The 115,343-nt window shown below is 56.0% G+C and carries 90 protein-coding genes and 4 tRNA genes (1 of these 94 running past the window's edge); 58 read left to right on the forward strand and 36 right to left on the reverse strand.

What is annotated here, in order from left to right; translation table 11 throughout:
* Positions 1-94: 94 nt before the first annotated feature.
* Positions 95-649 carry a hypothetical protein gene (locus R5R33_RS13875; RefSeq protein WP_318953297.1) on the reverse strand — a complete coding sequence of 185 codons (555 nt, stop codon included), beginning with the start codon at positions 647-649 and terminating at the stop codon, positions 95-97.
* A 326-nt stretch (positions 650-975) separates the two neighbouring features.
* Here R5R33_RS13875 and gltX point away from each other — a divergent pair, with 326 nt between their 5' ends.
* The 8 genes from gltX to hppD all read left to right on the forward strand — a co-directional run bounded on the left by gltX (position 976) and on the right by hppD (position 11,011).
* The gene (gene gltX / locus R5R33_RS13880; RefSeq protein WP_318953298.1) at positions 976-2,451 is read left to right on the forward strand and encodes a glutamate--tRNA ligase; all 1,476 of its coding nucleotides are present in this window, start codon (positions 976-978) and stop codon (positions 2,449-2,451) included.
* Between the two features lie 314 nt (positions 2,452-2,765).
* A tRNA-Ala gene (locus tag R5R33_RS13885) sits at positions 2,766-2,841 on the forward strand.
* Positions 2,842-3,100: 259 nt separating this feature from the next.
* Positions 3,101-4,015, forward strand: a complete 915-nt coding sequence (rfbA, locus tag R5R33_RS13890; RefSeq protein WP_318953299.1) for a glucose-1-phosphate thymidylyltransferase RfbA — start codon at positions 3,101-3,103, stop codon at positions 4,013-4,015.
* A 9-nt stretch (positions 4,016-4,024) separates the two neighbouring features.
* The gene (rfbC, locus tag R5R33_RS13895) at positions 4,025-4,573 is read left to right on the forward strand and encodes a dTDP-4-dehydrorhamnose 3,5-epimerase (protein WP_318953300.1); all 549 of its coding nucleotides are present in this window, start codon (positions 4,025-4,027) and stop codon (positions 4,571-4,573) included.
* Complete coding sequence (gene rfbD, locus R5R33_RS13900) at positions 4,570-5,481, forward strand: dTDP-4-dehydrorhamnose reductase (RefSeq protein ID WP_318955741.1); 912 nt, start codon at positions 4,570-4,572, stop codon at positions 5,479-5,481. The genes rfbC and rfbD overlap by 4 nt, the downstream gene beginning before the upstream one ends.
* 51 nt (positions 5,482-5,532) lie before the next feature.
* On the forward strand, positions 5,533-6,651 hold the full coding sequence (rfbB, locus tag R5R33_RS13905) for a dTDP-glucose 4,6-dehydratase (RefSeq protein WP_318953301.1): 1,119 nt from the start codon (positions 5,533-5,535) through the stop codon (positions 6,649-6,651).
* 759 nt (positions 6,652-7,410) lie between these two features.
* Entirely contained in the window at positions 7,411-9,954 is a 2,544-nt protein-coding gene (locus R5R33_RS13910) for an AMP-binding protein (RefSeq protein ID WP_318953302.1), read from the forward strand.
* Between the two features lie 40 nt (positions 9,955-9,994).
* Positions 9,995-11,011 (forward strand): 4-hydroxyphenylpyruvate dioxygenase, encoded by a 1,017-nt coding sequence (gene hppD, locus R5R33_RS13915; protein WP_318953303.1) that lies wholly within the window; start codon positions 9,995-9,997, stop codon positions 11,009-11,011.
* Positions 11,012-11,058: 47 nt separating this feature from the next.
* Here the strand turns inward: hppD and R5R33_RS13920 are convergent, their stop codons facing one another.
* The 4 genes from R5R33_RS13920 to R5R33_RS13935 form a co-directional block, all read right to left on the reverse strand.
* A complete protein-coding gene (locus R5R33_RS13920) occupies positions 11,059-12,627 on the reverse strand; it encodes an O-antigen ligase family protein (protein WP_318953304.1) in 1,569 nt (522 codons plus the stop codon).
* 3 nt (positions 12,628-12,630) lie between these two features.
* Entirely contained in the window at positions 12,631-13,131 is a 501-nt protein-coding gene (locus R5R33_RS13925) for a hypothetical protein (RefSeq protein WP_318953305.1), read from the reverse strand.
* A gap of 161 nt (positions 13,132-13,292) precedes the next feature.
* Positions 13,293-14,006, reverse strand: a complete 714-nt coding sequence (locus R5R33_RS13930; protein WP_318953306.1) for a LapD/MoxY N-terminal periplasmic domain-containing protein — start codon at positions 14,004-14,006, stop codon at positions 13,293-13,295.
* Positions 14,007-14,612: a transglutaminase-like cysteine peptidase gene (locus R5R33_RS13935; protein WP_318953307.1), complete on the reverse strand. Its 606-nt coding sequence runs from the start codon at positions 14,610-14,612 to the stop codon at positions 14,007-14,009.
* 779 nt (positions 14,613-15,391) lie between these two features.
* Between R5R33_RS13935 and galU the strand changes: the two genes are divergently transcribed.
* The 19 genes from galU to R5R33_RS14030 all read left to right on the forward strand — a co-directional run bounded on the left by galU (position 15,392) and on the right by R5R33_RS14030 (position 37,986).
* A complete protein-coding gene (gene galU / locus R5R33_RS13940) occupies positions 15,392-16,303 on the forward strand; it encodes a UTP--glucose-1-phosphate uridylyltransferase GalU (protein ID WP_318953308.1) in 912 nt (303 codons plus the stop codon).
* A gap of 43 nt (positions 16,304-16,346) precedes the next feature.
* Positions 16,347-17,888, forward strand: a complete 1,542-nt coding sequence (locus R5R33_RS13945) for an MBL fold metallo-hydrolase (protein ID WP_318953309.1) — start codon at positions 16,347-16,349, stop codon at positions 17,886-17,888.
* An 84-nt stretch (positions 17,889-17,972) separates the two neighbouring features.
* A complete protein-coding gene (locus R5R33_RS13950; RefSeq protein WP_318953310.1) occupies positions 17,973-19,352 on the forward strand; it encodes a UDP-glucose dehydrogenase family protein in 1,380 nt (459 codons plus the stop codon).
* Positions 19,352-20,347: an NAD-dependent epimerase gene (locus R5R33_RS13955; protein WP_318953311.1), complete on the forward strand. Its 996-nt coding sequence runs from the start codon at positions 19,352-19,354 to the stop codon at positions 20,345-20,347. The genes R5R33_RS13950 and R5R33_RS13955 overlap by 1 nt, the downstream gene beginning before the upstream one ends.
* Before the next feature lie 83 nt (positions 20,348-20,430).
* Positions 20,431-21,363: a sulfotransferase domain-containing protein gene (locus R5R33_RS13960; RefSeq protein WP_318953312.1), complete on the forward strand. Its 933-nt coding sequence runs from the start codon at positions 20,431-20,433 to the stop codon at positions 21,361-21,363.
* Positions 21,364-21,551: 188 nt separating this feature from the next.
* A complete protein-coding gene (locus R5R33_RS13965) occupies positions 21,552-23,018 on the forward strand; it encodes an oligosaccharide flippase family protein (protein ID WP_318953313.1) in 1,467 nt (488 codons plus the stop codon).
* Positions 23,015-24,208 carry a glycosyltransferase family 4 protein gene (locus R5R33_RS13970; RefSeq protein WP_318953314.1) on the forward strand — a complete coding sequence of 398 codons (1,194 nt, stop codon included), beginning with the start codon at positions 23,015-23,017 and terminating at the stop codon, positions 24,206-24,208. Before R5R33_RS13965 ends, R5R33_RS13970 begins: the two co-directional genes overlap by 4 nt.
* Before the next feature lie 24 nt (positions 24,209-24,232).
* Positions 24,233-25,369, forward strand: a complete 1,137-nt coding sequence (locus R5R33_RS13975; RefSeq protein WP_318953315.1) for a glycosyltransferase — start codon at positions 24,233-24,235, stop codon at positions 25,367-25,369.
* Positions 25,369-26,298, forward strand: coding sequence for a glycosyltransferase family 2 protein (locus R5R33_RS13980; RefSeq protein ID WP_318953316.1), 930 nt, complete (start codon positions 25,369-25,371; stop codon positions 26,296-26,298). The genes R5R33_RS13975 and R5R33_RS13980 overlap by 1 nt, the downstream gene beginning before the upstream one ends.
* 1 nt (position 26,299) lies before the next feature.
* A complete protein-coding gene (locus R5R33_RS13985) occupies positions 26,300-27,481 on the forward strand; it encodes an O-antigen ligase family protein (RefSeq protein ID WP_318953317.1) in 1,182 nt (393 codons plus the stop codon).
* A complete protein-coding gene (locus R5R33_RS13990) occupies positions 27,478-28,545 on the forward strand; it encodes a glycosyltransferase family 4 protein (RefSeq protein WP_318953318.1) in 1,068 nt (355 codons plus the stop codon). Before R5R33_RS13985 ends, R5R33_RS13990 begins: the two co-directional genes overlap by 4 nt.
* Positions 28,546-28,644: 99 nt before the next feature.
* Positions 28,645-30,060, forward strand: coding sequence for a mannose-1-phosphate guanylyltransferase/mannose-6-phosphate isomerase (locus tag R5R33_RS13995; RefSeq protein ID WP_318953319.1), 1,416 nt, complete (start codon positions 28,645-28,647; stop codon positions 30,058-30,060).
* Between the two features lie 18 nt (positions 30,061-30,078).
* A complete protein-coding gene (locus R5R33_RS14000) occupies positions 30,079-30,528 on the forward strand; it encodes a VanZ family protein (protein ID WP_318953320.1) in 450 nt (149 codons plus the stop codon).
* Between the two features lie 205 nt (positions 30,529-30,733).
* Complete coding sequence (locus R5R33_RS14005; protein ID WP_318953321.1) at positions 30,734-32,158, forward strand: undecaprenyl-phosphate glucose phosphotransferase; 1,425 nt, start codon at positions 30,734-30,736, stop codon at positions 32,156-32,158.
* 230 nt (positions 32,159-32,388) lie between these two features.
* Complete coding sequence (locus tag R5R33_RS14010; RefSeq protein ID WP_318953322.1) at positions 32,389-33,552, forward strand: outer membrane beta-barrel protein; 1,164 nt, start codon at positions 32,389-32,391, stop codon at positions 33,550-33,552.
* A gap of 35 nt (positions 33,553-33,587) precedes the next feature.
* Positions 33,588-34,148 (forward strand): polysaccharide biosynthesis/export family protein, encoded by a 561-nt coding sequence (locus R5R33_RS14015; protein ID WP_318953323.1) that lies wholly within the window; start codon positions 33,588-33,590, stop codon positions 34,146-34,148.
* Between the two features lie 44 nt (positions 34,149-34,192).
* Entirely contained in the window at positions 34,193-36,448 is a 2,256-nt protein-coding gene (locus R5R33_RS14020) for a GumC family protein (protein ID WP_318953324.1), read from the forward strand.
* Positions 36,445-37,170 (forward strand): tyrosine-protein phosphatase, encoded by a 726-nt coding sequence (locus R5R33_RS14025; protein WP_318953325.1) that lies wholly within the window; start codon positions 36,445-36,447, stop codon positions 37,168-37,170. The genes R5R33_RS14020 and R5R33_RS14025 overlap by 4 nt, the downstream gene beginning before the upstream one ends.
* A gap of 30 nt (positions 37,171-37,200) precedes the next feature.
* Complete coding sequence (locus R5R33_RS14030) at positions 37,201-37,986, forward strand: VpsP family polysaccharide biosynthesis protein (protein WP_318953326.1); 786 nt, start codon at positions 37,201-37,203, stop codon at positions 37,984-37,986.
* Between the two features lie 277 nt (positions 37,987-38,263).
* Here the strand turns inward: R5R33_RS14030 and R5R33_RS14035 are convergent, their stop codons facing one another.
* Positions 38,264-39,367 carry an acyltransferase family protein gene (locus R5R33_RS14035; protein WP_318953327.1) on the reverse strand — a complete coding sequence of 368 codons (1,104 nt, stop codon included), beginning with the start codon at positions 39,365-39,367 and terminating at the stop codon, positions 38,264-38,266.
* Positions 39,368-40,011: 644 nt separating this feature from the next.
* On the opposite strand from R5R33_RS14035, the gene R5R33_RS14040 reads away from it, so the two are divergent.
* Entirely contained in the window at positions 40,012-40,197 is a 186-nt protein-coding gene (locus R5R33_RS14040; protein WP_318953328.1) for a hypothetical protein, read from the forward strand.
* A gap of 481 nt (positions 40,198-40,678) precedes the next feature.
* Positions 40,679-42,448, forward strand: coding sequence for a DEAD/DEAH box helicase (locus R5R33_RS14045; protein ID WP_318953329.1), 1,770 nt, complete (start codon positions 40,679-40,681; stop codon positions 42,446-42,448).
* A gap of 155 nt (positions 42,449-42,603) precedes the next feature.
* On the opposite strand, the gene R5R33_RS14050 is transcribed toward R5R33_RS14045, so the two are convergent.
* Positions 42,604-43,152, reverse strand: coding sequence for a cytochrome b (locus R5R33_RS14050; protein WP_318953330.1), 549 nt, complete (start codon positions 43,150-43,152; stop codon positions 42,604-42,606).
* A gap of 59 nt (positions 43,153-43,211) precedes the next feature.
* Positions 43,212-44,132 carry a LysR family transcriptional regulator gene (locus R5R33_RS14055; protein ID WP_318953331.1) on the reverse strand — a complete coding sequence of 307 codons (921 nt, stop codon included), beginning with the start codon at positions 44,130-44,132 and terminating at the stop codon, positions 43,212-43,214.
* A 130-nt stretch (positions 44,133-44,262) separates the two neighbouring features.
* Here R5R33_RS14055 and metE point away from each other — a divergent pair, with 130 nt between their 5' ends.
* The gene (gene metE / locus R5R33_RS14060) at positions 44,263-46,497 is read left to right on the forward strand and encodes a 5-methyltetrahydropteroyltriglutamate--homocysteine S-methyltransferase (RefSeq protein WP_318953332.1); all 2,235 of its coding nucleotides are present in this window, start codon (positions 44,263-44,265) and stop codon (positions 46,495-46,497) included.
* 166 nt (positions 46,498-46,663) lie between these two features.
* Here metE and R5R33_RS14065 read toward each other — a convergent pair whose 3' ends face one another.
* The 3 genes from R5R33_RS14065 to pepQ all read right to left on the reverse strand — a co-directional run bounded on the left by R5R33_RS14065 (position 46,664) and on the right by pepQ (position 50,283).
* Complete coding sequence (locus R5R33_RS14065; protein ID WP_318953333.1) at positions 46,664-47,542, reverse strand: hypothetical protein; 879 nt, start codon at positions 47,540-47,542, stop codon at positions 46,664-46,666.
* Complete coding sequence (locus R5R33_RS14070) at positions 47,542-48,813, reverse strand: hypothetical protein (protein WP_318953334.1); 1,272 nt, start codon at positions 48,811-48,813, stop codon at positions 47,542-47,544. The genes R5R33_RS14065 and R5R33_RS14070 overlap by 1 nt, the downstream gene beginning before the upstream one ends.
* Positions 48,814-48,978: 165 nt before the next feature.
* Positions 48,979-50,283, reverse strand: a complete 1,305-nt coding sequence (gene pepQ, locus R5R33_RS14075) for a Xaa-Pro dipeptidase (RefSeq protein ID WP_318953335.1) — start codon at positions 50,281-50,283, stop codon at positions 48,979-48,981.
* Positions 50,284-50,381: 98 nt separating this feature from the next.
* Here pepQ and purU point away from each other — a divergent pair, with 98 nt between their 5' ends.
* Both purU and R5R33_RS14085 read left to right on the forward strand, forming a co-directional pair.
* Positions 50,382-51,218, forward strand: a complete 837-nt coding sequence (gene purU / locus R5R33_RS14080; protein ID WP_318953336.1) for a formyltetrahydrofolate deformylase — start codon at positions 50,382-50,384, stop codon at positions 51,216-51,218.
* A 131-nt stretch (positions 51,219-51,349) separates the two neighbouring features.
* Positions 51,350-51,757 (forward strand): hypothetical protein, encoded by a 408-nt coding sequence (locus R5R33_RS14085; protein ID WP_318953337.1) that lies wholly within the window; start codon positions 51,350-51,352, stop codon positions 51,755-51,757.
* 93 nt (positions 51,758-51,850) lie between these two features.
* Here the strand turns inward: R5R33_RS14085 and R5R33_RS14090 are convergent, their stop codons facing one another.
* Positions 51,851-52,669: a hypothetical protein gene (locus R5R33_RS14090; protein WP_318953338.1), complete on the reverse strand. Its 819-nt coding sequence runs from the start codon at positions 52,667-52,669 to the stop codon at positions 51,851-51,853.
* Positions 52,670-52,821: 152 nt separating this feature from the next.
* Positions 52,822-55,713, reverse strand: a complete 2,892-nt coding sequence (gene gcvP / locus R5R33_RS14095) for an aminomethyl-transferring glycine dehydrogenase (RefSeq protein ID WP_318953339.1) — start codon at positions 55,711-55,713, stop codon at positions 52,822-52,824.
* A gap of 593 nt (positions 55,714-56,306) precedes the next feature.
* Between gcvP and R5R33_RS14100 the strand changes: the two genes are divergently transcribed.
* Together R5R33_RS14100 and R5R33_RS14105 are read left to right on the forward strand one after the other, a co-directional pair.
* Positions 56,307-58,031 carry a diguanylate cyclase domain-containing protein gene (locus R5R33_RS14100; RefSeq protein ID WP_318953340.1) on the forward strand — a complete coding sequence of 575 codons (1,725 nt, stop codon included), beginning with the start codon at positions 56,307-56,309 and terminating at the stop codon, positions 58,029-58,031.
* A 237-nt stretch (positions 58,032-58,268) separates the two neighbouring features.
* Positions 58,269-58,502 (forward strand): putative signal transducing protein, encoded by a 234-nt coding sequence (locus R5R33_RS14105; protein WP_318953341.1) that lies wholly within the window; start codon positions 58,269-58,271, stop codon positions 58,500-58,502.
* A 33-nt stretch (positions 58,503-58,535) separates the two neighbouring features.
* Here the strand turns inward: R5R33_RS14105 and argS are convergent, their stop codons facing one another.
* A complete protein-coding gene (gene argS, locus R5R33_RS14110) occupies positions 58,536-60,272 on the reverse strand; it encodes an arginine--tRNA ligase (protein ID WP_318953342.1) in 1,737 nt (578 codons plus the stop codon).
* Positions 60,273-60,430: 158 nt separating this feature from the next.
* Between argS and sbcB the strand changes: the two genes are divergently transcribed.
* Complete coding sequence (gene sbcB / locus R5R33_RS14115) at positions 60,431-61,870, forward strand: exodeoxyribonuclease I (RefSeq protein ID WP_318953343.1); 1,440 nt, start codon at positions 60,431-60,433, stop codon at positions 61,868-61,870.
* Positions 61,871-61,982: 112 nt separating this feature from the next.
* Positions 61,983-62,999: an aspartate carbamoyltransferase gene (locus R5R33_RS14120; protein WP_318953344.1), complete on the forward strand. Its 1,017-nt coding sequence runs from the start codon at positions 61,983-61,985 to the stop codon at positions 62,997-62,999.
* A gap of 61 nt (positions 63,000-63,060) precedes the next feature.
* Here R5R33_RS14120 and R5R33_RS14125 read toward each other — a convergent pair whose 3' ends face one another.
* The 3 genes from R5R33_RS14125 to R5R33_RS14135 all read right to left on the reverse strand — a co-directional run bounded on the left by R5R33_RS14125 (position 63,061) and on the right by R5R33_RS14135 (position 66,810).
* Positions 63,061-64,335, reverse strand: coding sequence for an aminotransferase class I/II-fold pyridoxal phosphate-dependent enzyme (locus R5R33_RS14125; protein WP_318953345.1), 1,275 nt, complete (start codon positions 64,333-64,335; stop codon positions 63,061-63,063).
* 218 nt (positions 64,336-64,553) lie between these two features.
* The gene (locus R5R33_RS14130) at positions 64,554-65,438 is read right to left on the reverse strand and encodes a DUF6279 family lipoprotein (RefSeq protein ID WP_318953346.1); all 885 of its coding nucleotides are present in this window, start codon (positions 65,436-65,438) and stop codon (positions 64,554-64,556) included.
* A gap of 58 nt (positions 65,439-65,496) precedes the next feature.
* Positions 65,497-66,810, reverse strand: a complete 1,314-nt coding sequence (locus tag R5R33_RS14135) for a substrate-binding domain-containing protein (RefSeq protein WP_318953347.1) — start codon at positions 66,808-66,810, stop codon at positions 65,497-65,499.
* A gap of 507 nt (positions 66,811-67,317) precedes the next feature.
* Here R5R33_RS14135 and nagK point away from each other — a divergent pair.
* The 4 genes from nagK (at position 67,318) to R5R33_RS14155 (ending at position 71,964) form a co-directional block, all read left to right on the forward strand.
* Positions 67,318-68,268, forward strand: a complete 951-nt coding sequence (gene nagK / locus R5R33_RS14140) for an N-acetylglucosamine kinase (protein ID WP_318953348.1) — start codon at positions 67,318-67,320, stop codon at positions 68,266-68,268.
* A 77-nt stretch (positions 68,269-68,345) separates the two neighbouring features.
* Positions 68,346-69,389 carry a glucosamine-6-phosphate deaminase NagB-II gene (gene nagB-II / locus R5R33_RS14145; RefSeq protein ID WP_318953349.1) on the forward strand — a complete coding sequence of 348 codons (1,044 nt, stop codon included), beginning with the start codon at positions 68,346-68,348 and terminating at the stop codon, positions 69,387-69,389.
* Positions 69,390-69,414: 25 nt separating this feature from the next.
* On the forward strand, positions 69,415-70,539 hold the full coding sequence (gene nagA, locus R5R33_RS14150) for an N-acetylglucosamine-6-phosphate deacetylase (protein WP_318953350.1): 1,125 nt from the start codon (positions 69,415-69,417) through the stop codon (positions 70,537-70,539).
* Between the two features lie 93 nt (positions 70,540-70,632).
* Positions 70,633-71,964, forward strand: a complete 1,332-nt coding sequence (locus R5R33_RS14155) for a sugar MFS transporter (protein ID WP_318953351.1) — start codon at positions 70,633-70,635, stop codon at positions 71,962-71,964.
* 201 nt (positions 71,965-72,165) lie between these two features.
* Here the strand turns inward: R5R33_RS14155 and R5R33_RS14160 are convergent, their stop codons facing one another.
* Positions 72,166-73,212: a LacI family DNA-binding transcriptional regulator gene (locus tag R5R33_RS14160; protein WP_318953352.1), complete on the reverse strand. Its 1,047-nt coding sequence runs from the start codon at positions 73,210-73,212 to the stop codon at positions 72,166-72,168.
* Between the two features lie 419 nt (positions 73,213-73,631).
* Here R5R33_RS14160 and pgi point away from each other — a divergent pair, with 419 nt between their 5' ends.
* From pgi to R5R33_RS14220, 12 genes are all read left to right on the forward strand, one after another.
* Complete coding sequence (pgi, locus tag R5R33_RS14165; RefSeq protein ID WP_318953353.1) at positions 73,632-75,359, forward strand: glucose-6-phosphate isomerase; 1,728 nt, start codon at positions 73,632-73,634, stop codon at positions 75,357-75,359.
* A 56-nt stretch (positions 75,360-75,415) separates the two neighbouring features.
* Positions 75,416-77,248 carry a phosphogluconate dehydratase gene (edd, locus tag R5R33_RS14170; RefSeq protein WP_318953354.1) on the forward strand — a complete coding sequence of 611 codons (1,833 nt, stop codon included), beginning with the start codon at positions 75,416-75,418 and terminating at the stop codon, positions 77,246-77,248.
* 60 nt (positions 77,249-77,308) lie between these two features.
* Entirely contained in the window at positions 77,309-78,766 is a 1,458-nt protein-coding gene (zwf, locus tag R5R33_RS14175; RefSeq protein ID WP_318953355.1) for a glucose-6-phosphate dehydrogenase, read from the forward strand.
* An 83-nt stretch (positions 78,767-78,849) separates the two neighbouring features.
* Positions 78,850-79,560 carry a 6-phosphogluconolactonase gene (gene pgl, locus R5R33_RS14180; protein WP_318953356.1) on the forward strand — a complete coding sequence of 237 codons (711 nt, stop codon included), beginning with the start codon at positions 78,850-78,852 and terminating at the stop codon, positions 79,558-79,560.
* A gap of 72 nt (positions 79,561-79,632) precedes the next feature.
* Positions 79,633-80,262, forward strand: coding sequence for a bifunctional 4-hydroxy-2-oxoglutarate aldolase/2-dehydro-3-deoxy-phosphogluconate aldolase (locus R5R33_RS14185; protein ID WP_318953357.1), 630 nt, complete (start codon positions 79,633-79,635; stop codon positions 80,260-80,262).
* A 115-nt stretch (positions 80,263-80,377) separates the two neighbouring features.
* Positions 80,378-81,391, forward strand: a complete 1,014-nt coding sequence (gap, locus tag R5R33_RS14190) for a type I glyceraldehyde-3-phosphate dehydrogenase (protein WP_318953358.1) — start codon at positions 80,378-80,380, stop codon at positions 81,389-81,391.
* Positions 81,392-81,540: 149 nt separating this feature from the next.
* Positions 81,541-82,977: a pyruvate kinase gene (gene pyk, locus R5R33_RS14195; protein WP_318953359.1), complete on the forward strand. Its 1,437-nt coding sequence runs from the start codon at positions 81,541-81,543 to the stop codon at positions 82,975-82,977.
* A gap of 383 nt (positions 82,978-83,360) precedes the next feature.
* Positions 83,361-85,904: a TonB-dependent receptor gene (locus tag R5R33_RS14200; protein WP_318953360.1), complete on the forward strand. Its 2,544-nt coding sequence runs from the start codon at positions 83,361-83,363 to the stop codon at positions 85,902-85,904.
* 117 nt (positions 85,905-86,021) lie between these two features.
* A complete protein-coding gene (locus tag R5R33_RS14205; RefSeq protein ID WP_318953361.1) occupies positions 86,022-86,738 on the forward strand; it encodes a SapC family protein in 717 nt (238 codons plus the stop codon).
* A gap of 22 nt (positions 86,739-86,760) precedes the next feature.
* Entirely contained in the window at positions 86,761-88,326 is a 1,566-nt protein-coding gene (locus R5R33_RS14210) for a tryptophan halogenase family protein (RefSeq protein ID WP_318953362.1), read from the forward strand.
* Positions 88,327-88,347: 21 nt separating this feature from the next.
* Complete coding sequence (locus tag R5R33_RS14215; protein ID WP_318953363.1) at positions 88,348-89,859, forward strand: tryptophan halogenase family protein; 1,512 nt, start codon at positions 88,348-88,350, stop codon at positions 89,857-89,859.
* 9 nt (positions 89,860-89,868) lie between these two features.
* The gene (locus R5R33_RS14220) at positions 89,869-90,912 is read left to right on the forward strand and encodes a sulfite exporter TauE/SafE family protein (RefSeq protein WP_318953364.1); all 1,044 of its coding nucleotides are present in this window, start codon (positions 89,869-89,871) and stop codon (positions 90,910-90,912) included.
* A 110-nt stretch (positions 90,913-91,022) separates the two neighbouring features.
* Here the strand turns inward: R5R33_RS14220 and R5R33_RS14225 are convergent.
* The 11 genes from R5R33_RS14225 to R5R33_RS14275 form a co-directional block, all read right to left on the reverse strand.
* Positions 91,023-91,097, reverse strand: a tRNA-Gln gene (locus R5R33_RS14225).
* Between the two features lie 37 nt (positions 91,098-91,134).
* Positions 91,135-91,211: transfer RNA gene (locus R5R33_RS14230), tRNA-Met, on the reverse strand.
* Positions 91,212-91,328: 117 nt separating this feature from the next.
* Positions 91,329-92,243, reverse strand: a complete 915-nt coding sequence (locus R5R33_RS14235) for a DMT family transporter (protein ID WP_318953365.1) — start codon at positions 92,241-92,243, stop codon at positions 91,329-91,331.
* Between the two features lie 173 nt (positions 92,244-92,416).
* Entirely contained in the window at positions 92,417-93,508 is a 1,092-nt protein-coding gene (gene ychF, locus R5R33_RS14240; protein ID WP_318953366.1) for a redox-regulated ATPase YchF, read from the reverse strand.
* Between the two features lie 64 nt (positions 93,509-93,572).
* Positions 93,573-94,172, reverse strand: a complete 600-nt coding sequence (pth, locus tag R5R33_RS14245; RefSeq protein WP_318953367.1) for an aminoacyl-tRNA hydrolase — start codon at positions 94,170-94,172, stop codon at positions 93,573-93,575.
* A 31-nt stretch (positions 94,173-94,203) separates the two neighbouring features.
* Positions 94,204-94,827 (reverse strand): 50S ribosomal protein L25/general stress protein Ctc, encoded by a 624-nt coding sequence (locus R5R33_RS14250; RefSeq protein ID WP_318953368.1) that lies wholly within the window; start codon positions 94,825-94,827, stop codon positions 94,204-94,206.
* Positions 94,828-95,020: 193 nt separating this feature from the next.
* Positions 95,021-95,953: a ribose-phosphate pyrophosphokinase gene (locus tag R5R33_RS14255; protein ID WP_318955742.1), complete on the reverse strand. Its 933-nt coding sequence runs from the start codon at positions 95,951-95,953 to the stop codon at positions 95,021-95,023.
* Positions 95,954-96,294: 341 nt separating this feature from the next.
* Positions 96,295-96,369: transfer RNA gene (locus R5R33_RS14260), tRNA-Gln, on the reverse strand.
* A gap of 12 nt (positions 96,370-96,381) precedes the next feature.
* Positions 96,382-97,293, reverse strand: a complete 912-nt coding sequence (gene ispE / locus R5R33_RS14265) for a 4-(cytidine 5'-diphospho)-2-C-methyl-D-erythritol kinase (RefSeq protein WP_318953369.1) — start codon at positions 97,291-97,293, stop codon at positions 96,382-96,384.
* A 111-nt stretch (positions 97,294-97,404) separates the two neighbouring features.
* Positions 97,405-98,058, reverse strand: coding sequence for a lipoprotein insertase outer membrane protein LolB (gene lolB / locus R5R33_RS14270; protein ID WP_318953370.1), 654 nt, complete (start codon positions 98,056-98,058; stop codon positions 97,405-97,407).
* Positions 98,042-99,916 carry a tetratricopeptide repeat protein gene (locus tag R5R33_RS14275; protein WP_318953371.1) on the reverse strand — a complete coding sequence of 625 codons (1,875 nt, stop codon included), beginning with the start codon at positions 99,914-99,916 and terminating at the stop codon, positions 98,042-98,044. Before R5R33_RS14275 ends, lolB begins: the two co-directional genes overlap by 17 nt.
* Before the next feature lie 614 nt (positions 99,917-100,530).
* Between R5R33_RS14275 and hemA the strand changes: the two genes are divergently transcribed.
* The 4 genes from hemA to R5R33_RS14295 are packed head-to-tail and all read left to right on the forward strand — an operon-like array spanning position 100,531 to position 104,689.
* Complete coding sequence (hemA, locus tag R5R33_RS14280; protein ID WP_318953372.1) at positions 100,531-101,835, forward strand: glutamyl-tRNA reductase; 1,305 nt, start codon at positions 100,531-100,533, stop codon at positions 101,833-101,835.
* Positions 101,835-102,920, forward strand: coding sequence for a peptide chain release factor 1 (prfA, locus tag R5R33_RS14285; RefSeq protein ID WP_318953373.1), 1,086 nt, complete (start codon positions 101,835-101,837; stop codon positions 102,918-102,920). Before hemA ends, prfA begins: the two co-directional genes overlap by 1 nt.
* 4 nt (positions 102,921-102,924) lie before the next feature.
* The gene (prmC, locus tag R5R33_RS14290; RefSeq protein ID WP_318953374.1) at positions 102,925-103,752 is read left to right on the forward strand and encodes a peptide chain release factor N(5)-glutamine methyltransferase; all 828 of its coding nucleotides are present in this window, start codon (positions 102,925-102,927) and stop codon (positions 103,750-103,752) included.
* A 31-nt stretch (positions 103,753-103,783) separates the two neighbouring features.
* The gene (locus R5R33_RS14295) at positions 103,784-104,689 is read left to right on the forward strand and encodes a cation diffusion facilitator family transporter (RefSeq protein ID WP_318953375.1); all 906 of its coding nucleotides are present in this window, start codon (positions 103,784-103,786) and stop codon (positions 104,687-104,689) included.
* Between the two features lie 36 nt (positions 104,690-104,725).
* Here R5R33_RS14295 and R5R33_RS14300 read toward each other — a convergent pair whose 3' ends face one another.
* The gene (locus R5R33_RS14300; protein WP_318953376.1) at positions 104,726-106,243 is read right to left on the reverse strand and encodes a succinylglutamate desuccinylase/aspartoacylase family protein; all 1,518 of its coding nucleotides are present in this window, start codon (positions 106,241-106,243) and stop codon (positions 104,726-104,728) included.
* Positions 106,244-106,396: 153 nt separating this feature from the next.
* Positions 106,397-107,761, reverse strand: a complete 1,365-nt coding sequence (locus R5R33_RS14305) for an MATE family efflux transporter (RefSeq protein WP_318953377.1) — start codon at positions 107,759-107,761, stop codon at positions 106,397-106,399.
* A 118-nt stretch (positions 107,762-107,879) separates the two neighbouring features.
* Here R5R33_RS14305 and R5R33_RS14310 point away from each other — a divergent pair, with 118 nt between their 5' ends.
* Together R5R33_RS14310 and rhlB are read left to right on the forward strand one after the other, a co-directional pair.
* The gene (locus R5R33_RS14310) at positions 107,880-108,506 is read left to right on the forward strand and encodes an HvfX family Cu-binding RiPP maturation protein (protein WP_318953378.1); all 627 of its coding nucleotides are present in this window, start codon (positions 107,880-107,882) and stop codon (positions 108,504-108,506) included.
* 147 nt (positions 108,507-108,653) lie between these two features.
* Positions 108,654-110,255: an ATP-dependent RNA helicase RhlB gene (gene rhlB / locus R5R33_RS14315; protein ID WP_318953379.1), complete on the forward strand. Its 1,602-nt coding sequence runs from the start codon at positions 108,654-108,656 to the stop codon at positions 110,253-110,255.
* Between the two features lie 75 nt (positions 110,256-110,330).
* Here the strand turns inward: rhlB and R5R33_RS14320 are convergent, their stop codons facing one another.
* From R5R33_RS14320 to R5R33_RS14340, 5 genes are all read right to left on the reverse strand, one after another.
* On the reverse strand, positions 110,331-111,209 hold the full coding sequence (locus tag R5R33_RS14320; RefSeq protein WP_318953380.1) for a PPK2 family polyphosphate kinase: 879 nt from the start codon (positions 111,207-111,209) through the stop codon (positions 110,331-110,333).
* Between the two features lie 105 nt (positions 111,210-111,314).
* Positions 111,315-112,214, reverse strand: a complete 900-nt coding sequence (gene cysZ / locus R5R33_RS14325; protein WP_318953381.1) for a sulfate transporter CysZ — start codon at positions 112,212-112,214, stop codon at positions 111,315-111,317.
* A 3-nt stretch (positions 112,215-112,217) separates the two neighbouring features.
* Complete coding sequence (locus tag R5R33_RS14330; RefSeq protein ID WP_318953382.1) at positions 112,218-112,514, reverse strand: PA4642 family protein; 297 nt, start codon at positions 112,512-112,514, stop codon at positions 112,218-112,220.
* A gap of 15 nt (positions 112,515-112,529) precedes the next feature.
* On the reverse strand, positions 112,530-114,086 hold the full coding sequence (locus tag R5R33_RS14335; protein WP_318953383.1) for an amidase: 1,557 nt from the start codon (positions 114,084-114,086) through the stop codon (positions 112,530-112,532).
* 219 nt (positions 114,087-114,305) lie between these two features.
* A protein-coding gene (locus R5R33_RS14340; protein ID WP_318953384.1) for an AMP-binding protein crosses the window boundary here: on the reverse strand, positions 114,306-115,343 show its 3' portion. 651 nt of this gene lie beyond the right edge of the window; the window shows 1,038 of its 1,689 coding nt (coding positions 652-1,689); its start codon lies off the right edge, out of view — the gene reads right to left on this strand; it ends in the stop codon at positions 114,306-114,308.

Genomic DNA, 115,343 nt, shown 5'->3' on the forward strand with positions numbered 1-115,343 from the left:
GCAGAGCGTAAACGCACTTAAACCAACCGCGAAATAGCGCTTCATTGCTATAGGTTTTGGCGCCGGCAGATACTTATGGTCAAACGATCAGTTGTTATTCGCCAGATACGGTGACCGTCAAAGTATCTGAATAAGATGGATCTGCGGCGGCTTCCCAAACCCCAGTAGGTACTGTCACGATAACTTGTGCGTTGTGATCAGCTGCGTCACTTGTACACAAATACCCAGATTTCGGAGAATAGGTTGTCGTTATGGTGCCATCGGCGTTTGTTGCCGTGCCGGTAGCGTTTTCTGCGGTATCGCTAGTAAACGTAACATTGTAAGGAAGCCTTTCGGTACTGCCCTGAAGCTCGAAACCGCTGGTCGCTGTAGCACTGTCAAACCGGATACTGTAGCTTTTAAAACCCACTGCTCCCACGCAGAAAGTATCCCGTCCAATCAGATCATTACCGGCTGCAAGCCCGTTGAGATCCAGTTGGATATTCGAAAGTTCCTGAATCTGGATGCCCTGTGCAACGTCCAAGGTAATTTGGATTGACCCTTCAGATGAGGTCAGTCCAGGGGTTATCGGGTTTACTGCAGCGATAGTACCGGCGCTAGCCAGACCCAAAATCACCCCACAACTAAGAACGCGTACTGCATTTTTCATAGCTTTTCCCTAACTCTTGAAAGTGTTTGTTGTTCTAAGACGATCGTTTAATGATCAGTCACTGGCGTCGACTGCAGCAATTTGGCGCTTTTTCCCCCAGATCGCTCGACATTGCGGCGATGATACGGTTTTTGTGATGCCAGTCACGGACTTTTTGTAAAAAGTTAATTTTCGATGACCGGTTAGCCCCTTCGGGCTAGTTATACAGGTTCATCTGGCGTCAAATTGCTCTTTTAAGGCCCACTGGGCGCTCTCCGGTCGCGGCGATATAATGCCGCGCCTCAAGATCAGCCAATTGATCGAAATCAACCCATGTCAGGCGAACCATGACCGTAAGAACCCGAATTGCACCGTCCCCCACCGGCGATCCCCACGTAGGTACCGCCTATATCGCACTCTTTAACCAGTGCTTCGCCCAGGCCCAGGGTGGCCAGTTCATTCTGCGGATCGAAGATACCGACCAGGTGCGCAGCACCCCCGAATCCGAACAGGCGATCCTCGACAGCCTGCGCTGGCTGGGTCTCGACTGGGCGGAAGGCCCGGACGTGGGCGGCCCGCACGGCCCCTATCGCCAGAGTGAGCGCGGCGACATCTATAAAAAGCACTGTGACGAGCTGGTCGCCAAAGGCCACGCGTTCCATTGCTACCGCACCGCGGAAGAGCTGGAGCACCTGCGTGCGCAGCTGCAGGAAGCCGGTCGCGTCACCCTGAAGCCCAGCGACCTGGCCCTGCCCGCAGAAGAGGTAGAGAAGCGCAAGGCCGCCGGTGAACCCTACGTGGTACGCATGAACGTGCCGGAATCCGGCACCTGCGTGATCGACGATATGCTGCGCGGCACCATCGAGATCGACTGGGCCCAGGTAGACGCCCAGGTACTGCTCAAGTCCGACGGCATGCCCACTTATCACCTGGCCAACGTGGTGGACGACCACCTGATGGAAATCACCCACGTACTGCGCGGCGAGGAGTGGATCAACTCCGCACCCAAGCACAAGCTGCTGTACGAATACTTCGGTTGGGAAATGCCGGTGCTGTGCCACCTGCCGCTGCTGCGCAACCCGGACAAGACCAAACTGTCCAAGCGCAAGAATCCCACCTCCATCCTCTATTACCAGCGCGCCGGCTTTATGCCCGAAGCACTGCTGAACTACCTCGGCCGCATGGGCTGGTCCATGCCGGACGAGAGCGAGAAGTTCACCCTGGATGAGATGCGCGAGCACTTCGACATCATGCGGGTATCCCTCGGTGGTCCGGTGTTCGACGTGGAGAAACTGAGCTGGCTGAACGGCCTGTGGATTCGCGAGCTGGAAGACGCACAGCTGGCCGACCGCCTGCAGAACTGGCTGCTGAACCGCGACAACCTGATGAAGGTCCTGCCCCACGCCAAGGGCCGCATGGAAACCTTCGGCGACTTCGCGCCGCTGGTGAGCTTCCTCGCCGCCGGCAAGCTCGACCTTACTGAGGCCAGTTTTGCCAACGGCAGCAAGATGGAGCTGGAAGAGCAGAAGCGCGTACTGCAGTTCGCCCTGTGGCGCCTGGAAGCCCTGCGCAGCTGGAGCAAAGACAACATCTTCGCGGCCATGAAAGAGCTGTCCACCCAGATGGAGATCAAGCTCAAGGACTTTAACGCCCCGCTGTTCGTCGCCATCAGCGGAACCACCGCATCCTTCTCGGTCATGGATGCCATGGACCTCCTCGGCCCCGACCTCAGCCGCGCCCGCCTGCGCCAGGCTATCGACGTACTGGGCGGCGCCGGCAAGAAGGTGCTGAAGCGCTGGGAGAAGGAATACGCCAGCCTTTAAGGCCACGGCATGCCCACCCATTCGTCATTCCGGCGCAGGCCGGAATCCAGCTCCACAACACTGGATCCCGGCCCATTCCTTCGTCATTCCGGCGAATGCCGGAATCCAGAAACCCACCAAACTGGATCCTGGCCTGCGCCGGGATGACCACGGGGTGGGGCCCAATGACCGGGAGAAGGCCGGTTTACTTGGGGGTGACGAACAAGTCTCTAACTAATTGATTAAAAAGTTGTTTTTCTTGTTGACACAGATCTGAGCGCTGTTAAACTGCGCCCGCTTTCGAGGGAAACGCACCGCGAAAGCAACCCACTTGTGGGGCTATAGCTCAGCTGGGAGAGCGCAACACTGGCAGTGTTGAGGTCAGCGGTTCGATCCCGCTTAGCTCCACCAAATTAAAAACCCCCGTACCGAAAGGTGCGGGGGTTTTTTCGTTAGGCGCGAAAGGTGCATCCCGCGTGGCGCTGTTTGATTCCGCCGGGAGAATCGAGTTGCTGTACCCGTGTGGCCAACTAATATGAATGGCAGGCGCACGGTGAAGAAAGTTACACGGACGTATTAGGGGGCAATTTTTAGATAACGTACATATTGCCTCAGAGTTGCCATGCGCTATCTAACCAATAAGTAAGCAGAATCTTAATCGGGGCACTCAATGGAAATTCAGAATACGTCAAGGAAGGGCATTATTCTGGCTGGCGGCTCTGGCACCCGGCTCTATCCTCTCACCAAAGGGGTAAGCAAGCAGCTCATGGGGGTGTACGACAAACCCATGATCTACTACCCGCTTACCACCCTCATGATGGCCGGTATTCGGGATATCCTGATTATCACCACGCCGGATGAGCAAACTCTGTTCCAGAGGCTGCTGGATGATGGCAGCCAGTGGGGAATCAATCTGACCTACGCAGTACAGCCCTCACCCGATGGTTTGGCGCAGGCATTTATCATTGGCCGCGAACATGTGGGTAATAATCCAAGTGCCTTGGTACTGGGAGACAATATTTACTACGCGGAACGTTTCAACGAAGTTCTGAAGAGTGCCGGTCAGCGTACCGAGGGTGCCACAGTCTTTGGTTACCATGTGGCCGACCCGCGTGCTTACGGTGTAGTCGAGTTTGACAGCACCGGTAAAGCGATCAGTATTGAAGAAAAGCCGGCTGAGCCCAAATCCAACTATGCCGTTACTGGTCTCTATTTTTACGACAATCAGGTGTGCGACCTGGCGCGAGAGATCAAGCCCAGCCAGCGGGGCGAGCTGGAAATTACGGATCTAAACCGAATGTACCTGGCGAGGGGGCAGCTCACCGTAGAGTTGATGGGGCGAGGTTCCGCCTGGCTGGATACCGGCACCCACGACAACCTGATGGAAGCGGCCCAGTTCGTACAGACCATCGAGCGCCGCCAAGGCCTGAAAGTGGCCTGCCCCGAAGAAGTCGCGTTCCGTAAAGGTTTTATCGATGCTGAAATGCTGGAAAAGCAGGCTCAACCATTGATGAAGAGCGGCTATGGCCAATACCTTATGAAGTTGATCACCGAGTCACAGCGCGACCACCGATTCACCCGCTAAATCGCTCCAATGAAAGTAATAAAAACCAGTATTCCCGATGTAAAAATTATCGAGCCCAAAGTTTTTGGTGACGAACGCGGCTTCTTCCTGGAAACCTTCCGTCAGGAGTTTTTCAATCGGGAATGTGCCGAGCACACCTTTGTGCAAGATAACCACAGCAAATCGAGCCAGGGAATTCTCCGCGGCCTGCATTACCAAACCGAGAGAACTCAGGGCAAACTGGTGCGGGTCACCTCCGGGGAAGTATTCGACGTAGCGGTAGACCTGCGCAAGAGCTCCGCCACTTTCGGCCAATGGGTGGGGGTATTCCTGAGCGCGGAAAACAAACGCCAACTCTGGGTACCCGAGGGCTTTGCCCACGGTTTCTACGTCACCAGCGAATCCGCCGAGTTCCTGTACAAATGCACCGATTACTACGCTCCCGAATACGAACACTCGCTGCGCTGGGACGACCCCGAAATCGGCATCGAATGGCCCCTGGTCAATGGCGAATCGCCAAAGCTATCCAGTAAAGATGCCGAAGGAAAGCTTCTGAAAGACGCCGCAGTGTTCGGCTGAACCACCCGTGGGAATCTGATTGCAGGCAAACCGTACAGGCAAAAAAAATGAAAATCCTGATTACCGGTAAATGCGGCCAACTGGGCCAGCAGCTCCAACAGCAGGCTCCAGCAGATGTCTCGCTTATCGCCCATGGCCGCGACACTCTGGATATTGCAAATAAAGAGCAAGTATTTACGGTCCTCAAACAGGAGCAACCCGACGCCGTCATCAATGCCGCCGCATACACCGCAGTAGACAAAGCCGAATCCGATGTTGATCTGGCGTATGCCATAAACGCCCGAGGGCCGGAAAACCTGGCGCTCGCCTGCCGCGAACTCGGCATCCGCCTGATTCACGTCTCCACAGATTATGTATTCGATGGCAAGCAGTTCTACCCGTACCAGCCCGGCGATAGGCGAAATCCATTGGGGGTGTATGGTGAAAGCAAAGCCCGCGGCGAAGAAGCCATCGAAGCCATACTGCCGGAAGCCATCATCGTCCGCACTGCTTGGGTCTACGACCGCACGGGTCGCAATTTCGTGAACACCATGCTTCGTTTGATGAGCGAGCGCGACCAGCTAGGCGTTGTCACCGATCAGATCGGTACACCCACCTGGGCTGGGAACCTGGCTAAATGCCTGTTTGCACTGGCGCAAAACGCCGATGCCAAAGGCATCTACCATTGCACTGACGCCGGTACGGCCAGCTGGTACGACTTCGCGATTGCCATTTTTGATGAGGGAAGGGCGGCTGGACTGATATCGCCAGACAAACATGTGCGAATTAATCCCATTGCCACCAGCGACTACCCAACCGCGGCAATCCGCCCGTCCTACAGTGTGTTGGATAAAACTCGCCTGACCAAAGAAGTAGGCGTAGAGCTCAGTCACTGGCGTCGAGTACTGAGAATGGTGCTCAGAAGTTAATTATTTTTCATACCTGCGTAACTGAAAACCCAGGCAAACGGAAACACAAAAATGAGTAACCTGCTGGTTACCGGCGGAGCCGGCTTTATCGGTGCCAACTTTGTCCATTATTGGATGAAGGCCTATCCCCAAGACAAAATCGTTGTGCTGGATGCGCTGACCTACGCCGGCAACAAAGCCAGCCTTGCCCCGGTCGCTGAAAACCCGAATTTCACTTTCTGCCATGGGAACATCTGCGATACCCCCATGGTAGAAAAACTGCTCACCGAGCACGGCATCGACACCGTGGTGCACTTTGCCGCCGAGAGCCACGTGGACCGCTCCATCCTGGGGCCAGACGCATTTATTGAAACCAATATTATCGGCACGCACAGTCTGTTAAAGGCGGCCAGAAAAATCTGGCTGGAACAGGGGTGGAATCCAGAACATCATCGATTCCACCACGTCTCTACCGATGAAGTGTACGGAACGCTGGGGCCGGCTGATCCAGCCTTCAGCGAGACCACGCCTTATGCTCCCAATAGCCCGTACTCGGCGAGCAAGGCGGCCTCCGATCACTTGGTGCGAGCCTATCACCACACCTATGGACTGAACGTCACCACCAGTAACTGCTCCAATAATTACGGCCCTTACCATTTTCCTGAAAAGCTGATTCCGCTGGTCATCACCAATATCCTGAGTGACAAACCAATCCCGGTTTACGGCGATGGCCAGCAGATCCGCGACTGGCTTTACGTGGAAGATCACGCTCGGGGAATTGAGTTAGTGCTGAAAAAAGGTCGCGTGGGCGAGTGCTACAACCTTGGCGGCATCAATGAATGGGCGAATATCGAGATTGTGAAACTGATCTGCAAATTGATGAACGACGTGTTCGCCAATGACTCCTCATTTTTGCAGCGTTTTCCCAATGCAAAATTGGTTGGTCGGGGTAGGGCAGACGAGTTGATCACATTTGTGAAAGATCGCTCCGGCCATGATCGCCGCTACGCGATCGACCCGCGCAAATCAAATGAAGAGCTGGGGTACCAGCCGGTGGAGTCATTCTCCTCCGGCCTTCAAAAAACGATCCGATGGTTTTTGGAAAATGCGCAGTGGTGGTCGCCCTTGCTCAAGGCAAACCCAAATTCGGCCGTAACTGCCACGTGCCAGATCCCCTCTCTCTCTCCATAAATCGCGCCTTCCAAGCCAGCCCCAGCATCATCAAAAAATAAATCGCCGTCGCGGTGGCTGCAGGTGGACGTCCGTGGTCAGCATGTTCAGCCTTTCTTCGTTATTAACCCTTGGTTCGCGATTTTTAACCTCCTTCTACAGGATGGCGCTTTTTTAAACTGACGAATAGTCCGCCAGTGTTGTTTTATTTCGCGACATAAACGGAATTAATGTCGAGTTTATTTTTGTGCGTGTATTGACACAGTTCACAGGTTTAAACATGATCAATTCTATGCGCGCCATAATATTGTGCATAGCTAATTTCACAGCTATTAGTCGCCGCCAAAAAAATGTCGCTTTTTTCAACCGTACCAACGGTTTTGGAATGAATTGTTAGAGTTCGGAATGGCGTGTTGGTACGTTCTGTGAATGTATAAGTGAAAAATTCTCAAGGCAGTGTGACGCAAGGATATTTTGAGTGTTGGGTTAGGTCGTATAAAGAATTGGCCAGCACAGTAGCATCCAGTTGTCTTGTTTGATTGAGATTAAACCTGTTTCCGGTACGTGGCTTGGGCAGGGGGCAGTGGACGCCCGTATTTTACGGTTTCATGGTATTTGGTCGTGTGAAATCGTACTGGAGTACCTTAAAGGTATTTCTCTCCATCCTCATCGACCAGTAGTGCTTGATAGCAATGTCGATAGCCACAAAGGCCATTTTTTTGTTGTAGTGGGATTGCGAGCGGATTTCAAACATCAAGCTGACAAGGAGTGTCGTAGGCTATGTTGGGTGAAGTATATTCTTATTCAATCATTAATGACAGAAATAGCCTTATTGATGCCATTTATGAAAATGTAAAGTCTAATCCTAGTCAGATTGCAGTAGCTGACACATGTAAAAAAATAAGTTACAGGGAGCTCTGGATAAGTGCGGCAGAGCTGTCGAATAAACTAAGAAAGTCAGGAGTAAAAAAGGCTTCGCCTGTAGTCGTGCTATTAGATCACAGTGTAGAAAGCCTGACAGCGATGCTGTCTATATTTATGGCTGGTGCAGTATATGTTCCGCTAGACATTCATGCTCCAGAAAAATCATTGTGCGAAATTATTGAGAGATTGGCTCCCTCTGCCGTTATTGGTAGAGATGATATTCAGGCTGCATTTCAGAGTCTTGGCATTTCCATCATCACTGAAATTAGCTATCCATCTTCAATTCAAAGCGAAAATCTTCTTGATGGTATATGTGTTGTAGAAAAGGTCGAATTAAGTGACCTATCACATATGTTTTTTACTTCGGGTACTACGGGGGCAAGCAAGGGGGTATTGTCTACCTACGAGGCATTAAAATATTACATATATTCCGCTCTCGACGAATTCAGTTTCTCCCGAGAAGATGTTTTTCTTTCAATAGCTAGGCCATCTTTTAGTATTAGTTTGTTTGAAATTCTTATCCCACTGGTCGCTGGCGGTCGGGTAAGGATATTACGGCGTAACGAAGCGCTTGATTTGAATTTTTTGGAAAGATGCCTTGAGGGAGTAACTGTTGCCCATATCGGACCTGGTTTGTTGCGCCTATTGTTAAAGCATCTGCGCAGTGAAAATAAAATAGTAAATGGTTTTCCTCGCATTCGCCACCTCTCATCGGGTGGGGATGTTGTATCACATGACCTATTAACGGAAGCTGCGAAATTTTTCCGTTTTGCAGATGTGTTTATTCTTTATGGCTGTACCGAAATTAATTGCATGGGTACTTTTTTGCCATTCCACGCAGATGGCGATTCCTGGGTGGGGCGAGTGGGAAAGGCTATGCGTGGAGTGGAGGTACTGGTCTTGGATGAGTACGGGATGCCAGTTAATCAAGGTGAGGTTGGCTCCGTAAACTTTAAAAGTAAAGGCCTGGCGAAATGTTACTTTCAAGACGAAGTCTTAACTAAAGCAAAGTTCCGTGTCAGCTCAAATAGCGAGCGTATATATGATTCCGGGGATTTGGGAAGAATTAACTCTCATGGTGAATTGGAGCTTATCGGAAGGTCTGATTTTCAAGTGAAAATCAGAGGGATGCGGGTAGAAATTCTTGCTGTCGAAAGGCTTATTCGTTCCTACTCTTGCGTTGATGATTGTATGGTAGTCGGAGAGTCTGCAGGGCATGGAGGCACGACATTAATTGCCTATTTAGTTTTGGTAGATGCTTCCAAATTTGATTGCGAAAAATTTAAAATATTTCTCGGTGAATCGCTAAGCGATTTCATGATTCCAAGTAAAGTATTTCATGCGCGGAAACTTCCTTTAAATAAAAACTTGAAACTGGATAGGCGGTCAAGGCCTGATGAAGCGGAGCTTATTTTTCCAGATTCCAGCGGTGTGGAAACTGCTATGGATGATGATTCTGGTGAGCTTGCGAAGATATGGTGCGAAGTAAATGAGGTCAGCAAGGTCAGTCCAAGTGACCGTTTTTTTGACGTTGGTGGTAACTCTTTGGCGGCGGTTTCCATTATTGCCAAGGTTATGGATCTTTTTAGGGTGCAGCTGAACTTTGAAGATTTTTGCGATAATCCATCTTTTAGTACTCTGGTTTGTAGAGTTTCTAATGGCACATTAAAAAAACGTGAATATGTTATCAAGTTAAAAGACGGAGATCCAAATCTTCCACCCATAGTGCTCGTTTGTGGAACCATTATATACAATGAGCTGGCAAATATATTGGATTTAAAAAACCCATTATATGTAATTTATATGGAGGAGGAGATTGAGTTAATTCGTTACGGGTTGGATGCCAAATCTTTTGCCAATATATCTAAATTTGAATATCTGGTGTCACGATATCTTCAGGGGTTAAATTCAATAAACCTTGAAAGAGGTTTTTACTTGGGTGGGCATTCTTTTGGGGGACTATTAGCTTTGGCTCTGGCTTCTATTAAAGAGGCGCAAGGAGGAAGTGTTCATGGAATTTACTTGTTTGACTCCCGGATTCCAAACTACTTTAGTTGTCGAGGCCCGTTTAAAAAAGGTCTTTCTTATTTGAAGAGATTAGTTTTATCTCTACCGAAGAAAATATTGAACGATGAGCAGGAGCGTTCAAAACTTAGTAAGCTAACTTTATTGCAGGCCCATACGGCGGCAAGTGGTAGCTTTAGTTTCCCTAATGTTTCCGCAGAAATTTTTTTGTTTAGAGCAAAACGCAGGCGGCCATTAGATCCAAATTTATGGGATCTTGGTTGGTCTCCTTATTACCCGCAAATAGTTGTTAAGAATATAGATGGCTGTCACTTGGGTATAATGAAAAAAGATAAAGTACAAAAAATTGCAAATGGAATTGAAGAATATGTTTAGCATTTGGATGTGTACTTATATCAAATTGTAGGTCGTAGTTATGGAAACAGTTACTGTCTTGGGTTTATCGTTTATCGAATTTTCGGCAAGTGATCCGGATAGGTTTAGAATGCTTTTCGAGAATATGGGTTTCACTGAATTTAAATGGTGCGATGATTTTGATGTCACGCTTCATTGCGAAGGTGAGGTCCATTTCATTTTCAATCCTTCTTCTTACAAACCGTTGAGAGAATTTCGTAAATCTCATGTAAGGGGTGTAAGTGGAATAGCATTTCGTGTAAGTAATTCATTAGACGCATTCTCAAGGGCGGTTGCGCTCGGTGCTGAGCCGGCTGAACGTGCTCAATATGGTCTGTATGCGATAAAAGGTGTTGGAGACTCAAATGTCTATTTTATAGACGAGAGTGAAGAGAAGTCCCTTTTTGCGCAGTTTTCGTATCAAAAACAATTAAAAGATAGTTCAAAGTATGTAAAAGTTGATCACTTGACGCACAATTTGTTTCCAGGTGGAATTAAGAGATATAAAGAGTTTTATGGTCGAATATTCGGCTTCAAAAGTCTGCGAAGTTTCGATATTGACGGTGCCAAAACTGGTTTGATCAGTGAAGTTATTGCCAGTGAGTGCCGAAATATCATTATTCCTTTAAATGAAACAAAAGATGACAAATCCCAAATCGCCGAGTTTTTAAAAGACTATGGTGGAGAGGGGGTTCAACATGTGGCGTTGTTGTCAAACGATCTTGCTGACGTGGTAGAAGATCTCACCAGAGATGGGATTGAGTTTCAGAATACTCCCGACACCTATTATGAAAACCTTAACAGTCGGCTGCCAAACCATAGTGAATCAGTAGAGCGTCTAAGGTATCACCGGATACTTCTTGATGGAGGCGAGAGCCAGGGGGGAGGGTACTTACTCCAAATCTTTACGAAAAATATTATTGGGCCGATCTTTTTCGAATTTATTCAAAGAAAAGGCAACCAAGGTTTTGGTGAGGGTAATTTCAAGGCCTTGTTTGAATCAATAGAATTGGACCAGGTGCGCAGAGGTGTAATTTGAGGCGCCCCTTTTTTAGTAATATCAGACTCATCTATTTGCGCGTGAAATTATGAAATTTTAATATGATGCCTGAAGCGCCGAGCATTCGTCTGTCCGGTACTCTCCATAAACCGCGCCTTCCACGCCAGCCCCAGCATCATCAAAAAATAAATCGACGTCGCCGGAGCCTGCAGGTGAAAGTCCGTGGTCAGCATGATCAGCTCCGCCACTATCGCCATCAGAGTCGCAAACGCGAGTCCCTGCATCAGGCTGTCCCGCCTGGTGCGCAGGGCCACAAAGGCGTGATATAGGCTCCACAGCACCGCTGTGCCGAGCAACAGTGCTGCGGGTACACCGTATTCGATCGCGAACTGCAGATAGTCGTTGTGGGCCAGGTCGTAGAAACCGTTGATTCCCGGGCCCTGTACGCTGGGGAAAGATGAATAAAAACTCCCTGCACCCGTACCGGAAAGTGGGTGCTGCTCAATCAGCGTCATCCCGTATTGATTCACCTCGTCCCGCGTCTCTTTGGTAAAACTGGTTTCCTCGATTTCCTGGCGCAGCTTGTCCACGCCAAACCAGCTACCGACAATCATCAGGTCGATCACCATCAGGCTTGCGAGCAAGATCGTAAGGCTGCGGCTTTTGTTGCGGATCAATAGCAGGCCCAGGGCTCCGGCAATGGAGAGGCTGGCAAAAAAGGCAGTATTGGCCATGCGCGAATGCGACATTACCAGGCCAATTACCATCATCGCCAGGCACAGGCGCAACACCGCCTTACCGCCCAGCAGCATATTCACAATATTATTTAACCGGTCTTTCAGCTTGCCGCCGCTGCTTCCACTAAGGCTCGCGATCAGCAGGCCAATGCCCAGGCACAGGCACATCACCAGGAAATTGCCGAAGTGGTTTTTGTAGCGGAAGCCGCCGGTGGCAATGGTGTTGTTGGGAAATCCCAGCACCCAAGTGGTTTCCGAACCGGATAGCGCCAGCATCACGCCGTAAAAGGCCTGAAAGGTACCAGTCAAAACAACCACCCATCCCAGCGTCCTCAAGCGCTTCGGGTTATCGATGAGCGCCAACAGCAAAAACAGGATGCACCAGTAGCTGATCCCCTTGATCAGTGATACGTGGGTCTGGTTTGGGTCGAAGGACAGTGTCGCCGCGGTTAAGTCCGGATCGGCCGCCAAGAACGCCGCTGCCGTGGTGGGCGCAATTGATTTCAGCAAGCCAATGGGGAGTGGTATCTGCTGGATACAAATCCAAAGTTGGAATACGCCAAAAATAGCGAGCAGCGGCCAATAGGGCTTAAGTGACTGCCAGCGTGGCGTTCGCAGGTTGGAAAGCAGCCACCCGGCCATCATTGCAAACACCCACACCTCCATGAATGCCCAGGCCCAGGGCCGGTGTGAACCCAGTGGAATAGGGAGCCAGAACAGGAGGGTTAACAGACTGTAAAACAGCACCCTTTCAAGGCGGCTGGTAGGTTGGGTTGCTTCTGGCGGTATAGTGGAGCCAGGTACTGCGCGACCGTTAGCGAACATGAATTCAATAGCTACGACAGGTAAATAAAACAAAAAAGGCCCAAAAGGGCCTTTCTTCACGCCGGGGCTAAGCTGTAGGCCCGGGGTGAACATCGGTCAGTTGTCAGATACACGTTTTCCCTTGCCACCACCATGGCCGCCACCTACGCCGAAGTCAATCGGAGGGAGAGGCTTGCGGGAGCCCGGCCCACGGCCCGCGAAGGCCTTGCGACCAGCCGCGGTTGCTTGAGCCACAACCGCTGGGTCGGCACCGTTGGCAATCGCGGCCTGCGCCACAACCTGTTCGTCGGCACCTGCCGCCACCGCAGCGGTTACAATCTCTTCGGCCTTGTCTTTGGCTGCAGCTACTGCAGTTGCCACAACTTGTTCCGGGTCAGCACCGGCGTCAATCGCGGCAGTAACGATATCGGCGGCTTTTTCCGGCGCGGCGATAATGGCCTGGCGAACGGCTTCCACAGTGCTGATCCCCTCACTCTGTGCGAGAGCAATCACCTGATCCATGGTGTAACCGTCTTTGATGTATTGCGCTACATCCGCGAAAGCGACTGAGCTCAGCATCCCCGCAGCGAGTGCAATCCCCAATGCTGCTTTTTTCATTATTCCCCCTAAAAGAACTGTAATAGTGGATTCCATTCAAACTGCACCGGATTGTAACGGCTATACCGCAAATGGGAATAGCGCGCCGTGCACTTGTCCGCAATTCTTCACAGAACAAGGGGGCTTCCGTTGTGTACCTCGAAAAAAATGGCCCCAAAGGGCTAATCGCTATCTGCTGGAACCCTGTTTTTGAAGCGCTGCGCTTTAATCAATCGATTTAGCACTTCCCGCCCGGGTTGCGTTGCGCCTTCAGGCTCGAGTGAGGAAAAATTGAACAGTAGCTCTTGCGTCGCCTCCAGCTCCCGCCTCAATTCGTCATACTCGCTGTTTTGCTGTTGGTTCTGAACCTGTGTTAATCGCGACCACCACCACCAGAGCAAACCGGCAAGTATTACCAAGCCGGCGCCAACAATTCCGAGAGCGGTGTGCCACAAAAGCAGGTAGGCAGAGGCAGTTTGCCGGCTGACGACGATATACCCTGCAAGATCCCAGCCATGCAGCACCTCCGCCTCCGCGGTCGGTGGCTCAAACGGCAAAATAGCCTGAAACCACTGCGGTACCGCAGCGGGGTAATCCGGAACCTCTTGCCGAATCTGCCCTCCGGTTATGAGAATAAAGGTCACCATCCGGTATGCCCCGCTTTCGGTAAAACCTTTGAGAAGCGTCTTTCTATACAGCGCTTGATCCTCGCCCGTATGAGGCGCCAGTGCGGTCGCCAGGGCCACCGCACTGTCTTGAGCTTCAGTTTCCAGCAGGGATGTTAATTGGGTGCGAACAGTCAGCAGGCAGACAATCAGCATCGCCCCGACGGCTGTGAGCCAGGCCAGGCACAGCGGTAGTGCGGCCATCGGGTGAGCTGGCAGGCGAAAGCGCACTCAGAAAACTCCTTCCTTATTTATTCTTCCCAGAAGCTCGACCCACAGGGAGGAACCGGGGCTATTGGGCACGATAATACCGCGATCCAGACTCCGGTTCAGCCATACCCCGTCGAAATTAAAACTATACACCGGCACCAGATCCGTGCGCTCCCGGGCGGGCACTACGTCATTCGTCAGGTTATCCAGCACCAGCGGGTGTTCACCGGGGTTGGCCGAATACAGCAGAACCATATGCGGCTCGTCAATACTGGTGGCGTTCACATAAGCAAAGCGCAATTTTTCCGGGGCAACGCGGGCGCCGTAAAGGCTGAAGAATTTGGCAATGGCGTAATCCTCGCAATCGCCACCATTGGTGGCCAGAAACTGTACTGGCGTCGCCCAGTAGTCCTCCTTGTTCCAGTGATCCAGGTCCGCCGCGTAGGGAATACCGTTCAAAAAATGATTGATCCGCAGCAGTCGGTGCCACTCTAGTGCCTCGCCCTGTTGCTCTATTAGCGATTGCCAGCTCACCAGGCGGGCGTGCGCCTGCGGCCCGTAACTGGCTTGTGTCTGCTGCAGTAGCGATGGCGGCAGATGGGGAGGCCTTAGCGCGGTGGCGGCCATCAGGCAACCGCAGGTGAATATCCACAATAAAAAGGAGCGGCGGCATAACCTGCCAAGCCAGCCATTCCGGAAACTAAAGCCGCTGCAGCCAAACATCTTTCGGTTTACCTCAGAAAGATCGAAAAACGATCAAGCAAGGTCCAGTTTGGCACCGGGGTGGTATACGTCGCGGAATTGGCGCAAGAGCACGTGTAAACTTGCGCCTCTTTAGCTTAATTTGTGAGCAGTTGCATCCGTATGGCGCGTTATATAGCGTTTGATTGGTAGCCAATCAGGCTGGTTGGTATGCAAATTGCGTTTAAATTACCGACCTTTGTAGGAAAATTACCAAGTGAGAACTGCCGGTCGCACATGCGCTTGAATTGTCATAAATAGCTGCTAAAGTGTGACACCTATCACAACGGTGCCGCCGATTATTTCTAGTTATTAGTGGGAATTGACGGGCCGCCACCATGGGGTACTTGGGTAATAAAGAACCTGCAAACGGGTCACTCATGGAGAAGTACAAGCCTGCTTAAAGGCAAGAAATATTTGCACCAATGGAACTGGCTTTGCCCGCAACAACAACGTAGCCCGGGCAAAGAGGCTTGAAAATTAGGTCAGGGGGGAGGCACCCGGGGCATCCGGCGTTGCCACAAACAGTGAATCCGCTTGTTGCCGGCAGTTTGCCGCGCACTTTCCTTCCCGCTTCTTTTTAACCGCTCCGGTTTCCGCACAGGCACTACTGGCAATTTGGCCTGTGCCCGAAACAAATTCGCGTTAATTAAGGAAGGAAGACCATGCAACAAGTTAAAAAAGCAGTAATTCCTGTAGCCGGCCTGGGCACCCGTATGCTGCCCGCCACCAAGGCGATCCCCAAAGAGATGCTGCCCATCGTCGACAAGCCGCTGATCCAGTACGTGGTCAATGAAGCGGTGGCCGCCGGCATCAAAGAAATCGTACTGGTTACCCACGCCAGTAAAAACGCCATCGAAAACCACTTCGACACCTCCTTCGAGCTGGAAGCCCAGCTGGAAAACCGCCTCAAGCGCCAGCTGCTGGATGAAGTGCGCTCCATCGTCCCCAAAGACGTGACCGTGATTTCCGTGCGCCAGGCGGAAGCCAAGGGGCTGGGCCACGCCATTAGCTGCGCGCGCCCGGTAGTGGGTGATAACGCCTTTGCGGTACTGCTGCCAGACGTACTGATCGACCAGTACGCCTCCGACCTCAAAGCCAGCAACCTCGCGGACATGGTGCGCAACTTTGAAACCAGCGGTGCCAGCCAGATCATGGTGGAGCAGGTGGAATGGGATCAGGTCAGCAAGTACGGCGTGGTGGACTGCCTGGGTGCCGACCTGCAGATCGGCGGCACCGCCAAAATCGACGGCATGGTAGAAAAGCCGGAAGTGGATGCCGCCCCCTCCAACATGGCCGTGGTCGGCCGCTATGTACTGCCCGCGCAAATCTGGACCCTGCTGGAAAACACCCAGCCCGGTGCCGGCGGTGAAATCCAGCTCACCGACGCCATCGACGAGCTACTCAAGCAGCAAACCGTAGAGGCCTACCGTATCGTCGGCCACAGCCACGACTGCGGCAACAAGCTTGGCTACATGAAAGCCCAGCTCGCCTACGGCTTACAGCACCCGGAAGTTGGCAGTGCCCTCAAAGAGCTGCTCGGCAGCCAGACCGCACTTACCCCGGAAACCGCCTAACCCGCGCCCTCCTTTATAGGAGCCTGCCGGCAGGCGAACGAAAATGACCAGCAAAACCGCGCCCGAAACCAATACCCGCGACCACGACCAATCCGCCGTGGCCGCCGGCGCGCGTCCGTTATCTCCGCGTCAGCCCGGCGCAGAGCCTGTGCCGGACCTGATCCGGTACCGGGAACCGGAAAACGCCTACGGCGCTATCCAGCACCACGGCGCCGTCGACGGCGTAACCGGCTCCTGCCACCAGTTGTTCCTGGATGAACACAACTCCATCCTCATCGACTGCGGCCTGTTCCAGGGTGCCGAAACCTCACCGGGTGGCAGCAAGCACGACAAGCTGGAAATCGAATTCCCGCTCGACAGCGTAAAAGCCCTGGTGGTCACACATGTACACATAGACCACTGCGGCCGTATCCCGTACCTGATCGCCGCCGGCTTCCGCGGCCCTATCTACTGCAGCAAGCCCAGCGCAGAACTGTTGCCGCTGGTGCTGGAAGATGCACTGAAGGTTGGCGTAACCCGCGATAAAGCCCTGATCGAAAAATTCCTCGACTATATAAAGGCACAGCTGCGCCCACTGCCCTACAACCAGTGGCAGCCGGTTATCGAGGGAGAAGGCCAAGCTCTCCAGATCCGCCTGCAGCGCGCCGGCCATATCCTCGGCTCTGCCTATGTGGAATGCGACTTAACATTCGGCGAGAACAAGCGCCGCACCATATTCTCCGGCGACCTCGGCGCACCCAACACCCCGCTGTTATACGGCCCCACACCCTCGGAAGGCTGCGACGACCTCGTAATAGAAAGCACCTACGGCGACCGCATCCACGAAAACCGTGCCCAGCGTGCCGAAACTCTGCGCAAAGCCATCGAGCGCGCACTGCAAGACGGCGGCAGCGTCCTGATCCCGGCCTTCAGTATCGGCCGCACCCAGGAACTGCTCTACGAGCTGGAAAATAACATTCAACAGCAAACGAAAGATGCTGGGGCAAGTAGTCCGTGGGCCGACCTTCCGGTAATCGTGGACTCGCCGTTGGCTAGCCGCTTCACCGAAGTCTACCGCCGCCTGCAACCTTACTGGGATGAAGAAGCGAGAAACGTAGTAAGCCAGGGCCGCCATCCGCTCAGCTTCGAGCAACTGCTCACGGTAAATGACCACGAAACCCACGAAAAAATGGTCAACCGCCTGGCTCAGACCAAGCAGCCGGCCATCGTCATCGCCGCCAGTGGCATGTGCGCCGGTGGGCGCATCGTCAATTACCTGAAAGCCATGCTCAGCGAGCCACGCCACAACATCATCTTTGTGGGCTACCAGGCCAAAGGCACTCCGGGGCGGGATATCCAGAGCTTCGGCAAACAGCACGGTTATGTAGAACTCGATGGCGAGCACTACACCATCAACGCCGGTATAGAAACCATAAGCGGCTACAGCGCCCACGCCGACCAACACGACCTTTTGGACTTCATCCAGCAGATGCAAGCAAAACCCAAAACAGTGCGCATAGTCCACGGTGATAACCAAGCCAAGCAAACCCTGAAAACTTTAATTGAAGCTAAGCGCTTGGCAGGCGAAGTGCATATCCCCGGATAGTCCCTCGTCATTTCGGCGTATGCCGGAATCCAGTGTTATCTAGCACCGAAACCCTCGTATCACAGAAGTTAAAAGGCAAAAGGAATGAAAGTAACCATCTTTGGCACTGGCTATGTAGGCCTCGTCACCGGTGCCTGCCTGGCCGAAGTTGGCCATCAGGTCATGTGCATGGACGTCGATACCCATAAAATCGACCGACTCAAAGATGGCATCATCCCGATTTATGAGCCGGGCCTCGAGCCCATCGTCAAAGCCAACATCGACTCTGGCAACTTGCTGTTTACCAGTAATGCCGAAGAAGCCGTTAGCCACGGACAGGTTCAATTTATTGCTGTGGGTACCCCACCAGATGAGGATGGGTCCGCAGACCTGCAATACGTTCTCGCTGTAGCGGAATCCATCGCGACCTATATGAGCGATGAAAAAATCATTGTGAATAAATCTACCGTACCTGTAGGTACCGCGGATAAGGTTCGAGCTAAGGCTCAAAGCAAACTGGATGAGCGCAGAGTACATCTACCATTCTCCGTAATCTCCAACCCCGAATTCCTGAAAGAAGGTGCCGCAGTCAATGACTGCATGCGACCGGATCGGATCGTTGTAGGTATCGATCGGGAGGGTGAGACCCGTGGCAAGGTGGAAGCTACCATGCGCGAACTTTATGCACCCTTCTGCCGCAATCACGAAAAAATTATCTTCATGGATGTGCGCAGTGCGGAGCTCACCAAGTATGCCGCTAACTGCATGCTGGCCACCAAGATCAGCTTTATGAATGAAATGGCCAATATTGCCGAGCGGGTAGGCGCCGATATTGAGCAGGTGCGCCAAGGCATCGGCTCGGACCCGCGCATTGGGTACCAATTTATTTATCCCGGTTGTGGCTACGGTGGCTCCTGTTTCCCCAAAGACGTAAAGGCTCTGATCAGTACCTCCAAGCAACTGGGCTACAAAGCAGAAATACTGGAATCCGTAGAAAACGTAAATGATCGTCAGAAGCACAAGCTGTTCGAGATGATCTGCCAACACTACGGATGTGACCCAAAGAATCCCGGTGATACATTGAGAGGCAAAGTATTTACGCTTTGGGGCTTGGCATTCAAACCAAAAACAGACGATATGCGCGAGGCGCCAAGCCGAACTTTAATGGAGCAACTGTGGGCAGCCGGTGCGAAAGTCCAGGCTTATGACCCGGAAGCGATGGATGAATGCGAACGTATCTACGGTAACCAAGACGGGCTGCACCTTATGGGAACTCCGGCTTCCGCGCTACATAACGCAGATGCGCTGGTTATCGTTACCGAGTGGCAAAGTTTCCGGGCCCCAGACTTCAACTTAATTAAGGAGCAGGTGGCCGACCAGGTAATCTTTGACGGACGCAATATGCATGAACCTTCGCAAGTTATGGATAAAGGTATCGGTTACTACGGAATTGGCCGCGGAAAAGCAATTCAGGGAGCAAAATAATGAAGTTTTTGGTAACCGGCGCTGCCGGTTTCATCGGAATGCATACCGCCAAGCGTCTGCTCGAAGATGGCCATGAGGTGGTAGGTCTAGATAACCTAAACGATTATTACGATGTACGGCTGAAAGACTATCGCCTTACTCAGCTCGCTCCCTACGATAAGTTCCGATTTGTAAAGATGGATCTTGCTGACCGCGATGGAATAGCGGCACTGTTTAAGCAAGAGCAGTTTCAGCGCGTTATTCACTTGGCGGCGCAGGCTGGTGTTAGGTACTCCCTGGAAAATCCCATGGCCTACGTGGATTCAAACCTCGTAGGGCACATGACCATTCTGGAGGGCTGCCGCCATAATAAAGTAGAGCACTTGGTATATGCATCATCCAGCTCTGTGTACGGTATGAACCCCAAGATTCCATTTTCCACAAGCGATGGTGTCGATCACCCAGTGTCTCTGTACGCGGCCACCAAGAAGTCGAATGAGTTGATGGCACACTCCTATTCGCATCTTTATGGAATCCCGACCACCGGATTGCGTTTTTTTACGGTTTATGGTCCCGCAGGTCGTCCGGATATGGCGCCCTGGCTGTTTACTGAAGCTATTCTGAAAGGTGAACCGATCAAAGTTTTCAACAACGGGAAAATGCAGAGGGATTTTACTTATATCGATGATATCGTCGAGGGGATCGTACGGATACAGGATGTAGTACCTCAAGCGGATGATGGCAACTCCAAAAATGATCCTGCTTCCAGTAACGCGCCATACAGAATTTACAATATCGGTAACAACCAGCCAATTGAACTGGCTGCCTTTATTCGCGCAATAGAAAGTGCCTGCAACAAAGAAGCTGAGAAGATTTACCTGCCTATGCAAGCTGGTGATGTAGTGCAGACCTATGCAGACATTGATGACTTATATAAAGTCGCTAATTATAAGCCAAGTAAGAAAATTGGTGATGGCATGGGTGCATTTGTAGATTGGTATCGGTCTTATATATAAGTCGAATTTTTGACACATATAATTAATAAATTAATTGTGCGAATCCATATTTTTAGATTGATTTCTTCAAAGTGAATTAAGTAGTGAAAGTAAATAAAAAGCTAATTTTGATAGTCGGTTTTAGGAAGTGTGGTACTACGACACTGTTCGATTACCTGAGCCAACATGAAGGAATTTCCGCTGCGTCTCCTAAAGAGCCTCAGTTATTGTGCTCTGGCAATAGGCTTGATGAAGAATTTTTAGCTGGCTATTTATCTTGTTTTGATCAGAATGCCGAAATCCTACTGGATGGGTCAACATTGTTAATCTCTGACCCTGACGCGATACAGTGGGCGATCAGAACATTTTCAGAAGTTAAAATAGTCGTTTGTATCCGAAACCCTGTAAATCGTTTTATATCATCATATTGGCACTCAAAGGGGAAGGAAAATCCGCAAGAATACAGAGGCCTAGACGAAGTTATTGAACAGTTGGATAGCTGGGGTAAAGATAAATTTTTTAAAGAAAAAGAATGGTTGAATGAACAACCTTTTCATAGGCAATTCTATAGCGGCGACTACCTACGCAGCAATAAGATTTCGTTGTTAGACTTTAACCCAAAAGAGCGATTCCTTCCTTTTAGGTATTTTGGTGAGGGTGTTTACTCACATTGGGTGGAGCAATTAAATATTGGTCAGTATCATGTTGTGTTACTTGAGGAGTTAATGCAAGAAAAAGATAGCATCGAGCGACTTTCTCAATATATTGAATTCCCGCTAAATGCCGAAAACTTCTCAAGTTTTGGTGCTTCGAATAAAGGCGCAAATAGGTCCACTGTCGCCAAGTTGAATTTTTTGAGGTTCGGTGGGGTGTACCGAATATTCCCTGCTTCGTTTCGAAAATGGTTTAAAGGGCGTTTCCATAAGAGCATACCTCCAGCAAAAAAAAATCATATGAAATCCTTAGAGCTTTGGTATGAAGGGGAGAGAAAATATTGGAAACGAGCTGGGCATAACATCCAAAAATATTGGTGGTAATTTTTATGCGACATATTCTGCTAAAAAATTGACGCATCGAATGGTAGTAAAAATATATGTGAATGAGAGTCGTCTATTCCATTATTTTGATTTGCAGGTGAAGTTTTCTAGCCTTGTATGCGAATTGCGGTAATTAAATTAGTTAATAGTTTTCGAATTTTTATTTGCGAAATGTAGAGTGCGAGTACTTGTTACAAAAAAAAATTATTTCAATTGCTGGACTGGCCTTAGTCGAAAAGGCAATAAAACTGTTTTTCCTACTTTTCCTCTCTAGATTATTGGAGCCTTGGGAGTTTGGGGTTGTTGCAGCTGCAAGTGTTGTAGTCTACTTTGCTGATATGTTTGCAAATTTAGGATTTGCTGCATGCCTGATTCAGCTGGAAAAAATTTCTAAAGAGACTGTTCGCGTTGCTCTGACGCTGACAATGGCCGTCGTTTCTCTTATTTCTGTCTGTTTTTACTGGACACTTCCCCAGGTGTCTGTATGGGTGGGTGTCCCTGAACTGCAATCGATGGGTGGTGCATTGATTGTAATTCTAATAGCGAGGGGGTTCTCAAGCGTCTCAGGAGCTCTTCTGCAGCGTGATATGAAGGCGAGTTTACTGATGAGAAGCAGTATCGTTTCTTATCTAGTTGGCATGCTGTTAGTTGCCGGACCAATGATTTATTCAGGTTACGGTTTCTGGTCCTTGATTTACGGAATGGTGGTTGAATCTTTAGTTCATACCGTTATTTGCTACTGTGCGGCCAGACATTCAATTATCCCCCTGCTAAGAAAAAGTGAAATAGAAAAATTATTAGGGAAAGGGTTCGGGTTTTTCATTACTCGAACAATCAACTATCTCGCTTTGAATGTCGATTATGTAATTGTGTCAAAATATTTGGGTGCCCACTTCCTGGGGCTATATAGTCGAGCTTATAGGGTTATGGAATACCCGTCATACGTTTATATGGTCGCGGCGGATCGAGTTCTATTCCCTGCGATGGCAAAAAAACAGACTGATCAAAACTATTTGCAAAAAACGATGCTCAAAGGCATTTTCTGGACATTCGCATTAGCTGCCCCTCTGTCGGGTATCTTGGCTGCAAATGGGGAAAACATTATAAGGCTTTTGTTGGGCCCCACTTGGTTAGAGGCAGCCAGCGTACTTTCGATTTTATGTGCATTCGGAAGCTACAGAATTTCATACATGATACTGAACACGTATGTCCGCTCGGTGGGGAAAGTATCAATATCATCCCAGCACTCTCTTTTCTTACTTTTTGCTGTAACAGTTTGTTGCTACTTCGGGGTCGAATACGGTTTAAATGGCGTGGCTTGGGGCGCTGGTGTTGCTCTTTTGGTTCACGGTTGTTTATATTCTGTTCGTGTTGCAATTATGTTGAATCTGCCCTGGTATCGGTTTTTGCGAATTTTCATTATTGGGATTCCGGCAACGCTAGCATTTTACCTTCCCAACTATTACCTCCTCGATTTTCTGGAATTTCATTTTTTCTTGGAATTATTGGTGAGTGGTATTTTATCAATGGTTATTGCGGTCATATTGGTTGAGTTAAACCTCCTGTGTTCTCCTGAATCAAAGTTTCGACATTTTCATGAGTTCGTGTTGCAATTTTCTGAAAGTTTCCGTCTTGGGCAAAAGGCAGCTAAATGACAAAAGTTTTAATGGTAACGGCCCAGTATATGCCTGATGTCTATGGCGGAGCCGAAAAGCAATGTAGACGCATCGCAACAGAGCTGCAGAGTTCTGGTGTGGAAGTTACCGTGCTTACGTCAACTCAAAAGTGGCGTGTCGATGAATCAAACGAGTCATTGAAGGTCAAAAGAATTTACACGTTATTTCCTCCGGATTTACTTGGTCGGTGGCTGTTTTTTTCAATCTATTGGCTCGTAGCTGCTACATGTTGGGCAATTTGGAATCGAAACAAGTTCGATATTATTCACTGTCATCAAGGTAAGTTTGGCGCGTTCGTAGGGTGCTTTATCGGTAAGCTGCTTAACAAGCCGACAATAATAAAAATTGGCAATTCCAATCAGCATATGGACCTTGTATGTTTGAAGAAAAAATTTTTTATTGGCCCTATTTTGGTTCGACTCATTCTAAAATCTAACCCGGTTTTTGTTGCTATAACATCTGTGATTGCAGAGAACCTTAAAAAATTCGGCTGCAAAAGAATCGTATGCATCCCTAACGGAATTGACACAGCCTTACTAAATAGTCTCTCCCCAAAAAAAACACGTGTAAAGAAGACGGACTCAATTATCCTTTTTTATCATGGACGAATCGAGGAGATAAAACGAATAGATATTTTGTTGCGAGCATTTGAAATCGTCTTCCATAGTGATTTTGATTTAAAGTTACATCTTGTCGGCGATGGAACGGCACTAGTGGAAACTAAAAGATGGGCACAAAAGTTAGGTTTGCAAGATTCAATAGTATTCCATGGTGCACGTGAGGACGTTATTGAAGTGATTTCCCATTTTGATGTATTTGTGAATGCATCTGAAGCTGAAGGCTTCTCCAACTCGTTACTAGAAGCTTTGCTTTTGGGGAAAGTGTTAGTTTCCACACCTGTAAGCGGCGCTTCAGATGTTATCGAAGATGGCAAAAATGGCGCTGTTGCTGAGAACTTTTCTCCCGAGAGGTTAGCTGAGGCGATCTTGATGGGCGTCAAAGTCTACAAAGAACATGCAGGAGCAGTCATTGACCACAATAAAAATCTTGTTACAGAAAAATTTCGTATGCCACTAGTGGCAGAAAAATACAAAAATTTATATGGGACTTTAGGAGATCCATATAAAATCTCAATAAAAATGCCAGAAAATACGTTCACAGAAAACTAAATTGACCTTAAGGTTTTTATGCTCATGAAAATATTAATAGGTATGACCAGGTCTGATACGGTCGTTTCTGGTTCTTTTAAGCATATCTGCCAAATTGGCGAACGGTTCCGGCAGGAAGGCATTGATGTTACATATGTTTTGGGGGGAGACGGCAGTGCAGCGCAAGCTTTGGAGCAGCGTGGATATCGAGTTTATAAGCTCAAGAATCTAAGACGAGATTTGAATATCTGGTTTGATTTCATTGCGCTACTTCAATTAATTTGGGTGATATTTAAAGTTAGGCCGAAGATTTGCTCCTGGCATACGGCAAAAATTGGTGCTTTGGGGCGAATAGCATCTGTGCTGACGTTCCGCAAAAACTACTATGTCCCGCATGGTGTTCCTTTTGTTAACACCCCGGAAAATAGGGGCTACAAAAAATTCCAATTACTTGAGCGTATTTTGGCCTTTCTTCCAGGGACGATAGTAGGCGTATGCCAATTTGATAAAAATGAATATCTAAGAATTGGCGTTCCGGATCGCAAGGTAAAAGTGATCTACAACGGTATGGCAGGTAGAAAGAAAATTCATGGTATAGCTGAGCGTCCTCGTGGAACTCAGGTTAAGTTTATTACTGCTGCTAGATTTGAGGTGCAAAAAGATTATGTCACTTTGGCAAAGGCCGTGGAAAAATTGCATGAATCGGGTGCCAATTTTAGCCTTGATATTTATGGCGATGGCCAAATGGAAGCAGAAGTGAAGTCATTGTTTGCAGCCCTACCTCCGGAAGTTATTACTTTTAAGGGCGTTGTTCCTGATTTTTCTGTCAAGTTGGCGGAGTCTGACATTTTCGTCCTTTCTAGCCATTGGGAAGGATTGCCCAGAAGTATTATAGAAGCTATGGCGTGCGGTAAAGCGGTTATCGCCACTGATGTGGGTGGAAGTCGTGAACTCATTAACCATCAATTAACTGGATATTTGGTCCCCCATAAAGATGTAGCAGCATTACATGATTGCATGCGCACTTATGTCGAAGACAAAGATAAAATTTCACAGCATGGCAAGAACGGGTTTAATAATTATTTTATCAACTTTACTCTTGAAAAAATGCTTGATCGTTATGTCGACGAGTATTTCGGTGGTGAATATGGTGGTGTCGAATCACAGGGTGAAGTTGCCTAATGTTCAAACTTAGCCTTATTTGCCCGATGTACAAAGTTTCTGGATATCTTCCTGATCTTATTGAAAGTCTCCTAGTCGGCGCTAATTCACCCCAAGTCGAAGTCATATTCGTAGATGATTGTTGCCCAGAGGGGTCCGGCGATGTTTGCGAGCAGTTGCTAAATAGTTTTTCCCGTCGGGTAGAATTTCAGTGGCAGTTGTTGAGGTTAGATGTGAACCAAGGACTAGGGGAGGCAAGAAACTGTGGGATGAAGTTGGCTAGCGGTGACTATATTGGGTTTGTCGACTCAGATGATGTCGTTATGCCATCGTATTGGGCGACTTTACACGATTCGATTAAGCTGAATAATCGCCCTCAAATTATTGAATTTGGTTATTCTGAATTCAGGGATTACGAAAATATCAGTGTCGAATCGAAGCTTCGACTGCCTTATAAATCGTGTTTTCAGCCATTTTATACAGGATTTTTCGCCTGGTCACGAATTTACCGTGCAGATTTGATTGATGGAATGAGGTTCATACATCGTACGTATGAAGATATCGCTTTTGTTTCGAGCTCTTTCATTAACGCACAAAGCATTTTTTTGGTAAATGAAGCACTAGTCGGTTATAGAAAGCGCTCGGGTTCTATTACAGCACACCGAAACTCAAGTTATTCATGCATTTTGGCTAATCTCGTAGATGCCTATTCTAGGCTAAATTCCAAAATACGAGATGATGGTCGTTTTAGTGCTCTGATCTTTTATAAGATTTTTGTGATACTTCTGAAGGGGACTCGAATAGCTGACCGATCAGAAAGGCGCTCCTTTTTCCTTAAGTGCCAGCCACCCATTTCTGAAGCTAGTGAAATATTCTTTGGTTCGGGGGCTTTAGGTTTTTTTCGTAGGCAATTGTTATCACTCGCCCTCGTTATAGGGGTGAGATATTAGAATGGTTCCTTCATCAATTTTTTTTGTTGCTGATAGATTCAGTCTTATTTTTGGCGTCAATCGAAAGTTGTTCTTTTCATTACTGCTTATACCGCTAGCCCTGCTTGATATTAGGTTTTCGGTCAGTGGCATGATTGTCCGGGTTTCTGATTTGTATCTTCTGGGAATATTTGCAGTTTTTTGGTTGTTTGAGCGGTCGTTCTGGAGTTACGCGGTCTACAAGCTTTCAGCTTTTCTTCCTTTTTTTTTGTATGTTTCTGCCGTTTTACTTCTGGGTGATTCATTCAACGGATTCAAGCAGGTAATCCAATGGGGGCTGGTCCTTATGTGGCCGGTGTGTCTGTCATACTGCCTGAGGCCCTCAGACGAAAATTTCCTTAAAGTTTTCCGATTTTTCTTGTTGGTGTGTGCGACGATAGTTGTGTTTATGCATTGGAGACAGGGGTATTTTGTCGGCTATAAACACTTGGGAGATATGAAATACGCGTTTGGGTTATTTTTCGTGGTTTCCGCGATTGGGGTTAAGTGTTTCCATGGTATGAAGTCTTGGTCCTATTTGGCGGTCGCTACCATTCTTTTGATTGCTTCACTGGAGCGAAAGGGGATAGTGGTTGGAAGCCTAGCGGTGGTTTTATTCTGGTGTTTAACGCGGTCGGTAGCGGTGAGGCGCGCTTTCCCCTTAGTGGCTTCACTGTGTATGATCGGTTGTATTTTTTCAGCCGTTTTTGTCTATGAGATTGCAGTTGAAAATGTCGCCATATACACCTATGGCTTGGATGAGTCGGAGGCGGCTTGGCATTCAAATCTCCATCGAATGAATTTGCTCGGTAATGGAGTTGAAATCTTTTACGCTCATCCTTGGTTTGGGGTTGGAGCGGACCAGCTGAAATATAAAATGGTTAATTTCTATTTTAATACAGGGCTCGCCTTGTATACGCATAACTGGTATCTTGATTTTTTGGTTGAGTATGGGCTTTTGGGGGTCCTACTTTTTTTCGGGGTGCCACTCCTGCTTCTCCGTAAGATAAAGTTAATCGACAGCTTCGATTGCGTTTGCGCGGTTTTGGCAACCTATTGTTTTGTTGTTCCTGTGTTTATGGCTAATGGCACTACGTCGATGCTGATTTGGTTGACATCCCTTGGTTTGTTTTTGTGTCTTGCATTAAAAAGTCGTCTTGCATGAAGTCATTATATTTAGTTTCTATCTACTATCAAAAGGATCGTGTGACTGGTGCCAATAAGCGCTTCGATGAGCTTGGAAAGCGTCATCTGCGCAGTGGTAGATTTTATGTTACGGTCGTCGTGGCTCAGGGACAGAAGCCGGATTGGTGTCCAGAAAGCAATGTCATTTATGTTCGGCCGTATAAATCGAAGTTGCAACGACTCGCGACTTGGCTGGACTTAAGTTTCAAACTATTGTGTTTAAAACCAGGTGTGGTTTACTCTGATTTTCAGCCTGTTCCGCTACTTCTGACGTTAAGGCATGCCCATTACCAGCTGATCCATGATTTGCGCAATTGGACAAATTTTGGTCGGAAAGGATTGGGGTTGTTTTCCAGTTTATTTCAGCAGATCCAGCTTAAAATGGCGCATTTTGTAGTTACAGTTTCAGAATTTTCTAAAGCTGACGTGATTTCAAAGTGCGGCATTAGTAAGGATAAAGTGTTGGTTGCGTATAATGGTCTTTCTGAAAGCTATTTCGATAGTGGGTCACTACATAATTATTACGATTACGATGTGGTATATGTCGCGACTTTTGAACCTAGGAAAAACCATATCTTATTAATTCGGGCGCTTGAACACTGCCCTCCAGATACAAAGGTGGTATTCATCGGAAGGGATCTTGGATCTTTGGGTGAAATTAAAAAATATATTGAGTCATCTGCAAGTGCTTGTGTCCGCTCAATTCAAATATTCGACTCAATTGGCGAAGAAGATTTGCTTAAATTGTATAGGTCTACCAAAACTTTTGTGAGTCCAGCTTTTTTCGAGGGCTTTGGTATGCCATTGATAGAGGCGGCAGCATGCCGTGCTCAAGTTTTGTGTTCTGATATTGAAGTATTTAAGGAAATTATGGGAGAGGCTGCAATTTATTTTGACCCTCATAACCCGCAAGAGTTAAGTCGCCACTTGAATTTAGTACTTTCGGACAAGGTTCCTAACAAGCCATTTGACCCTTCCCGTTTCCACTGGGATCACATATGCGAAAAACTAGAAAAGCAGTTTGAAGCGAATGGATATGTATAAAGCGTTGGCCGTTATAAACAGTTAAGGTTGTAGGTAATTTTTCAGCAACATGATTGAAGCTATCTCAGTATATAGAACTAGGTTTCTTGGAACTCGAAAATGATACTTCCCGTAGTTATGGCTGGCGGTTCTGGCACCCGCCTTTGGCCCCTTTCCCGCAAGCTTTTTCCGAAGCAGTTTTTACCGCTGATTGATGAGGCAAGTATGCTGCAGAGTACCTGCGCACGCCTGCAGGGCATTGAATCCCAGCCACCGCTGCTGATCTGTGGGGATGATCACCGCTTTATCGTGGCTGAGCAATTGCGCGAAGCTGGCATTGGTCACAGCGGAATCCTGCTGGAACCGGTCGGCCGTAATACCGCGCCAGCGGTGGCACTGGCGGCGCTGCGCGCGACTGCAGGCGATGAGGAAGATCCATTGCTGCTGGTGTTGGCCGCGGACCACGCCATCAAGGATTTAGCTGCCTTCCAGGCTGCGGTTATGCGCTCTGTACCGCAGGCAGATGCCGGTAAGCTGGTAACCTTTGGGATAGTGCCAACCGCGCCGGAAACCGGTTATGGGTATATCCGCAAGGCGCAGGCTTTGAATGCTGACGGTAATGCCTTTGCGGTTGCGGAGTTTGTGGAAAAGCCGGATCAGGCGACTGCTGAGGAATACCTGCGCAGCGGTGACTTCTACTGGAATAGCGGCATGTTCCTGTTCCGCGCCAGCCGTTACCTGGAAGAGCTTGCTAAGTTCCGCCCGGATATTCTTGCCGCGTGCGAAAAAGCCCTGCGGGGTGCGTCTTTTGATGTGGACTTTGTACGCCCGGCAAAAGAGGTGTTCCTGGCATGCGCCGATGAATCCATTGATTACGCGGTAATGGAGCACACTCGCGATGCGGTAGTGGTACCCATGGGCTGTGGCTGGAGCGATCTGGGTTCCTGGTCTGCACTGTGGGAAGTGTCTGAGAAGGATGAACAGGGTAACTCGGCGAAAGGCGACGTAATCCTGCAGGATAGCCGCAATTGTTTTGTGCAAAGTGACGGTAAACTGATTGCAACCGTGGGCCTGGATGATGTGGTTGTGGTGGAAAGCGATGATGCCATTCTGGTCGCCGCTAAAGACCGCGTGCAGGATATCAAGAAAGTCGTTGAGCGCCTGAAGGCGGAAGGTCGCTCCGAGGCGCTGCTGCACCGAAAGGTGTACCGCCCCTGGGGCTGTTACGATTCCGTGGATAAAGGCGAGCGCTTCCAGGTGAAGCGGATTGTGGTAAACCCCGGTGCACAGTTGAGCCTGCAGATGCACCACCACCGCGCGGAGCACTGGATTGTGGTTTCCGGTACGGCGATGGTGACCTGCGGCGAAAAGGAATTTCTGGTAACCGAAAACCAGAGTACCTATATCCCGCTGGGTGAGGTGCACCGCCTGGAGAATCCGGGCAGCATCCCGCTGGAATTGATCGAGGTGCAGTCCGGTTCCTATTTAGGGGAAGACGATATCGTGCGGCTCGAAGACCGATATGCCCGCGTATAAAGCACCGCTTTTATCTCGGTGATCGAATTGGCCCCGCCGGCTTGCCGTTGGGGCTTTGTTTTTTTGACCCTTTCGGGCTATTTAGGAACTTTTTTTTCTGTGATAGAAATTCGTCACGTGAAGTTATTGGCTCGCCTTCTGTTTATTTGTGTGTTGGGCGTTGCGCTATTCGCGGGCGCGAAGCCCAAGCCTGTGCCTCAAGTTGTTCCCCATTTTGATCTTATGTTGCACTGCGGTGTATTTGCGGTGCTGGCATTGCTTTGGGGTATGGCAGTATCGCGCCGCCGGTGGATATGGGGGCTTGCTGGCCTGTTGTTTTTAGGTGCGGGTTTGGAACTCTGGCAGGGCTGTATGATGCCTGCGCGTACGGCTTCGCTAGCGGATATGGCAGCTAATACTTTGGGTGTTTTTGTTGGGACTGTTGTTTTTTTGATATTTTTGGCCCGTTTCTTGCCTAATAAAAATTGAAGGTAATTTGTTCGGTGTGGGTGTAATTTGATCGCGCCACCGGTATTTTTTGATTTGCCGCACTCGAGTTATTTGATGCGCTTCACATTTGTGGCATGATTTTGCCCCATATTAATAGGCCTAAATTTCGGGCCAACTTTTGGGGCTAGGGGTGCATTGCAGGCACCGTCTGGTCGACTGGGATTGGTTGACTTGGGAGATTCAAATGGGGGAAAGAGTAGTGGATCAGGGATGGATCCGCAGCCACCAGTCTGGTTTGGCTGCAGTGTACCGATTACTGGATATGCTGTTGATCCTCGGTACGCTCATTGTTTGTTGTCAATTCTTTGACATTGCCGTAAGCAAGGATTGGCTGATAGCCGGCTTGGTGGCGGCGGTTGCCTTTGCCTTTATGGCGGAGTCGCTGAATCTTTACCGTTCTTGGCGAGCAGACAGCTACCTACACATGTTTAGTAGTACTGCCATCTCATGGTTGGCGGTTTGCTTACTGCTGTTAGTGATTTCCTATTTTTCCAAAAACGCCCATATCTTTTCTCGCCTTGCGGTGGGCTGCTGGTTTTTGGGGACGCTGGCACTTCTGGCGGGTTGGCGCTTTGCATTCCGGCAGATACTGTTTTATCTCCGCACCCATGATCACAATACCCGCTCAGCGGTTGTGATTGGTGTGACGGATTCCGGTATACGTTTGTTCCGCGACTTGGCCCACGAGCCGCAATTGGGTATTCGCGTAAAGGGCTTTTACCGGGTGCCAGGTTCGGATGCCTGTGGGCAGGCTTTTGGCTTGGTCGGCAACGTCCCGGTTATGGGGGATGTCACTGCAGCGGTGGCGGCTGCAAAGGCAGGCGAGCTGGACTTGGTTTATATCGCCCTGCCTATGCGTGAGGAGCCGCGTATTGCCGAAATCCTGCACGCTTTTGCCGACACCACGGCCACTGTACATGTTGCGACAGATCTGTTTGTAAATAATTTACTGCACGCACGTTTTTACCAGGTAGGTAGTACCAGTTTGCTGAGTGTACACGATACCCCTATCGAGGGGGTCAACAGCTGGCTCAAGCGTATGGAGGACCTGGTGTTGTCTTCCATCATCCTGTTGCTGATTTCACCGTTGATGCTGGCTATAGCGGCTTCGATCAAATTGACCTCCAAGGGTCCGGTGATTTTTAAGCAGCACCGCTACGGTCTGGATGGCCGGCCCATCAAAGTGTGGAAGTTCCGCTCCATGACCACCCAGGACAATGGCGATACCGTGGTGCAGGCAAAGAAGGGCGATGCTCGTATCACCCCGGTGGGCGCCTTCCTGCGTCGCACTTCCCTTGACGAGCTGCCGCAATTCATCAACGTATTGCAGGGCCGTATGAGCATCGTCGGCCCGCGCCCGCACGCGGTGGCGCACAACGAGCAGTACCGCGCGGTGGTGAACGGCTACATGCTGCGGCACAAGGTGAAGCCGGGTATTACCGGCTGGGCCCAGGTGAATGGCTGGCGCGGCGAGACGGATACTGTGGAAAAAATGAGCAAGCGGGTGGAGCACGATCTGCAATACATCCGCAACTGGTCCCTCTGGTTGGATATCCGCATTGTGTGGATGACCTTGTTCAGGGGATTTGTGGGTAGCAATGCCTATTGATTTCGAGTGGTGCCGGACCGTAGAGAACGACACATTTATGTGTTAGTGTGCCGCCAAATTTGTGACTCGATTCTCAAATTTTTGAGGGGTATCGAGGGCTGTTCGTCTGTTTTAGGGCGGTCGATGAGTAATTCGGGTTGCTGGGGATCTAAAAGCAGCCTTTACCGAACATTTCAGGATCTTTGGAAGCAAAAATGACCAAGCGGAATTTGTCTGCAGTTGTATGTTTGATGGCCAGTTTGGGGGGCGGTTCAGCTTGGGCCCAGTCAGAAGCTGCCTCCGTCAAATTGGGGAATGGAATCAATTTCACTCCGACGTTGAGTGTGGATCTGGCCCAGGATGACAATGTCACTCTTTCAGAAACTGACAAGGTCGAAAGTCTGGTGGCGAAAGTGCGCCCTAATTTTTTGCTGACAGCCGAGGATGGTGTTTCTGCCTATAGCGTCAGCTACGCGCTGGCTAAAGGCGAGTACTTCGATAGTAAGGACGATAACTATCTGGACCACTTCCTGGATGGTGATGCCTTCTGGGAACTGAATTTTCGCCATCGTCTCGCACTGCATGGCTCCTATACAAACGGGCATGATGCCCGCGGGTCCGGTTTCTCCCTCGGCCGCGGCGACCTGCTGGATGAGCCTGATCGCTACCATAGTTCTGACTTCGGTGCGGTATACAGTTATGGGGCCGAGTCGGCAAAGGGGCAGATTGATATAGAGTTGGGTACAGCCGACCTGGATTATGCGGGCGGTGTGCGTACGCGTGAGCGTGATCGCGGTACCGGCTATGGCGGTATTACCTTCAATTACAATGCCGGCGGTAAAACCAAGGTGTTGGCGGAGATCACCCGCCGCGAAGTTACTTATGACTATACGGCAATGGACGCCGAATCTCTCGATAGTGCGGAGATGAACTATCGCGCAGGTGTGACATGGGAAGGCACTGCGCAAACCACGGGTCGTGTAAAGGTAGGCCTGCGTACAAAAGACTTCGATAGCAGTACTCGCGATGACTTCAGCGGTGCCGGCTGGGAGGCCGGGGTGCGCTGGGTGCCACTGACCTACAGTGCATTTGACTTCAGCACAGCGCGCCGCAGCCGGGAATCCTGGGGTGATGGCGATTTTATCGACGTGCAGAACTACGCAGTAACCTGGCACCACTCCTGGGCGGAGCGTTTTTCTACCCAACTTACCTTTGATCATGAGTTGAATGATTATCGAGGTGTAGAGACCGATAGGGAGGAGACGGTGAATAGCTCCCAGCTGCGTATGAGCTATCAAATGCAGCGCTGGCTGTCGTTTTCCGCCGGGGTGAGCCTGTCTGACCAGGATTCCACCCGGGAAGGTTTCGACTATGAAAAGAACCTTACTTTTATCGGTATTCAGGCATCTCTGTAATTTATTGCTGAATCGTTTTTAATTTCGGTATTTCTATGAGTGTTTTCAGCTCACTGATGCAGCGCGTTTATCGCGCTGCTTTTGTCTTGTCCATTTTGATTTTTGCCTCGGCAGTACAGGCAGATGAACTGACGCGCGGCGATTATCAGCTGGGTTCCGGCGATAAAATCTTGATTAGTGTCTATGGTGAAGAGGATCTCACCATTGAGACCATTCTCAGTGATAGTGGCGTGATCAACTACCCGTTCCTGGGTGAGCTCAAAGTGGCTGGGCTGACACTTTCTGGCTTAGAAAATTTGATTGTCGGTGGGCTCAAGGGGGATTATCTGGTCAACCCCAATGTACATGTCTCCATGCTGGAGTACCGCCCCTTCTTTATTAACGGCGAAGTGGTCAGGCCGGGTGGATATCCATTCCAGCCCGGTCTCAGTATCAGTAAAGCCGCAGCATTGGCTCAAGGCTTTACCGAGCGCGCGTCCGAAAGCAAGATTTATATCGTGCGCGGCGATGATCCCACGCAAGCCAGGGTAAAGGCCGAGCTGAATACCAAGCTGCGCCCTGGCGACATTGTCACCGTTGAGCAGAGTTTCTTCTGAGGTAGTACCAGTCCATGAATGTGCAAACGCAAACGGGTTCCGTGATGAATTCTCAGGACCGCCTGCTTCAGGAAGAAGTGATTGATCTGCGCCAGTATTGGCGTGTTGTCGATCGCTTTAAATGGCGTATCGCGGGCCTCTCCGTTGCGGTCGCCATGCTGACGGCGATGGTGGTGTTTTCCATGACGCCAATGTATCAGGCCACGGCGACACTGATGATCGAGGCGGAGCAGGCTAAAGCCTTGTCTATTGAGGAGGTGTACGGCCTCGATTCCAGCCGTAAGGAATATCTCCTCACCCAGTTCGAAATCCTGAAATCCAAGCGTATCGCGGAACGGGTAGTTCAGCGTTTGAATCTCACCAGCCATCCAGAGTTTGATCCGGAGCAGCAGTCGCCATCGTTAAAGTCGCGCATCAAATCTTGGTTGCCGTTTATGCGGCAGCCGGAACCGCTGCCGGAAGAGGACGCAGCCAAGCTCAAACTGCAGCAGGTAACGGAGGCCTTTTCCGGCCGGCTCGAAATCTCACCGGTGCGAAATACCCAATTGGTAAATATCACCTTCGAGTCCGCTTCCCCCCAGCTCGCTGCCCAGGTAGCGAACACAGTGGCTGTGGTATACACCGAGAGCCAGATGGAAGCCAAGCTGGAGGTTACCCAGCAGGCGACAACTTGGCTCAACAGTCGTTTGGACGATTTGCGCAGCAAGCTGGAAGAGTCTGAGTCCGCCTTACAAAACTTCCAGGAAGTGGAAGGCCTGGTGGATGTGGAGGGCGTGCGCGGGTTGGCCTCTCGGGAGTTGAATGAAATTACGAATCAGCTGTTGCTGGTTCGCAAGGAACTGAAGCAGGCGGAAAGTGTGCGCGAGCTGGTCAAGGTGCGCGGTACTGATATCGATGCATTGGCGACTCTGCCTGAGGTACTGAACCACAGTGTTATCCAGGACGTGAAGCGTGCGGAAGTCGAGGCCTCCAGGAGAGTATCTGAACTGGCGCGGCGCTATGGTCCCAAGCATCCCCAAATGATTGCCGCGCGTGATCAGCTGGCGTCGGTGGAATCGAAACTGCACGCAGAGATTCGTCAGTTGGTGGCAGGTATTGAAAGCGATTACCAGGCGGCGCAATCTAACGAGCGTGCACTGCTTCAGGAGCTGTCTTCAGCCAAGGCGGAATACCAGCGTATTACCCGCAAAGAGACCCGTTACGACGAACTCAAGCGTGAGGTTGAGGTCAATACCCAGCTCTACAATGCGTTCCTGACCCGCTTTAAGGAAACCAGTGAAATCGCGGATTTCGAAGCCGCTAACGCGCGCCTGACTGATCCCGCAGTTGCTCCGCGCTCGCCGGCCAAGCCCAAGAAAAAACTGATCGTGGCGCTGGCATTTGTAGTCAGCGCGATGTTTGGTGTTGTACTGGCCTTCCTGTTCGAAGTGCTGAATGACGGGGTGCGCAACCCCGATGATGTGGAAAACAAACTCGGCCAGCGCATGGTAGGTTTGCTACCTTGGGTGCCGCACGATAAGCGTCAACGCTTGGGTTTGCGTACCTTCTACCAGGCGGACAATTACCGCTTCGCCGAGGCGATTCGAACATTGCGGACGAGTTTGGTGCTTTCCCACCTGGATAAGCCGGTTAAGGTAATTTCGGTAACTTCATCGATTCCGGGGGAGGGCAAGACGACGGTCTCTGAGAATTTGGCATTCTCCCTGGTGCAGATGGAAAAGGTGCTACTGATTGACGCGGATATGCGCCGCCCATCAATCGGTAAGGAATTTGGCTTGCCGGTGTATCAGCCGGGTTTGTCGAACCTGATTTCGGGCAGCGCCTCGCTCGCTGAGTGTATTTACCGCGACGAGGATAGCGGGCTGGATGTAATCCCCGCCGGTGCCGTACCGCCCAATCCGCAGGAGCTACTGGCATCCCCGCGCTTTGCGCAGGCACTCAAGGTTTTGTCGGATAAATACGACCGCATTATCCTGGATACGGCGCCTACCCAGGTGGTGAGCGACGCGCTGGTGATTTCACGTGTGGCGGATTCCATGGTGTATGTCGTAAAAGCCGACAGCACCCGTCAGAAGGTCATCACCGACGGTATCGGCCGCTTGCTGCAGGTCGGTGCTAAGCTGGATGGGGTAGTTCTCAACCAGGTGGACATGTCCAAGTCCGGCGGTTACGGGGAGTACTACGGTTACTACGGCGGTCGATATGGCTACGGTGCGGAAAACGCCAAAGTAGCGGAATCCATGGCGAAGGCCGCTAGGTCCAAATCTAAGACAGAAGAAAAGCCGCTTGAGCTGGCATGATAGACCTCCATTGTCATTTACTGCCGGGCATCGACGACGGTGCCCGCGATCTCGAACAGGCTCTGGTGCTCGCCAGAGCTTCTGTTGCTGACGGCATCACCCACTGCGTCGCCACACCCCATATCCACACGGGGCGCTTCCCCAATACCCTTTCCTCTATTACTAAGGCCTTCAACCAGTTGCGTGAAGCACTGGCGGAGGAGGGGATTCCCCTGCAGCTGGGCATGTCCGCGGAAATTCGCCTGTCCGAAGAAATCTTGAATATGGTACTGCTGAAGCAGGTGCCGTATCTCGGCGATTGGGAGGATGAGCGTGTGCTGCTACTGGAATTGCCCCACAGTCATATACCCCCGGGTACCGAACAACTGATCCGCTGGCTGCGCAAGCAGAAGGTGCGGCCGATGATTGCGCACCCGGAGCGCAACAAGGATGTGATGCGGGATTTCAACAAAGTACTGCCGCTGGTGCGCGAGGGTTGCCTGTTCCAGGTAACCGCGGGAGCGGTTGCTGGCCACTTTGGCGAGCCGGCACAGGAGCGTGCAATTCAGCTGCTGGAGCAGGACCTTGTCACCATTCTCGCCACCGACGCGCACCACGAAGTGCGCCGCCCGCCGGTATTGAATACCGGTCGTCTGGCGGCGGAAGAAATCGTGGGTGAGGAGAAGGCGTGGCAGCTGGTGCGGGAAAATCCGGGTAAAATTGCCGCCTGTCACTTTTCTTGATCGCACAGACGTACGCCGGACTTCTCTGCCATGAATACCCAATCTCTTGCTGAATCCTCGTCTTCCGGTCGTCGCCGCCGCCGGCGTTCAAGGGCCCGCAATTCGTTCGCGGCGAAAGCCTTGTCTTTTGTGTGGCCGGAGCAGGTGGGCTTTGCGCGCAAGCTGGGAACCTGGCTCACAGTTGTGGCATTGATTTACCTTGCTGGCCACGCGGGCGCCCTGGGGCTCGCGCACTTACAGGTCATCCGGGTAGAGAACCAGCTCGAGTACTGGTACAAGCGCGGCGAGGTGCCATCCTCCGCTGCCATGGTTTCGGCGCTCAACGCCATCGAACAGGCCAACCGCCTGCATCCGGATAATCCCTACCAGCTCACACTGCAGGCCCGGTTGCTGGAGTGGCGCGCATACAACGATGGCAATGTCATTCCGCAGGATTACCGCGCGGCACTGGCGCTGCATCAGCGCGCCGCGGCGCTGCGGCCCTTGTGGCCGGATACCTGGGGGGAAATGGCGCAGATCAAGGCGCGCTTGAATGAATTCGATAGTGTGCTGGAGGGTTACCTCAAACGGGCGAATCAGCTCGGTCCCTACACGCCCGCCGTGCATGTCGCCGTTGCCCAGACTTATCTTCCGCGTTTGCCGTTGCTTGGCGGCGATCAGCTGGCATTACTGGAGGCGCAACTGCTCCGTGGAGTATATGACCATCGCAGCCGGAATCAGATCATCGGCCTTGTGGAGCTGTATGGCCAGCAAGGGCCGGTCTGCCAGTGGTTGCAGGGGGAGAAGGGGGTTCAGAAGCTTTGCCCTAAGAGGTAACCCCGGATGCCGATTCGCTGAATTCAGGTTACACAAGACACTTTGCCATGACCGCGTAGCCGGGGTGAGGTGAAGGAAGTGGAATCCGGGGGCCCCCAAGCCCCCTAGGCGCAAACTGCTCGTCTGTGAATGTCCGGAAAGCGTTGACGACTATAGATTACCTGCCCCCTTGTTCTCTTCAGCGAGAAACAGCCCTAGGCGAGCCGTAAATCGGAGCCCTACAGTACAACTATTTTCCTGATCAACTTATGTGCAGCGTAGTCGTTTGTCGTTAAAACTAGCTCCCAAGCCTCCTACTTTGGTCTCCTATCTTTAACTTAAACTTACCAAGCTTGCTGAAAAGTAAGGGAGCACGTATTTTTTGCAAGGGCTTTTCAACTATAAAGTATGCCGCCAGACCAGCTAATACACCTATTAGAATAAGAATGAACCAGGTAAGTAGTGGGGGAGTGGAGGGGAGAAATATTTCTCGCTTCCATATTCCCGATATGATCATTAAAGGGAACATGTGGAACAAGTAAATGGAGTATGAACTTCCTCCAAATGCCACCAAAAATTTAGGGAGAGGGATTTTGGATATCCTTGGATTGAAAAGGACTAAGAAAAGAATGGCGGCCGCTATTGGGACTCGGTTAACAGTAAGGGGGATGCCTGATCTCCAATCATTTTGGAAAATAAACATGTAAGACATTATGGCAATGAAGCTATATGTAAAGAAAGAGAGCTTTTTTGACCATTGAATACTGCCATTAATGTACCAGTAGGCCATCCAACCTCCAACGGCGTAACTTAGCATGCGAGGGTTGGTTAATACCGTCCAAATTCCGGCATCAATGCTGTAGAGTAACCCAGCTAATGTGCATGATAATAGGAACAGTGTAATAAGTTTGAGAGCCTTTAGTGAATCAAGCTTACTAAAAAATGCATAAATTATATAAAAAGCTACTATGTAGTGAAGAGCCCATCCAACTTCTAAAATAGGTTTTTGATATTCTCCTCCTTGCGAAATGGGTATAAGTAGGAAGGATGTTAATATCTCATACAGGTTAAAAGTTGACGATGATCCTGGAATTAGAGAAATAGCAATAACCCCGAGCAGGGCCACCCACCATATTGGGAATATTCTAGAAAACCTTTTGGTGAGAAATTGCGTAAAATCCTGCTGTTTGTTCCAGCCTGTATAAAAAATAATAAATCCGGAGAGTAGGAGGAATAAGTCAACTCCAACCCCTCCACCAAATTTACTCCACCCTTGCTCAATTTCCCATATTGGGTCAGTTAAGCCAAGTTCACTGTATCTTTTTCTAATTACTCCATTTGCATGAGAATATACTACTCCGAATGCAGCTATTCCACGTAGAGCCTGAATTGAATTGATCATTTTTCGATTTTTCTGTGGTTTAGTAGGGGTAAGCTTGTGATTACTCTAAGGAAAATCTAAGTTGTAATTGTGGCAAAAATCTAATTTTTTAGATAGGTCCTAATTTTTCTAATTACTTATTTTTATGCGCAATTTAAGACTGGGAATTTACATGCGCCACTACACGGTATTTTGTGCAATAGAAGTATGTGGATTGCCATACTCCGGTTGGTGGCTCTGTGTATTCATGTCGCCTGTAAGGGACTGGCGCAGCTGCAGGTGATGCGGGTCGCGAATCAACTTCGATACTAGTACCAGCTCTGCAACGTGGCATCGCCCGCGTCTACGACTTCAGCTATGGCCATCATTGCGCGCGTCATTGAGTTGGACTTGGATAACCATAGCAGTCCCCGCCACAAGCCAGATTGCCGGAGTGGCGAGCCGATAGTGGCGGAAATGATACCCAGCAGGATTATGGAGCGGCGCTGTGGCAGCATCAGCGGGCCGCGGTTGTGCTCCCCTTGCGGCCGGATACTTGGGCGGAAATGGCGCAGATCAAGTACACCTAAATGAATTCAATGGCGTGCTGGACGGATAACTTAGCCACGCGAATCAACTTGTCTCCTATCCACCCGCTGTACATGTCGCCATCGCAAAGGGGGTACTTGACCCGTTTGCCGTCGCTTGCCGCGGAACAGCGGGCACTGCTGAAAACCCATCTGCTCCGCGGTGTGCACGACCACCGCAGCCGGGATCAGGTTGTGGCGCTCGTTGAGAAATGCGGCCAGAAGGGGCAGGCCTGTCAGTGGCTGATGGACGAGTCGGACCAGCCCCCCAAATTTTGCCGCTAACCGTCACCCTGTCATCCCGGACTTGATCCGGGATCCAGAACTCCCGCGTCTCGTCATCCCGGACTCCCGTGTCTCGTCATCCCGGACTCGATCCGGGATCCAGAATGGTCAAGGCACCGCACTCCGCAGCCCTGGATACCGGCCTGCGCCGGTATGACGAGAATTGAAAAGCTTCCTTAGCCAGAAACGCCAATAATCCCATCGCTCAAAAAATAAACTGGCACTCTCCCGCGAAACTGGTAGACTGCGCGTCCTCTTGTCCCCGGCCCAAGCAGTGGCTGCAAGCGGGACATTAGTCATCATGGGTAACAGACCTCCTCGCCACAGGCCCCTGTCTTAGAGTTGAATGAGCTTGAAATAGCGGTGCTATTAATGGGCTTCTTCGCCTTGCCCAGCAATTTTCGGCTGTGAGCTATGGTTACCTGACTGGGTAAATGCGCGCTCCGGCCCGGCCCCCTGTTTATATTCAAGTGATCTCAACATGACCGACAATTCCCAACCTGCTGGTTTTGACCAGCTGGGTCTGCCTACTGAAATTCTCGACGCCGTGACCAAGCTGGGCTACGAAACCCCCAGCCCGATCCAGGCACAGACTATCCCGTCACTGCTGCAAGGCCGCGATGTACTGGGCCAGGCCCAGACCGGTACCGGCAAGACCGCCGCATTCGCACTGCCGATGCTGGCGAGCCTCGACCTGCGCGACAAGCGCCCGCAGGCACTGGTGCTGGCGCCGACCCGTGAGCTGGCCATCCAGGTGGCCGAGGCCTGCCAGTCCTATGCGGCCAACCTCAAGGGTTTCCACGTTGCGCCGATTTACGGTGGCGCCGACTACCGCGGCCAGATCCAGGCGCTGAAGCGCGGCGTGCAACTGATCGTGGGCACCCCGGGCCGCGTGATGGACCACATGCGCAAGGGCACCCTGGACCTGTCCTCCCTTAAAATGCTGGTTCTCGACGAAGCCGACGAAATGCTGCGCATGGGCTTTATCGACGACGTGAAATGGGTGCTGGAGCAGATTCCGGAAGAGCGCCAGATCGCGCTGTTCTCCGCCACCATGCCGCGTGAAGTTGCCTCTATCGCCCGCGAGCACCTGCACGATCCGGTGGAAGTAAAGATCAAGGTGAAAACCGAGACCGCCGAGACCATTCGCCAGCGTTACTGGCCGGTGGGCGGCCTGCACAAGATGGACGCGCTGACCCGTATTCTCGAAGCCGAGCCGGTGGATGCCACCATCATTTTCGTGCGTACCAAAAACGCGACCGTGGAAGTGGCCGACAAGCTGGCCGCACGCGGGTTTGCCAGTGCCGCCCTGAACGGGGACATGGCGCAGGGCATGCGCGAGCAAGTGATCGAGAAGCTGAAAGCCGGCAAGCTCGATATCGTTGTGGCCACCGACGTTGCTGCGCGCGGTCTGGACGTGAAGCGCATCAGCCACGTGATCAATTACGACATTCCCTACGATACCGAAGCCTACATTCACCGTATCGGCCGTACCGGCCGTGCCGGTCGCGAAGGCGATGCGATCCTGTTCGTGGCACCGCGTGAGCAGCGCATGCTGCGCACTATCGAGCGCGCCACCAAGAAGTCGATCGAGCGCCTCGACCTGCCGACCGCTGCTGCCGTGAATGCTTCCCGTATGGAAAAATTCCGCCAGAAAATTACCTTCACCATGGGGGGCCGCCGCGACCTGGCGCCGTTCCGCGATCTGGTGGAAAAGTTCCTGGAAGACAACGACGTCGATCCGTTGGATGTGGCCGCAGCTCTGGCGGCGATGGCGCAGGGCGACCAGCCGCTGCTGCTGGACGAGCGCGAGCCGGCGCGTCAGGAATTCCGCGAGCGCAAGCCGCGCGAATTCGGAGACGACTTCGAAGACCGCAAGCGCAAGCCGCGTGACAAGAAGCCCGGTTTCGAGAAGGACAGCAAGCGTATTCCGGGGCCGGACGAAGGCAAGGAGCGCTACCGCATTGAAGTGGGCCGCGAACACGGCGTGCGCCCGGGCAGTATCGTCGGCGCCATCGCCAACGAAGTGGATCTCGACAGTTCCTACATCGGCCGTATCGAGATTTACCCCGAGTACACCACCGTCGACCTGCCGGAAGGCATGCCGCAGGAAATCTTCCAGCACCTGAAAAAGGTGCGGGTAAACGGCCGCCCGATGAACATCGCCCGCTTTGACGAATCGCGCGTGAAATCCGGTGGCCACACCGCGCCGGCGTTCAAAAAGCGCAAGCCGAAGAAGTCTTTCGACTGATCCGGTCTGAGGGTTTTCCTCGGAAACAAAAAAGGGCACCAGATGGTGCCCTTTTTATTTCAGTCTCGTCATTCCCGCGAAGGCGGGAATCCAGATTGTAGGCCGTGCCAGATTCACTGGATCCCGGGTCAGGCCCGGGATGACGGTATTCGGTGTTACTTCACTTTGCCGAACGGCAGCATCTGCCGCAGGGTATTGTCCTTGATGAACAGGTGATGCCACAGCGCACCGCCGATATGCAGCACCAGCAACACCAGCAGCGCATTCCACAGAAATTCCTTGTGCAAAAACGCCAGCTGTTTGGCGAGGGCCTCATTCTTGGCAACAAGCGACGGCAGGTCGAACAGCCAGAACAGCTTGGTCTCACGCCCCGCGAACTGGCGCATCATCAGGCCGGTCAGGGGCATGCCGATGATGATGATGTACATCAGGCTCTGTACCAGCAGAGAAATAGGCTTCTGTAAGCCACTGCCGTACAGGGTGGGACGGCCGTGGGTGGCGCGCCAGTAGAGCCGCGCCAGGCCCAGAAACAGCACAGTGAAGCCGAGCGAGAAGTGCAGCACCATCCACCAGCCGCGCATGGGATCGTCGCGCTCGTAGAACTCGTGCAGCTCCACCGAGCCCCATGCAAACAGGATAAAAAACGCGATGGTCCAGTGCAGGGTTTTGAGCACGGGGCTCCAGCTGTGAGGTGTCGATGCCATGATTTTCCCTTTTATTGGTTTTGATTAATTGCTGATTTTAACGGTCTACTGCCCGGCAACTAGCTGGCTGCACGTACGCCGTTTAAATTACTGAAACAGGTAGTGCGTGCGGTTTCAAAAAAATCGCGCAGAAATACCTGCTCCAGCATCTCTTCGCGCACGGCTGCGTAGAGTGTACTCCACAACCCGTTTTTGCCCATTCTAAGCTGGTTGACCAGCCCCTTCAGTAAATATTCGTAAAGTGCCCAGTTAGGAAGCGCACACACACCGCGTCCGCTTACCACCAGCTGCACCATCATTACAGTGAGTTCCGCGGTGCGCACCGCGGCGGGCTCGATACCGGCAGGGTCGAGAAAATTCTGGAAAACGTCAAGACGCTCGCGCTCAACCGGGTAGGTGATCTGCACCTCGCCCGCGAGATCCTGCGGTTCCACCCACTTCTTCTCCGCCAGTGGATGCTTGCGGTTCACGGCCAGGCACATCTCGAAACTGAACAGCGGTTCGTAATGAATTCCCTTGAGCGATGGATCCGGATTGCTGGTGACCACCAGATCCAAGTCGCCGCGCACCAGTGCCGGCAGCGGTGCAAAGTGGAAGCCACTGGAGAGATCCAGTTCCACTTCCGGCCAGCCGTTGCGATAGGCATCCAGTGTCGGCATCAGCCACTGGTAACAGCTGTGGCACTCAATCGCGATATTCAGCCGCCCCGCCTGCCCGGAAGCGAGTCGCGCCAGATCCCGCTGCGCCACCGCTACCCTTGGTAGGACTTCATCCGCCAGCTGCAGCAGCCGCAAGCCCGCACTGGTGAAACGCAGGGGGCGGGATTTGCGCACGAACAGCGCCTGCTCGTGGCGGTCTTCCATCTCTCGGAACAGGTGGGAGAGGGCGGACTGGGTCAGACACAGCCGCTCGGCAGCGCGCACCATGCTGCCGGTTTCCCGCAAGATGGTGAGTGCCTTGAGATGTCTCAGCTCAATCATGTTTAGAAAAATTCATGTTTCAGGCAAAAAATATGAAATTGATTGAACATGGAGCGGCCCGCAGAATCAACCCCGAAATTCACCACCCGGTGCTGCCGGCACCGGGTCGTCAAACATTTGGGATAAGGACATGGCACAGACACACATCCTCGGCTATCCGCGCATTGGCGCGCGCCGCGAACTGAAACGGGCACAGGAAGCCTACTGGAAAGGGGAAATCGACCAACAGGCACTGCTGGCCGTGGGCTCGCAGGTACGCAGTAAAAACTGGCAGGCCCAGCAGGCCGCCGGCCTGGCACTCACCACCGTTGGCGACTTCGCCTGGTACGACCAGGTCCTCAATCACTCGCTCATGTTTGGCGCGATTCCCGAGCGCTTCGCAGAAGGCAGTGCCGACAACAAGCTGGACCAGTACTTCCGCCTCGCCCGCGGCCGCGCTCCCTCCGGCGAGCCGGTGGCTGCCAGCGCCATGACCAAATGGTTTGATACCAACTATCACTACCTGGTGCCGGAATTCACCGCGGACCAGCAGTTTGGGCTGGACCCGGAGTGGCTACTGGCGGAAGTGCTGGAGGCACAGAGCCTGGGCCACAACGTAAAACCGGTCATCATTGGCCCGCTCACATACCTATGGCTTGGTCGAGGTGTGGATAACTCTCTGGAGCTGCTGCCCCGCCTGTTGCCCCGCTATGTGGAACTGCTGAAACAGCTCGCCAGTGCCGCCGCACAGTGGGTGCAGATCGACGAGCCGATCCTAGGCCTGGATTTGCCGGATAACTGGCGCGAAGCATTCGCTCCGACTTATGCGACCCTCGCCAAAGCCAGCGGCAGCAAGCTGTTGCTCGCGACCTATTTCTCACCGCTGCGTGAAAATCTGGAGCTCGCATTCGCGCTGCCGGTCGACGGTGTGCACATCGATGCGGTGCGCGCACCGGAAGAGGTGGCCCCAGCACTGGCTGCGCTCAATAAAAACCAGGTGCTGTCGGTGGGCGTAATCAACGGCCGCAATGTATGGCGCACGGATCTCGCACGCTGGCAGCAGGAGCTGTTGCATATTGCAGAATCTCTCGGTGATCGCCTGTGGCTATCCGTCAGCTGCTCGCTGCTGCACACCCCGGTGGATCTGGAAACCGAAACCGCGCTTGTTGAGGAAGACAAACAGAAACTCGCCTACAGCCGCCAGAAACTCGACGAACTGCATACTTTGCAGCAGGCACTGAAACCCGGCGCGCAAACACTGCCGGTAGTTGAGAAAACACAGAGCCGCACAGAAGCAGAAGTCCGTGAGGAACTCGCCAGTACTTGGCGTGCGCAGAAGTATCCCGAGCGTGCGGAAGTTCAACGTGCCCGCTGGCAGCTACCGCTACTGCCCACCACCACCATAGGATCGTTCCCGCAGACAGATGTACTGCGCGAAGTGCGCCACCAGTTCCGTGCTCAGGAAATTTCCCAGCAGGACTACGATGCACATTTACGCGCGGAAATTGCCGAGGCAATCCGCCGCCAGGAAATTCTCGGTCTCGACGTGCTAGTACACGGCGAAGCCGAACGCAATGACATGGTGGAATATTTTGGTGAGCAGCTGGATGGATTTATCCACACCGGCAACGGCTGGGTGCAGAGCTACGGCTCCCGCTGTGTAAAACCGCCGATTATCGCCGGCGACATTTCCCGCCCGACAGCCATGACAGTACAGTGGAGCGAATACGCCCAGAGCCTCAGTAAAAAGCCGGTAAAAGGCATGCTCACTGGTCCGGTAACCATCCTCAACTGGTCCTTCCCTCGCGAGGATATTCCCCGCGCGCTGAGCTGCCTGCAGATTGCCAAAGCGCTGCGTCAGGAAGTACAGGACCTGGAAGCCGCAGGAATCGGCATCATCCAGATCGACGAACCGGCATTGCGGGAAGGCGTACCGCTGCGGGAATCCGGGCGCAAGGATTATTTCGACTGGGCCGTGGGTTGCTTCCGCTATACCTGCAGCCAGGTACAACCGGAAACCCAGATCCACACCCACATGTGCTACTCCAACTTCAATGCGATCATGGATGCGATCGTGGCGCTGGACGCGGACGTCATCACCATCGAATCTGCCCGCTCCGACCTGCGCTTGTTACAGGTGTTTGCAGGCGAAGGCGGCAGCTACCCGAACGAAATCGGCCCCGGCATCTACGACATTCACTCGCCGAATGTGCCCGAGCGCAAGGAGCTGGTGAGTCGCTTGTATCAGCTACTGGAAGTGATTCCACAGGAAAAACTGTGGATAAACCCGGACTGTGGACTGAAGACACGCAGTTGGGCAGAAGTGGGTTCAGCGCTGCTGAACATGGTGGAAGCTACGCGCACCGTGCGCGCAGAATTGACCTGACCTCCGAAGAATCTGGATCCCGGCCTGCGCCGGGATGACGAACCTCCGTCATTCCCGCATGGGCCCAAACCCAACCGCCCAGTCCCGTCATTCCCGCGCAGGCGGGAATCCAGCAAATTGGGTTGGGCAACGCACCGCCCACCAACCATCAATGCCTTGAGGCAGCTTAACTCGCCAAAGCTTTACGCTGCTTCGAGCGCAACTCGACAATATTCAACCCCGTCTTATCCACCGTCGCTGGCCATTTCAATGGTGGGAATGTATCGCTGACAGCAAGGTTTGGGCAGGAGGTTCTGAGCTCAGCCAAATTTTTCTCCAGTTCAGGGGAAGGTACAAACTCCACACTATTGATGATGTTATCGATCAGCTCCATTGCGGGTTTTGGGCTAATGGCTGCGTCCATTTCTGCGAAATTCCCCGATATCCTTTGATCGAAGTAAAAATTGAAAATCAATATCCGGTTTTTGGATATTGGAAAGCAATATAAAATCGCACGGTGACTCCAATCCTCACTCTTAACCATAAAGCGTACGGCGGGAACTGGGAGTCGTTTTATGGGTTGCCATTGTAAAGGCCCACAATAATCCGCAACGCCAGCATCGTCCTGCTGATAGCCAAAATCTGCAGTTAGATAGCCAGAAAGTGCGCTTTCGAATGCGCGGGGATGGAGGAAATTTATATCAGTATTGAGCTTTTTTGGTGCGACTGCAGCTAAATTGCAACCAGCTTCTGCCATTTCTCCAGTAAACCAAGGTCCGTAGAGAGCGTACTTTCTCTGAAAAATTGCCCTGCCATACCAAGTGTGATTGTAGGTTTCTGTATCGTGGGGGCTCAGATCTTTAAGATCATCCACTTTCCATTTGGAGGTAAGCTGTTCGGAGCCGGGGCGGCCAATGTGGATTTGAGTGGGTGCCCTGAATGACAGGCTGCTCCCTTGCAATTTATAAGTATATTTTCTAGACGACGGAAAATCTGGACCTTTTGGAACGCAAAATCCGCGGTGATCCCGAAGTTTGAACCGACTGTATTTGAAAAAGCCCAACATCAGAATTTGCTCTTGATCTTGTCGTGTAACTTAGGAGCCAAATGCTCGGCCGTTGTCATAGCTGCATCGCCTAACGCTTTGGCTTTCTTGAGGTAAGGCGTGGCTTTTGCCAGAGCTTGTAAAAATACTCCGAGAGCCGGTACAGCCGTGGCGCCTGCCACACCCAGACTGCCCGCGATTGCGCCAATATTTATTCCAGCAGCACCGGCTACTACCGCAACTACGCCGGCACCTGTCGTCAGTAACGCGCTAAACTGAATGCCATCGCCTATGGCCTGCCCAACTTTGTAATTTTGTTCATGGAGGAATCTATTAATCGTTGCACTTGGTTGCCCTAGCGCTCCTGCGATATTAATTGGAGAAACTCTACTTAAATTTCGTCCTATATTTATATTTAACCGACGTGCAACATTGAGGATTTCGGACTGCGAGGTTTTTGGTTGAAATAGGAATATGTTGTGTTCAGATAGTGTAAGTCCCTGATCGGCCAAAATTTTCATCGCTTGCGTGAGTACAGCAGATCCGCCAAATTCAGCTATCCAGCTGACATTTTTGATGTTCCTAGCATTGAACATGGCCCGGGCTAGAAGCTGAGCGGATACATGGATGTCTTGTTTTTTCAGTGGATGGAGGGCATCTTTGAAATTGCGAAGACCGCCTATTTTCTTACCACCTGGTGTGAAGTGAAGGTCAAAGCCAGTGTCTCGAAGGTGGGCTTCGCCAACTTCTGTACTATAGTGACTTGAGGCAATATGTGGGGCGACGGATTGTACTGCCTTTTGCTCATCGGAATACTTCGAATCGCAAACGGCGACTAGTCGGCCCCTAATTTCCTTGATGTTTCCATTTTTCTTAGACTTTTTCGCACGCCATCCGCGGCCCTTTTTAAACTCTGAATTGTAAATGCCCGGTGATCCATCCGACTTCTGCAGCTCTGCATAGCCTGCATCTGCCGCAAAATAAACAATCTTGAACACATCCTTCGATTGTTTTTCGATGGTTACTTTGCACCCCGGCAGGATCATGACAAATTCTTCCTCACCACCGCGATGTACCGGTCCCGGCTTGATGAAAATATTGTTCTGGTGCAAGCGTCCGGAAACGAGTTGATACAGGGCATTAACCGTAATCTGCGCCCAGTAATTGCCGCGGCGGGCGAGATTGTGGATTTCTTTATAGACAGGTTCGGCTTGGGGCGTGATGGTGACAATTTTGCCGGAAGATTTACCGGCAATGATGATGTCCTGTTTGACTCCCTTGTTCGCAAACATGATTCAACTCCCTTGAATGTGCGATTGGAGTTGATCTTAACGAACTAGAATTTGTTTGGCTATTATTTGAACGAAATTGGTACGGTGGTTTCGGGTGGCGTGGAGGCTTTGGGGTGCATTGTGCAGGAGCCCACTTGCAAGCAGGCTCCTACAGAGATTTTTTAATTAATAACAATCCCGCGTCATATTCTCCACGCGATCTGCGTGCACGATAAGGTTGTCCTCGATACGCACGCCACCGAAGGGTCGCAGTTTTTCCACCTTGTCCCAGTTCACTTCGTCTGCCAACTGGGACTCCTTGAGATCGGCCAGCAGGCTGTCGATAAAGTAAAGGCCGGGCTCTATGGTGAATACCTGGTTTTCCTCGATGGTGCGCGTGGTGCGCAGGAACGGGTATTCGCTGGGGGGCGGGGTCTTGCCGCCTTCCGGTGCGGTCTGGTGACCGCCCACATCGTGCACCTGCAGGCCGAGGAAGTGACCGAGGCCGTGGGGCATAAAGGTACTGGTGAGGCCGGACTCCACCGCGCTTTCCGGGGAGGTCTTGATCACGCCGAACTGCTGCAGTAACTGGCCGATCTTGTGGTGGCACTCGCGGTGCAGTTCGATGTAGGACGCACCCGGTTTCAGGCCGGCCACCAGTTCCTGTTCTTTCACGTGCATCGCGCTAACCAGATCCGCAAACTCGCCTTCGCGGTAGGCGTAGCTGCGGGTGATGTCGGCGGCGTAGCCGTTGCAATCGGCACCGGCGTCGATCAGGAAGCTGCGGCGCTCGCTCTCGGGCAGAGGTTCGGTGCCGAGATGGGTGTAGTGCAGGATCGCGCCGTGCTCGTTCAGGCCTACGATATTGCCGTAGGGCAGGCGACCTTCACCCTGGCCGGCGGCCTTCATGTAGGCGATGTTGATCTCGAATTCGCTGGCGCCCGCGCGGAACGCATCTTCCGCGGCCTTGTGTGCGCGCACCGCAATGCGGTTGGCTTCACGCAGGCATTCCATTTCGTAGGGGGTCTTGTAGGCGCGCGCCCAGTGCAGGCGGTCGATCAGGTGCTGCGGGTTGCGCTGGCCGATGTCCCAGCCTTCGAGTTTCGCGGTCTCGCCGATAAACGCGGCGTTTTCACCGGACAGGAACACCTTGGCTTCGTCCGGCTTGGCCAGCAGCTCGATGTCGTACTCGTCGCTCCAGAAGGTCTGCGGTGCCGGCGGTACGTAGTGCCAGAAGTCCACCGGGCGGTAGAACAGCAGCTTGGGCTTCTGCCCACGGCGGTAGACCACCCAGCAGTTGGGGTTGTCGGTGACCGGGACCAGGGCTTTGAACTGCGGGTTTACCCGGAAGGGGTAGTAGTTGTCGTCCAGAAACTGCACCGAGGGCGCGCCGCTGAACACGTTGAGGGTCTCGAAACCGCACTGTTCGAGGATCTCATCGTAGCGCTTGCGCAGGGTGGCCAGGTGTTTACTGAAGAGTAGCTTGTCCATAAAGTCCCTGAATTGGTCAATTAACGGTCTGATTGACGGGTAGATTTAGGCACATAGTGTATAGTCAGCGGACTGAATAATTAGTCTGATTTTGGCTTATGGAAAAGAAGATACTGCTGACGGACTGCCCGGACGACAAAGGGCTGATCGCGAAAATCACCAACATCTGCTACAAGCACCAGCTCAACATCACCAAGAACGACGAGTTCGTCGACCGCGCCCAGGGCCGTTTTTTCATGCGCACCGCGCTGGAAGGCAACTTCAACGATGCCACGCTACTGGAAGACCTGGATATGGCACTGCCGGCAGGTGCCGAGCGCCGGCTGGTGGCGAGCGGGCGCAAACGTGTGGTGTTGATGGTGACCAAGGAGGCCCACTGCCTGGGCGATATCCTGATGAAGTGCTACTCCGGCGCACTGGACGTGGAGATTGCCGCGGTGGTCGGCAACCACAATAACCTGCAGTCGCTGGTGGAGAAGTTCGAGATCCCGTTCCACTGGCTGCCCGCCGAGGGCTTGGCGCGCGAACAGCACGAGGAGCAGGTGATGGCGCTGGTGGACAGTTACCAGCCGGATTACCTGATCCTCGCCAAGTACATGCGTGTGCTCACCCCGCAATTCGTGGCCCATTACAGCAAGCGCATCATCAACATCCACCACTCCTTCCTGCCGGCATTTATCGGTGCCAAACCCTATCTACAGGCATTCGAGCGAGGTGTGAAAATCATCGGTGCTACTGCACACTTCGTTACCGATGATCTCGACGAAGGGCCGATCATCGAACAGGATGTGATCAAGGTGGACCACGGCTACTCCGCCGACGATATGGCCGCGGCAGGGCGCGATGTGGAAAAGCAGGTGCTGAGCCGCGCACTGCAGCTGGTGCTGGAAGAACGCGTGTTTATTCACGGTAACCGCACCGTGGTATTTAAATAGCCAGATCTTTTTTAACCGTCATTCCCGCGAATGCGGGAATCCAGGCCAACGCAGCTGGATCCTGGCTCATACGTCACCCCGGACTTGATCCGGGGCGGGATGACGACAAAAAAACTATGAAGAAGAGAAAGATGTTGAGACAAATTCCTACCAGCTTTTTGCTTGTGCCGGCATTTTTATTTCTGACCGGCTGCGCCAGCGAACCCAAGGCCCCCAACCCCGGGCTGAAAGAATCCTTCCATACCGAGATCTCAGCCAACGGCTCCAAGCGTTTTACCTACGCGCTCGAAATGCCGGTACCAGAACTCCGTGGCCCCTATACCGAAAGCTCGAATATGCGCAGTGGCATGATGCGCAACGAGGACATGCGCAGCCCCGGCCGTGGGCAACGGCTGGATATCAATTACGCGCTCGATCTGAAATTGAAGGAAACCCGTTTCTGTCGCGATGGGTATTTTGTGATTGATCGGGTGGTGTCCCCGCACGGTGGCGAGATTCGCGGCGAGTGTCGGGATGGCGCGTCAACTGGGGTGAATTAAGCTTTCCGCGGTGCTTTGCTGCCACCGGACCAGCTTCAAGTCTCAAATAAAAAATGCCGGAGCAGTGCTCCGGCATTTTTTATGGCATCCAGCTTATTTGGACGGATCTATTTTGGTCTGCTCGGTAACGTCTTCGACGGTTTTCTTTGTGGTTTCTACCGCCGTTTGACCTGCCTGTACCTTGTTTATCAGATCCTGCGCGGCGGTGTTCTCGGCAACCACTGCTTTGGCCTGGGCACTTCCCTGGCTCACCGCAGATTCCACCGTTTTTTCCACTGCACTTTCTACGGCACTTTCCAATGCACCTTGCAGTGCCTGCTCTGGGTTGAGCAGTGCCTGGGTGCCGGTATCAAAGGCCTTCTTGATTGCCACGGCCTGGTCAATGCGCTGCTGGACTTCCGTGGGCAGGGTCGGGGTCAGGGCTTCTTTTGCGCTGGCCACTTGCTCGGACAATACTTCCGGCATTCCGTCCTGGATCAGCATCACCGCCATCTGGTTGGTGTCCGCGTTCCAGATCATCGCGGCCTGGTCGGTGTACTGGCGCACTTCACTGGGAGCATGGCGGGACAGTACGTAGTACAGCGCTCCTTCCTGCTGGATGCTCTGGGCGGTTTTCAGTACGGCCATGGTGGGTTCGTAGTGCTCACCCAGCAGGGCAGTCATCCGGTTTTTCACCACCGGGATCTCGAACAGGTCAACTTCATTCGGGTCAAAACCCACCAGCGGCTTCAGGGCGGCGCCCATCAACTGGCGCTGCAGCTGGTTGCCAATGAGCAGGGAGGAGACACAACCGACCAGGCACAGGCACAGCGCTGCAGAAAGCAGTAATTTGGTGATACGCATGAAATGCTCTTCAGAAAAAATGTGGATGTGGCCGAACGGCCTGCCGATGGCCAGGGCTGGCTCTGCCATCAGCGGTGCGCATTTTGTGCGCAGTTGAAGTCGTCGTCCAGAGGCTGTGGATAATTTTTGTTGAATTTGTAAATGAAGTTCTCAGAAAACAAAAAGGCCAGCGATGCTGGCCTTTTTGTTTTTGATTAAGTGGAACTTAATCCATGTAGCTCTTAGTCCACGTAGCTATCAACCGGCGGGCAAGAGCAGATCAGGTTGCGGTCACCGTAGACGTTGTCGATACGGTTGGACGCAGGCCACACCTTGTGGTGCTTCAGCCAGGCGGCCGGACGGCCGGCAACTTCGCGGCTGTAGGAGTGGGTCCACTCGTCGGCCATGATGTCGTCCTGGGTGTGCGGTGCGTTGTGCAGCGGGTTGTCTTCCGCGGTGTACTTGCCGCTCGCCACGTCTTCGGCTTCCTGACGGATGATGGCCATGGCCTGTACGAAGCGGTCCAGTTCTTCCTGGGCTTCGGACTCGGTGGGCTCGATCATCAGGGTGCCGGCGACCGGGAAGGACATGGTGGGCGCATGGAAACCGAAGTCCATCAGGCGCTTGGCGATATCTTCCTCGGTGATGCCGCTCACTTCCTTCAGCGGACGCAGATCGATCAGACACTCATGGGCAACAAAGCCGTTGCTGCCCTTGTACAGTAGCGGGTAGTGCTCGCTCAGTTTCTTCGCGACATAGTTGGCGTTCAGAATCGCGGTCTGGGTGGCCAACTTCATGCCGGTTTTACCCATCATGCGCACGTACATCCAGCTGATCGGCAGGATGCTCGCGGAGCCCCACGGCGCTGCGGAGATGGTGCCGTTCACCGGGTTGTTGCCCGGAACCTCGGTCACCGGGTGGCCGGCCAGATAGGGCTTCAGGTGTTCGCCAACCGCGATCGGGCCCATGCCGGGGCCGCCGCCACCGTGGGGGATACAGAAGGTCTTGTGCAGGTTCAGGTGGGATACGTCGCCACCGAACTTGCCCGGAGCCGCCACGCCGATCAGGGCGTTCATGTTGGCGCCGTCGATGTACACCTGGCCACCGGCGTTGTGGATAAGTTCGCAGATCTCGCGAATGCCTTCCTCGAACACACCGTGGGTGGACGGGTAAGTGACCATCAGCGCGGCGATGCGATCGCCGTGCTCTTCGATTTTTGCCTTCAGGTCGGCGATGTCCACGTTGCCCTTGTTGTCACAGGCAACCACGACCACCTTGAAGTTGACCATCATCGCGGTGGCCGGGTTGGTGCCGTGGGCGGATGCCGGGATCAGGCAGATGTCGCGCTGGGTCTCGCCCTTGGCTTCCAGGTATTTCTTGATCGCTACCAGACCGGCGTATTCGCCCTGGGAACCGGCGTTCGGCTGCAGGCTCACGGCGTCGTAACCGGTACATTCCGCCAGCATGGTTTCCAGCTGACGGAACATCTCGCGGTAGCCCTCGGCCTGGTCGGCGGGGACGAACGGGTGCAGCTTGCCGAATTCCGGCCAGGTCACCGGGATCATTTCCGCGGTGGCGTTCAGCTTCATGGTGCAGGAGCCGAGCGGAATCATGGAGTGGTTCAGTGCGATGTCCTTGGACTCCAGGGTCTTCAGGTAGCGCAGCATCTCGGTTTCGGAGTGATGCGTGTTGAACACCGGGTGGGTCAGGAAGTCGCTGGTACGCTGCAGGGCAGCCGGAACGCCGGCAACGCCTTTGGCGGCCAGTTCGCTGTCGATCTTGCCCAGGTCCAGGTTGTGCTCGCCACCGATGAACACCGCCAGCAGCTCGGATACGTCGGCCAGTTTGGTGGTTTCGTTCAGGCTCACACCGAGGGCGTCGCTGCCCACTTTGCGCAGGTTGATTTCGGCGGCGATGGCGCGCGCGTAGATTTCAGACTGCTTGTCGCCCACGTTGATGGTCAGGGTGTCGAACCAGCTTTGGTGGGTGAGGCTGAAGCCGGACTGCTGCAGGCCAGCGGCCAGGATGTCGGTCAGGCGCTGGATGCGCGCGGCGATGGTCTTCAGACCCTGCGGGCCGTGGTAGATGGCGTAGAACGCACTCATCACCGCCAGCAGTACCTGGGAGGTACAGATGTTGGAGTTGGCCTTTTCGCGGCGGATGTGCTGCTCGCGGGTCTGCATGGCCATACGCAGGGCGCGCTTGCCCTTGCTGTCCACGGAAACGCCGATGATACGGCCGGGGGCGGAGCGCTTGTACTCTTCGCGGAAGGCGAAGAAACCGGCGTGCGGGCCGCCGTAACCCATGGGGATACCGAAGCGCTGGTTGCAGCCGACCACCACGTCTGCGCCCATCTCACCCGGGGCTTTCAGCGCCACCAGGCTCATCAGGTCCGCGGCCACGGTCACCAGTGCGCCGGCGGCGTGGACCTTGGCGATCAGGTCGGTGAGGTCACGCAGCACACCGGTGGAGCCCGGGTACTGGAACAGGGCACCGAACAGGTCTTCCGGCAGCTCGGTTTCCGGGTTGCCCACAACGATGTCGAAACCGAAGTGCTCGGCGCGGGTTTTAACCACGGCGATGGTCTGCGGGTGACAGTCGGCATCCACGAAGAAGGTGTTGGATTTGTTGCGTTTTACCTGGCGCTTACACATCGCCATGGCTTCCGCCGCCGCGGTGCCTTCGTCCAGCATGGAGGCGTTGGCCAGTTCCATGCCGGTCAGGTCCATGATCATCTGCTGGAAGTTCAGCAAGCCTTCCAGGCGGCCCTGGGCGATTTCCGGCTGGTAGGGGGTGTAGGCGGTGTACCAGCCCGGGTTTTCCAGCACGTTGCGCAGGACCACGTTGGGGGTGATGGTGTCGTGGTAACCCATACCGATAAAGGTGCGGAAGATCTTGTTGCGGCTTGCGAGGTCTTTCAGCTCTGCCAGCGCTTCCTGCTCGTCCACGGCGTCTGCCAGGTCCAGGTCGTCGGACTTGCGAATAGAGGCGGGAACGGTCTTTTCAATCAGTTCTTCCAGGCTGGCGACACCGAGGGTGTCGAGCATGGCCTGGGTCTGCGCGGCATCCGGGCCGATGTGGCGGCGGATAAAGGCATCGTGCTGTTCCAACTGCTTGAGGGAAGGCTGGGTCATGGTGGGTGGATTCCTGTAAACACTGTGTGCTGCCGGCGCGCTGCTGCCGGGGGTTCCCGGCCAGTCCTGAACAGGCGCTGACAAGGCGAATCCTGATCGGGAAAGTACCGGTAAAAATAGCAAAGTGGGCCGATGGCATTGGCCCGTTTCAATATCGGACTGCAGAAACTTAAAACTGAGAAAACCGTGACCGGTCGCCATAAAAAACGATAGCCGGTAATACTGGCGTGGCAGAGTCTGCTTGCCCAATCATTATTGCTTGCCGGAACCGTGTCCCGGATTCCCCGGGGGCCGGACGGCGCGCATCTTAGCAATCGCGGTGATTGCGGGCAATTCGTGCCCAATCAGGTCAAATGTGTGCTGGGTTAGGGACGTATTTGTGACATATATCCTGTTTTAGCGTATCTGGCGCTATTTTGTTCTGCCGATGCCTGGGGCTTCCGGCAATACAGCGGAACTGCTCCCATACTGATTGAATAACAAAATGCTGTCGGGGACGCGGGCGAGTACTGGTTATTTGGGCTCATCGGCAAATTGCCACCGCGAATACAGCGTCAAACCCAAGGATTCGGGGTCCATCAACCGTGGTGCCATTGGCCTATATCAACACCCTGCGCTTCAAAGCCAGCCTGTTCTCGCTGCTGCTGGTGGTGGCCATGTGCCTGTTCTTTATTTTGCTGGGTAACGGCAGCCTGCAGTCCCTGCTGGCGAAAAGCCGGGAGCAGCGTCATCTCAATTTTCAGTTTCAGATTACCGGACTTTTGCAGGAGTCTCGGCAGGAGCTCGCGCGCCTGGCGGAGCTGATGGCGCTCAATGCGCGCGGCAGGATTTCCTCCCGTGAGGAGCTGCGCAAAAGCCTCGATCGCCAGTGGCCGATCCTGCAGCAGAGCTGGGATCTCCACGCCCTGAAAATCTACGACGCCGGCAGCAAGCCGCTGCTGAGCTGGGGGTCGCCCCACAACAACCTGAGTGCCGAGCAGGTGAGCGAGGTGTTGCTGCACGGGCAGTCTCTGGAGCTGGTGCGTTGCGAGCTGATCTGTGTGCAGAGCCTGTCGGTGCCGATGCGCGCCCGCGACGGTGATTACCTGCTGCAAGTGGATCGACCGCTGACGGAACAACTGCGGCGCTTCCGGGAAATGACCGGCACCGATATCGGTATCCTGTCAGCCGTGCGCAGCGAGGCCCCGCGGGACGCCGGTGGCAGGTATCTTGCCGGATGGCGGCGGGAAGTGCTCTCGCTCACCTCCCGCGAGCGAATGCTGCCGCTGCTGAACCGCGTGGCGGCAGAGGTGAAAAACTTGAGCGGGTTGCAGCGGGCACGGTCGCACACGCTGGCGCAGCGCCAGTTCGACGTCCGTACCATGAGTGTGGATGTGGATCCGACAGGGGCGCAATTTGTGTTTATCGAGGATGTCTCCGCGCAGGTGGAGCACATCGAGGAGTCGCTGCAACTGCTATTGCTGTTCTCGGTGCTCGGGGCGTTGATTTTCTGTGCCGCGGTGGCGGGTAGTTTGTGGCGGCCCATCGTGCGCTTGAGGCGGCTGGCGGAGGCGCTGCCACTGCTCACCAACGGCCGCTTCAACGATGCGCGCCAGTTGATCCGCCCGGTACACAAATCCCTGGACCGCTTTGACGAACTGGATGTACTGGATAACACCGGCCTCACCGTGTGCGACCAGCTGGAAGACATGAACGACATGGTGAGCCGCAAGACCGCGCAGCTGGAACAGATTGCCATGCACGACAGCCTCACCGGGCTCGACAACCGTTACAGCCTGCTGGAACAGTTGGAATTTCATCTTGAGCTGTCGCGCCATCAGCCGGACGCTGTGAGCGAGCGCGGCTATCTGTTCTTTATCGACCTGGACGACTTCAAGCAGGTGAACGATACCCTCGGCCACCAGAGCGGCGACGAACTGTTGTGCGTGGTGGCGCGCAGGCTGCTCAGCGCAATGCGCTGTGGCGACATCGTGGCGCGACTCGGTGGGGATGAGTTCTGTGTATTCGTGCGCTCGATTCGCGAGCCCGAGGCCTACCGGGTTCTGGCGGAAAAACTGCTCAACACCGTGGCGCAACCGGTAAAAATCAGCGACGACCTGATCACCGTCACCATGAGTGTGGGGGTGGTGGCGGTGGAAGATAAAAACGAGACCCTGGAATCCATTCTGCAGAAGGCGGATATGGCGATGTACCACGCCAAGCGCCACGGCAAAAACAAATACCAGCTGTATTCCCCCAACCTGCCGGGGCTGTCTGTGACGGCGACCGACAATGTGGTCCTGCCACTGGAACTGGTGACGGCCAAGCCGCACCGATAAATCATCCTGCCTCTAATGTGTGGCGCTGTTCTTCTCGCCTGTACACATTTTTCCCGCCCAGCACCGGCGCCTTTTCCCGCGCTGGTCTATCTTTAAATTACACCCGGCTTTTCTCCGGCGGCGAAGTTTCCCGAGCTGCCGGATGCCGGGTAGGGGTTTACTGAACGAAGAAGTTCTTGAGGTGCGGGCACATGCCCGGCGCTGAGAGATTTGGGAGGGGCAACCTGTCACATCGTTATGGCGAGTAAGATTTTCACCACCAACGACCAGCTGCTCGGCAGCTACCTACGCAACCTGATGGAATCCGCCGGCTATTCGGTGCTTACCCAGAAAACCCGCATTGAAACGCCGCAGGAGCAGCAGGGATTTGGCAATCTCGACTGGCACTCGGAACTGTGGCTGATCCACGACGCGGATCTCGCCAACGCCCAGCAGTTTCTGCAGCAGGCGCTGTCTCGCGACAGCGCCTGAGTCATATCGCTGAGAGATTTTTGCGGAGTAGAATTACATCTGCTCCAGAACGTTAATTCCGAGCAGACCAAGGCCCGTGGCCAGGGTGCGCGCTACCAGGTCGCACAGCTGCAGGCGGCTCTGCTTGTCTTCCTCGCTCACACCTTCTTTCAGCACCGGGCAGGCCTCGTAGAAGCCCATATAGGTGCTGGCCAGTTCGTACAGATAAGTACACAGCACATGGGGGAATGTGTCTTTCGCCACCTGGTCCAGTACTTCGCCGAACTGGGTCAGCTTGATGGCGAGGGCGCGCTCGGCGTCGGTGGCGAGTTTGATTTCTCCGGTCAGCGCTGACGGCTCCACGCCGGCGCGGCGGAAGATACTGCGCACCCGGGTGTAGGCGTATTGCAGGTAGGGCGCGGTGTTGCCCTCGAACGCCAGCATCGATTCCCAGTTGAAGACATAGTCATTGGTGCGGGTTTTACTGAGGTCGGCATATTTCACCGCGCCGATGCCCACCACGCGGCCGATCTCGGCCTGCTGTTCCGCGCTCAGGTCCGGGTTCTTCGCCGCCACCAGTGCGGTGGCGCGCTCTACCGCTTCGTCCAGCAGTTCCGCCAGTTTCACGGTGCCGCCGGTACGGGTTTTGAACGGCTTGCCGTCGTCGCCCATCATGGTGCCGAAGGCGCAGTGCTCCAGAGTTTGCTCATCGGCGATATAGCCGGCCTTGCGGGCCACGGTAAAGGCCTGTTGCAGGTGCAGGGACTGGCGCGCATCCACCACGTACAAAATACGGTCCGCCTTCAGCACGTTGGCGCGGTAGCGGATGGCGGCCAGGTCGGTGGTGGCATAGAGGTAGCCACCGCCTTTTTTCTGGATGATGACGACGCTGGGGTTGCCTTCCTTGTCGGCCATTTCCGGCAGGAAGGCGACGATCGCGCCCTGGTCTTCCACCGCGATACCGCGGTCCATCAGGTCTTTCACCAGTACCGGCAGGTCGTCGTTGTACTGGCTCTCGGCATACACATCGCCGCGCTGCAGGGTGACACCCAGTTTTGCGTAAATCTCTTCGGCGTGGCTGATGGAAATGTCGATAAAACGTTGCCACAGCTTCAGGCAATCGGCGTCGCCGCCCTGCAGTTTCACCACGTATTCCCGCGCGCGGTCGGCGAAGCCTTCCTCTTCGTCGAAGCGGACCTTGGCTTCGCGGTAGAACACTTCCAGATCCTTGAGTGCCACTTCGGCGTCCTGGTTTTCCATCTGGTCCGCCAGGTGCGCGAGCAGCATGCCAAACTGGGTTCCCCAGTCGCCCATATGGTTCTGGCGGATCACCTTGTGGCCCTGGAATTCCAGCAGGCGCGCCAGTGCGTCGCCGATGATGGTGGTGCGCAGGTGGCCCACGTGCATCTCTTTGGCGAGGTTGGGGTGGGAGTAGTCCAGTACCGCTGTCTGAGGCTCGGTCACGGCGGCGATATTCAGGCGCTCGTCGGCGCGGGCGGAGGCCAGGGTCTCGGCCAGCCAGGCTTGGCTCAGGTGGATGTTGATAAAGCCCGGGCCGGCGATTTCCACCTTCTCGATCATCGGCTGGTCGCCGAGGTTGTCGACGATCTTCGCTGCCAGCTCGCGCGGATTGCTACCCACTTTCTTGGCCGCGGCCATGGCACCATTGGCCTGGTAGTCACCAAAGCCCGCCTTCTTGGCAGGTGCCACCGCCGGGCTGCACTCAGCGGGGATACCCGCGTCGATCATGGCGGTCTGGAAGATGTCGTTGAGCTGCTGGCGAATATTCATAGAAAGGCGCGATCCGGATTGGGAGTCTTGGACAATATAGAAGAACGCGGGATTTTAATGAGCGGTGGTGGCTTTGCAACCTGCTGAACCGGATGACGCCTGCATTGGCTGGGTGACTGGGCTAACATGGCGCCCACAACTCAGAACAAGGGGGATGCATGTCCGGCACCACATCTGGCACCACGCTGTACTGGCACGACTACGAAACCTGGGGGGTAAATCCGGGCGCGGACAAGCCGTCTCAGTTTGCCGGTATCCGCACCGATGAGGACCTCAATATCGTCGGTGAGCCGCTGATGATCTACGCCAAACCGGCGAGTGATTGTTTGCCGCAGCCGATGGCGGCGCTGGTGACAGGGCTTGCACCGCAGAAGGCGTTTGCCGAGGGACTGCCGGAGATCGAGTTTATCCAGCGTATCCTCGCCGAGCTGGGTGCCCCCGGCACCTGTGGTGTCGGTTACAACAGCCTGCGTTTTGACGACGAGGTCACCCGCCACACCCTGTACCGCAATTTGCTGGACCCCTACGAGCGCGAGTGGCGCTCCGGCAACAGCCGCTGGGACATCATCGACATGGTGCGCCTCACCTACGCGCTGCGCCCGGAGGGCATTGCCTGGCCGGAAAAGGCACCAGGGGTACCTTCTTTCCGCCTGGAAGAACTCACCGCCGCGAATGGCATCAGCCACGAGGGCGCGCACGATGCGCTCTCCGACGTGCGCGCCACCATCGACATGGCGCGGCTGATCCGCGAGAAGCAGCCGAAACTCTACGACTATGTGTACAACCTGCGGCGCAAGCAGGAAGTGGCCAAGCTGCTGAACCCGCGCGAGCGCAAGCCGCTGCTGCACATCTCCGGCAAGGTGCCCGCTACTCAGGGGCACCTCACCTATGTGCTGCCGCTCGCCATGCACCCGGTAAACCGCAACGCGGTGATCTGTGTGAACCTGGCCATGGACCCCCAGCCGATCCTGGATCTGGACGCCGACGCCCTGCGCGAGCGTCTGTACACCGCCCGCGACAAACTCGCTGAGGGCGAGCTGCCTGCGGGTCTGAAACTTATCCACATGAATCGCTGCCCGGTGCTGGCGCCGGCGAATATGCTGTCGGACCAGCGCGCGGCCGAGCTCGGCATCGACAAGGCCGCCTGCGTGGCCAACTGGCGCGCGCTGCAGGGGCTGGATCTCACGGAAAAGCTGCACAAGGTGTTTCTCGACGGCGAGTTTCCGGCGAAGGATGTGGAGGCGCGCCTGTATGACGGCTTTATGAACGACGCCGACCGCGACCTGTGCCGCCAGCTGCACAGCGCGCTGGCAAGCCGTGGCCCGGAGGCGCTGGCAGGGCAGTTCCCGTTTTCCGATTCGCGCCTGCCGGAACTACTCTTTCGCCTGCGGGCGCGCAATTTCCCCGAAACCCTGAGCGAAGAAGAGCACGAGCGCTGGGAGGAGTGGCGCTACCAGCGCCTGACCGACCCGGCGTTTGGGGCAAGCATTACCATGGAGGCTTACTTCGAGGAGATCGCGCAGTTGCGCGAGTCCTTCCCCGCGCGAAGTGACCTGCTGGATCAGTTGGAAGCCTGGGGTGACACTTTGATGGGCTGAAGCCGTTAACCCCACTTAAGTGTCTATTCCGGGGGCGGGCGCGCGCGTAGAATAGCCGCCCGCTAAAGCCGCCGGCGATCCCGGCGCAATCTGTGCACAAAGTGGAGCATCAATGGACTTTATCGGCGCCAACATCCTTTCCGTAAGCCAGTTCGAACGCGGTGACATCGACCGCATCTTTGCCGTGGCCGACACCATGGTCCCCTACGCCCGCCGGGAAAAAGTGACCCGGGTTCTCGAGGGCGCGATCCTCGGCAATATGTTTTTCGAGCCCAGTACCCGCACCCGGGTGAGCTTTGGCTGCGCGTTCAACCTGCTCGGCGGCACCGTGCGCGAGACGGTTGGGGTTTCTGCGAGCTCGCTGGCCAAGGGCGAATCCCTGTACGACACCGCGCGGGTACTTTCCGGTTACTCCGACGTGATCTGCATGCGCCATCCTCAATCGGGTTCGGTGGCGGAGTTTGCCGCGGCGAGCCGGGTGCCGGTGGTGAACGGCGGCGACGGCGCCAATGAGCACCCGACCCAGGCGCTGCTCGACCTGTACACCATCCGCAAGGAGCTGGAAGGCAAGGGCCGCGCGCTGGACAATTTCCGCATCGCCATGATCGGCGACCTCAAGCACGGCCGCACCGTGCACTCCCTGTGCAAGCTGTTGTGCCTGTTTGAAAAGGTGCAGCTGGTGCTGGTGTCGCCGGGGGAACTGGCGATGCCGGAAGTGGTGGTGGAGAAACTGCGCGAGGCGGGGCACCAGGTGACCATTACCGATCAGCTGGAGCCGTCGATCAAGCATGTGGATATCGTCTACTCCACTCGCATCCAGGAAGAGCGCTTTGAATCCCAGGCCGAGGCCGATCGCTACCGCGGTCGCTTCCGCCTGAACCGCGATATCTTCACGCTCCACGCGGAGCCCAACACGGTGATCATGCACCCGCTGCCACGGGATTCCCGCGCCGAGGCCAACGAGCTGGACTCGGACCTGAACGAACACCCGGGCCTCGCCATTTTCCGCCAGACCGACAACGGTCTGCTGGTGCGGATGGCGCTGTTTGCGATGTTGCTGGGGGTGGAAGACAAGGTGGCCCAGTACGCACGGCCGATTACCTGGCAGACACGGCGCAACGAAATTTAAATCGGCTGAAATAAAAACCCGGCAAATTGCCGGGTTTTTTCGTTCTGGTGCGGCGAAAAAATCAGGCCGCTTCCAGTGCCTTGCGCACGCTTGCCAGTTTCACACACAGCACGAAAACGGACATCGCGGTATCCAGTTCCTCCAGCGGCGGGAAGCTGGGGGCGATGCGGATGTTGCTGTTTTCCGGGTCCTTGCCGTAGGGGAAGGTGGCGCCGGCGGGGGTGAGTTTTACCCCGGCTTCCGCGGACAGGCGGATCACTTCCTGGGCACAGCCCAGGCGGGTGTTGAAGGAAACAAAGTAGCCGCCTTGCGGCTTTTCCCACTGGCCCAGGTCGGAATCCGCGAAGTTCTTGTCCAGGTGCTCGAGCACACAGGCGAACTTCGGGCGCAGGATTTCCGCGTGCTTGTGCATGTGCTCCTTCAGCTGGCTCAGCTCCGGGAACAGGCGCGCGTGGCGCAGCTGGTTCACCTTGTCCGGGCCGATGGTCATGGCGGACATCTGCTTCTTCAGGGACGCCAGGTTGGCCGGGCTCGCACTCACGAAGGCGACGCCGGAACCGGCGTGGGTGACCTTGGAGGTGGAGGCGAACTGCAGCACGGAGTCGGCGGTGTCGTTACCGAGGGCCGCTTCGCGGATGTTGGGCAGTTTCACCTGGTGGTCCAGGTCGTGAATCGCATAGGCGTTGTCCCAGAAAATACGGAAGCCCGGGTTGGCGATCTTGGCCAGTTGCGCCAGGCGGTCGACGGTGTCCGCGTCGTAGGTGACGCCGGTGGGGTTGGAGAACTTGGGGACGCACCACAGACCGATGATGTCGTTGTCGTCGCGGATCTTCTGTTCCAGCGCGTCCATGTCCGGACCGGTGGCGGTCATGGGCACGGTTTCCAACGCAATGCCGAACTGTTCGCAGATGGCGAAGTGGCGGTCGTAGCCAGGCACCGGACAGAGGAATTTCGGCGCCTTCAGATCTTTCCACGGCTGGTTGCCGGCAAAGCCGAACAGGTAGCCGGTGAGCACCGCGTGGTACATCAGGGTCAGGGAGCTGCTGCCGCCGGCGAGCACTTCCTCAAACGGAACCTGAAGAATATCCGCGCCCAGCTCGCGTGCGGCGGCGATACCCTCGAGGCCGCCGTAGTTGCGGGTGTCGGTGCCGTCCGGGGCGCGGTAGTCACCGTTGAGGATGCCGTCCAGGCTGTCGGACAGTGCCAGTTGATCCGCCGCCGGTTTACCGCGGGTCAGGTCCAGGCTCAGGTTGTGCTGGCAAATGCGCTGGTACTGCTGCTCCAGCTCTTTTTCCCACTGTTGCAGCTGCTCGCGTTGGGCGGTCTCGATACGCACGGAAAATCCTCTTTTCTTTACGGGTAAATGGCGGTTGAAGTTGCGGTGGGGGAGCTTATCAGCAGCGGGTGGATGACGTCATGTCTTCTGCAATTTTTTTACAAAAAAGCCCGGTAAAAACAGGGTTTTTGACGAAAATTTGTTGCAGATGAAACCGACCGCTACGGGAGCATGTACGCCATCTTTTGCCGGCGCCGAAGCAGCAGGCGCAGACCGGATCAGGGGTTCTGCGCGGCCAGGAAGCGAAAGTCGCTGGCGTATTCCCTCATGGTGGATTTGAGGTGCTCACGCTGCTCGGGAGTCGCGTTTTGCAACACCTCACTGCCGAGATTGCGGGCCTGGACGCGCAATTGCTCCTGCATCTGGCGGTAGTCCTCCGACCACAGTGTCTGGGGGTCGATCAGCAGGTCCCGCAGGGTCTGCTCGTAACCGGCGGGTTTGTCTTTCAGCGTCTGGATAAAGGCGTTGGTCCAGCGCTCGCGCTGGGCGTCGCGCCGTTTGGGGTCGAAGGTGGTGCTGGCCAGTTCACGGTCGATCATGGCGTCCTGTTCCTGTGTCAGGTCGCCGAGCCAGCGCTCGGCCTCTTTGCGGAACGCCTTTTCGCGCTTGTGCTGATCCTTCTGCCATTTCTTCAGGGATTTCTCCCGCTCTTTGCTTGCGTTGTCCGCGAGTTGCGCGATCTGTGCGTCGTCCAGCTGGAGCAGAATCGGCAGCAGCAGGTCACTCAGCATGCCAATGGAGCTATTCCAGAACTCATCCGTCTTCTTTTCGATCTCGGTCAGACGGGCGGGGACGGTATCCGCAGGGGAGTCTACCTCGGCGGCGAGCTGGTCAAGGTAATCGGCGTAGCGGGGCAGCTGGGTCTGGCGGTGCCAGCGATGGAATTCATCCACCCGTTGCGAAAGCAGGTCCTCTTGCGCGCCTTCGAGGTCCAGGTATTTGTTGAGGGTGCGGTCCATCCACCAGTCGAGATAGCCGTAGGCCAGGCGCACGCTGGAACAGCCGCCCAGCAACAGCAGGGCGAGCGCCAGCACAACCGTGGCGAGCCGGATGCTGGGCTGGACAGTGGGCTGAATGGTCGGTGTGTACTGCGCGGTGCTCATGGCAGTAAATATAGCTGCTGCCTTCTTTACTGGTGGTTCAACGCACCGCGCCCGGCAATCAGTTTATCCAGACTTCCACCCGGCTGTTTTTCACTGGCCCCTGTTCGCGGTCGGCGGTCAGCGGCGCGAACGCGCCCACCGCCATGATCTGGCTGTCACCCATCTGGTGGTCCCGCAGCAGCGCGCCCTGCACCTTGAGGGCGCGGAAGCGGGAGATCAATTCGGAGATGTTGGTATTGGCCTTGCGGTCGGAAAAACCCACCAGGGTGAGGGACAGGTTGCGGTTTTCCGCTTCCGCCATGAAATCCTGCAGCCGGTGCAGGTCACGCAGGGCACGGTTGTCGAGTTCGGTGCTGCCATCCGCAAAGCGGAAGGAGATGCTGAGTCGCGAGCCGCTTTCCATCAGCTGGCGATAGTTGTCCGGAGCATTGGCGTAGGGGGCCATCTTTACCGCTACCGGCATGAGGTTGATGAAACCGGTGTCGGCGACGATCTGCTGGCCGCGGCTGGATTCCACAAAATGCAGGAAGCCGACTACCTGCGGGTGGTAGCTGCCCGGATTGCGGTAGAGATACAGACGGCGGGTGAGGGGGAAATCCTCGGTGGCGATGATGCCGCGATCCGGTACCACCGCCGCCAGGTCGCCGGACTTGATGGCTACCTTGTGCAGATCGTCGGCATCGGCGAAGGGCAGGTAGCCGATGGCGGCGAGGTTCTGTTGTACCAGTGCGCGGGTCTCGTGGTTGCCGGATACCTCGCGGACAAAAGGCGCGGCGGCGCGGCTGCCGCCATACACCTCTTCATCGAAAGTGGCGCGGGTACCGGATTCCATGTCCCGGTGCAGGGGGTGGATAGGCATATCTGGGCCACCCAGCTGGCGCCAGTTGCGGATCTTGCCGCTATAGATATCTGCCACCTGCGCCACGCTTAATTGGGAAACCGGGTTGTCCTTGTGTACCGTGATTACCAGCGCATCGAGGCCGATTACATGCTCTGCCTGCGGTCCGGTAAAGTCGCCGAGGCGGGCGAGGGCATTCACTTCGCTGGACTTGATCCTGCGCGACGCCATGGCGATATCGGCACTGCCGGTGTCGAGGGCCTTGAAGCCGGTGCTGGACCCCAGCGCAATAATCGGAACCACAATGGCCTCGCCCTGCAGGCGGGCGCTGATCCAGTGTTTTTCACCTTCGCTGTGCTGGCGGATGTCGCTCGCGCCAATAGATTCGAGATAGTCCTTTACCAGGGCGGGTGCCAGGTCCGCGCCAATGGTATTCGAACCGGTCAGGCGAAACAGGGTTTTGGCGGCGCCTTCGTTGGCTTTTGCGTTGGCTTCTGCCAGGTTGGAAAGCAGCAGTAGCACGGCGGTAGTCACGGGCAGCAGTAACCACGCGATAAAAATTGTATGTAATGAGTGCCTGCGGATGCCCATTGTTCCCCCCTTTGTGTACGTCCTGAGTCTCTTTGGCGGCCGGCTTTGGGAGCGGGTGCTCATTGTCAGCAGGCGCGCGCTTTATCGCAAAAAACTGTGACCGAGTTATTGCAATAAGATTGAACTCGCACCGTTTGCGGCGTTCCAATCCCTGCGGGGGCGATAATCAGACCCATGTCTGATTTTTAAGTGCACTCCGTATTGGAACGCGTTAGGATTCGTCGGTTGTCGGTTTTTTCACCACCTGTGGCGGTGGACTGGCATACTCTTGAGAGACTCGTGGAGTTTTTTTTGCGAAAGGGCATGACAACGCTGTCATTTGTCTTGTAGTATTTCTTCCATATTGGCACAGGCGTCACGAGCGCCGCGCCGGATCTCTCTGGGGCGCAGGAAATGCGATAGGGAATCCGGTGGGACAAATAACAATAGAAATCTTAGGGGCCGGACCAGATGGTTGCTTTAAGAGACAGCAGGGACATTCTCTACGTTGGCGTTGATGGCGGTGGCAGTAAGTGCCGCGCTTCTGTATTTGATGCCGACAACCGCCTGCTGGGTACCGGAGTTTCCGGACCCGCCAACCCCCTTCACGGTTACGCGCAGACCATTGACTCTATCGTACGCTCCGCTGCACTGGCGGTAGCGGATGCCGGTCTGCCGGCGGAAACCCTGGGTGAGCTGGTGGCCGGTGTCGGCCTGGCCGGCGTCAACATGCCCCGCCTCTACAATGAAATGAGCGCCTGGGCACATCCGTTCAAACAAATGTTCCTTACCACCGATCAGCACTCCGCCTGTCTCGGCGCCCACCGTGGCGGCGACGGCGCAGTCATTATCGCCGGCACTGGCTCCGTGGGTTACTCCTGGGTCAAGGGTCGCAGCGAGATTGTCGGCGGTCACGGCTTCCCCCATGGCGACAAGGGCAGTGGTGCCTGGCTGGGGATGGAAGCGGTCAAATACCTGCTGATGGCGATGGAAGGCCTGGCTCAGGACTCCATGCTGAAGCAGGAGCTGCAGCGGGCACTCGGCACCAGCGATCCCTACGACGTGATTGAAATGATGGCAGGCAAGCCCTCCAGCCAGTACGCCAAGCTGGCGGTCCCGGTGGTGGAATGTGCGGAAGCGAACTGCCCGGTAGCAGCGTCGATCATGCGCGATGGTGCGGCCTATATCAGTGATCTTGCCGACAAATTGATGGAGAGCAAACCGCCGCGCCTGGCCATGATTGGCGGTCTCGCGCCCCGGCTCAAGCCCTGGCTCAAGCCCCATGTGGCGGAGCGGGTTTCCGACCCCCTGGATCCGCCGGAACTCGGTTGCGTCTACTTCGCCCAGCACTCCCTCGCCGCGTTGGGCGACGGCAGTGCCACATCGGCGGAAGAGGTCGATGCCAAGGCGCTCTTTGGATAAAGACGCCCCCGCGCAGAAAGGCGCCCTTTGGATAAGCGGGCACATTAGCTAGAACACACAGGTTACACGGAATTTTTATGAGCACAGTGATCTCCACTGAAGCCAACAAGGCGGGTGCATCTATGACGATGACAGTAATGGAAACCGAGGCCCGCGAGGCCCCGATCCGGATTGCCGATCAGCTGCGGAACAATGCGCCGATCATGGCGGAACTGGGCGAGCGCCTGCGCAACAAGCCGCCGCGCTTTGTAATGATCGTGGGCCGCGGCTCGTCCGATCACGCCGGCGTGTTCGCTAAATACCTGATCGAAATCGAGACCGGCACACCGACCTTCGCCGCTGCGCCCTCCGTATCCAGTGTGTACGGCAAAAAGCTGAAGCTCGAAGACGCGCTGGTCATCGTGATTTCCCAGTCGGGCCGCAGCCCGGACATCCTCGCCCAGGCGCAGATGGCCAAGGACGCCGGTGCCTACACCATTGCGCTGGTAAACGATGAGAGTGCGCCGATCAAGGACATCGTCGATCAGGTGGTACCGCTTAAAGCTGGACCGGAGCTGGCGGTTGCCGCGACCAAAAGTTACCTGTGCACCCTGTCTGCGGTACTGCAACTGGTGGCCAACTGGACCCAGGACGCCGAGCTGAAAGCCGGCGTGGAGATGCTGCCCAAGGCGCTGACCGAAGCCATCGAATCCGAGATACAGCTGCGCCCGGAAGACCTGGCAGCGGTGAAGAACCTGGTCGTACTGGGGCGTGGTCCCGGTTACGGCATAACCCGCGAGCTGGCACTGAAACTGAAAGAAGTGTGCAACATCCACGCGGAGTCCTTCTCCAGCGCGGAATTCCTGCACGGTCCGGTCACTCTGGTGGAGCAGAAACTTACCGTGGTGAACGTGCCCATCGAAGACGAGTCCTACAAGGCCCACAGCGAGCAGATCGCCGACATCATCCGTCGCGGCGGCACCCTGATTAATCTGCATGTGCCGAGCAAGGGTGTGCACCCGCGTGTTGCACCGCTGGCGTTGCTGCAGCGTTTTTATCTCGACGTCGCCCACGTGGCGGTCAGCCGCGGTATCAACCCGGATGAACCGGCGGGCCTGAAGAAAGTCACTCAGACCATCTGATTGGATTAGTGACGGGAGCAGGCAAGTGGCACAGGCGTTTATTGCAGAACAGTTATTCGACGGCGAGCAGTTGCGCAGCAATGTGGCGCTGACCGTAGATGGCGGCAAGGTGGTCTCCATCGGCGGCGCGCCGGCGGCCGATGCCGTGCGCCTGCAGGGTCTGCTGGCGCCCGGTCTGATCGACGTGCAGGTGAACGGCGGCGGTGGTGCGCTGTTCAACAACGACACCAGCGTGAATGCGCTGGGCAAGATGTCCGCCGCGCATGCCCGTTTCGGCACTACCGGCTTTATGCCCACCCTGATCACCGATCAGGTGGATGTGATGCAGAAGGCCGCCGATGCGGTGAGTGCGGCCGTGAAAGAGGGCGTGCCCGGTGTGCTGGGGGTGCATTTCGAGGGGCCGCACTTGAGCGCGCCGAAGAAAGGCACCCACGAGGAAAAGTTCATTCGCCCGCTCAGTGAAGAGGAGCTGGCGATCTACGCGCGGGAAGACCTCGGCCTGAAAATGGTCACTCTGGCACCGGAAAATGTGTCGCCCGAAGATATCGCCAAACTGGTGTCCCTCGGTGTGAAGGTCTGTCTCGGCCATTCCAATGCGGATGGCAAAACAGTGGCCGCAGCGGTGGCCGCGGGTGCGACGGGGTTTACCCATCTGTACAACGCCATGTCGCCACTGCACTCCCGCGATCCCGGCATGGTGGGTACTGCACTGATCAGTGATGGCTGCTGGTGCGGATTGATTGCCGACGGTCATCATGTGAGCCCGGAAGCCATGACACTGGCAATGAAAGCCAAGCCTCGTGGCAAAATCATGCTGGTGACGGATGCCATGTCACTGGTGGGCAGTGATGAGATGAGCTTTCCGCTGTTTGAGCGCATCGTCACCCGCGATGGTGACAAGCTGACATCAACGACTGGTGAACTGGCCGGATCTCATCTGGATATGATCGGCGCGGTGCGCAATATCCGCGACTGGTGCGGGGTGGAGTTGACCGAGGCGCTGCGCATGGCAGCCCTGTATCCGGCCGAGTATCTCGGCACCGAGGGCGGGCGTATCGCGGAAGGTGCACCGGCGGACATGATTCTTTTAAGTGACGAGCTCCAAGTGCAGAAAACTTGGATAAATGGCCGCGAAGTTTTCTCGGCCTGAGCAGTGCCGGCATTGCCACGTAGTGCCAGAAAAATTTTTTGACGAGTAAGACCCAGAAAACCGATAACCCAGATAACGATAAATGGTGAAGCAATGAATACCGCAGTCATAGCCCAGCGCGAATCGCGCAGCAGCATTCTGCCCATGGCCATCATCGGCCTGCTGTTCTTTATTTTTGGTTTTGTCACCTGGCTGAACGGCGCACTGATTCCGTTCCTGCAGACCATCTGTGAGTTGAGTGCCTTCCAGGCGATGCTGGTTGCGTCGGCGTTTTATATCGCCTACACCGTGATGGCGTTGCCGATGGCGGCGATCATCGAGCGCACCGGCTACAAAGTCGGTATGGCTCTGGGCCTGGCGTTGGTGGCTGTGGGCGCGCTGATTTTCATCCCCGCCGCTTACAGCCGTATGTTCGGTGTTTTCCTGCTGGCGCAGTTTGTGGTCGGCTCCGGCCTCACCATTCTGCAGACCGCCTCCAACCCCTACGTGGTCAAGCTCGGTTCGGCAGAAACCGCCGCGGTGCGCATCTGCATCATGGGTCTGCTGAACAAGGGCGCGGGTATTGTTGCGCCGCTGGTGTTTGCCGCGCTGGTAATGTCCGGCATCAGCGGTGTTTCCGATGCTGAACTCGCCATTCTGGATGCGGCAGCCAAAGACACCAAGCTCGCCGAACTGGCCGGCCAGTTGGTAACGCCTTACATCGGTATGGCCGCTCTCGGTTTGGTGCTGGCTGTGGCCATGATGTTTGCTCCGCTGCCGGATATCGAAGACGAGGCGGTGGAAGGGCAGGAAGAAGCTGCCGTTACCCTGATGGGGCTGAAAAAATTCCCGCAGCTGGTGCTCGGTGCCACCGCCCTGTTTTTCTACGTGGGTGTGGAAGTGATCGCCGGTGATGCTATCGGTCTACTGGGCAAGCAGGCGGGTCTGGAAACCGCCGTCGCCTCGGTACTGACCTCATACACCATGGTGTTCATGGTGCTGGGTTACATCTACGGCACCATCGCCATTCCGCGCTTTATCAGCCAGCAGACCGCGCTACTGATTTCTGCGGTGCTCGGTATTGTGTTTACCTTCGCTGTTATGAGCGGTTCCCTGGAAAGTACCGCCATGTCGGCAGCGACCCTGGCCCACTTCGGCCTGCCCGAGATTCCGAACGCGGTTTACTTTGTTGCACTGCTGGGTTTTGCCAATGCCATGTGCTGGCCGGCGATCTGGCCGCTGGCGCTGGAAGGCCTGGGCAAATTCACCTCCAAGGGTGCGGCACTGTTGATCATGGGTATTTCCGGTGGCGCAATCCTGCCACCGATGTACGGACATTTCGCCGATACCGGTGACGGCCAGGCGGCCTATATCATCGCGATCCCGGCCTACCTGTTCATCCTGTTTTACGCGCTGAAAGGCCACAAGATGCGCAGCTGGAAATAATCCAGCGGGCAGGTAACCGGGATGGTTACCTGCCGCATCGAATCTGTCAGATTGCTTGTTTTTTGGAAGTTGTGCTTAAAAGGATTTAGTTGTTTGGACTTCTTTATGAAGTTTCTCTCTTTGGTTCTCGTCATCTTTGCCCTCCTTGTGAGGGCTTTTTTTTGCCTGCGATTTTAAGCGGACCCAATTCTTTGAATTTTCTTAAATTGGTGCGTTGCCGGTCGAGTCGCGTACCAGTAATTCCGGCACAAACTTTTTGGTGATGCCCGCATCCTTGTTGGCAGCGGCAGTTTCCGAGGCGCCTTTGCTGCGCGCCTTGTTGAGTACCAGTGCCGCTGCACAGCGGGCAATTTCGTTGTTCGGCTGATGGGCGGTGGTGAGCTTCGGCCAGGTCTGGCGTGAGAAGGGGCTGTCTTCGAAGCCGACAATGGAGAGCTGCTCGGGGATTTCAATGTGCATCAGGCGCGCCGCAAACAGCGCGCCCGCAGCCATTTCATCGTTACTGGCGAAAATGGCGGTGGGTGGATTTTCAATACTGAGTAGCGCCTTCGCGCCCTCGACCCCGGAATCGAAGGAGTACTCGCCGGGGATGATCAGGCCCGGGTCAATCGCAATGCCGGCTTGCTGCAGTGCGTCTTTGTAACCGTCGAGACGACCGTGAGTGGAAACGTGCTCTTCGCCACCACACAGAAAACCGATGCGTTTGTGGCCGTGCTCGATCAGGTGTTTGGTAATGTCGTAGGACGCGGCGGCGTCGTCGACCTGGATGCAGTTGTCTTCATCACCCTTTGCGGCTCCGCTGGAGACGATGCGCACATAGTCGAGACCGAGCTTTTTGACTTCGTCGATGACCGACTGGGTTTCGGAAAAGGGCGGTGTCAGTACCACACCTGCCACCTTAGAGTGTTCCACCAGCGCGCGCAGTTCGTCGTTAACCTTGTCGGAGCGGGAGTCGCTGGGGTGAATCAGCAGTTCGTAGCCCCGCGCCTTGCAGGTTTCGAGAATGCCGTTCTGCATATCGATCACGTAGTAGGCGTTGGGGTTGTCATAGATCAGCGCGATGGTATAGCTGCGGGTGCCTGCCAGGTTGCGCGCCGCCAGATTGGGCTGATAGTGGAGTTCCTCCACCGCATCCATCACCTTCTTGCGCGTGGCCGGCCGCACGGAGGGCTCATTGTTGATTACCCGTGAAACAGTCTTGATCGACACCCCGGCTCTCGCGGCCACGTCGTTGATGGTGCTTTTCATGATCGGCTTTGTTCCTTTAATGGGAGTTCCGCTAGCGGAATTGATCCCTGTCCTGCCCAGCCCGACAGTTTACCCGGTTAGGGGCTGTGGGACGATGGCTTTGTAGTCACTGGCTGCGTACCTGGCCCGAGCTGGCTACTTTCGCGGCGTTTAACCGCCAATCTCAGGTTGTTCGCCCCAGTTTCACTGCATTTAATCCCTTCCCCGAGCCCCAATACCGCTTTTTGGAGGAAAACTACAAACTGGATTGACAGTCTACGGCATCTATGTGACGCTGGTGTCAATTTGACAGCGTTGTCATTTGTGGCTGGGGACCCGGATACGTGTATGGGTGGCTGCAAATATACGCACAAAAACACTTAACAAGAATAACTGGCGCCCGCCAGGCCACGGCCGGCGCCCATTTCTGGGGGCTCATCATGCAAGACGCACAATTCCACTCTTCCATCTCACAATCCGCCATCTGGAAACAGCTTCAGGCGCGCGCACTGGAGATGAAAAAACATCGGCTCGCGGATTTTTTTGCAGAAGATCCCGCAAGAGCTAGCGATTTTTCGCTGGAATTGCCGGAGTTCTTGCTGGACTACTCCAAAAACCAGCTCGACCGACGGGTGCTGGTGGATCTATTGCATCTGGCCCGCGAGGCCGGCCTTGAGCAGTGGCGCGAGGACTTTTTTGCCGGCAAGCCGATCAACGCGACGGAGGGGCGTCCTGTGCTGCATCCCGCGCTGCGCGGTGGCTTGGCGGAGGATGTCGAGATAGGCGGGGTATCCGTCACAAGTGTGGTAAGCGCCGAACTGGGGCGCTTGAAAGAGTTTGTAGTTTTACTACATAATGGCGACCTGACTGGCTACAGTGGTAAACGGATTACCGATGTGGTCAATCTCGGCGTCGGTGGCTCCCATCTGGGGCCGCAGACCGCCATCGAAGCACTGCGTGCCCACCGGAAGGGCGATGTCGCAGTGCATTTTGTATCCAATGTGGATGGAGCCCAGCTCACGGACGTGCTGGCCGGCCTGGATGCCGAATCGACCTTATTCATCGTTTCGTCGAAGACATTTACCACCAGCGAGACGATGACCAATGCCCGCAGCGCCCTCAAGTGGTTGCAGCGGGCGGCGCCCGAAGCGTCCGCAGAGACACTGCTGGGGAAACAGTTTGTCGCGGTGACCGCAAGTCCGGAGGCGGCGCAAAAGTTCGGTGTGTTACCGGAGCGGGTATTTCGCTTTTGGGACTGGGTGGGAGGACGTTTTTCCCTCTGGTCCAGTATCGGCCTGCCTATCGCCATCGCCTGCGGATTCGAGAATTTCCGCGCACTGCTGGATGGCGCGGCGAGTATGGACAGGCACTTTCGCGAGGCGCCGCTGGAAGCAAACGCGCCGGTGATCATGGCGCTGCTGAGCGTGTGGTACTGCACCTTTATGGGTTATCCGGCCCACGCGGTACTGCCCTACGAGCAGGCACTGCACATGCTGCCCGCTTACCTGCAGCAGGCGGACATGGAGAGTAACGGTAAATCTGTCAGTCGCTCTGGCGCTGATGTGGGGTACCCAACCGGACCCCTGATCTGGGGGCAGACGGGCATCAACGGGCAGCATGCGTTTTACCAGTATCTGCACCAGAGCCCGCAAGTGGTCCCGGCCGATTTCATCGGCAGCGTGACGCCGGGCCATGAACTCGATGGTCACCACGAGATTCTGCTGGCGAACATGTTCGCCCAGAGCCAGGCGCTGATGAACGGAGTGGATGCCGAGTCTGTGGCCCGTGAACTGTCGGCCAAAGGGCTGTCGCAGGAAGAAATAAAAAGGCTCACCCCATTCAAGGTACACAGGGGTGGAAAGCCAAGTAACACAATACTCTTGAAGGAGTTGAGCCCCCGGTCACTGGGAGCGCTGATCGCACTCTACGAGCACAAGATTTTCGCCCAGGGTGTGGTTCTACAGATTTATTCCTTTGATCAGTGGGGAGTGGAGCTGGGGAAAGGTCTGGCCAACAAACTCGAGCCAAAACTGGCTTCCGGGGCGTTGGAGGGAGAAGACGGTTCCACGGTCCAACTGATCGAATACTACCGCCGGATAACTGGCGCGGTTACGCCCGCGGAGCTGCCTGAAGTCGAGGTGGCTGAGCCTGCTGGAGAACAGGCTTAACTGCTGTCATGACAGCAGCGTGGGGCGAGCTGATAAAAAAACGAAGAGTTAGGCAAATGGCAAACAAAGCAGTGGTAAACAGTCAGATACAGGCGGTTACCGACCGGATTATCCGCCGCAGCGAAGAGACACGGGCCAACTACCTGGCACAGGTTGAGCGCGCCCAGGGCAAGGGGCGCGCGCGTCACAAACTGGCCTGCGGCAACCTGGCGCACGCCATGGCGGCCTCCAGCGATCATGACAAAAACCTGATCGCCTCTGGCCAGGGGCCAAACCTGGCCATCATCAATTCCTACAACGACATGCTGTCGGCACACCAGCCCTACGGTGTCTATCCGGAAATGCTCAAGGCGGAAGCCCTTCGCAATGGCGCCACTGCGCAGGTGGCCGGCGGTGTACCTGCCATGTGTGACGGTGTCACCCAGGGGCAGCCGGGCATGGAGTTGTCACTGTTTTCCCGCGATGTGATCGCCATGGCCACTGCCATTTCCCTGTCGCACGATATGTTTGACGGCGGTATGTACCTCGGTATCTGCGACAAGATCGTCCCCGGGCTGGTCATCGGCGCGCTGTCGTTCGGTCATCTTCCTGCGGTATTTATTCCTGCTGGCCCAATGCCAACTGGCCTCGCCAACGCGGAAAAAGTGCGCGTTCGCCAGCTCTATGCCGAGGGCAAGGTAGGGCGCAAGGAGCTGCTGGAAGCGGAGAGCGCCTCCTATCACAGCGCCGGCACCTGCACCTTTTACGGTACCGCCAACAGCAACCAGATGCTGGTGGAAATCATGGGCCTGCAGCTGCCGGGCAGCTCTTTTGTAAACCCGGGCACGGAGCTGCGCGATGCGTTGAACAAGGCCGCGGTAAAGCAGCTGGTGCAGATCAGTGAGCCGAGCAACTACGCCCCGATTGCAAAAATTCTCACCGAAAAAGCCTTCGTCAACGGCATTGTCGGCTTGCACGCCACCGGTGGCTCCACCAATCACACCATGCACCTGATCGCCATGGCGCGCGCCGCCGGTATCCAGATCACCTGGCAGGACATGGCGGAACTGTCCCAGGTTGTACCGCTGCTGTGCCACGTGTATCCGAACGGTACTGCGGACATCAACCACTTCGCCGCCGCCGGCGGTATGCAGTTCCTGATCCGCGAACTGCTGGGCGCAGGGCTGCTGCACGGCGATGTAAATACGGTGCTCGGTGATTCCGGCCTCGAGCCCTACACCTACGATCCGTTCCTGAACGAAGACAGGGACGGTCTGGTGTGGCGCCCGACTGCGGCAGAATCCGGCAATCCGGATGTGATCCGCCCCGCCAGCGATCCTTTCTCCGGCCACGGTGGCCTGCAGTTGCTGACCGGCAATCTGGGCAACAGTGTCATCAAGGTGTCTGCGCTGAAAACCCCGCAGCTGAAAGTGACAGCCCCGGCGGTGGTGTTCAACAGCCAGGACGACATGCTTGCCGCCTTTAAGGCCGGCGAGCTGGAAAAAGATTTTGTTGCGGTGGTGCGTTTCCAGGGGCCTCAGGCCAATGGCATGCCGGAACTGCACAAGCTGACACCGTCGCTCGGTGTGTTGCAGGACCGCGGTTTCAAGGTGGCGCTGGTCACCGATGGCCGTATGTCCGGCGCATCCGGCAAGGTGCCGGCGGCAATTCACCTTTCTCCCGAAGCGCTCGAGGGCGGAGTGATTGCAAAAATCCAGAATGGCGACCTCATCGAGTTGGATGCGGAAGCCGGCGTTCTCAAAGTCCATGTAAGTGATGAAGAACTGGCGGCGCGGCCGCTGGCAGAATGCGATTTGTCCGGCAATGCCATCGGCATGGGCCGCGATCTGTTCACCAATATGCGCAAGCTCGCGAGCGGCGCGGAAACCGGTGCAAGCATTCTTTTTTAACTGAACTCAGCGGGCCATGATTGAATCGTGAGCCCACGCAATAGTTTGAGAGCAATCACGATGGCTAATGCATTTGACATGGTACTGTTCGGTGGCGGCGGAGATCTGTCACTGCGCAAATTGATTCCCGCACTGTACCGCGCCTTTATCGAAGGCGGCCTGAATTCGGATACGCGCTTCTTCCCGGTGGTGCGCCGTCAGGAAGAAGCGGATTCCTATACCAAAACCGCCCAGCACGCACTTAAGACCCATCTGCGCGATGGCGAATACAACGAAAAAAGCTGGAAAGAATTCAGCACCATGTTGCGCGCTGTGGCCCTGGATATTTCCAAGCCCGACGACCAGTGGAACCTGCTGATCGACCTGCTCGGCGACGACACCTCGCGTACGCGCCTGTTTTACCTGGCCATTCCGCCGGCGGTATTCGGTCCCTGCTGTGAAAACCTTTCGATCAAGGGACTGATCCACGAAAACTCCCGCGTGGTGGTGGAAAAGCCACTGGGATACAACGCCAAAACCTCCGATGAAATCAACAGCAAGATTGCCGAGTATTTCCCGGAGGAGAGCATTTTCCGTATCGACCACTACCTGGGTAAGGAAACGGTCCAGAACCTGCTGGCACTGCGTTTCAGCAATGTGCTGTTCGAGCGCCTGTGGGATGCGAAAACCATTGACCATATCCAGATCAGTATTTCTGAAACCGTCGGCCTCGAAGGCCGCGCCGGCTTCTACGACGACACCGGTGCAATGCGGGACATGGTGCAGAACCACCTGCTGCAGCTGCTGTGCCTGATCACAATGGAATCGCCCAACAGCATGTCCGCGCGCAATATCCGCTCGGAAAAAATCAAGGTGCTGGAGGCGCTGCGTCCGCTGGTGGGTAAGGACGTCGACAAAAATATCGTGCGCGGCCAGTACGTTGCTGGCGGTCTGGGCAAGGAACTGGTGCCCGGTTACCTGGAAGAGCTGAAGGCGCCCAACAGCACCACCGAAACGTTTGTTGCCATTCGTGCGCATATCGACAACTGGCGCTGGACTGGTGTGCCTTTCTATCTGCGCACCGGCAAGCGCATGGAAAAACGCTGCGCGGAAATCGTGATCCAGTATCAGAAAGTATCCCACAGCGTTTACCAGCCGGAAGCCGGTGACGTTCTGCCGAACCGCCTGGTGATTCGCCTGCAGCCGGAAGAGAGTATCAAACTGGTACTGATGGCGAAAAAAATGGACAGCCTCACCATGGAACTGCAACCGGTCGAGCTGAACCTGACGCTGTCTGATACCTACGACAGCTTCAAAAGTGACGCCTACAAGCGACTGATGCTGGACGCCGCAGCGAATAATTCCGCGCTGTTTATTCATCGCGAGGAAGTGGCCGCTGCCTGGGCCTGGGTTGACCCGATCATCGACCACTGGCGCGACACCAACAACCTGCCGCAGCTGTATCGCGCAGGTACGTGGGGGCCCCAGGCTTCCAACCAGCTGCTGGCGGAAAACGGGCACCACTGGTTCAACCCCTGACCCCTGGCGTTCAACCTCTGACCGAAGGTCGGCGGAAAGAAGTTCAGCGGTAAATGGTTACAAGTAACAAACGGTCTCAAGACATGGTCGAAGAAAAATTTTTTGCAGACAGGGAAAAGCTGACCCTGGCGCTGGCGAACGAATGTGCGGCGGCATTGCACGCGGGTATCAAGGCCAACGGGCATGCGACGTTTCTGGTCAGCGGTGGCAGTTCCCCGGAGCCGGTTTACCGCGAACTGTCCCGGCGCCCGCTGCCCTGGCAACAGGTCAATGTGGCGCTGGTGGATGAGCGCTGGGTGGAGAAGGATGAGGCGGGGAGCAACCTCGCGTTCATCGCCAACAGCTTGCTGCAAAATGAGGCCGCCAAGGCGCCGTGTCTGGGGATGAAAAATGCTGCGGCGACGCCGGCTGAAGGTGAAGTGGATTGCGAGCGTGCCTATCAAGAGCTGCCGCGTCCGTTTGATGTGTGTGTGCTGGGAATGGGCAACGACGGCCACACGGCTTCATTTTTTCCGCATGCGGACGGTCTCGCAGAGGCTCTTGATCCTGCATCAGAAAAACTGTGCAAGGCCATCACCGCCAAACAGAGTACCGTGACCGGTGTGCATACAGAGCGTATGACACTCACGCTTGCCGCCATATTACAAGCGAAAGAAATCAAACTGCTGATTACCGGTGAAGAAAAACTCAAAGTCTATCGCGAAGCACTGCTGGGTGATGACGAGAACGAAATGCCGGTGCGCAGCATCCTCAAGCAGAGACTGAAGCCGGTCACTGTTTATTGGGCGCCCTGATTGGGCGCTCAGAGGGAGCTGGGCAAATATGTCAGTGAATAATTTGGATATTTAGAGTTTTAGGAATTTGCGATGCAAGAGTCTCTCGTACCCGTTTTGGAACAAGCCGGCGTAGTTCCGGTACTGGTGATCGACAATGTCAGCGAAGCGCTGCCTCTGGCACAGGCGCTGGTTGAAGGCGGTCTGAACGTCCTCGAAGTTACCTTGCGTACCGAGGCGGCGCTGGCGGCAGTGGAAGAAATCGCCAAGCACCTGCCGGACGCCCATGTTGGTACAGGCACCGTATTGAGCGCTGCAGATATTCGTCGCTCCGTGGATGCGGGAGCGACCTTCATGGTAAGCCCCGGTGCCACCGAGGCGCTGCTGGATGCAGCCGACGCTGTATCCGTACCGCTGCTGCCGGGTGCGGCAAACCCGTCCGAAGTGATGCGCCTGCTGGAGCGTGGCTATCGCTACCAGAAGTTTTTCCCCGCGGAAGCCGCCGGTGGCGTACCCATGCTGAAATCCATCGGTGGTCCGCTGGCGCAGGTGAAATTTTGCCCCACCGGCGGGGTCAGCCCGAGCAATGCCAAAGATTACCTGTCACTTTCCAATGTGGTTTGTGTAGGCGGCTCATGGATGGCAGCCCCGAAACTGGTGGCGGAGAAAAACTGGGCGGAGATTACCCGTCTGGCCAGAGAAGCCTCCCTGCTGAAGGGTTAATGCCTTCCGGCAATCGATTTATTTGAGAAGTCAGGGCGACAGCGTGCCGGGGGGGAGTACACCCGACGCTGCATACAAAAATTCATAATCTTCAAGACACATAGGGTGTAGCGATATGAAACTCAGAATTGCTATCAACGGATATGGACGCATCGGTCGCAACGTAACCCGTGCGATTTATGAATCCGGGTACAACGACCGCATCCAGCTGGTTGCTATCAACGATCTGGCGCCGGTGGAAGCCAATGCGCACCTGACCCGCTTTGACACCGTTCATGGCCGCTTCAATACCGAAGTTTCGGTCGATGGGGAAAACCTGGTTATCGGCGGCGACACCATCAAGGTTTGCCAGGAGCGCAACCCGGCGAATCTGCCCTGGGGCGAACTGAATGTGGATCTGGTGCTGGAGTGCACCGGTCTGTTCACCGATAAAGCCGCAGCCTCCCAGCACATGCAGGCTGGAGCCAAGGCGGTACTGATTTCCGCACCGTCCAAAGACGCTGACCTGACGGTGGTCTACGGTGTGAATGACAACAAACTCACCGCGGAACACAAAGTGGTATCCAACGCGTCTTGTACCACCAACTGCCTGGCGCCGGTTGCCAAGGTGCTGAACGATGCGATCGGCATCGAGCGTGGTTTCATGACGACGGTGCACGCTTACACCAATGACCAGAACACCCAGGATGCGGTACACAAGGATATCTACCGTGCACGCGCTGCCGCCGACAACATGATCCCCACCAAGACCGGCGCTGCGGCCGCGGTAGGTCTGGTACTGCCGGAGCTGCAGGGCAAGCTGGACGGCATGGCGGTACGTGTACCGGTGAACAATGTTTCTCTGGTGGATTGCCAGTTTATTGCCGGTCGCGATACCACCGCGGAAGAAATCAACGCGATCATGGCCGATGCGGCGGGCACCATCAAAGGCGGTGTACTGTCTTTCTGTGACCAGCCGCTGGTTTCTGTGGACTTCAACCACACCACCGCATCCAGCCACTTTGACGCCAACCACACTCGTGTGAATGGCAATTTGGTCAAGGTAATGGCCTGGTATGACAACGAGTGGGGCTTCTCCCACCGTATGCTCGACACCAGCCTGGCTATGGCGAAAGCCCAGGGTCTGTAATGTAACTTGATGACAGAAATGCCATCCCATCAGAGCGGGCGCAATGCCCGCTCCGGTTTCTGAATTTAGTACTTCGCTAGCGCAGTCGTTGCAGACTGCAATAAGAACAAATACGTCTCACATCCAATCGAACAACGAATACCGCAGACATGATTCGCCATACAAAAATTGTTGCCACACTCGGCCCGGGTACCGACAAGCCGCGTGTTATTGACGAGATTATCCGCGCCGGCGTGAACGTCGTGCGTCTGAATTTTTCCCACGGCAGTGCCGACGACCACCGCAAGCGTGTGTCAGAAGTGCGCCGCGCTTCTGCCGAACAGAATAGGCTGGTAGCCATTCTCGGTGACCTGCAGGGCCCGAAAATCCGCATCGCCCGTTTTGCCGCAGGCAGTATTTTTCTCGAGAACAATGCCGAGTTCACCCTCGACGCAGATTGCCCGAAAGAGGGGGGGAACCAGCAGCGCGTGGGCGTCGATTACCCGTCACTGATCGCGGACTGCAAACCGGGCAATATCCTGCTGCTGGACGACGGCAAGATTCGCCTGGAGGTAACCGGCGGTACCAACAGCAAACTGTTCTGTCGTGTACTGCAGGGCGGCAAACTGTCTAACAACAAAGGCATCAACCTGCTGGGCGGAGGTTTGTCTGCACCGGCGCTGACGGAAAAAGATTACGAAGACATCAAGCTCGCTGCAGAGTTGGATGTGGATTTCCTGGCGGTGAGTTTCCCGCGCAGTGGGGAAGATCTGGAAATTGCCCGCAAGGCGATGCGTGAAGCCGGAAGCAATGCCGCTATCGTGGCCAAGGTTGAGCGCGCCGAAGCGGTAGAAAACGACGAGCAGATGGACGATATCATCCTCGCGTCAGATGTCATCATGGTTGCCCGCGGTGACCTGGGTGTGGAGATCGGCGATGCCGCGCTGGTGGGCGTGCAGAAAAAACTGATCAATCGCGCAAATGCATTGAATCGCGGTGTGATCACTGCGACCCAGATGATGGAGTCGATGATCACCAACCCGACGCCGACGCGTGCGGAAGTCATGGATGTGGCCAATGCCGTGCTGGACGGTACGGATGCGGTGATGCTGTCCGCCGAAACTGCCGCCGGTGATTTCCCGGTCGCTGCGGTGGAGTCCATGGCGCAGATCGTCGTGGGTGCCGAGCAGTACCTCGGCTCTACCACGCGTCCTGCTCCGGCGCGTTCCGGTTCCGAGAGCATCGACACCGTGATCGCCCAGGCGGCGATCGAATCCGCCGCGCGTGTGGAGAACCTGTGTGCCGTAGCCGCGCTGACCGAGTCCGGCCGCACGCCGCGCATCATGTCCCGCGCTACCACCCAGTTGCCGATCTATGCCCTGACCCGGCATTCACAGGTGGCGCGCCAGCTGGTACTGCTGCGCGGTGTCGATCCCATCGAGTTCGATCCTGCCTCCGTACCCCTGGGCCACCTGACCGACGCCATCATCGAAGTGCTCGGTTCCCGTATCGAACTGCAGAAGGGCCAGCGAATCCTGATCACGCAGGGGGAGCGCCTGAACATGGGCGGCGGCACCAGTTCCATGCGGATTAAGGAGATCGAGTAATCTCTGCTTCCCAACTAATGAACAACACTCCCGGCCTTGGCCGGGAGTGTTGTTTCGGGGCATGGCGGAGCCTGTAATAAGAAGAGTTTCCAAACTTGTTATCCGGAAAGGTTGTACAATTTTTATCCTTTCCGGCGTCAAATATCCGAATGTTTTCTCTGTGATCTGTCACTTAAGACAGGTTGCGGCAGCGAAATCCCGCAAAATACCCAGATATTTTCCCTTTCGCGTTGTAGCTTTTTCCTCCCATTGTGTGTATTGTCGATCGTGAGAATGACAGCGCTATCATAAAACTGAATGACAGCGCTATCATTTGGCGGTACAAGGTGAATAAAAAGTTTCTAACCAAACCTTTATATCTATAAAAAAGGAAGGGGAAATCGATGCTTAAGCGCAACAAACTCGCTCTCTCGATCAGCGCAGCTGTACTGGGTGGTAGCCTCGTGGCTCCGCTGGCAGTTGCTCAGGAAGCAGCCCTGGAGGAGATTACCGTTACCGGTATTCGTGGTTCCTTGCAGGACGCTCTCAGTACCAAGCGTGACTCATATTCTATTGTCGACGCGATCTCTTCAGAGGATATCGGCAAATTCCCGGACAAAAACGTTGCAGAATCTCTGCAGCGCGTGCCCGGTGTGACCATCCAGCGCCAGTTCGGCGAGGGTGCGGCCGTTTCTATTCGTGGTGCTGGTAACGACCTGACTCTGACCACCCTGAATGGCCAGAATGTTGCGTCTACCGGCTGGTTCGTTCTGGAACCCGCGAAGCGCAGCTTCAACTATGAACTGCTGCCCTCTGAACTGGTTGGTGACATTGAAGTTTACAAGGCCTCTCAGGCTGACCTCGCCGAGGGTGGCGTAGGTGGTACCGTCATTATCAACACCCGCAAGCCGCTGGAGCTGGATGCCCTGACTCTGCGCGCTTCCGTTGAAGCCTCCCAGCAGTCTGATTCCGACTCCACTGACCCGCAATTCTCTGGTCTTGCGAGCTGGAAAAATGATTCTGAAACCTTCGGTGTTCTGGTTTCTGCAGTATCTCAAGAGCGTCTGTTGCAGCGTCAGGGTAGTGAAGCATTTTGGGAGTGGGGCGCCGGCCCCGTAGCGTTCGAGCAGGAGCGTAAGCGCTCTGCCATTAACGCCACCTTCCAGTACCAGCCGACTGAAAACCTCGATATCGTCCTGAACGCTATCGATATGAAAATGGAAGCGGATAACACCAACTACGCGCTGTGGCTGACTCAGGGCAACTGTGGATGGTGTGGTGTTGACGTTGATCCGGAAGATCAGATCAATGGAACCACTGCACGCGGGCCGCTCAACGTAGCTTACCTGCAGGCTCGTCCGCGCGAAGCGACCATGAACTCCGACGTTGTCGACCTGTCTGTAGCTTACACTGGCGAAGGCTACGAGCTGAGCTTCCAGGCTGGCTCCACAACCTCCACCGGTGGTACCGACTTCGAAATGGTTGTCGACGATGGCTCTGGCGGCTTTGCCCTGGATGGTGCCTCTTACGACTTTATGAATGGCGGCCAGACTTGGGATCTGAATGGTTTCGACCTCGGTAGTTACGACCCGGGTTCACTGGCAATGGGTACCGGTGCGAATTTCAACGCGACTCCCAAGACCGACGAAGAAGCTTACTTCCAGGCAGACCTTGAGTTTGACGTTGAGTTTGGTGCGGTTAACTCTATCAAGACTGGTATCAAAACTGCTGACCATAATTCGACCAGCCGTCGCTTCGTGTTCACTCAAGCGGACGATTTCAATCCGGTAATCTCCACCGATGGCATCCTGAACGGCACTATTGAAGCCGGTGCTGGAAACTATGAGATCCCGAAACTGGACGACGACGCTCTGAAAGCCTGGGCGAAGTCATCCATTACCGGAAAAGTAGAGGACCTGGGTTCCTACAGTGAGATTGACGAGACCAACTCTTCAATCTATGTAATGGCGACCTACGAGCTCGGTGATGCACGCGGTAACTTCGGTGTTCGTTATGTAACTACCGATGCGACTTCTACCTACTACATCGACGGCGTAAGAACCGAAACTGATGCGGATTACTCTGTCGCTCTGCCGAGCTTCAACCTGGCATACAGCCTGAGTGACGATGTTATCGTGCGTGCGGCGGCTGCGAAGGTAATGGCACGTCCGCAGTATGTGGATATGTACGTTAACCCGAGCCCCATTGGTGCGAACGACGAAATCGATAACAACCAGTATTGGGTTGTTGGTAACATCGGCCTGGAGCCGTTCCTCGCCAATCAATTCGATCTTGGTGTTGAATACTACTTCGCTGAAGGTTCTCTGGTTTCCGCTGGTGTTTTCTACAAAGACGTAAGCAACTTTGTAACTATCAGTGAGTACAGTGCTGCCGCTAGTGAGATTCCGTTTGAGCTGCCCGAGAGTGAAGCGGCCTTCGGCTGGCTGGTTCAGGAAAAAGACAACGGCCAAAGCGCGGACATTACCGGTATCGAACTGGGCTACCAGCAAGACTTCGGTAACGGCTTTGGTGCAATTGTGAACTACACCTGGACCGACACCGACACCGACAAGGCAACCTTCACCGATGGTAACCCGTTCCTGAGCGATAGCTCCGAGAACGTGTACAACTTGACCGGTTACTATGAGAACAACATGTTCTCCGCCCGTATCGCCTACAACTGGCGTAGTGAGTACATGATCCGCGAGTCCGGTTCTTACGGTAACCGCCTGCACGACGACTTCGGAAGTCTGGATCTGAGTGCGGTTTGGTATGCAACCGAAAACCTGGATGTTAAGCTCGACGTGAATAACCTGCTGGCGGAAGAGTCTGTTCAGATTGGTAACAACGCTGAACCGGCACCCGGAACTGGTTTTACCTCCGGCTTCCCGCTGTATGAGTACGAAACTGCGCGTCGCATCAACATTGGAGCTTCTTACAAGTTCTGATAGCGAAATGATTGCGTGATGTACCGGAAAAAGGGAAGTTTTTGCTTCCCTTTTTTCGTATGAAAAATATACTAGGCGGGTTTCTCTAGAATAACTTCAAATTAAATAAGGTGTTGTATGGCCACAGTAGAAGCCCCAAAAATCGTTCCATTGCGTAGTGATGTTCACGGCAAACTGAAAGTTCGTGAGCTGGGGACCTTTGAGCACGTCAAGAACGCACACATGCTGCCCGTTACTGCGCATGAATTTGCTAGTCTGGGTGCAGAATACCCGATCGTTTTTGTCAAGAATTCTGAGACTGGTCAGTTCCAATCTGTTGCACTGCTGGGCCTGAAAGTAGGCGAAAACCTGTTCGTTGATGGCGAAAAGTGGAAAGGTGTTTTCGTTCCTGGCGCCGTACGCAATCATCCTTTTGTCCTCGCACCCGCGGGTGAGAACAAGGACCGCCTGATGGTGGGCCTGATTGAAAACAGCCCTGTTGTGGGTGAGGAAGAGGGCAATGCCCTGTTCACCGACGCTGGTGAAGAAACCGAGTACCTGAAGGCCAAGAAGGAAGCCCTGGTTGGTTACCTGGAAAGCGACCAGATGACCAAGGCCTTCATCACCATTTTGGCCGAGAAAGATCTGCTGACCACCCAGAACGTTGCTATCAACGCTGGTGAGGAAAAGATCAACCTGAGCGGCATCTACATGGTGGATGAGAAGAAGCTGGGTGAAATGAGCGAAGAAGACTTCGCGGATTTCCGTAAGCGTGGTTTCCTTGCTCCGCTGTACGCGCAGCTGGGCTCCATGCATCAGTTTTCCCGTCTGGCCAAAATGCAGGCTGGTGCCTGATCGTTGAATCCTGTCCGTTATTATGACTATCGATTGCGGTGATCAAATCAAGCGTGTTTTGGTAGTCGGGGGTGGCACAGCTGGCTGGTTGTCGGCGTGCCACCTTGCCAAAAAACTTGGCGCGTCTTCGTCTGCTGGTGTTCAAGTAACACTGGTAGAGTCTGAAAATATCCCCACTATTGGTGTCGGTGAAGGCACTGTTCCTGCCATTAGGGAATCACTCCGTTACCTCGGAATTAGTGAAACCGAGTTTGTGCGTGAATGTGACGTCACGTTCAAGCAGGGCATAAAATTTGCGCACTGGGTTCGCCCTTCTGGATCTCCTGGTCCAGAGTTTTATCACCATGTTTTTGACTATCCCGATTGCCGCGTGGGCGATCTGACCTCGCGTTGGCTGCAAATGGATAGTGATCGCAGTTACGTTGATGCCGTGTCCGTACAGGGAGTGATCTGCGATAGGGGGCTTGGCCCAAAAGATATGACGGTGCCTGAATACGAAGGTATCGTGAGCTATGCCTATCACTTAGACGCTGCGAAGTTCGCCAGGCTGTTAACCCGTCATGGTGTGGAAAGGCTTGGTGTGCGGCATGTGCTTGCGGACGTGCAGCAAGTCAGTCGTGACGATTCTGGCGATATCGTTTCTGTCTCTACTGTAGCCGGGGAAAAGATAGAGGCGGATCTGTTTGTAGACTGTACCGGGTTCGCCGCATTGCTGCTTGGCGAGTCCATGGGGGTACGGTTTGTCGACAAACGCCACATTCTCTTTGCAGATCACGCATTGGCCGCTCAACTGCCGTATGCCGAAAAAGATACGCCGATCCCGAGTTTTACTATATCGACAGCTCAGGAAAGCGGCTGGACCTGGGATATCGGTCTATCGGAAAGACGTGGCACGGGCTATGTATATTCCAGTGCCCATACGGACCATGATCGCGCTGAAACCGTATTTCGTCAGTATCTGGGGGATGATGCTGGAAAGTTAAACGTCCGGAAAATCCCCATGCGCGTTGGGCACAGGGAAACCTACTGGAAAAACAACTGTGTGGCTATTGGCCTGTCTCAGGGCTTTGTGGAGCCATTAGAGGCCACAGGAATATTGGTTTACGACGCAACCGCGCGGATGTTGGCAGACACTTTTCCTGCCTCTCGCTCGGTGATGCCTATTGTGGCCCGACAATTTAATCGAGCCGTTCAGTACGCCTGGGATCGCGTAATTGACTTCATCAAGTTACATTACTGTATAAGCCAGCGCAGGGATCACCCTTTTTGGGTCGACAATTGCCTGGAGTCGTCAATTCCAGAGACACTGCAAGAAAAGCTGCAGTTGTGGAAATTTCAACCTCCCAGCGCGTATGAGTTTCCGAGCAAATTGGAAATATTCAATCTGGCAAATTACCAATACGTTCTGTACGGCATGGAATTTAAAACAGATATCAATCCTATGGTTTCCGGGCGTTACCCGACAATGCCGGATGCCTTGGGCAGAATAAAAGAAATAGCGAATTTTTCCGATCAGTTGCTCGGTAGGCTACCCGGCCATCGTGCCTTGATTGATAAAATAAAAATGTACGGTTTGCAAAAAATTTAGAACGTTATGCAGTCTCACGCCATGAAAGTATTGAATGTTGTAGGTGGGGGTAGCGCCGGTTGGATGACCGCAATCTACTTGAATCGCTATTTCAATCGAGAGGCGCAAAACTTTCATATCAATGTCATCGAGAGCCCTGATATAGGGATCATTGGTGTTGGTGAGGCAACCGTCCACAGTATTCGTTTTTTCTTTGGGGCAATGGGGCTTGATGAAGCCGAACTGATGGCGGAGACCAACGCGACCATAAAGTCTGGCATCATGTTCCGTAATTGGATGAAGCCTGTCGATGGTGAAGTCCATGAATATTTTCATCCATTTGACCAGCAGCAGCCTGGTGGTTCCGTAGATATTTCTAGCGCTTGGTTTGTTGGTGAGCGTCATGCGAGGGAGCGTTACGACGAGGGTGTGAGTCTCAACTCCCACTTGATCAAGTGGGGACATTGCCCAAAAAACATTTCTTCACCTCAATATCAGGCTGTAGCTCCTTATGGATACCACCTGGATGCAACGCTATTGGCGCGGTTTCTGCGGCGCAAAGCGGTTGAACAGGGCGTTCGACATATAGAAGCGACAGTTACCGATGTGGACGTCGTTTCCGGGAAAATTCTATCGGTGGACACGGATCAGGGGCGCATTGCCGGTGACTTTTTTATTGATTGCACCGGGTTTCGTGGGCTTTTGATAGAAAAGTTACAGAGGGATAACTGGATATCTTTCCGGGATGTTCTTCCGTGCGACAAGGCTGTGGCGATTCAGCGAGATTTACCGGAGGGTGAAACGCCTCGCCCATTTACCGTGGCTACAGCGCTTTCCAGTGGCTGGGCTTGGCAAATTGACCTGGTGAACCGGCAGGGAAGTGGATATGTCTACGACAGCGAGCGACTGTCGCCCGAAGAAGCGGAAAGCGAGCTAAGGGCGTTCCTGGGTGCTGAGTCCAGTGTAATCAAATGCTCACATCTGGATATGAACGTCGGCTGCCGACAGAGTGCCTGGGTTGGAAATTGCGTAGCGATAGGGTTGTCGGGCGGATTTATTGAACCCCTGGAATCCACAGGCTTGCATATGATTCACCTCGGGGTTGGTCAGCTGGCGACGCATTTGGCTGGGGACGATGGCAGCGCTGAGTTACGCGATTCCTATAACGAGAAAATGCGCGGCTTTTATCAGGATCTCAAACAATTCATAGTGCTTCACTACTGCTTATCCAATCGGGACGACAGTGATTTTTGGCGGGGAGCACCTGCTTCACTGGATGGGTGTGCCTGGCTGAAATCCAAGCTCCCTCTTTGGAAACGTAAAATCTGTGAATATCAGGATTTTGCCGGCAGCTATGCGAGTATTTTTACCGATACCAATTATCGCTACGTCCTGTATGGGATGCAGCATTATCCGTCACCGCGTTTTGCAATGTCAGAGAATGAAGTTGGCGCGATTTTCTCGCGTTTTTCCCAGCTTCTGAGCAGGGCAAAATCCGGAACTATGGATCACGAGGAATTTCTTCGGACCGTACACGCCAAAGCTCGAGGTTGAGTGGTTTCCATGAAGCACTTGATGGCGCGATATGCCCTCTGGCTGATCTGGTTGTGTGGCTTTTACGGTTGTTGGGCCTTGTATGTGGTGGGTGCGAGCTTATGGCCGGTAGTCGTCGAGCACTGGCCCATGGCAGCCTCCATGGCGTTTGGCAGTTACGCCGCGGGTTCCACCCCAATGGGCGGCGGTACCGTCGGTTTTCCCATTCTCGTACTTCTTTTCGATATGCCGGCAAGTCTCGGCCGGGATTTCAGTTTTGCGGTGCAGTCCATTGGCATGGTCAGTGCCAGCATCTTTATTTTTTGCAGGCGCCAACTGCTGGCGTGGGCCATGCTCCGCGGCGCTTTGCTCGGCAGCCTGTTTGCGACGCCTTTGGGTATCCTGTTTTTTGCGCCACTGGTGCCGGAACTATGGGTAAAGCTGGTGTTTGCCGTGATCTGGGGCAGTTTCGGGGTTTTGCACCTGTACCGCCTGCGGGAAATTACCTCCCACGAGCATGGGGGGGATCCGCGCTGCCCGAAAGATTTTCGGGTGGGGCTGATGTTGGGAGCTGTGGCTGGCTTTGCTGTGGTGTCGGTAACCGGGGTCGGAATCGACATGGTGGTCTATGCGGCGCTGGTGTTGTTGAGCCGTGTGGACCTGAAGGTGGCAATTCCCACATCGGTTGTGATCATGGCGTTTTCATCCGTAGTGGGTGTAGTAGTGAAAACTCTCGCGGGTGACTGGCAGCCGGGGGTGTTCGGTAACTGGCTGGCCGCAGCGCCTGTGGTCGCCCTGGGGGCACCCCTGGGGGTGTTCGTGGTTGCGCTGGTGGGGCGCACGCCGACCCTGCTTGTGGTGGCGCTGCTGTGCGTCGTGCAGTTTGTGTGGACCTGTGCCTCCGAGTGGCAGCTGTTGGGCGTGGCTGGCACCGTAGTGGCCTTGCTCTCGGTGCTCTTTTGTCTTGGTGGTTTCGAATTGCTGCGTTCGCTGGGGCTGCGCAGAGCGCGTATTCGTGCCGGCGATACAGAGGTGCATGGTGCCCCCGCCTATACACGGGATCAAATGGCGTAGCGGGGGGATGTTAAGAAATCCTGGGGAAGGGGAATTGTTTGCCGCTGGGCGCAGGCGCAAGAGTCGGAAATAAAAAAGGCGATCCCGCAAAGGATCGCCTTCTCTATATATGGCAGGGGCGGAAGGATTCGAACCTTCGCATGACGGGATCAAAACCCGCTGCCTTACCGCTTGGCTACGCCCCTGTAAGGCTGCTGCGAGCGCTGTCTCGCAGAAGTAAAGTGGTAGCAAGGGCGAGACTTGAACTCGCGACCTCAGCATTATGAGTGCTGCGCTCTAACCAGCTGAGCTACCTTGCCACAAACAAACTCGGCTAACCGAGGCCGCGAATAATAGGGAGATGGATTGGGTGTGTCAACACTATTTTTACTAAATTAATCAGTGGCTTAGCGCGCGCTGGGTATTTTCGGCGCCAATCAGCGGCCGCGACCGATAGCAGCCAGCAATGAGCCCAGGACCACGGTAAACGCACCCAGCCAGCTGATCCAGTTCATCGGTTCCACCTCTATGTAATCGGGCCACAGGGCGCTGATAACGCTGCTGAGGGCCAGTGTCATCAGGGGAATCAGGGCCAGGGTGGCACTGACCCGGGACGCCTCCCAGGAGGCCATGGCCTTGGCGAAGGCGCCGTAGGCAATCAGGGTGTTTGCGGTGAGAAACAGCAGCAGGCCCCAGCCCAGAGTGTCCAGCTGGAGGGCGACAGCGGGTTTGGCCACCGGCAGGAAGCACAGGGTGCCGGCGATGTAGATCAGTGTGAGCAGGTTGTGGGGGCGGGACTGGGCCACGATCTTTTTCTGGAACAGGCCGTAAACCGCCCAGGTCAGCGCGGCAAATACCACGAGCCCGACGCCGTACAGGTACTGGCGATCCTCACCGCTGACCAGCTCCTGGATGCGCAGGTTGAAAAACAGCGAAAAACCAATGCAGACCAGAAGCACTCCTGTCCACTGTCGCGGTGAGAATCGCTCTCCCAGCCAGATTACGCTGAATACCAGCAGTAACAGGGGCGCGAGTTGAATGAGTACCTGCAGCGCTCCTGCGGTAATGTAATTGAGGCCGGTGGCGTAGGCGATATAGTTCGCGAGTAGCCCGCCCACTGCCAGTATCGTGTAAGGCAGCAGTTTGCCGCGAAAGAGTTGCCCGAGTTCCAGCTCCCGCTTCCAGCTGTAATAGGCGACGGCAAACAGTGCTGCGCCAAAAAAGCGGTACCAGGTGATGGTGGTGGAGTCCATGTCGGCGATCAGGCCCTTCATGGCGATGGGCAGCAGAGCCCACAAAAATGCGGTGGTCAGCGCAAGGGGCAGGCCGACTCTCCAGTTGGATGGGTACATGACAACCTGTGGTGTTGTTGTAAAGGCCTAGTCGTGAAGACGTAAGTGTGAAGTCTGGTGACGACGGAGGTGCCGCAAAATTTGCTGGCGGAATTCGCCTTGGCTTGCGCAGGGCTCTTTGGGAGCCCTGCGCAGCAGGCCCGGGTTCGGGCCGAAGAGGAAGGAATCGGGGATCAGACGTTGAAGCGGAAGTGCACCACGTCGCCGTCTACCACCACGTATTCTTTGCCTTCCAGGCGCCATTTGCCGGCCTCTTTGGCGCCAGCCTCGCCCTTGTGGGCGACAAAATCGTTGTAGCTGATCACTTCCGCACGAATGAAGCCCTTTTCGAAATCCGTGTGGATCTTGCCCGCCGCCTGCGGTGCGGTAGCGCCCTGGGGGATGGTCCAGGCGCGCACTTCCTTCACACCCGCGGTGAAGTAGGTGTGCAGGCCGAGCAGTTGGTAGCCGGCGCGGATTACGCGGTTAAGACCGGGCTCTTCCATTCCCAGGCCTTCCAGGAATTCCAGTTTCTCGTCGTCGTCCAGTTCGGCGATTTCGGATTCCAGCTTGTTGCAGATGGGTACCAATACGGCATTTTCTTGTGCGGCGATGGCGGCCACTGCATCCAGGTGCGGGTTGTTCTCGAAGCCGTCTTCATCCACGTTGGCGATATACATGGTGGGCTTGATGGTGAGCAGGCTCAGCTCGCGCAGATCGGCCAGTTCTTCACTGCTCAGGCCGAAAGAGCGCAGCGGCTTGGCTTCGTTCAGGTGCGGCTGGATCTTCTCCAGCAGCGCTTTCATGCGGATGGCTTGCTTGTCCTGGCCCTTGGCGGCGCGGCTGTAGCGCTGCAGTGCCTTCTCCACGGTATCCAGGTCTGCCAATGCCAGTTCGGTGTTGATCACCTCGATATCTGCCACCGGGTGTACACGGTTGGCCACGTGGATCACATTGTCGTTTTCGAAGCAGCGCACCACGTGGGCAATGGCGTCGGTCTCGCGGATGTTGGCGAGGAACTTGTTGCCGAGGCCTTCACCCTTGGAGGCACCGGCTACGAGACCGGCGATATCGGTGAATTCCATGGTGGTGGGGATCACTTTCTGCGGCTTGACGATCTCCGCCAGCTTGTCGAGGCGCGGGTCCGGTACCGGCACAATACCCGCATTAGGCTCGATGGTGCAGAACGGGAAATTCTCCGCGTCGATGCCCGCTTTGGTCAGGGCATTGAACAGGGTGGATTTGCCCACGTTGGGCAGGCCGACGATGCCGCAAGTAAAACCCATGGTCTGAATCCTGTGGTGGTTTGGGGTGCCGGTAGGTGCACCGCCATTTTAAAAGGGAAAGCTGTTATTTGGCGCTGGTGTGCAGTGTCTTCATTGCCCCGTTCCAGTCGCCACTGGCAGCGGTGGGCATGACATCCACCGCGCGGTCGATGGCCTCGGCCAGTTGATCCTGTTCGGTGCGGGGCGCGCGCTGCAAAACATAATTGGCCACATCGCGGGCGCTGCCCGGGTGGTCGATGCCGAGGCGCAGGCGCATGAAATCGCGATTGTTGCCGAGCGCAGAGATGATATCGCGCAGGCCATTGTGTCCCCCGTGTCCGCCGCCACTTTTCAGGCGCACGGTGCCGCAAGGGAGGTCCAGCTCATCGTGAGCGACCAGAATGGCCTCGGCGGGGATCTTGAAGAAATTCGCCAACGGGCCCACTGCCTGGCCGCTGCGATTCATATAGGTGGTTGGAATCAGCAGGCGGATTTCCTGGCCGCCGATCCGCACACGGCCGGAGATACCGTGATATTTGCTGTCTGGCGCGAGCTGGGCACCGTGGATACGGGCCAGCTCGGCGACAAAGTCGGCCCCGGCATTGTGCCGCGTCCGGTCGTATTCGGGGCCTGGGTTACCCAGGCCCACGATTAACTGGATAGGCGTGTCCGGAGCCTTGCTCAAGGTACTGTTACCTTAATCGTTGCCGACGGGATTACTCGCCGGACTCTTCGCCTTCCGCTGCAGCAGCTTCGATAGCGCCGCGCGGTTTGTGCACGGAAGCAACGAGCAGGTCGTGGTCAGCACCGTGGGACAGGTCTACAGACTCAACGCCAGCCGGCAGTTTGATGTCGGAGATGTGGATGTTGCCATCCAGTTCCAGGTTGGCCAGGTCCACTTCGATGAACTCGGGCAGCTTGGCAGCAGGAGCGCTTACTTCCAGTTCGGTCAGGGTGTGGGAAACGATGCCGCCGGCCTTAACGCCTTTGCACTTGTCTTCGTTCAGGAAGTGAACAGGCACTTTCACGTGAACTTTGGTGTCGGCGGAAACGCGCTGGAAGTCAATGTGCAGCAGGATGGCTTTGGCCGGGTGACGCTGCAGGTCGCGCAGGATCACGGTCTCTTCCTTGCCGTCTACGTTCAGGGTCAGAACGGAGGAGAAAACAGCTTCGTTTTCCAGAGCCTTGAACATGTCTTTCTGCAGCAGAGCGATGTTTTGCGGCTCGGCGTTGCCACCGTAAACGATGGCCGGAACTTTGGATTCCTCACGACGCAGGCGGCGGCTCGCACCTTTCCCTTCGTCGTTGCGGACGTTGGCGTTCAATTTGAATTCAGACATGGGGTAAACCTCGGGTTGTCTGTCCAGAAGGACCTGCGACCGGAACCCTCTGGGATTGCTATAAAATGGGCAAAATCTATTGATAGGCCCAATAGTAAACGCCCGGCAGTGCCGGGCGGGCGCGTATTCTAAGGGGAAGCGCCGGGGATTGCCAGCGCTAAAAGGCGGCCGCTTAAGCCTCAGGGGCGCAATGTCAGGAGCGGAACATCGCCGACAAGGATTCTTCGTTGCTGATGCGGCGCATGGATTCGGCCAGCATGGCGGACAGGGTCAGTTGGCGAATTTTCGGCGCTTTTTCCATCTTGTCGCCCAGCGGAATGGAGTCGGTGACTACCAGTTCATCGAGGACGGAGTTGTTCAGGTTTTCGATCGCCTTGCCGGAGAGTACCGGGTGGGTACAGTAGGCCACCACCTTCATGGCGCCGTGCTCTTTCAGGGCGTTGGCCGCATTGCACAGGGTGCCGGCGGTATCCACCATGTCGTCCACCAGCAGGCAGGTGCGGCCGCTGATCTCGCCGATGATGTTCATCACTTCGGCCACATTCGCCGCGGGGCGGCGCTTGTCGATGATCGCCAGGTCGCAATCCAGGCTCTTCGCCACCGCGCGCGCGCGCACCACGCCGCCGATATCCGGGGATACCACCACCAGGTTTTCATATTTCTGGCGCTCGATATCGTCCAGCAGTACGGAAGAGCCGTAGACGTTGTCTACCGGCACATCAAAGAAGCCCTGGATCTGCTCGGCGTGCAGGTCAACGGTCAGAACGCGGTCGATACCAACGCTCACCATCATGTCGGCAACCACCTTGGCAGAAATAGGTACGCGCTGGGAGCGAACGCGGCGGTCCTGGCGGGCGTAGCCGAAGTAGGGCACCACGGCAGTGATGCGGCCGGCAGAGGCGCGGCGCAGTGCGTCAACCAGCAGGATCAGTTCCATCAGGTTGCGGTTGGTGGGCTGGCAGGTGGACTGCACCACGAACACATCGCGGCCGCGCACGTTGTCGGTGATCTCAACCGCGATCTCGCCATCGGAGAAGCGCTTGACCACTGCTTCTCCCAGCGGAATCGCCATATGGTCAACAATCTTTTGTGCCAGTTCCGGGTTTGCGTTGCCGGTGAAGACCATTAAGTCAGCCACTGCGAGTACCTTTTTCGTTGGTAGTAGAAGATAGTAGTGAAATTCAGGTGAGTTGCGGAGCGGGAACTGCTTGCAGGATAGTGTGATGCCGTTTCATTGGGCGACCATTGGATGCAAGTTTTGATTTGTGGCGAGCTGCCAATTTGTTCCGGCGGGGCCGGAGGCTCCGTAAGCGTCCCGGATGGGGTGGGATGCTAAAAAAAGGAAATGGCAGGGGCGGAAGGATTAGCTTCGCCTGCGTCTCGCTGGTCTCCGCTGGCATTGCCAGCTCCGGCTCGAACCTTTCAGGCTGCTCTGCTTTCGCTAAATTTACTGCCAATCTGAAAATATGGCAGGGGCGGAAGGATTCGAACCTTCGCATGACGGGATCAAAACCCGCTGCCTTACCGCTTGGCTACGCCCCTGCAATGCTGCAGCTAATCCGTCTGGACCGATGCTGCAAATTTCGCGAGTTGCCGGTAGGTGGGTGATATATCCACGCCCTCGGCAACAAAACCTCTCAGGCCCGTGGGCCGCTCCGCAAGCACTTTTTGTGCTGCCGTTTCTGATTCGAAGCCGGCAAACACGCAGGCGCCGGTTCCCGTCAGAAAAGCCTGTCCGTGCTGTGTAAGCCATTGTCTGGCGCGGCGCACTTCCGGGTAGAGGTTCTCGACCAGTGGCTGAAAATCATTGCCCGAATATTCATCGAGCCAGAGTGTGTCCAGCCGCCTGTCGCGAAGGGCCGCTAATGTAATTGCGGCGGAATCTCTTGTCAAACGCGGATCGGAAAATAATTTTCCGGTGCTCACGTGGCAGTCGGGCACGACTACCAGATACCAGTGGGGTGCGATGGATACGGGGGTCAGGCATTCGCCGACACCTTCGGCAAAAGCGGAGTGGCCGCGAACGAATACCGGTACATCGGCCCCCAGTTGTCGGCCAAGTTCAGCGAGGGTGTCGATGTCTAACCCACAGCGCCAGAGAGCATTCAATCCCAGCAGAGTTGTCGCCGCATCGCTGCTGCCGCCACCCACGCCGCCGCCGGCGGGAAGGATTTTTTTTACCGAAATGCGTGCGCCCAGGGTTTTGTTGTCGCAGGTGTGTTTGATCAGTTGCGCTGCGCGGTAAATTAGATTGTGTTGCGGGGCGACGTCTACGCCCGGGCAATCCAGATCGACGGTGTCGCCGTCAGTGGCGGTAAAAGTCAAGGTGTCGCCGTAGTCCAGCAGCTGAAAGACCGTCTGCAACTCGTGATAACCGTCGGCCCGGCGGCCAAGAATCCGCAGCATCAGGTTCAGTTTGGCGGGAGCGCTCAGGGTCAGGGTTTCGTGAGGAGCGGGGGCGTTCATTGTGTTGCTGGGGGCGCTTCGGCTGCAAAACGGGCGGCCATAGTAACAGTCGCCCGGGTTTGCGAATACCGAAAGGGAATGCGCTTGGGTAGCGCTGAGAGGAAGCGTGGTTTATTTCGGCTCCCACTCCTTGATCACCATGGTCACGCTTACCGGCCCCGCCTCCTGGTGAGTGGCCGCCTTGATACGGGTGGGCAGCTGGTAGGGGCCCACGGCCTGATAGCCGCTGAATTCAAGTTGCCATCCCGCCTGCTGCAATCTCTGCAGCTGCCCCTGGGTATTTCTTTGCTCGCCGCTCACCGCGCCGGGGGCGACAAGTCCGCGCACCCAGTAAAACATTTCCGAAACCGGCAGTGGCCAGCCCATGATTTCCTCGGTCAGTTGCGCGGGGTTGGAGGCAAAGACCGCCGGATCATTGCCGCGCTGCAGGCTGACCCCGGTGGGGGATCCGCTGATCATCGTGGCCCCGGCGCCCAGCGGGCCGCTGAGGTGGATGCGGTAGTTGCCGCTGGCCTGTTGCCAGATGAGGTTGGCGCTGCCGTTTTCCTTCGGTGAACGGACGCCGAGTTTACCTGTGACTTCCCACCGTTGTAGTGCGGCGGCGGACTGCGCCTGCGCAGTTTGTGCGGGGGATTGCTGGGGTTGTGGTTTCTGTGAACTGCAGGCCGCGACCGTCAGCAACAACAGTGCGGCCAGTAATTTTTGTGCGTAATGATTCCGTGGTGACAATCGGGACAGAGAGAGAACTTCAGCTTTCCGTAACATGCTGTTCCAGTCTTTGTTGATCCTGCAGCCGTTGCATGGCCTCTGGAATGAGTTTGCTTTCCGGGTTCAATTGCAATCCCTGCTCCCAAACCTGCATTGCCTGCTGGCGCTCACCCAGTGCCCACAGGGCTTCACCCAAGTGTGCGGCGATCTCATGATCCTGGAGCAGCGACAGTGCACGTTGCAGGTATTTCACCGCTTCGCTGTGATTGCCGAGACGATGTTGTGCCCACCCCATGCTGTCGATAATGGCGGGATCGTCCGGGCTCAAATCCAGCGCTTTGGTGATCAGTACCATTGCTTCATTGAGGCGGTCGTCGTAGGACAGCAGTTTGTAACCCAACGTGTTCAGCAGATTCGCATTATCCGGGTCGCGGGACAACAGTTTGCGCAAACTCAGTTCAAAGTTTGCGATATCACCCAGTTGTTCACTGGCCATGGCATGGGCATAAATCAGGCGGTTGTTGTCCTCGTTGATACTAATGGCATTAGCCAGCAGGGACTGGGCCTCCTTGAGATGCCCATGTTTGGTCAGGAGTTCTGTCTGCAGCAGGTAAAACTGCTCCTGCTGTCCGGGATGGCGCTGGCGCAATTCTTCAAACCACTGTTGGGTTTCTGCAAGATTGCCGCTGGCGGTGAGTAATGCCGTGCCGTGGGTGATGGCCTGCACATAGTCGCTACCCGGACGCACCATGCGGTAGTGGGTAACGGCCTGTTTTATATCGCCGGTCTGCTCGGCAATACCTGCAAGATAAAAGTGTGCCGCAGATTCGTGTTCCTCCATCGCCAGCAACTTTTCCAGCAGTGGCTTGGCTTTATCAAATTGTTTGGTTTCGTACTGGATCAACGCCAATGACAGCAGCAGGTTGCCATCGTTGGGGCGCTGCTTTACCAGCTCGATGAATTGCTGTTGTGCCAGCTCCAGGTCGTCGCGAATCAGCAAGCGCGCATACTGCAGGCGCAGGCGGCTCTCTTTCGGGTAAAGGCTGACAAGATTTTCCAGCAGCTTGCGCGCTTCTTTTTCGCGCCCCATGTCGATCAGGATGTGGGATTCCAGCAGTGGGGCATCCAGCAGCGCCGGATCCTGTTCCTGCACAACGCGAGTGATACGCAGGGCCTCTTCGTTTTTTTTGTTGGCACGCAGCACCATGGCGAGCGCCAGGGATACTTCGTGATTGTCGGGGAATTTCTGCGACAGACGCTGGAACTCGGGCAGTACCTTTGCCGCCAGTTCCTCGTTGTCGACCACGGTGGCGGCGACGGACTGCAGCGGCGCGTCACCGCCGAGCACCAGTGCCTGCTCCGCGTGGTGCATGGCGTTGTCCAACTCACCCGCCAAGGTCAGCTCGGCAGTGGCGGCGAGCTGGGCTTCCGCATTGTCCGGTTCCAGTTCTACCCACAGCTGTGCGGAGCGCAGTGCAGCGCGGCGGGCGTTCAGGAAACGCGCGATGCGGGTGGCGCGGGCAGCGACGCCGGCATCCTTGGTGCGCTCTGCCTGGAAATAGTAATTGGCCAGCGCCAGATCGTACTGCTCGCGGTTGCCTGCCACTTCCGCCACCAGCAGGGTGTAAAAGGTTTCGATGGGAAACGGTTTGAGCTTTTCCTTCGCGTCATTTTTATCGGGCTGCGCTGTTGCAGACGTGGCGCTTACCGCGCTGCCGCTTTGTTCACGGTCCGTGGTTTCGCGGTCTCCTTGATTGGCGCCGCCCTGATCGTCGCTGCTGTGGTTGGCATCGCCCGCTTGGATCGCTGGGGCCGCGATCGGACCCTGCGCGCCAGGTTGCTGGGGCTGCTGACTGCAGGCACACAATACCGCTACCGAGATCGCCGCCGCCAGTAACTGGCTCTGCCGCTGCATTGGTCGTGGTTTTGCTTGTGAGGCTGACCCGGTGGTCCCGTTGTTTGTGGCGGGAACTCTCGCGGTATATGAGGAGGCAAGCCGGGGGGCGAAGAGAGATGCAAAGAAAAGCTGCATAGAAACGTGTCCGTACGTTCGCGCCGACCATCTGCCAACCTTGGGCTCAGTAAACCGCGGCGGGGCGGTGCCGCGGGGCGAGGGCAAGGCAGCGCTGCTGCCCGCCCATCCGGGTGATGGGGGCGTCTGTTGGCGTATTTTTCCGGGTTATCGCCGTATAATTCTAGTTCTCAATTTGGTACCCGTTGGCCGCCGACGGACGGCAGCGGCAAAGTAAGCACCTATTTAAACCCAGTTAAACCCCGTTAAGTCCCGTTGAGCCCCGATAATCCGCTGAGTGGGGCGCCATTTTGACCCCGGGTCGCCGCGGCACAGGCTGGAAAGTCCAGTAGACCCAACGGAATCAGGCTATCACGGGGATAGGGGGATACCGCTTGCACAGCGCCGGGCAGGCCCGGACAATATGCGGCCATTTCAGCCAGCGGCGAGGCAGTTGTCCGCCGCACAGGGGCGCCCTGCAGTGCCTTAGAGACGACGAGAACCCGCAAAGAGAACCTATGCCAATCATTGCCCTGGGAATCAATCACGACAGCGCGCCGGTCGCCGTGCGCGAGCGGGTGGCGTTCGCCCCTGAAGTGATGCCCAGTGCCCTGGCGGAGGCCCGCACCGCCCTCGAGTGCCGCGAGCTGGCCATCCTCTCCACCTGCAACCGCACGGAAATATACGGTGAAGTGGCGCCGGAGCTGTTGCTGGCGTGGATCTCTGACTACCACGGAGTGCCGCTGGATCAGCTGTCCGGCTGTCACTACCAGTTTTCCGACGAGCTCGCGGTACGCCATATGATGCGGGTGGCCTGTGGGCTCGACTCGCTGGTCCTCGGCGAACCGCAGATTCTCGGGCAGATGAAATCCGCCTATGCGGTGGCGCGGGAGTCCGGCAGTGTCGGCTCCACCCTGCACAATGTATTCCAGCAGGTGTTCTCGGTGGCGAAGAAGGTGCGCACCGAAACCGCCATCGGTGAAAACCCGGTGTCCGTGGCCTACGCCGCGGTATCGCTGGCGTCGCGGATCTTTACCGATTTGGGCCAGCAGACTGCACTGCTGATCGGCGCCGGGGAAACCATCGAGCTGGTGGCCCGGCATTTACTGGACAAGGGCGTCAAGAAGCTCATCGTCGCCAACCGCACCCTGAGCCGCGCCCAGTCGCTGGCGGAAGACTTCGGTGCCGAGGCGATCCTGCTGGCGGATATTCCCGAATACCTGCCGCGGGCGGATATCGTCATCAGCTCCACTGCCAGCCAGCTGCCGATCCTCGGCAAGGGTGCGGTGGAAACCGCGCTCAAGCAGCGTCGCCACCGCCCCATGTTTATGGTGGACATCGCCGTACCGCGGGATATCGAGCCGCAGGTGGCCAAGCTCGACGACGTGTACCTCTATACCGTCGACGATCTGCGCGGTGTGATCGACGAGGGCCGGCGACTGCGCGAGCAGGCTGCCGAGGCCGCGCACCATATCGTCGACGCCGCGGCGCACGCCTTCATGCGCGAGCAGCGCAGCCTGCAGGCGGTGGACTCCATCCGCAGCTATCGCCAGCAGGCGCAGGCGGTAAGCAAGGACGAACTGGAAAAAGCGCTGATCCAGCTGCGCGCCGGCGGCGACCCAGAACAGTTGCTCGAACAGATGGCGCGTACCCTCACTAATAAACTGATCCACGCGCCCACCGTGGCCCTGCGCCAGGCCACCGCCGATGGCGACCTGGAGCGGCTGCGCATCGCGCGGGAAATCATAGGTCTGCAGCCGCAAGACGCCGGCCAGGACTCGCACAATTCGGCCGCAGCGCCGGAGAAGAAGAATCTCAAGTAATGAAAGCTTCGGTACAACAGAAACTCGACCACCTCGTTGAACGCCACGAGGAGGTCTCCGCCCTGTTGGGGGATGCGGAAACCATCAGCGACCAGGACAAATTCCGCGACCTGTCGCGGGAGTACGCCGAGCTCGAGGAAGTTGTGAAGTGCTACCAGCGCTTCAAAACCCTGCAGGACGACATGGCCGCCGCGCGGGAAATGCTCGACGAGAGCGACGCGGAGTTGCGCCAGATGGCCCAGGAGGAGCTGCGCGAGGCGGAAGCCCAGCTGGAACCGCTGGAAAAGGAACTGCAGACCCTGCTGCTGCCGCGCGATCCCAACGACCGCAAAAATGTCTACCTGGAAATCCGTGCCGGTACCGGCGGCGACGAGGCCGCGATCTTCTCCGGCGACCTGTTCCGCATGTACTCGCGCTACGGTGAGAAGCAGGGCTGGCGCATCGAGGTGATCAGCGAAAACCCCGGTGAACACGGCGGCTATAAGGAAATCATCACCCGTGTGGTGGGCGAGGATGTCTACGCGCGGCTCAAATTCGAGTCCGGCGCGCACCGCGTACAGCGGGTGCCGGAAACCGAATCCCAGGGTCGTATCCACACCTCCGCCTGTACCGTGGCGGTCATGCCCGAGCCGGACGAGCGCGACGCCATCGAGATCAACAAGGCGGACCTGCGAATCGATACCTATCGCGCTTCCGGTGCCGGTGGCCAGCACGTGAACAAAACCGATTCCGCGGTGCGCCTTACCCATATTCCCTCCGGCATTGTGGTGGAGTGCCAGGACGAGCGCTCCCAGCACAAGAACCGCGCCAAGGCCATGGCGCTGCTGCAGGCCAAGCTGAACAGCGCGCAGGAGTCCGCCGCCGCCCAGGAAATCTCCGACGCGCGCCGCAACCTGGTGGGCAGCGGCGACCGCTCCGAGCGCATCCGCACCTACAACTTCCCCCAGGGGCGTATCACCGATCACCGCATCGGCCTCACCCTCTACAAGCTGGATGAAGTGATGCAGGGGTCGCTGGACGAAGTCATCGGCGCACTGCGCACCGAGTACCAGGCAGACCAGCTGGCCGCACTGGGGCAGCACTGATCCCATGGCCACGTTGAAGGAAAACCTGCTGCGGGCGGTGGAGCTAACGGAAAGCGACAGCCCGCGGCTGGACCTGGAAGTCCTGCTCTGCCACCTCCTCGGCAAGTCCCGCGCCTGGCTCTACACCTGGCCCGAACACCCACTCGACGAAGCCCAGCAGGCCAACTTCGAGCGCCTGCTGAAGCGCCGCATCGCCGGCGAACCCGTGGCCCATCTCACCGGCAGCCGTGAATTCTGGTCGCTGCCGCTCAAGGTCAACCGCTCAACCCTGATTCCGCGTCCGGACACCGAGGTACTGGTGGAAACGGTGCTGACACTGTGTCCCCAGGAGCAACTGCAGGTGCTGGATCTCGGCACCGGCACCGGCGCCATTGCGCTGGCACTCGCCAGTGAAAAGCCCCGCTGGCAGATCGTCGCGGTGGACCGTATGCCGGCGGCGGTCGCGCTGGCAGAGGAGAATCGCCAGCAGCTGGGTTTTACCAACGTGGAAATACTGCAGAGCGACTGGTTTGGCGCCCTGTCAGGGCGCAGCTTCGACGTAATCGTCAGCAATCCCCCGTATATCGACCCAAAGGATCCGCACCTGCGCGAAGGCGACGTGCGCTTTGAGCCGCTGTCGGCACTGATCGCGGAAGAGTCGGGGCTTGCGGACATCCGCCAGATTGCAGGCGCGGCTCGCGCGCACCTGGTGGCTGGTGGCCTGCTGGTGGTGGAGCACGGCTGGGATCAGGGCAGGGCAGTGCGGCGGATTTTTTCCGAATGCGGCTACCGCGACGTCGAGACCCGCCTTGACTATGCCGGGCGGGAACGTATCACCCTCGGGCGACATTAAAATCCCAGCACACTGGTCGGGGAAGGAATCCATGCACGAGCACGCGCATCACCACCACGGTAGCAATCATCTGAAACCCCTGGTCTGGGGGCTCGTCATCACGTTCGCCTTCGCCCTGGTGGAAGCCGTCGGCGGCTGGATATCCGGTTCCCTCGCACTGCTCGGCGATGCCGGGCATATGGTCACCGATTCCTTTTCCCTCGCCCTCGGCGCGGTGGCAGCGCTGCTGGCGCAGCGGCCGGCGAACCGCGAACTGTCCTTTGGTTGGGGGCGGGCGGAGGTGCTCGCCGCGGTGGTCAACGCGGTGCTGATGCTGCTGATTGTGATCGGCATCGGGATCGCTGCATTCCAGCGCCTGCGGGAGCCGCAGCCGGTGCAGGGTGGCATGGTGATGCTGATCGCCGCGATCGGCCTGCTGGTGAACGTCGCCGTGGCCTGGGTGCTGCATCGCGGCGAGCAGACCCTGAACATTCGCGGCGCGCTACTGCACGTGATGGGAGATCTGCTGGGGTCCGTGGCGGCACTGGTGGCGGGCGCAGTGATCTATTTCACTGGCTGGACCCCCATCGATCCACTGCTGTCAGTGCTGATCTGTGTGCTGATCCTGTTTTCCAGCCTGAGGCTGCTGCGGGATGCAGTGGACGTGTTGATGGAGCGGGTGCCGCGCGAGCTGAGCCTGCCGGTGGTTGGGGAGACCATGGCGGCGGTGGACGGCGTGAAGTCCGTGCACGACCTGCATATCTGGCGTCTCGACAGCCGCAGTGTTTCCCTGTCCGCGCACATTGTGGTGGAGGATCTCATCGCCTGGCCGAGAGTGCTGGAGCGCTTGCGCAAGACTTTGCACCAGCGCTTCGATATCGATCACATCACCCTGCAGCCGGAGCCGCTGCACTTTGATCCCACACCGATAATCGATCGGGTGTCACCGCCCAAATAAGGATTTGCGTAATCCGAACTTGATGCGAGGGACTGTTTAGTCCTCGTCCCGCCCTTCGTCGTTATCCAGCTTCTGCTGCGACTCCTCCGCAGACTGTGCCGGCGCAGGTTCCACAATAGGTGTTGCTTCCGGCGCCTTTTCGGGCACTACCTCGGGCACAGGTTCCGCGGTCACTTCCTCCGGCGGGCTGATCTGCTCCTGCGGTGCCTGGATACCGATGTGGTAGGCGGCGAAGCCCGGCTGTACCACCTGGTCCATCGCCATACCGAGAATGCGCCCGTTGTGCTGGGAGCGGATTTCCTTGCGCACATTGGTGATCGGATTGGTGACGGTACCCAGCAGATCGCCCTTGCTCACCGTCTGCCCGAGCTGCACCTTGCTGAAAATGATGCCGCCGTTGGTGGCGCGCTGCCAGGTGGAGTTGTAATACACCGGCTCCGGCTCACCCCACAGGCGGAACTTGTTCACCATGCCCAGCTGGTTCAGCAGCGTGCGGATACCCTTCACACTGTGGCTTACGGACGGCTCGTCCAGCACCATCGGCGCGCCGGCCTCCAGGGTTACGGTGGGAATGCCCGCCTCCACCGCCTCGCGCCGCAGGGTGCCCTTGGCGCCCTTGCTGTGCAGCACCACGGTGGAGCCAAAACCCTTGGTCAGCTTCACCACCTTGGGGTCGGTGAGGTCGCCGCGCAGCTGCGGCAGGTTGGTGCGGTAGAAGGAGCCGGTATGCAGGTCGACGATGGCATTGCAGTGCACCACCACCTCGTTGAAAAACGAACGCGCGATACGCGAGGCCGAGGAGCCGCGCTTGTCGCCGGGAAAGTGACGGTTCAGATCGCGGCGGTCGGTGAGATAGCGGGAGCCGCGGTGGAACCCCTGCAGGTTCACGATCGGCACGCCGATCACCGCGCCCTTCAGGGTTTTCGGGTCCAGGTTGTACATCACCCGGCGCACGGTCTCGATTCCGTTCAGCTCGTCGCCGTGCAGTGCCGCGGTGAGACACAGGGTCGGGCCGGGTTCGGCGCCATTGACCACCAGCACCGGGGTCGCGCTGTAGACACCCTCGAAATGCTGGCTCGGCGACCAGGCCAGACGGGTGGAGGTAGCTGGCGGCACCTCGGCGCCGAGCAGCTGCAGCGGGCGTCCAACTGGGGCGGCAGGCTCCGGTGAAGCTGCCTCCGGTGTTGCGTCCTGGGCCGTTTCTGCGCCCGTTTGTGGGGCAGGCTCTGCCACCGGCGCGTTTTCGGCCGCGGGCTCCGTGGTTGGGGGCGCCGCTATCTCCTGCTCGCTGACGGGTTTGTCCAGCTCGATACTTTTTGCCTGGGGCATGGCCGGCTTCTTGTCTTGCTCGGCCTTATCCTCACCTGCGGCCACGTTGGCATCGGTACTCAACTGCGCAGCGGAAATGGGCTCATCGGCCGCGGGGGGTGCCGCGGCAGGCTCCGCCGTTGCTTCCACTGCTGCGGATTCTCCTGCGCTGAGAGCAGCGGAGTACATCGTGGAGAGACTGGCGAGGGAAACAAACAGGGAGAGGCTCAGAGAGCGGCGGCGCATGAAATACTCCAGTGCGAGAAATTCAGTAGATTCTGGTGTCAGGGAATGAGAGCGCGAGTATAGCCAAAGGGTTCCGGCAGAATTGCGCGAATTTTGGCGAATCCAGCATTCTGTGACCGACCGCGGGCCTGCACTGCAGGCCGGTGTGCATGCTCACCCGGCTGTGGGGCGCTTGTCCAGTTGCCGCCCGCAAGTGCGCCACAGTCGCAACAGCAGGAGCAGGGCGGCGGTGCCTAGGCCGATGCAGATACCGACCCAGTAGCCATACACTCCCCAGAAGTGCTCGCCGATCCACCAGGCGCTGGCGAGCCCCACACCCCAGTAGGAAACCAGCTGCAGATACATTGGCACCCGGGTGTCGCGGTAGCCGCGCAGTGCGCCGGCGGCCATTGCCTGGGTCACATCCACCAGCTGGAAGGCGGCGGCGAGCAGCAGCAGGTTTCTTGCCACCGCAATGATATCGGGATTGCTGGTGTAAGCGAGTACCAACAGATCCCGCAGGCTGATCAGCACGACACCGGTAAACAGCGCGTACACCAGGCCGCTGCCGACGCCCACTGTGCTGACAAAGCGTGCGCGCTTGGGGCGGTTCTGACCCAGGACCTGCGCGGTGCGGATACTCACCGCCTGCGCCAGCGCCAGCGCCACAAGGTAGAAAATGGAACCGATACTGAGCCCGATCTGGTGCGCGGCAACGATGGTGGCACCGTAGGCCGCCAGCAGCAGGGTCAGGCTGGCAAAGAAGGTCACTTCACTGGCGGCGCCGATGCAGATGGGCATGCCCACCGCCAGCAGGTGCTTCAGGGTTGGCCAGTGCGGGCGCGGCGGCAGCAGTTTCAGGTCCAGGGCCCGGTAGGCGCCGTCGTGGCCCGCGTGCCAATAGAGCGCGATGGCGATACACCAGCACACGATGCTGGTGGCAAAGCCACAGCCGGCGCCGCCCATGGCGGGGATGGGACCCCAGCCGAACACGAACAGGATATCCAGCGGGATGTTCAGGGCCGCGGCGGCGAGATAAATCCGCATCACCGGGCGCACCTGCGCCATGCCCTCACAGTAGCCCCGCAGTGCGCTGCCGAACGCGAACGGCAGGGTACCGATGGCCAGCGCCTGCAGGTACTGCACCATCACCCGCCGCACCGCTTCCTCGGTCTGGATCCACTGGCTCCAAAGGGGCGCGGCCAGCAGCGCGGCGGCCACCAGCAGCCCGCCGATCAGGGCAATCCACACCGACTGGCGCATCTGCTGCGCGCAGCCCGCTTCATCCCGCGCACCGCGCAGATTGGCCACCACCGGCGAGACTGCCGCGAGCATGCCGATCAGGGTTACCGCGCACACCGCCCAGATACTGGAGCCGAGTGCGAGACCGGCGAGGTTTACCTCCCCGGACTGGCCGGCGACGATGGTATCGGTAACCCCCATGCTCACCACCGCCAGGTTGCTGACCACCAGCGGCCCGCCGAGTTTGGTGAGATGTCGCAGCTCGGTGGCTGTGGCGCGTTTGTAGAGCTTTGGCATTGGGGGTCTATACAGCTGGCTAAACTGGTTTGGAGTGGGGCCGGCAAGGTTGCAGGCTTCGATTCCGGGTCAGTCGGATGGCGGGGGCAGCAGGTGCGTGCATTCTTGGGAGCGGATTATGGAGGGCACAGGCAGCGGGTTCAATCGCATTTACCGGAGTTTCCTGCGGATTCTGCGGCCGTTCGACGGGCTGGGGCTGCTGGGCTTGCGGCTGTTCCTGGGGCCAATTTTTATCCTCTCCGGGCTGCACAAGCTCGAGGGTATCGAGCAGGTGGCGACCTGGTTTGGCAACCCGGACTGGGGGCTCGGACTGCCGGCGCCGAACCTGCTGGCGTGGCTCGCGGCACTGACGGAATTTCTCGGCGGCATCGCACTGGTGCTGGGACTGGGGGTGCGGCTAGCGGCCATTCCGCTGCTCGTCACCATGGCGGTGGCGGCAGTGGCAGCGCACTGGCAGTACGGCTGGCACGCGCTGCCAGAGCAGACCCTGACCATGCCGTGGGAATGGCGCCGGGATCTTATTGCGGCGGCGATCGAGCGCCGCGACAAGGCGGTGGAAATCCTCAAGGCACATGGCGATTACCCATGGCTTACCGAAGCCGGTATTTTCACCATACTGAAAAACGGTATCGAGTTTGCGGCCACTTACTTCATCATGCTGCTGGCGTTGCTGTTTGGTGGTGGCGGGCGCTACGTGAGCCTGGATTACTGGATTGCCCGCCGGCGTGGTATCGGGCTGGATTGAGCGCCAAAGACGCCGCTACCTCTCTTTCGGCATATAGATGATATACTCGCCGATTATTTAACCCATGCTGGCCGGGGAGCGCTTCTGGCCCCGCCGGCACGCAGGTCCGCACCCGGTGGACCTGCGCACACTTGAGCGAGCAATCCGTTGATAGGTAAGTTTTTCCGTCGTTCCACAGACAAGTCTCAACCAGCGGCCGAAGGCCAGAAGACTGCCGAACCCGGGGCGGACAAGCCCCGCCAAGAGCGCGAAGACCAGTCCGGTGGCGGTCGCCAGCGCAATCGGCGCCGGGGCGGCAAGAATGACAGGGGCGGCGAAAGAACCGGCAAGGGCGGTGAGTCCGCGCGTGCCCAATCAGCGGGAAAAGAGTCATCCGAGAAAGATTCCCCCAGGAAGGAAAGCCCTCGCAAGGATTCCCCGCGCAAGCAGGCGGCGCAGAAACCCTGGAGTCTGGATGAATTCCAGGTGGAGGAACAGGAAGGCAAAGTTCGTTTTCACGATCTCGACCTGCCGCTGCCGCTGATGCACGCCATCTCCGACCTGGGTTACCAGTACTGCTCGCCGATCCAGGGTCAGTCTCTCCCGCACACCCTGAACGGCCACGACCTGGTGGGCAAGGCGCAGACCGGTACCGGCAAGACGGCGGCCTTCCTGATCACCGTGATCGACGACCTGCTCAAGCACCCGTTCGAAGGCGCGCGTTACGCCGGTGAAGCCCGCGCGCTGATCATCGCCCCGACCCGCGAGCTGGTGATGCAGATTGCCGACGACGCCAAAAACCTGTGTAAATACACCGACCTGGAAATCCACACCCTGGTGGGTGGAATGGATTACCAGAAACAGCAGAAGGCGCTGAACGAGCGCTTGGTGGACATCCTCGTCGCCACCCCTGGCCGCCTGCTGGACTTCGTCAGCAAGCGCGACTGTTTCCTCGACCAGACGGAAATCCTGGTGATCGACGAGGCCGACCGCATGCTCGACATGGGCTTTATTCCCGATGTGCGCCGTATCGTGCGCCAGACCCCGCGCAAGACCCATCGCCAGACCATGTTCTTCTCCGCCACCTTCACCCCGGAAGTGGACGACCTGGTAGAGCAGTGGACGACCGAGCCGGTGATCGTTGAAATCCAGCCGGAGCGCGTGGCGACGGATACCGTTACCCAGCACGTGTACCTGGTTTCCGGTGAGGAAAAATACCCGCTGCTGTACAACATCGTGCAGCAGGAAGATGTGGAGAGCCTGATCGTGTTCGCTAACCGCCGCGACCAGTGCCGCCGCCTGCACGAACACCTGCTGGCCCACGGTATCAACGCGGGTCTGCTGTCCGGTGAAGTAGCGCAAAACAAGCGCGTGCGCACGCTGGATGATTTCAAAACCGGCAAGTCCAAGGTGCTGGTGGCCACCGATGTTGCCGGCCGCGGCATTCATATCGACGGCATCAGCCACGTGGTGAACTACACCCTGCCGGAAGAGCCGGAAGATTACGTGCACCGCATCGGCCGCACCGGGCGCGCGGGTAAGAGCGGCACCTCCATCAGCTTTGCCTGTGAAGACGATGCCATGCGCCTGGAGCCCATCGAGGCGCTGCTCGGCACCAAACTGAAATGCGAAGTGCCGCCGGAAGAACTGCTGGTGGAACCGCCGAAAGTACAGGTGAAGTACAGCAGCGGCGATCGCGGAGATCGCGACCGCGGTGGTAATCGCGGCGGGCGCCGCGGCGGCGGTGGCGGTGGTCGCTCGCGCCGTTAATTTCCCGCTGTCTTTGCTCGACGGCCTCCGGAGATCCCGGGGGCCGTTTTACGTTTTACGGCCGGCAAAAACGGCCTAATCCTTCAGCAGCTGTTGGCGGTACTTGGTGAGTTGCCGCCGTCGCGCTTTCGAGACTTCGGGATAGCACATATCCATACTGTTCAGGGCCTCCAGCACCGCGCTGGCGACAATCAGCCGCATCGTTTTCTTGTCGTCGGCGGGTACCACAAACCAGGGCGCATGGGGCGCTGAGGTTTCGTTGATCATATCTTCGAAGGCGCGCTGATAGTCGTCCCAGAACGCCCGCTCCTTCACGTCTGCCTCGGAAAATTTCCAGTTCTTGTCCGCTTCATCGATGCGCGCGAGAAAGCGCTTGCGCTGTTCGTCGCGGGAGAGATTGAGAAAAAATTTCAGCATCAGCGTGCCGTTGTCTACGGTGTAGCGCTCGGTGGCGCGGAGCGCTTCGAAGCGGTCGGCAAACAGGGTATCCAGATTGCGGGTGCGTTCGCCGGGTATTTTCTGGTACTCCGTGACTAAACTGGGGTGCACCCGGCACACCAGTACCTCTTCGTAGTAGGAGCGGTTGAATACCCCGATATTGCCGCGGCGCGGCATGGCGATCGCGGTGCGCCAGAGGAAGTTGTGTTCCAGCTCGGTTTCGCTGGGGCGCTTGAAAGAGGTGATCTCGACGCCGTGGGGATTGACGCCATTGAACACGGCGCGGATGGTGCCGTCTTTGCCCGCCGCGTCCAGCGCCTGGAAGATGGTCAGCAGGCTGTAGCGGTCGTGGGCGTACATCACCTGCTGGCGCTCGTCGATGGCGTGGCGCAGCTTGCGGATCTTTTTCTGGTAATCCTTTTTATCCGAATACAGCGGCTCAATCCGTGTGGGGCACTGCCCCTGGCGATACTTTTTCTCGCCGTCGAAGCGGATCCCGCTCCAGTCGATTTTCATAGGCCTGCCGCCTTCCGTGTTGCCTTTGCGATGTCCATCTAAAGCCTAGACAAGCTCGAGTACAGCGGGGGCGACCAGGTGGCGGCAGGGAGAATTTCCGTCGGTCTACTTGTCCGGACCCTCGATGCCTTTCGGCCATTTTTTTTGGTCTGCTGGCGACGGATTTTCCACCGGAACTGTCGCGCCATTGGGTCCTTTGCCGGGATCGCCCTCGGTCCAGATCCGCTCCACCCACAGGGCAGTGCCACCGGCGACCGCAGCGGGCATCACAAAGATATTCAGCACCGGCACCATCTTCGCCAGCATCACGCTGCCACCGAACCCGAGGGTGGTGAATTTTTTGCGCATCAGCACGCGTTTCAGTTCGCTGAAGGAGCGCTGGTGATTGTCCAGCGGGTAGTCCACATACTGGATTGCCATGCACCAGGCGCCCCACAGGGCAGTCAGGATCGCGGGGATAAACACGGTCCAGCTGGTAAGCAGCGCGATGATGAAAATCACGATACCCCAGCCGAGAAAATACATAAGCTTGCGCAATTCCCGCCCCAGGGTGCGGAACACCATGCTGTGCAGCGCTTCCGGGGGCGGTGGGTGGCCGGTGAGCAGCTCTTCGACTTTTTCCGCGAGAAAGCCGTTAAACGGGGCGGCGATGATATTGGTGATGATGCCAAACAGGTAGCCGTATACCAGGAAAAACAGCAGCACCACGGCGATCGCAATCAACCACGCCAGCCACTGGAAAACACTGGCGGCCCAGTCCGCGCCCTTGGCGAGTATTGCCCGCCACCAGGACATGTTGGAGGTATCGACCGGTGTGTCCGACAACAGGCTGCCGATAAAGCGGCCGAGGTCGTCAAACTGGCTGACCATCAGTGCGCCCAGTGCGATAAACAGCACCAGATTGATGAGCAGCGGAATGATGATGAACGGGCGCAGCTCCTTGCGGGTGAGCAGCTGCGCCCCCCGGATCAGTGCGTTGACGCCGTGTGCCGGGTTGGAGGTCATGGGTTATTGCGCTCCTGCTGCGCACAGGATTTCTGCGTATTCCTCGCTCTGCGCATGCTCGCCAATACGCGCCAGCAGTGTCTGTCCGTCCGGGCTCTGGCTGTTCAGGTCCAGGCCCTGTTGCTTGAACAGCTGCACGAAGGTGGCAAAATTTTCTGCCTTCATGCCGCGGTAGGCGCGCTCCAGCAGATAGAAATCCCGGTTGAAGCCTTCCGGTGCTTCGCCAACCAGGAAACCGGCGATGCGCTCGTCATCGAAAATTTCGCCGAGGACTTTCTGCTTGTCTTTTTTCAGGCTCATTGTTACTTCCTTCTTTCAATTGCTGCCGAAAATGTACGGGGCCGGGTCGCCATTCAAAAACCGCGGCGCGCGGCGCTGCTTGCTGGCCTGCTCGTAATTGTATGCGGCGGCAATCAGCCTGTCTTCCTGGTTGGCGCTGGCAAAAAAGGAAATGCCCACCGGCAGGTGTCGCACAAATCCCATGGGGACGGTGATATGGGGATATCCGGCAACGGCGGCGGGAGTCGTCGCGGAGCCGGCATAGTGGTCGCCGTTGATGTGGTCGATTTTCCACGCCGGGCTGACCGTCGGCGCTATCAAAATGTCGACCTCGTGTTTAGCCATGGTGGCGTCGATACCGCGGGCGCGGGCGAGATTGCGCAGCTCGGCCATCTTGCTGTCGAAATCCTTTTCTTTGCGGCCCTGTGAGCGCTGTGCCATTTCGAAGATTTCCTGGCCGAAATAGGGCATCGCCAGTTCCTTGCTTTCGCGGTTCGCCGCGATCAGCGCCTCCAGCGTCTTGTGCTGGGTGGTGGCGGTGGCCAGATAATCGTTCAGTGCGTCCTTGAACTCCCATGCCAGCAGGTCGAATTCCACGGCATTCATTTGCTCGAGTGTTTCGATATTGGCATTGTCGACAACGGTGGCGCCCTGTTCGCGCAGGATGGATAACGCCTGTTCGAATACTGCATCGGTCTGCGCGCTGTAGCCCATGAGATTGCGTACCACGCCAATGCGCAAACCCTGCAGGCCGTCCGCTCTGAGGTGGTCGGCATAGCGGGTCGGCGCCGCAAAACTGTCACCGTCTGCCGCATCTTTGCCCACCATCGCATCCAGCAACAGGGTTGCACCGGTCACGGTCGTCGCCATCGGTCCCGCGGTGTCCTGGTACGCAGAAATCGGAATGATACCCGAGCGGCTGACCAGCCCCAGGGTTGGCTTGATGCCGACGATGCCATTGATGGCGGAAGGGCAGGTGATGGAGCCATCCGTTTCGGTGCCCACCGCAAGCGGGGCGAGACCAGCGGCAACGGCAACCGCGGAACCGGCACTCGAGCCACAGGGGCTGCGGGTGAGGTCGTAGGGGTTGTGCGCCTGCCCGCCGGTGCCGCTCCAGCCACTGGAGGAATTGGTGGAGCGGAAGTTCGCCCACTCGCTCAGGTTGGCCTTGCCGAGAATGATCGCGCCGTTTTTCTTGAGCTGGGCCACAAGGTGGGCGTCAGCCCGGGGAAAGTTGTCCCGCAGCAGGATCGATCCCGCGGTGTTTGCGAGTCCGTCCGCGGTATCGATATTGTCCTTCAGCAGCACCGGGATGCCGTGCAGCGGACCGAGTACCTGGCCCTCAAGCCGCAGCCGGTCGAGCCGCCGGGCGTCTTCCAGCGCGGCTGGATTGAGCTGGGTTACCGCATGCAGCTTTTCGTTGAGCTGTTGAATTTGCTGGGTATAGCGACTTACCAGCAGCTCGGAAGTGGTGGTGCCTTCATCCAGAGCCGCGCGAATTTCGGCGGTGGTGGTGAACTGGGGCTGGGTAACCCCCGCGCTGCTGAAAGTGAGAATCATCAGGCTGGTTGCCAATGTACTTATTATTTTCATAGGTCGTTTTTCCGGAATTATTGTTCTGGAAGGCACCGGTAATTGCTGCGGGCTCTGTGGCCGGGTGCAAGGTCGGGCGGCGGGATAGGCCGGCGCCGGTGATCTGAGCCTAAAGGGGCGGGGGGGAAGGTGCAAGGGTCGGGCCAGAATGGCCCGCCCCGGCACGGTGTTATGTTCTATGGAGGCGGCGGTTATAAATACCGTGGGGAGATTGCCGCTTCAGGCTTCGATACCGAGCTCGGCGATGGAAATTTCGCGGATGCGGAATTTCTGCACTTTTCCTGTCACGGTCATCGGGAATTCGTCGACGAATTTGAAATAGCGCGGAACCTTGTAATGGGCGATTTGACCGCGGCAGAAGGTGCGCAGATCCTCTGCAGAAACTGACTCACTGCCGGCTCGCAGTCTCACCCAGGCAATCAGTTCTTCACCGTATTTCTTGTCCGGGACCCCGGTGACCTGCACATCGGAAATCGCCGGGTGGGTATACAGGAATTCCTCGATTTCCTTGGGGTAAATGTTCTCCCCGCCGCGGATCACCATGTCCTTGATTCGCCCGACGATCTGGATGTATCCCTCGCTGTCCATGGTGGCCAGATCCCCGGTGTGCATCCAGCCGTCGTCGTCGATGGCGTCGCGGGTCGCGGCTTCATTGTCCCAGTAGCCGAGCATGACGCTGTAACCGCGGGTGCAGAGCTCGCCGATTTCGCCGCGCGGCAATGTCGCGCCGTTCACCGGATCGATCACCCTGGACTCCAGATGCGGCTGGGTGCGGCCGACGGTGGTGACCTGCTTGTCAAAGGCATCGCTAGCACTGGTCTGGGTGGAAACCGGACTGGTCTCGGTCATGCCGTAGGCGATCTGCACCTCGCGCATGTGCATGCGGCCGTTGACCGCCTTCATGACTTCTTCCGGGCAGATGGAGCCGGCCATGATTCCGGTGCGCAGCGAGCTGAGGTCGTAGTCGGCGAAATCGGGGTGGTCCAGCTCGGCGATAAACATGGTGGGCACGCCGTAGAGGGCAGTGGCGCGTTCTGCGCTCACCGTCTCCAGCACCGCGCGGGGATCAAAGCCTTCGCCAGGGTAAATCATGGTGGCGCCGTGGGTGACACACCCGAGATTGGCCATCACCATGCCAAAACAGTGGTACAGGGGCACAGGAATGACCAGGCGATCTTTTTCCGTCAGGCCGATGCTTTCCGCCACGAAAAAGCCATTGTTCAGGATATTGCGGTGGGAGAGGGTGGCGCCTTTGGG

The organism is Microbulbifer pacificus (assembly GCF_033723955.1).
In the GTDB taxonomy this organism is placed as follows: Bacteria; Pseudomonadota; Gammaproteobacteria; order Pseudomonadales; family Cellvibrionaceae; genus Microbulbifer; species Microbulbifer pacificus.

Bases quoted from the DNA above. Each gene is read 5' to 3' on its own strand.
- R5R33_RS14275 (WP_318953371.1), bottom strand. From the start codon at position 99,916: ATGCAGCGGCAGAGCCAGTTACTGGCGGCGGCGATCTCGGTAGCGGTA.
- R5R33_RS14155 (WP_318953351.1), top strand. From the start codon at position 70,633: ATGAATACCGCAGTCATAGCCCAGCGCGAATCGCGCAGCAGCATTCTG.
- prmC (WP_318953374.1), top strand. From the start codon at position 102,925: ATGGCCACGTTGAAGGAAAACCTGCTGCGGGCGGTGGAGCTAACGGAA.
- R5R33_RS14160 (WP_318953352.1), bottom strand. From the start codon at position 73,212: ATGAAAAGCACCATCAACGACGTGGCCGCGAGAGCCGGGGTGTCGATC.
- R5R33_RS14310 (WP_318953378.1), top strand. From the start codon at position 107,880: ATGGAGGGCACAGGCAGCGGGTTCAATCGCATTTACCGGAGTTTCCTG.
- R5R33_RS14210 (WP_318953362.1), top strand. From the start codon at position 86,761: ATGACTATCGATTGCGGTGATCAAATCAAGCGTGTTTTGGTAGTCGGG.
- prfA (WP_318953373.1), top strand. From the start codon at position 101,835: ATGAAAGCTTCGGTACAACAGAAACTCGACCACCTCGTTGAACGCCAC.
- R5R33_RS14215 (WP_318953363.1), top strand. From the start codon at position 88,348: ATGAAAGTATTGAATGTTGTAGGTGGGGGTAGCGCCGGTTGGATGACC.
- R5R33_RS14010 (WP_318953322.1), top strand. From the start codon at position 32,389: ATGGCCAGTTTGGGGGGCGGTTCAGCTTGGGCCCAGTCAGAAGCTGCC.
- R5R33_RS14105 (WP_318953341.1), top strand. From the start codon at position 58,269: ATGGCGAGTAAGATTTTCACCACCAACGACCAGCTGCTCGGCAGCTAC.
- R5R33_RS13950 (WP_318953310.1), top strand. From the start codon at position 17,973: ATGAAAGTAACCATCTTTGGCACTGGCTATGTAGGCCTCGTCACCGGT.
- R5R33_RS14030 (WP_318953326.1), top strand. From the start codon at position 37,201: ATGAATACCCAATCTCTTGCTGAATCCTCGTCTTCCGGTCGTCGCCGC.
- nagB-II (WP_318953349.1), top strand. From the start codon at position 68,346: ATGAGCACAGTGATCTCCACTGAAGCCAACAAGGCGGGTGCATCTATG.
- R5R33_RS14320 (WP_318953380.1), bottom strand. From the start codon at position 111,209: ATGAAAATCGACTGGAGCGGGATCCGCTTCGACGGCGAGAAAAAGTAT.
- gcvP (WP_318953339.1), bottom strand. From the start codon at position 55,713: ATGACCCAGCCTTCCCTCAAGCAGTTGGAACAGCACGATGCCTTTATC.
- R5R33_RS14050 (WP_318953330.1), bottom strand. From the start codon at position 43,152: ATGGCATCGACACCTCACAGCTGGAGCCCCGTGCTCAAAACCCTGCAC.
- cysZ (WP_318953381.1), bottom strand. From the start codon at position 112,214: ATGACCTCCAACCCGGCACACGGCGTCAACGCACTGATCCGGGGGGCG.
- gap (WP_318953358.1), top strand. From the start codon at position 80,378: ATGAAACTCAGAATTGCTATCAACGGATATGGACGCATCGGTCGCAAC.
- pyk (WP_318953359.1), top strand. From the start codon at position 81,541: ATGATTCGCCATACAAAAATTGTTGCCACACTCGGCCCGGGTACCGAC.
- R5R33_RS13925 (WP_318953305.1), bottom strand. From the start codon at position 13,131: ATGAAAAAAGCAGCATTGGGGATTGCACTCGCTGCGGGGATGCTGAGC.
- rfbB (WP_318953301.1), top strand. From the start codon at position 5,533: ATGAGTAACCTGCTGGTTACCGGCGGAGCCGGCTTTATCGGTGCCAAC.
- R5R33_RS13955 (WP_318953311.1), top strand. From the start codon at position 19,352: ATGAAGTTTTTGGTAACCGGCGCTGCCGGTTTCATCGGAATGCATACC.
- R5R33_RS14085 (WP_318953337.1), top strand. From the start codon at position 51,350: ATGTTGAGACAAATTCCTACCAGCTTTTTGCTTGTGCCGGCATTTTTA.
- rfbA (WP_318953299.1), top strand. From the start codon at position 3,101: ATGGAAATTCAGAATACGTCAAGGAAGGGCATTATTCTGGCTGGCGGC.
- galU (WP_318953308.1), top strand. From the start codon at position 15,392: ATGCAACAAGTTAAAAAAGCAGTAATTCCTGTAGCCGGCCTGGGCACC.
- hemA (WP_318953372.1), top strand. From the start codon at position 100,531: ATGCCAATCATTGCCCTGGGAATCAATCACGACAGCGCGCCGGTCGCC.
- edd (WP_318953354.1), top strand. From the start codon at position 75,416: ATGGCAAACAAAGCAGTGGTAAACAGTCAGATACAGGCGGTTACCGAC.
- R5R33_RS14015 (WP_318953323.1), top strand. From the start codon at position 33,588: ATGAGTGTTTTCAGCTCACTGATGCAGCGCGTTTATCGCGCTGCTTTT.
- R5R33_RS14025 (WP_318953325.1), top strand. From the start codon at position 36,445: ATGATAGACCTCCATTGTCATTTACTGCCGGGCATCGACGACGGTGCC.
- pgi (WP_318953353.1), top strand. From the start codon at position 73,632: ATGCAAGACGCACAATTCCACTCTTCCATCTCACAATCCGCCATCTGG.
- gltX (WP_318953298.1), top strand. From the start codon at position 976: ATGACCGTAAGAACCCGAATTGCACCGTCCCCCACCGGCGATCCCCAC.
- R5R33_RS14305 (WP_318953377.1), bottom strand. From the start codon at position 107,761: ATGCCAAAGCTCTACAAACGCGCCACAGCCACCGAGCTGCGACATCTC.
- R5R33_RS13935 (WP_318953307.1), bottom strand. From the start codon at position 14,612: ATGGCCGCCACCGCGCTAAGGCCTCCCCATCTGCCGCCATCGCTACTG.
- rfbC (WP_318953300.1), top strand. From the start codon at position 4,025: ATGAAAGTAATAAAAACCAGTATTCCCGATGTAAAAATTATCGAGCCC.
- pgl (WP_318953356.1), top strand. From the start codon at position 78,850: ATGGTCGAAGAAAAATTTTTTGCAGACAGGGAAAAGCTGACCCTGGCG.
- R5R33_RS14255 (WP_318955742.1), bottom strand. From the start codon at position 95,953: ATGGTCTTCACCGGCAACGCAAACCCGGAACTGGCACAAAAGATTGTT.
- R5R33_RS13875 (WP_318953297.1), bottom strand. From the start codon at position 649: ATGAAAAATGCAGTACGCGTTCTTAGTTGTGGGGTGATTTTGGGTCTG.
- R5R33_RS14120 (WP_318953344.1), top strand. From the start codon at position 61,983: ATGGACTTTATCGGCGCCAACATCCTTTCCGTAAGCCAGTTCGAACGC.
- R5R33_RS13910 (WP_318953302.1), top strand. From the start codon at position 7,411: ATGTTGGGTGAAGTATATTCTTATTCAATCATTAATGACAGAAATAGC.
- R5R33_RS14020 (WP_318953324.1), top strand. From the start codon at position 34,193: ATGAATTCTCAGGACCGCCTGCTTCAGGAAGAAGTGATTGATCTGCGC.
- R5R33_RS14300 (WP_318953376.1), bottom strand. From the start codon at position 106,243: ATGCGCCGCCGCTCTCTGAGCCTCTCCCTGTTTGTTTCCCTCGCCAGT.
- sbcB (WP_318953343.1), top strand. From the start codon at position 60,431: ATGTCCGGCACCACATCTGGCACCACGCTGTACTGGCACGACTACGAA.
- R5R33_RS13995 (WP_318953319.1), top strand. From the start codon at position 28,645: ATGATACTTCCCGTAGTTATGGCTGGCGGTTCTGGCACCCGCCTTTGG.
- metE (WP_318953332.1), top strand. From the start codon at position 44,263: ATGGCACAGACACACATCCTCGGCTATCCGCGCATTGGCGCGCGCCGC.
- argS (WP_318953342.1), bottom strand. From the start codon at position 60,272: ATGAATATTCGCCAGCAGCTCAACGACATCTTCCAGACCGCCATGATC.
- R5R33_RS13985 (WP_318953317.1), top strand. From the start codon at position 26,300: ATGGTTCCTTCATCAATTTTTTTTGTTGCTGATAGATTCAGTCTTATT.
- R5R33_RS13975 (WP_318953315.1), top strand. From the start codon at position 24,233: ATGAAAATATTAATAGGTATGACCAGGTCTGATACGGTCGTTTCTGGT.
- ispE (WP_318953369.1), bottom strand. From the start codon at position 97,293: ATGAACGCCCCCGCTCCTCACGAAACCCTGACCCTGAGCGCTCCCGCC.
- R5R33_RS14295 (WP_318953375.1), top strand. From the start codon at position 103,784: ATGCACGAGCACGCGCATCACCACCACGGTAGCAATCATCTGAAACCC.
- ychF (WP_318953366.1), bottom strand. From the start codon at position 93,508: ATGGGTTTTACTTGCGGCATCGTCGGCCTGCCCAACGTGGGCAAATCC.
- R5R33_RS14220 (WP_318953364.1), top strand. From the start codon at position 89,869: ATGAAGCACTTGATGGCGCGATATGCCCTCTGGCTGATCTGGTTGTGT.
- R5R33_RS14005 (WP_318953321.1), top strand. From the start codon at position 30,734: ATGGGGGAAAGAGTAGTGGATCAGGGATGGATCCGCAGCCACCAGTCT.
- R5R33_RS13970 (WP_318953314.1), top strand. From the start codon at position 23,015: ATGACAAAAGTTTTAATGGTAACGGCCCAGTATATGCCTGATGTCTAT.
- R5R33_RS14200 (WP_318953360.1), top strand. From the start codon at position 83,361: ATGCTTAAGCGCAACAAACTCGCTCTCTCGATCAGCGCAGCTGTACTG.
- R5R33_RS13990 (WP_318953318.1), top strand. From the start codon at position 27,478: ATGAAGTCATTATATTTAGTTTCTATCTACTATCAAAAGGATCGTGTG.
- R5R33_RS14090 (WP_318953338.1), bottom strand. From the start codon at position 52,669: ATGGCAGAGCCAGCCCTGGCCATCGGCAGGCCGTTCGGCCACATCCAC.
- R5R33_RS14250 (WP_318953368.1), bottom strand. From the start codon at position 94,827: ATGTCTGAATTCAAATTGAACGCCAACGTCCGCAACGACGAAGGGAAA.
- pepQ (WP_318953335.1), bottom strand. From the start codon at position 50,283: ATGGACAAGCTACTCTTCAGTAAACACCTGGCCACCCTGCGCAAGCGC.
- R5R33_RS14335 (WP_318953383.1), bottom strand. From the start codon at position 114,086: ATGAAAATAATAAGTACATTGGCAACCAGCCTGATGATTCTCACTTTC.
- purU (WP_318953336.1), top strand. From the start codon at position 50,382: ATGGAAAAGAAGATACTGCTGACGGACTGCCCGGACGACAAAGGGCTG.
- R5R33_RS14035 (WP_318953327.1), bottom strand. From the start codon at position 39,367: ATGATCAATTCAATTCAGGCTCTACGTGGAATAGCTGCATTCGGAGTA.
- R5R33_RS14185 (WP_318953357.1), top strand. From the start codon at position 79,633: ATGCAAGAGTCTCTCGTACCCGTTTTGGAACAAGCCGGCGTAGTTCCG.
- R5R33_RS14205 (WP_318953361.1), top strand. From the start codon at position 86,022: ATGGCCACAGTAGAAGCCCCAAAAATCGTTCCATTGCGTAGTGATGTT.
- R5R33_RS14330 (WP_318953382.1), bottom strand. From the start codon at position 112,514: ATGAGCCTGAAAAAAGACAAGCAGAAAGTCCTCGGCGAAATTTTCGAT.
- R5R33_RS13920 (WP_318953304.1), bottom strand. From the start codon at position 12,627: ATGTTCACCCCGGGCCTACAGCTTAGCCCCGGCGTGAAGAAAGGCCCT.
- R5R33_RS13945 (WP_318953309.1), top strand. From the start codon at position 16,347: ATGACCAGCAAAACCGCGCCCGAAACCAATACCCGCGACCACGACCAA.
- zwf (WP_318953355.1), top strand. From the start codon at position 77,309: ATGGCTAATGCATTTGACATGGTACTGTTCGGTGGCGGCGGAGATCTG.
- R5R33_RS13980 (WP_318953316.1), top strand. From the start codon at position 25,369: ATGTTCAAACTTAGCCTTATTTGCCCGATGTACAAAGTTTCTGGATAT.
- R5R33_RS14235 (WP_318953365.1), bottom strand. From the start codon at position 92,243: ATGTACCCATCCAACTGGAGAGTCGGCCTGCCCCTTGCGCTGACCACC.
- R5R33_RS14070 (WP_318953334.1), bottom strand. From the start codon at position 48,813: ATGTTTGCGAACAAGGGAGTCAAACAGGACATCATCATTGCCGGTAAA.
- hppD (WP_318953303.1), top strand. From the start codon at position 9,995: ATGGAAACAGTTACTGTCTTGGGTTTATCGTTTATCGAATTTTCGGCA.
- R5R33_RS14055 (WP_318953331.1), bottom strand. From the start codon at position 44,132: ATGATTGAGCTGAGACATCTCAAGGCACTCACCATCTTGCGGGAAACC.
- R5R33_RS14130 (WP_318953346.1), bottom strand. From the start codon at position 65,438: ATGAGCACCGCGCAGTACACACCGACCATTCAGCCCACTGTCCAGCCC.
- R5R33_RS14065 (WP_318953333.1), bottom strand. From the start codon at position 47,542: ATGTTGGGCTTTTTCAAATACAGTCGGTTCAAACTTCGGGATCACCGC.
- lolB (WP_318953370.1), bottom strand. From the start codon at position 98,058: ATGTTACGGAAAGCTGAAGTTCTCTCTCTGTCCCGATTGTCACCACGG.
- nagK (WP_318953348.1), top strand. From the start codon at position 67,318: ATGGTTGCTTTAAGAGACAGCAGGGACATTCTCTACGTTGGCGTTGAT.
- R5R33_RS14045 (WP_318953329.1), top strand. From the start codon at position 40,679: ATGACCGACAATTCCCAACCTGCTGGTTTTGACCAGCTGGGTCTGCCT.